Below are 114,145 nucleotides of genomic sequence, written 5' to 3'. Positions count from 1 at the left end.
GACGAGGACGAGGAGTCGGTGGCGACGGCCGAGCAGCTGCGCCGGATCTGCCGCGCGCGGCTGCTGCGACTCGCGGACACCGGTGGGCATCTGGCCGAGTCCGGCCCGCGAAAGACCCCCGCCGGTTCACCCGACCGTGCGGGATCGATCACACCTGGCCTACCCCGCGGTCCGGAGCCGACATCGCGTCGCTACGATGGCCGGGGCCGGTGGACCGTACCCGGCCGGGCGTGACCGACACCGAAGCCGGCACCCCTCGCCCCGCTCCCGGAGGGTTTTTTCCGTGCCGGCTGGAACGCTGTACCGCGGCCGGGAAGGCATGTGGTCCTGGGTGGCTCATCGAGTCACCGGTGTCCTCATCTTCTTCTTCCTGTTCGTCCATGTCCTCGACACCGCCCTCGTGCGGGTCTCCCCCGAGGATTACGACAAGGTCGTCGCGACCTACAAGACCCCCATCGTCAGCCTGCTGGAGTACGGCCTCGTGGCCGCGATCCTCTTCCACGCGCTGAACGGCCTGCGGATCATCGCGGTCGACTACTGGACCAAGGGCCCGCGTTACCAGAAGCAGATGCTGTGGACGGTGCTCGGCCTGTGGGCTCTCCTGATGGTCGGCGCGATCTACCCCGTCCTCGGCCACGCCGCACGAGTCCTGTTCGGGAGCTGACCGCACATGTCCACCGAAATCACTCCCGCGGACGCGGTCGAGCTGACCGGCTCCAGCGTCACGTACAGCCCGGACAACCCGGCCCCGGTCATCGAGCCGCCGCGCGCCCGCACCAAGCGGACCCCGCGCAGCTCCCGCACCAACTTCGAGCTGTACGGCTGGCTGTTCATGCGGCTGTCCGGTGTGGTGCTGGTCGTCCTGGTCCTCGGCCACCTGCTGATCCAGCTCGTGCTCGACGGCGGTGTCACCAAGGTCGGCTTCGCGTTCGTCGCGGGCCGCTGGGCCTCGCCGTTCTGGCAGGGCTGGGACCTGGTGATGCTCTGGCTGGCCATGCTGCACGGCGGCAACGGCCTGCGGACCGTCATCAACGACTACGCCGAGCGGCCGAACACCCGCATCTGGCTGAAGACGCTGCTGTTCACCGCGACGGCGTTCACCATCGTGCTCGGTTCGCTGGTGATCTTCACCTTCGACCCGAACATCCGCTAACGCGGCCGACACGGCCATCACCGCCAAGCCGCGAAGCCGCTGACGCCAAGCGCTGAGCCAGGGCTGGAACAGGGAAGCGACCCCCATGCAGATCCACAAGTACGACACCGTCATCGTCGGCGCGGGCGGCGCCGGCATGCGCGCGGCCATCGAGGCCACCAAGCGCAGCCGCACCGCCGTTCTGACCAAGCTGTACCCGACCCGCTCCCACACCGGCGCCGCCCAGGGCGGCATGGCCGCCGCCCTCGCGAACGTCGAGGAGGACAACTGGGAGTGGCACACCTTCGACACGATCAAGGGCGGTGACTACCTGGTCGACCAGGACGCCGCCGAGATCCTGGCGAAGGAGGCCATCGACGCGGTCCTCGATCTGGAGAAGATGGGCCTGCCGTTCAACCGGACGCCCGAGGGCCGGATCGACCAGCGCCGCTTCGGCGGCCACACCCGCAACCACGGCGAGGCCGCGGTGCGCCGCGCCTGCTACGCCGCGGACCGCACCGGCCACATGATCCTCCAGACGCTGTACCAGAACTGCGTCAAGGAGGGCGTGGAGTTCTTCAACGAGTTCTACGTCCTGGACCAGCTCCTGGTCGAGGTCGACGGCGTCAAGCGCTCCGCGGGCGTGGTCGCGTACGAACTGGCCACCGGCGAGATCCACGTCTTCCAGGCGAAGGCCGTGATCTACGCGTCGGGCGGCACCGGCAAGTTCTTCAAGGTGACGTCGAACGCGCACACCCTGACCGGTGACGGCCAGGCCGCGGTGTACCGGCGCGGGCTGCCGCTGGAGGACATGGAGTTCTTCCAGTTCCACCCGACGGGCATCTGGCGGATGGGCATCCTGCTGACGGAGGGCGCCCGCGGTGAGGGCGGCATCCTCCGCAACAAGGACGGCGAGCGCTTCATGGAGAAGTACGCGCCGGTCATGAAGGACCTCGCCTCGCGTGACGTCGTCTCCCGCGCGATCTACACCGAGATCCGTGAGGGCCGCGGCTGCGGTCCCGAGGGCGACCACGTCTACCTCGACCTCACGCACCTGCCGCCGGAGCAGCTCGACGCGAAGCTGCCGGACATCACCGAGTTCGCGCGGACGTACCTGGGCATCGAGCCGTACACCGACCCGATCCCGATCCAGCCGACCGCGCACTACGCGATGGGCGGTATCCCGACCAACGTGCAGGGCGAGGTGCTGAGCGACAACAGCACCGTCGTGCCGGGCCTCTACGCGGCCGGTGAGGTCGCGTGCGTGTCGGTGCACGGCGCGAACCGGCTGGGCACCAACTCGCTGCTGGACATCAACGTCTTCGGCCGCCGTTCCGGCATCGCCGCCGCCGAGTACGCGCACGCGCACGACTACGTGCCGCTGCCCGACGACCCGGCGTCGCTGGTCGAGGCGCAGGTGGAGCGGCTGCGCGCGTCCACCGGCACCGAGCGGGTCTCGGTGATCCGCACGGAGTTGCAGGAGTGCATGGACGCCAACGTGATGGTGTTCCGCACCGAGCAGACCATCAAGACGGCCGTCGAGAAGATCGGCGAGCTGCGCGAGCGCTATCTGAACGTGGCGATCCAGGACAAGGGCAAGCGGTTCAACACCGACCTGCTGGAGGCCGTCGAGCTGGGCAATCTGCTCGACCTGGCCGAGGTCATGGCGGTCTCCGCGCTCGCCCGCAAGGAGTCGCGCGGCGGTCACTACCGCGAGGACTACCCGAACCGCGACGACGTCAACTTCATGCGGCACACGATGGCTTACCGCGAGGTGGACGCGACCGGCGTCGAGTCGATCCGCCTCGACTACAAGCCGGTCGTGCAGACCCGCTACCAGCCGATGGAGCGTAAGTACTGATGAGCACCCCGACGCTCGACAAGCACTCGGCGGCCCTCGACGCCGCCGAGGTGACCGACGCACACCTGATCACGATCACGCTGCGGATCCGCCGGTTCAACCCGGAGGTCGCGGCGGACGCGGAGTGGGTCGACTACCAGTTGGCCATCGACCCGAAGGAGCGCGTCCTGGACGCGCTGCACAAGGTCAAGTGGGAGATCGACGGCTCGCTGACCTTCCGCCGCTCGTGCGCGCACGGCATCTGCGGGTCCGACGCCATGCGGATCAACGGCAAGAACCGGCTGGCGTGCAAGACGCTGATCAAGGACATCAACCCGGACAAGCCGATCACGGTCGAGGCGATCAAGGGCCTGACCGTGCTGAAGGACCTCGTGGTCGACATGGACCCGTTCTTCCAGGCGTACCGCGATGTGATGCCCTTCCTGATCACCAAGGGCAACGAGCCGACGCGTGAGCGCCTTCAGTCCGCCGAGGACCGTGAGCGCTTCGACGACACCACCAAGTGCATCCTGTGCGCCGCGTGCACGTCGTCCTGCCCGGTCTTCTGGAACGACGGCCAGTACTTCGGCCCGGCGGCCATCGTCAACGCGCACCGTTTCATCTTCGACTCCCGCGACGAGGCGGGTGAGCAGCGCCTGGAGATCCTGAACGACAAGGACGGCGTCTGGCGCTGCCGCACCACCTTCAACTGCACCGACGCGTGCCCGCGCGGCATCGAGGTGACGAAGGCGATCCAGGAGGTCAAGCGCGCCCTGATCACCCGCCGCTTCTGACCCCTGCGTCCCCAAGGGCCCGCCCCGACCGGCCACCACCGGCCACGGGCGGGCCCTTTCGCGTGCCCGTACGCGGGTCCCTTCGCGGTCCCCTTCGCGCGCGCTAGCCCGCGGTCCCGGCCGCGTCGTGCTCGGTGAAGATCTCGCGGGCTGCCGTGACGCCGTTGAGGGCGGCGGGGAAACCGGCGTAGCCGGCCATTTGGGTGAGCGTTTCGACGACTTCGGTGCGGGTGCCGCCGAGGCGCAGGAAGGCGCGGATGTGGATGCGGAGTTGGGGGGCGGCGGTGCCGAGGGCGGTGCAGATGGCGATGGTGAGGAGTTCGCGGGTGACGAGGTCGAGGCCGGTGCGGCAGTAGATGTCGCCGAAGACGTGCTCGACGATGTAGCGGCCGAGGTCGGGGGCGATGTCGTCGAGGGTGGCCACGACGCGGACGCCGTCGGGGCCGTCGACGGTGCGCAGCGCGTCCAGGCCGCGTTCGTAACGGCCGCCGTCGACCGGTTCCTTGACGACCGGGTCGTCGTCGGCCGGGTGGTCCGCGAAGACCTCGCGGGCGGCGCCGAGGGCGTTGAGCGCGGCGGGGAAACCGGCGTAGACGGTGGTGTGGATGAAGGTCTCGACGATCTCGCGCCGGGTGCAGCCGACGTTGAGCGCCCCGGCGATGTGGAAGCGGAGCTGCGGGGCGGCGTTGCCGAGGGCGGCGAGCGCGGCGACGGTGGCGAGCTGCCGCTGCCGCGGGGTGAGGCCGGGGCGTGACCATATGTCGCCGTAGCCGAACTCGATGGTCATCCGGGCCAGGTCGGGGGCGATCTCCGCGACCGAGTCGAGCAGGGCCGGGCGCTCGTCGCCGGTGACCGTGCGGAGGGCGGCCAGGCCGCGCGCGTACCGGTCGTCGGCGGGAGCGGATTCGGCGCGGTCGGTGGGGTCGGAGCCGTCTGCGGGGGTCATGACGACGACGCTAGGGGTTGGAGTCGACTCCAGCGCAAGTCCCACGCCAGCTCAGCCCGTGGAGTCGCGTCCGCCGTCCCCGTTCCCCTCGGCCGCCAGCATCACCCGCCGCAGCAGGTCGGAGAGCGTGCGCCGTTCTGCCGGGGTCAGCACGCCCAGCAGCCGGCGCTCCTCCTGGCCCTGGAACTCCAGCGCCCCGAGCCACGCCTGCCGCCCCGCCTCGGTGAGTTCGACGTCGACCCGGCGGCGGTCGGCGGCCGACGGCGTACGGCGTACGTACCCGCGCCGCTCCAGGCCGTCGAGGCGGCCGGTGATGGAGGCGGGGGCCATCTTGAGGTCGGCGGCGAGTTCGGAGGGAACGGTACGGCCGCCGCGCCCGGCGAGCGTGTGCAGCGTCTCGTACTCGTGCTTGTGCAGGCCGTGGTCGACGAGCGAGCGCTGTTTGACCCTGCGGATGTGGTCGGTGAACAGCATGGCGCGAGTGGCGGCGCCCTCGACGTCGGGGTCGAGGTCGGGCAGTACGGGCTGCCAGCGGGCGACGTGGCCGTCGGTCCAGTCGTGCGGGGTGGGCATGGGCCGATCCTATGCCTACCCACCGGAGATACGTCGGTGCCGAAATATTCGTTGACGAAATGTTCGACGCCGAAATACCTTGTTCGCCGTGACCACCCCGCCCCCGCACGAAGACCGGCACGACGGCCTCCGCGACGACCGGCACGACGCCTCCCGCGACGGCTCCCGCCAGGACCCCGTCGCCCCGCCCCCCAAGCCCAGACACCCGCTCCGGCACCGCTCGTTCCGCCTGCTCTTCTTCGGCCGGACGCTCTCCGCCCTCGGCGACGCCGTCGTCCCGGCCGCGCTCGCCATCGCCATCAGCCGCGCGACCGGCTCGGCGTCCGCGCTCGCGGTCGTGCTGGGCTGCGCGATGGTGCCGCGCCTCCTGCTGCTGCCGGTCGGCGGCGTGATCGCCGACCGGTTCGACGCGCGCAAGGTCGCGCTCACCACCGACCTCGTCCGCTGCGCCGCGCAGATCTTCGTCGGCCTCGAACTCGTCGGCGGCGACCCGAGCATCCTGGTCCTCGCGGTCGCCGAGACCGTCGGCGGGGCCGCCTCCGCCTTCGCCATCCCGACCTCCGCGCCGCTGGTCGCGGGCACCGTCGAGGAGGACGGCCTGCTCCGCGCCAACTCCCTGATGGCGTCCGCCGCGAGCGCGACCCGGCTCGGCGGCCCCGCGCTCGCCGGACTGCTGATCTTCACCGCGGGGCCCGGCTGGGCGTTCCTGCTGGACGCCGCGTCCTTCGCGGCGAGTGCGGCGCTGCTCACCCTCGTCCGGGTGCGCCGCACCCCCATCCCGCGCCGCTCGATGCGCGCCGACCTCGTCCAGGGCTGGACCGAGGTCCGCGCCCGCGACTGGTACTGGACCAGCCTGATCGCCCACGCGGTGTGGAACGGGGCCGCCGCCGTCCTGGCCACCCTCGGCCCGCTGATCGCGCACCACCGGCGCGGCGGCGACGGCATGTGGGTGCTGATGCTCGAAGCGGGCTCCGTCGGCCTGCTGACCGGCTCGCTGCTCGCCTCCCGCGCCCGGCTGCGCCGCCCCGTGCTCACCGGCAATCTGGCCCTGACCAGCTACGCGCTGCCGCTGGTCCTGCTCGCCGCCGACGCCCCCGCCGTGCCCTTGATCGTCTCCTACGGCCTCGCGCTCGGCGCGCTCGGCTTCTTCAACCCGGTCTGGGAGTCCTACGTGTTCAGCTCGGTGCCCGCCGGGGTGCTGGCCCGCGTGACCTCGTACGACTGGCTGCTCTCGCTCGCCGCGATGCCGGTCGGATACGCGCTCGCGCCGCTCGCCTGCGACGCCTTCGGACCCGCCGTGCCGCTGTACGTGGCGGCGGCGCTGGTCGCCGCCCTGTGCCTGGGGACGGCGGCCGTCCCCGGTGTGCGGCACGCGACGACGGTGACCGACGCCCCCAGCAAGCGGGCACCGGTCACCGTCTGATCACCCCGTGGGGGGAGCTGTCGGGAACCCGCGGACTACGCGGTACGGCGGCGGTTGCGCGCGGTGAACAGCACCGCGCCGCCGAACGCGACGGCGCCGACCGCGATCCCGCCGATCAGCCGGGTCGCGCCCGCGCCGGTGGCGGGCAGCGAGGCGTTGCCCGCGCCGCCGGACACCGCGCCGGAGGACCCGGCCGATCCGGTGGTCCCGTTGGAGCCGGAAGAGCCGGAAGAACCGGCGGTGGCCGAGGCGTTCGAGGCCGACGTCTTGACCACGAGCGCGACCGTGTTGTTCGCAGCGTTGTGGTCGAAGGGCAGCTCGATCCGGTTCGGCCCGGTCGTCAGCAGCGCCGCCTCGCCCTGGTGCACGCCGGTGGACGTGACGCGCAGGGTGAGCGGGAAGTCGTACGACTTCCCGCTGTAGAGGGTGACCGGGTGCTCGACGTCGGACTCCGTGTCCGACGCGCAGCGCAGGTACCGCTTCGCGGTGTCGCGCGGCGCGCACGTCACGGGCCACTCCACGAGTGCGGTGCCGTCGGGCACGCGGACGTCGAAGCGGGTGACCGGCGTGAAGTACTCGAGCGGGTCGATCGAGGCGGGTCCGTGGTTGTCCACGTGCACGGTGAGCGTGACCTGCGCGCCGTTCGCACCGGTGACCTCGGGCGCGGAGATCCCGAAGTCCGCGGTGTTGGTGACCGTGAAGTCCGCGCCGCCGTACGAGGTGTCGTTACGGCCGTCCGCCCCCGGGGTCCCGCCGGGAACCGGCACCAGGTGCAGGGCGGGCCCGGTGCCCGGCTCGCCCGCGGGGTGCGCGGTGGCCTCCTTCGGGGTGAACGCCGTGACGTCCACGCTCTCCGCGTAGGCGTCCGCGTTCGCCTTCATCGAGACGGTGTCGCGCACGCCGTAGCTGGCGCCGGCGGCGAGCGGCTGGTCGATGGCGCAGCGCGCCACCGTACGGTCCACGCCCTGCCGCGGGTCGCGGGAGGTGTCGTACACGCAGTTGGAGAAGCGCTCGACCGGGGTGAGGCCGTGCGACCACCGCAGCTCCAGTTGGACCGAGGCGACGTCGGCGTTGCCCTCGTTGGTGACGGTGACCGGCACGTCGCCGTTCGCTCCGGGGGCGAGGGTCGTGGCCGCCGCCCGGCCGACGACGAGGGACGGGCCGTCGGCCAGCGTCACCGTCGGCTTGAAGGTCTGCGTCTTGCCGTTGGTGTTGCGGTGGCTGACGCTGAACGACCCCTTGGCCCCGGCGGCCACGCCCGGCAGCGGCCGGATCTTCACCGCGACGTCGGGCAGGTCGAGCTGCCCGACCGGCGCGCCGGACACGGTGCAGACGGCGTCGGCGCCGGTCACCGTACAGCCCTGCGGCCAGACGACCTCGGCGACGTTCTTCATGCCCGCCGCGGAGAAGGTCAGTCGCTGGGCGGGCACGGCCACGTTCGGGTCGTGGTGGAACATCGTGACCGCCATCGAGCGGGTGACCGGTTCCGCCCCGGCCGCCGTGGGCGCGAAGGTCACGTCGTAGGCGCGCAGGCCCAGGTCGATCGAATCGGCCGGCGCGGTGTCCGCCGGCGGCCCGTCGGCTCCGAAGGCCACGGCTCCGCCGCCGAGCGTCAACACCCCGGCCGCCCCAAGGGCCAGCGCCGCCGGGCGCAGCCGTCCGGTGAATGCGCGACCTCGCATGGTGTCTCCCCGTCACTTCGAGTGGTGGTTCGTTGTGGGGAGTTGGACGGCCGATGTCGCACAGGGGTTGTACGGGTTTCCGTTTGTTATAGATTTGGTCAAGTAGCGGCGGGGACAGTGGACTTCGCACCGGTTACCACCGCCTCCTGGCCCCTCGCCGCGTCCGCCGCCGGGTCCTCGCCGACCGCCGTCCCCGCGCCCACCGTCGGCAGCGTCACGCAGACCGTGAGGCCGCGGCCGGGCGCCGTCTCCAACGCGACCGTGCCGTGGTGCGCCTGGACGACGGCCTGCACGATGGCCATGCCGAGGCCCGCGCCGCCGCTGTCGCGGGCGCGTCCTGCGTCGGCGCGGAAGAACCGGTCGAAGACGCGGGCCGCGTCCCGCTCGCTCATACCGGGACCCGAATCGGTGATCCGCAAGAGCAGTTTCTCGCCACGCGCGGCGACTTCGACGCTGGCCGGGGAGCGGGCCGGGGTGTGCACCCGCACATTGCTCAGCAGATTGCCCACGACCTGCCGCAACGCGGCCTCGTCGCCGAGGACTTCGGGCAGCGGTCCGCCGTCGGCCCGGCAGTCGGGCACCATCAGCGTCAGCGGCCGTTCCGGCTGCTGCGCGGCCAGGTCGGCGGCGGCGTCGCGGACCAGCCGGGACAGGTCGACGGCGCCGTGCGGCAGCGCGGGCCGGTCGTCGAGCCTGGCCAGCGCGAGGAGTTCGTCGACCAGGCGGCTCATCCGCAGCGCCTCGGAGCTGACCCGGCTCAGCGCCCGCTCCTTCTCGTCGGCGTCGAGCATGCCCTTCTCGTAGAGCTGGAGGTAGCCGCGCACCGACGCCAGCGGGGTGCGCAGCTCGTGCGAGGCGTCGGCCAGAAATCGACGCAACTGTGTGGTGGCGCGCTCGCTTTCGGTCACGGCGGTCTCGATCTGCTGGAGCATCGCGTTGAGCGCGCCGCTGAGCTGTTCGACCTCGCTGGAGCCGTGCCGCGCGGTGCCGATCCGCCGCCCGAGGTCGCCCCCGGCGATGGCGGACGCGGTCTCCACCATGTCCTCCAGCGGGCTCAGCCGCCGCCTGGCCGCGGTCAGCGAGCCGGTGGCGAGCAGCGCGAGCAGCACCACGCCGACGACCGATTCGACGATCAGCAGATTGCCGATCGCGTGCTTGACGCCGCTGAGCCGTATGCCCTTGACCACGATGGTGCCGTCGGAGAGCCGGATCGCGACCACCCGGTACTCCATCGAGCCGGTCTTCACGGTCTTCGCGCCGCCGCTGCGGACCAGCCCCGCCGGGTCGGGGATCGCCTCGGCGAGCCGCCGCTGCTCGGAGCTGACCGGAATGGTGCCGTCCTGGCAGACGGCGGCAGGCTCGCCGCGCCGGTCGAGCATGACGAACAGATCCTGCTGGAACGCCACCGCGATCGCCGAACTCCCCTGCCCGCCGCCCCCGTTCTGCTCGCCCTGCCCGCTCTGTAGGAGGTCGGCGAGCTGGCAGAGCCGCCGCACCATGTCCGCGTCGATCGAGGTCTTGGCGAGCGAGGACTGCGAGCCCTTCAGCGAGTCGTCGATCTCGCCGACCAGCACCATGTACGTGGCGGCGATGCTCGCGCAGGCCGCGAGCAGCAGGCCGACCGCGAGGAAGGTCACGTTGGCGATCGTGAAGCGCCCGCGCAGCGAGTGCGGGCGGGGCCACAGGCCGCACTTGTTCACCTTCACACCGCTCCCCCGGCCGCGGCGGCGCCCGGTTCCGCCGCGCGCAGCCCGTATCCGATCCCCCGCCGGGTCTCGATCAGCGGCGGCCCGAGCCGGTCGAGCTTGCGCCGCAGATACGAGATGTACGTCTCGACGACCGTGGACGAGACGGCCGTGTCGTACTGCCAGACGTGCTGGAGCAGTTGCTCCTTGGTGACGATCCGCCCGGCGTTGCGCAGCAGGTGCCGCAGCAGGTTGTACTCGGTGGGCGTCAGCTCGACGGGCTGCCCGCACCTGCGGACGGTGTACGTGGCCTCGTCCATCTCCAGGTCGCCGTGGCGCAGGACGCGCCCGTCGGCTCCCTCGCGGCGCCGGGTGCGGCGCAGCACCGCGTGCACGCGGGCCACCACCTCGTCGACGCCGAACGGCTTGGTGATGTAGTCGTCGCCGCCGAGCGCGAGCCCGGCGACCACGTCGCGCGGGGCGTCCCGCGCGGTGACGAAGATGACGGCGAGGTCGTCGGCGTCGGTCTCGGCGGCGCGTTCCTGGCGCAGCGCGCGGCAGACCTCCCAGCCGCTGCCGTCCGGCAGCATCACGTCGAGCAGTACGAGGTCGGGCCGGTGTTCGCGCGCGGCGGCCAGCGCCTCGCGCCCGGTCGCGGCACTGTGCACCGTGAAGCCGTTGTATTTCAGGGTGATGCGCAGGATGTCCGCGATCCCCGGTTCGTCCTCCACGATGAGCACGGTGGCGTCCATGCCCACCAGTATCCGCACTCCCCCCGGGGCCCCGTCCCGGCCGGAACTTTGGAGTTCCTTGAGAGAAGCGGGATCGGCTTGGCGGTCGGCGCGACAGCCACGGAGGCTGAAGAGGCTCGTTGGTCAGTCCGCGGGTCCGTCGGTGAGTGCGCGGTCCCGTTGGTCAACTCGTCGGTCGTGGAACGCTCGTTGATGGGGGATGTGGTCGTGGCCGTTGTGGCTCGATGGTGTTTTCGGCACAAATGGCTGGTGATGTCGTTCTGGCTGGCGGCGCTGCTGTGCGTCGGCGCGGTGGGCAACGCGCTCGGCAGCGGCTACTCCAACGCGTTCTCGCTCAAGGGCACCGAGTCCACCAAGGTCCTGGACCTGATGGACCAGGTGGTGCCCGAGCGGTCCGGCGAGGCCGACACGGTGGTGTGGCACGTCGACTCCGGTACGGTGCGCGACGCTTCGGTACGGGCGCGGCTCGACCCGGCGCTGGCGGACATCGCCCGGCAGAAGGACGTCGGGCAGGTCGTCAGCCCGTACGACCCGGCGGGCGCGGCGCAGATCAGCAAGGACGGCCGTACGGCGTACGCGACGGTGACGTACACCAAGCTCGGCGGTGACCTCTCCGACGACCAGGCGCAGAAGCTGATCGACACCGCGCACCACGCGGCGGCCAAGGGCCTGAGGGTCGAGGTCGGCGGCAACAAGCCCGCGCAGGCGGAGCAGCCGCTGCCGGGCCTCGCCGAGGGCGTCGGCATCGCGGCGGCGGCCGTGGTGCTGTTCCTGGCGCTGGGCTCGCTGTTCGGGATGCTGCTGCCGATCGTGACGGCGCTGTTCGGCATCGGCATCTCGTCGTCGGCGATCATCATCCTCAGCCACGGCATGGACGTGGCGGACTTCTCGCCGCAGCTCGCGACGCTGGTGGGTCTGGGCGTCGGCATCGACTACGCGCTGTTCATCGTGACCAGGCACCGCAAGGGAATCCTGCGCGGGAAGAGCCCCGAGGACGCGGCGGTCACCGCGCTCAACACCTCGGGCCGCGCCGTGCTGTTCGCGGGCGGCACGGTCTGCATCGCGCTGCTGGGCATGTTCACGCTGCGGCTGACCTTCCTCGACGGTGTGGCCGTCGCGGCGGCGCTGACCGTCGTCATCACGGTCGCCGCCGCGATGACGCTGCTGCCCGCGCTGCTCGGCCTGCTGGGCATGCGGGTGCTCAGCCGCAGGCAGCGCCGCGCGCTGGCGGCCGAGGGACCGCAGCCGGAGGTCGCGACGGGCGCGGCGGCGCGCTGGTCGTCGTTCCTCCAGCGGCACCCGCGGGTGCTCGCGGTGGCGGCGGTGGCCGTGATGGCCACCTTGGCGATCCCGGCGCTCGGCCTGCGCCTGGGCTCCTCCGACCAGGGCAACAACCCGACGACGACCACCACCCGCAAGGCGTACGACATGCTCGCGGACGGCTTCGGCCCCGGTTTCAACGGGCCGTTGACGATCCTCGCCGAGGTGCCGACCGGCGCGGACAGGACCGCGCTGAACGGCCTGGTCACGACGTTGAAGGACACCGACGGCATCGCGTACGCCGCCGCCCTGCCGATGAAGCCGGGCGACAAGGTGGCGTTCATCCAGGCGGTGCCGACCACCTCGCCGCAGGACAAGGCGACCTCCGACCTGATCGACCACCTGCGCGACGACGTCGTCCCGACCGCCGAGCGGGGCAGCACGATGCGGGCGTACGTCGGCGGCCAGACCGCGATCTTCGAGGACTTCGCGACGGTCCTGTTCAACAAGCTGCCGCTGTTCATCGGCGTGATCATCGTGCTGGGCTTCCTGCTCCTGCTGGTCGCCTTCCGCAGCCTGGTGGTGCCGCTGACGGCCGCCGCGATGAACCTGATCGCGGCGGCGGCCTCCTTCGGGGTGCTGGTGGCCTGCTTCCAGTGGGGCTGGGGCGGTTCGCTGGCCGGGCGCGAGGGGCCGATCGACGCCTTCCTGCCGGTCATCATGCTCTCGCTGCTCTTCGGCCTGTCGATGGACTACCAGGTCTTCCTGGTCAGCCGGATGCACGAGGAGTGGGTGCACACCAAGGACAACGCGCGGGCGGTACGGGTCGGGCTCGCCGAGACCAGCCGGGTGATCAACTCGGCGGCGGTCATCATGATCTGCGTCTTCGGCGCCTTCGTGCTCAGCGGCGAGCGGGTGCTGGCGATGTTCGGCATCGGCCTGGCGGGCGCGGTCGCGCTGGACGCGTTCATCCTGCGGACGGTGCTGGTGCCGTCGCTGATGCACATGTTCGGCACCTCCAACTGGTGGCTGCCCGCGTGGCTGGACAAGCGGCTGCCGCACCTGGCGGTGGAGCCGGCCGAGGACGACGGCCCCGCGGCAGGCGCGCCGACGGGCACGCTGATGGCCGCCGGGGCCGGTACGGACATCGTCTCCGGGCCCGCCGTACGCGGCCGGGTCACGGGCGCCGCCGGGCTGCCGGTGCCGCGCTCGGAGCTGACGCTGATCGCGGCGGACGGCCGCCAGGTGGGCCGCGCGGCGGCGGACGACAAGGGCGCCTTCGCTCTGCCGACACCGCGCGCGGGCTCGTACGTCCTGGTCGCCAACGCGCCGGGACACCACCCGCAGACGGCGAGCGTGCTGGCCTCCGACCGCCCGGTGGAGTGTGATCTGCGCCTCACGGGGACGGGTGCGCTGACCGGTACGGTGCGGCGCGCGGACGGCCAGCCGGTCGAGGACGCGCGGGTCGTGCTGCACGACGCGGACGGCCACGAGGTGGCGGAGACGCGGACCGGCAAGGACGGCTCGTACGCCTTCGGCAATCTCTACCCCGGCCGGTACACGCTGCTGACCATGGGCTATCCGCCCTTCCCCGCCACCGTCCGGGTCCCGGACGACGGCGGCGAGGGGGACGGTGACGTCGATCTGGAGCTGAGTTATTCGCAGGACTGACCGCGGCCGGGCGCCGCCGCTCCCCCGGCGGCGCCCGTCGTCAGGGCCCGGTTCCGAACCTTCGGAGCCGGGCCCTTCCGTATGCCCGGAGCACCGGCCTTGAACATGTTCAAAACCGGGTCTAGAGTCGTCGCGTCAGCAGGTTTGAACACGTTCAAACAAGGGGTGGACCCGCTATGGACCTGACCGTCCTCGCGTATGTGATCTATCTGGCCGTCAGCATCGGCCTGACCGTCTGGGTGGCCCGTACCCTCAGCAGCAACGGCCGGATCTTCCTCGCCGACGTGCTGCACGGCGACGAGAAGCTCGCCGACGCCGTCAACCACCTCCTGGTGGTCGGCTTCTATCTGGTGAACCTCGGCTTCGTCGCCCTCTACCTGAAGTCGGCCGACGCCGTCGACAACGCGCGCGGCCTGTTCGAGGCGCTGTCGGTCAAGCTCGGCGTCGTGCTGCTGGTGCTCGGCGTGATGCACCTCGGCAACGTCTACGTGCTCAACAAGATCCGGCGGCGCGGGCTGATGGAGCGCGAGCAGTACCCGCCGGTGGACAGCGACGGCTGGACGAAGCCGAACGGCCCGACCCCGGCCGGGGTGTGACATGACGCGCCTCACGCAGAGCGCGGTGACCGCGCGGCCCGACCGGCCGACGGCGCGGCCCGTGGCGCGTACGCCCCGCCCGCCCGTACGGCGGCTCACCGTGCTGTACGACCCCGCCTGCCGGCTGTGCGCCTTCGTACGGGACTGGCTCGTCCGGCAGCGGCAGCTCGTCAGACTCGACATGGTGCCGGTCGGCTCCCCCGAGGCCATGCACCGCTTCCCCGGCCTCGACCACGCGGCGACCGGGCGCGAGATCACCGTCGTCGGCGACGCGGGCCAGCTCTACCGGGGCGACTCCGCCTGGGTGGTGTGCCTGTGGGCGCTCGCCGACCACCGCGCCTTCTCGCACACCCTGGCCACCCCCGCGGGCCGCAGGCTCGCCCGCGCGGCGGTGCTGACCGCGGCCAAGTACCGCGAGAGCAAGCAGCGTTCGGCCGCGGCCCCGACCTGGTTCCCCGGGCGCAACGCGGCGGGCGCGCCCGGCCCCGCGCCGGTCAGGTCCGTACCCGGCTGGATCTACGACAAGGCGACCGGCTGGACGCAGAGCGACCCGGGCGCCCCGCCGGCACCGCCGTCCGCACCGCCGGCCGACCCGCGGCGCGGCCGGGGCGCGGACTGCGCCGACGGCTGTGCGGGCGACGGATAGGCTCACCCGGGTGGAGCACGTGACAGACCAGCCGGAGCCCGCGGCCACGGGTCCGGCGGCGGAGCCGGGCCCCGGCCTGGGCGAGGAACTGCCCGGCGGCCGGGCCCGGCCCAAGACCGGCAAGAGCGAGCAGACCCGCGCGGTGATCCTGGAGACCGCGATGCGGCTGTTCCGCGAGCGCGGCTACGACAAGACCACGATGCGCGCCATCGCCCAGGAGGCGGGCGTCTCGGTCGGGAACGCCTACTACTACTTCCAGTCCAAGGAATTCCTGATCCAGGGGTTCTACGACCGGATGACGCACGACCACGCGGCCGACGCCCGGGTGCGCATGCGCGGGGTGACCGACTTCGCGGAGCGCCTGGAGATCACGCTCGCGTCCTGGCTGGACACCGCGGCCGAGTACCACGAATTCGCCGCCCAGTTCTTCCGCACGGCCGCCGACCCGGACAGCTCGCTCAGCCCGTTCTCGAACGAGTCGCACCCGGCCCGCGCCACCGCCGTCGAACTCTTCCGCGACGTGCTGTCCGGCTCCGACCTCGCCCCCAAGCTCGACTCCGAACTCGCCGAGCTGCTCCCCGAACTGCTCTGGCTGCACCTCATGGTCGTCGTCCTCTACTGGGTCTTCGACCGCACCCCCGACACCGCGCGGACCCGCGAGTTCGTGCACCGCTCCACCCCCGTGGCGGCCCGCGTCATCGGCCTGTCCCGCTACCGGGTCTTCCGCCCCGTCGTCCGCGACGCCAAGTCCCTCATCCAGGACTTCATCCTCCCGACGATCGGCCGCACCGCGGTCACACCGTCGAGTCGGCCGACTCCCGATCAGCCGGGGCAGCCGGGGCAGCCGGGCTAGTCGGGGCGGTCGCCTCCGCCGGGTCGGCCGGACCGGCCTGCGCCGCCTCGCGGCGCAGCGCCCGCAGGCTCCGCGCGCCGAGGGCCGCGATGGCGGTGCCGAGGAGGAAGGAGACGATCGCGAGCGTGAGGTGGATCCAGAAGTAGGCGGTGGGCGATCCGTGGTCGCCGTCGTGGAAGGCCAGACCGCTGGTGTCCTTCCACAAATTCTTGACAAAGGTGACCCAGACGATCCACGACCACACACCGAAAGCGACCAGGAACCAGGACACGCGCCGACTGAGCTTCATGCGTCCCAGTATGTGCGGGCCCCCCGGTAGGAGGGCCGACGGGGGTGGCCGGTTCCCCGCGCGGGACGTGCGGATCGTCACGGCGGACGGCCCGCACCCGGGGGCGCGGCGGCCAGGAAAGGACATGTACGTTTCCTCGGGTGCCCATGCCTACGACCGCCGCGCGCCGCACCGCGCCGCACCGTTCCGCCCTGGCCGTTCTCGCCGTGTCCGCCGTCGCCGCGCTGCTCGGCGGCACCGTCCTGACGGGGGCCGCGAGCGCGGCTCCGGCCGCCGGCACCAAGCCCGCGCCGAGACCGCCCGAGCACATGTCCACGGTGGGCGGCGACCGGCTGGGCGTGCCGGGCACGCAGGTGGACCCGGGACAGGGCGCGCCCGCGCTGCCCGCGAAGCTGACGGCGAAGTCCTGGATCGTGGCGGACGCCAAGACCGGCGAGATCTACGCCGCGCACAACGCGCACTGGCGGCTCCCCCCGGCCAGCACCCTGAAGATGCTGTTCGCCGACACGGTGCTGCCGAAGTTCCCGAAGAACACCGTGCGCAAGGTGCTGCCGAGCGACCTCCAGGGCATGGGCGAGGGCAGCAGCCTCGTCGGCATCAAGGAGAATCTGACCTACACCGTCCACGACCTGTGGCTCGGTGTCTTCCTGCGCTCGGGCAACGACGCGGTGCACGTGCTGTCCGCCATGAACGGCGGCGTCGCCCAGACCGTCGCGGACATGAACGCGCGGGCCAAGGAGTTGCAGGCGGCCGACACGCATGTGGTCACGCCCGACGGCTACGACGAGCGCGGGCAGGTCAGCAGCGCGTACGACCTCACGCTCTTCGCCCGCTCGGGGCTCCAGAACGCCGACTTCCGCGAGTACTGCTCGACGGTGAGCGCGCAGTTCCCCGGCGAGTGGAAGGTCGACAAGAACAAGAAGACCGGCAAGACCACCAAGAAGCGCGAGTCGTTCGGCATCCAGAACACCAACCGGCTGCTCAGCGGCGACTACGGCCTGTCCCCCTACCCCGGCATCGCGGGCGTCAAGAACGGCAACACCACCAACGCGGGCGCCACCTTCACCGGGGTCGCGCAGCGCGACGGCCGTACGCTGCTGGTCACCGTCATGACGCCGAAGGCCGAGCACGACCTGGTCTACCGCGAGGCCGCCTCGCTGCTGGACTGGGGCTTCAAGGCCGCCCCTACGGTCAAGCCGGTCGGCACACTGGTCCCGCCGCTGAGCCAACTGCCGCCGCCGACCGCCACGACGAAGGCGCCCGAGGGCGACAAGGGACCGGCCACCGCCTCCGCGACGGCCGGTTCCTCCCACGACGGCCTGTGGACGGCGCTGGGCGTCGCCGCCGGTTCCCTGCTCGTCCTGGCCGTGGCGTTCATCGTGGTACGGAAGCTCCGCCCGCTGCCGTCCCCGGCCGGCGGTGGTCCTCATCCTGCCCCGCGTCCTGATCCCGCTCCGCGTCCCGGTGCTGACCCTGATCCTGATCCTGGCCCTGATCCCGATCCCGATCCCGATCGGGCGTCCGGTCCGGCGTCCGGTCCCGACCGCCGTTCCCGGCGCCGGAAGGGCTGACGGACTCCGGGGCCCGCGTGGCCCCGTGGACCTCGATCACCTCGACGACCTCCACGGTCTCGACACCTTCCCCCGGTTCCCCGGCGGCGTCGCCGCCTCCACCGTCCCCGCCGTCCTCGCCGTCCTTCTCGGGCGGCGGCGCGTGCCTGGGCGTCGCCGTCCACGCGGCGCAGTACAGCAGCAGTTTCGCCATGAAGTTGATCCAGAGCAGCAGGGCGACCGGCGTACCGAAGGCGCCGTACACGTTCTTGCCCGCGACGCCCTGGAGGTAGCCGCTGAGCAGCACCTTCAGCAGTTCGAAGCCGACCGCGCCGATGAACGCCGCCTGGACCACGGCGCGGCGCGACGGTTCGACGCCCGGCAGCAGCGTCAGCAGGTAGGTCAGGATCAGGAAGTCGGCCAGGACGGCGATGCAGAAGCCGAGGACGGTCAGCAGCGCGCGGCCGGGGCCGTGGTCGGCGAGCCCGGCCTTGTGGACGGTCCAGTCGACGGCCGCGGTCGCGAAGCCGGAGGCGGCGAGCGAGAGCAGGGCCGCCGCGCCGAGGCCGAGCAGGATGCCGCCGTCGACCAGTTTGGCGACGACGGGGTTGCGCTCCTCGTCGTCCTTGTCCCAGACCGCGCGCAGGCAGTCGCGCAGCGAGCCGACCCAGCCGATACCGGTGAAGAGCAGCGCGGCACCGGCGATCCCGCCGATGGTCCCGGCGTTGGCGACCAGGCCGTTGATGTCGAGCTGGTCGGCGATGCCGGGGATCTGGTCGGAGATCTTGTGCTGGAGGGTGTCGAGCTGATGCTGCGACAGCAGCGCGGCGCCGATCGCCGCGACGACCGCGAGCAGCGGGAAGAGCGAGAGGAAGCTGGTGAAGGTCATCGCGGCGGCCAGCCGCGTCCAGTGGACGGTCTGGAGGTGCGCGAAGGCGCGCCAGCCGTGTGTCCGCATCGCCGCGGCGATGCGCGGGCCGATCCAGGGCAACCTTGTCAACCAGTCCATACCGGGGGGCCTACCCTCCCCCGGCCCGCGCAGTCCCGCGGAACACGAAGGTGCGGGTTCCCCAGAAGCGCAGCGCGGTCGCGAGAGCCATGCCGATCCCCGCGCCCGACACGACATCGGCGCGCGCACTGGCCAGCCCGAGCACGTAGTGGGATACGCCCAGACAGCCCAACTGCACGAGCGCGCCCGCCACGTTCACCGCGAAGAAGACCCCGTACTGCCGCGCCCTGCCGACCGCCGGGGTCCGGCCCCGGTAGGTCCCCAGCGCGTTGCCGAGATACGCCACCGTGCACCCGGCGAGGAACGACAGCGCCTTCGCCCCGATCGGCCCGAACCCGCCGGGGCCGCGCAGCCAGACGAACAGCCCGAGGTCGGCGGCGTACGCGGCGCCGCCCGCGAGGGCGAAGCCGAGGACTTCCGAGCTGAGGCCCCGAGGGGAGCGCGCCCTCACCGGTTGACCGCCGCCAGGACGTAGAGGACGACCCAGGCCAGGGCGATGACGACCAGGGCGCGGTCGCGCAGGACGACGTCCTCGGGGGCGCCCGCGGAGCCCGCGTCGGCGAAGACGGCGTAGCGCAGGACGGAGAGGATGAAGGGGATCATCGAGAGCTGCCGCCAGGGGAGCCAGCCGTTGGGCGAGGCGCCGGTCTCCATCGACCACAGGCAGTAGGCGAGTACGGCGCCGCCCGCGGCGAGCTGCCAGACGAAGCGCAGGTAGCCGGTGGTGTACGCGCCGAGGAGGGCGCGGGAGGCGCCGACCTCGGAGCCCTCCGAGTCCTCGGGCGGCGCGGGGGCCGCCGGGGCGGTGGCGTCCGGCTGGGGTCCGACCGTCGGGGCCGCGGGGGCCGCCGCCGTGGCCCGTTCGGCGAGCCGCGACATCAGGACGAGTTCGGAGTAGCGCTTGGCGGCGACCATGAACAGCGCGCCGAAGCCCGAGGTGATCAGGAACCAGCGGGACAGGTCGATGCCGAGGGCGAGGCCGCCCGCCATGGCGCGCATCAGGAAGCCGGTGGTGACGATGACGAGGTCGACGACCAGCATGTGCTTGAGCCACACGCAGTAGGCGAGCTGCATGACCACGTATCCGGCGAGCAACCCGGCCGTGTCCGGGTTGCAGAGCACCCCGGCCGCCGCGGGCGCGAGGACCGCGAGGGCGCCGCCCGCGGCGTACGCGACCGGCACCGGGACCTGTCCGCAGGCCACCGGGCGGCGGCACTTGACGGGGTGGGCACGGTCGGCGTCGGCGTCGCGGGCGTCGTTGATCAGATAGACGGCGGCGGAGCAGCCGGTGAAGAGCACGAAGACGACGGCGAGCTGGAGTACGGCGTGCGCGGACAGCAGGCGTCCGGCGGCCAGCGGCGCGGCCAGCACGAGGACGTTCTTGACCCACTGCCGGGGCCGGGCGGTCCGCACCAGACCGGCGGGCAGGCCCCGTACGGAGACCGGGGGCGGGAAGCGTCCGGCCGAGGGGACGGCGGTCGCCGGTACGTCGTCGATGAGCGCGGCGGTGCGTTCCGTCATGACGGCCCGCGCGGCGGTGCGTTCCGTCATGACGGCCGCCCTCCGCGCAGGGCCCAGTTCCGGCCGAGCCGGGCGGTGACGGCGCCGAGCAGCGCGCCGCAGGCCACGTCGCTCGGGTAGTGGACGCCGACGACCATCCGGGACACGCACATGGCGGCGGCGAGCGGCGGGAGCGGCGCGGCGAACGGCGTACGGGGCATCAGTGCCCCGAAGGCGACGACGGCCGCGGCGGCCGAGGTGGCGTGCGAGCTGGGGAAGCTGTGCCGTCCGGCGGTGCGGACCAGCGGTTCGGCGTCCGGCAGCACCGGGCGGGGGCGGCGGACGACCCGTTTGACGCCCATGCTCGCCGCGTGGGCCGCGCCGACCAGTGTGGTGGCGCGCAGCCAGGCGCCGCGGCGGCCGGGGTCGGCGCAGGCGCCGGCGAGACCGGCGGCCAGCCAGACCGCGCCGTGCTCGCCCGCCCAGGACAGCGCGCGGGCCGCGCCCGCGACGCGGGGGTCGGTGCCGCGGCGGCGCAGCGCGGCCAGCAGGTGGTGGTCCGCGCGTTCCGCGGCGGAGTCGGGGTAGCGCACTGGTCGGTACTCCCTCGCAGCGACGGCTCGTGACCCGGGGCCGCCACAGCTGGGCGACCGGCCGCCCCACCTGGGCGAATTGTCGGGTCATCACACTTGGACCCCGAGTGCTTACCGTGCGCGACGACTCCTCACGCACCACCACTCACCCTTTTCAGTGAGAAAAGCCGCATAACGCACTATTCGTGATCTTTCGCACCACTCAGAGCGCTACGGTCACGGACATGCCTGTACCCTCCGCGACGACCGTCCCCGTCACCGGCGAGGGCCGCACCGCCGCCGACGCCTCGGCCGACCCCACCGACGCCCCCCTCGATCGCGGCTCCGGCCCCGCCGACCTCCCCAGCCGCGTCGGCCCGGTCACCGGCTGGGGCCGCACCGCCCCCACCACCGCCCGCGTCCTGCGCCCCCTGACGTACGAGGCGGCCGTCGCGGCGGTCACCGGCAGCGACGGCCGCGGCGCCATCGCGCGGGGCCTGGGCCGGGCCTACGGGGACGCGGCGCAGAACGCGGGCGGCGCCGTCCTGGACATGACCGGACTCGACCGCGTCCACGAGATCGACGCCGTCAACGGCCTGGTCGTGTGCGACGCGGGCGTCTCGCTGCACCGCCTGATGGAGGTGCTGCTGCCGCTCGGCTGGTTCGTGCCCGTCACGCCCGGCACCCGCTATGTGACGGTCGGCGGCGCGATCGGCGCGGACATCCACGGCAAGAACCACCACGGCTCCGGGTCCTTCTCCCGCCATGTGCGCGCCATCGAACTGCTCACCGGTGACGGCGAGACCCGGCTGGTCACGCCCGAGGACGAGCCGGGCCTGTTCTGGGCGACGGCCGGCGGCATGGGCCTGACCGGCGTCATCCTGGCCGCGACCCTCCAGCTCCTGCCGGTCCAGACGTCGTTGATGACCGTGGACACCGAACGCGCCACCGACCTGGACGACCTGATGGCGCGGCTGACCGCGACCGACGACACGTACCGCTACTCGGTGGCCTGGATCGACCTGCTCGCGCGCGGCGCGAAGACCGGCCGCGCCGTCCTCACCCGCGGCGACCACGCCCCGCTCGACGCGCTGCCCGCCACGTCCCGCGCCCGCCGCGACCCGCTCGCCTTCCGCCCCGGACGGCTGCCCGCCGCCCCGCGCTTCGTCCCCGAGGGCCTGCTCGGCCGCACCAGCGTCGGCCTGTTCAACGAGTTCTGGTACCGCAGGGCCCCGCGCGAGCGGCGCGGCGAACTCCAGCGCCTGTCCACCTTCTTCCACCCGCTGGACGGGCTGCCGCACTGGAACCGGATCTACGGCCGCAGCGGCTTCGTCCAGTACCAGTTCGTCGTCGGCCACGGCCAGGAGGAGGCGCTGCGGCGCATCGTCGGACGGATCGGCGCCCGCGGCTGCCCGTCCTTCCTCGCCGTGCTCAAGCGCTTCGGCGAGGGCGACCCCGGCTGGCTCTCCTTCCCGATGGCGGGCTGGACCCTCGCCCTCGACATCCCCGCCGCGCTCCCCGGCCTCGGCGCGTTCCTCGACGAGCTGGACGAGGAGGTCGCGGAGGCGGGCGGCCGGGTCTACCTCGCCAAGGACGCGCGGCTGCGGCCCGAACTCCTGGCCCGGATGTACCCGCGCCTCGACGACTTCCGCACCCTGCGCGCCACGTACGACCCGCGCGGCGTGATCACGTCCGACCTCGCCCGCCGCCTGGCCCTCTAGGGCCCGCCGCCACAGCCTCGAAGGAGCTTCCCGTGAAGGACGCGTTCGGCGCCCCCCAGTCCCTGCTGATCCTCGGCGGCACCTCCGAGATCGCGCTGGCCACCGCCCGCCGCCTCATCGCCCGCCGCACCCGTACCGTCTATCTCGCGGGCCGCCCCTCCGAGGCGCTGGACGCCGCCGCGACGCAGTTGCGCGCGCTCGGCGCCGACGTCCACGCGGTCGGCTTCGACGCCCTCGACCCCGCCTCGCACGAGGAGGTCCTCGGCAAGCTCTTCACCGAGGGCGACATCGACATGGTGCTGCTCGCCTTCGGCGTCCTCGGCGACCAGGCCCGCGACGAGCAGGAACCGCTCTCGGCCGTCCACGTCGCCCAGGTCAACTACACCGGCGCCGTCTCCGCCTCCCTGGTCTGCGCGGGCGCCCTCCAGTCCCAGGGCCACGGCTCGCTGGTCGTGCTGTCCTCCGTGGCCGGCGAGCGCGCCCGCCGCGCCAACTTCATCTACGGCAGCAGCAAGGCCGGGCTCGACGCCTTCGCCCAGGGCCTCGGCGACGCCCTGCACGGGGCCGGCGTGCACGTCATGATCGTCCGCCCCGGCTTCGTCCGCACCAAGATGACCGCGGGGCGCGAGGAGGCCCCGCTGGCCACCACCCCCGAGGCCGTCGCGGTCGCCATCGAGACCGGGCTGCGCCGCCGCAGCGAAACGGTCTGGGTGCCCGGCACCCTGCGCGTGGTCATGTCGGCCCTGCGGCACGTCCCGAGGCCGCTCTTCCGCCGCCTGCCGGTCTGACCCGGCACCGGCTCCGCCGCGCGCGCCGTCGGCGGCGGGCGGCCGTGTCGTACGCTCCACAGACGGTGACACCGCGTTCCGGAGGAGGGGGCCATGGGGGCGACTCCCGCTGACGGGAGAGGACTTCGGGGTCGGCGGCTGCGGTGGCTGACCCCGCCGGTCGTGGCCTTCGCGTTCGTCGTCAGCTCCGTCTTCGTCGTCGCGGGGCTGTCCGGGACCGGCGCCAGGTCGGCCGTGCAGAGCGCGGCCCCGCCCAGGCCCGTGCTCACCCGGGTCGGCGCGTGGACGGCGGCGCTGGCGGGCGGCGGCCGGCGGGTCCGCCACCGCACGGTCCGCATGGTCGTGCACCCGACGATCGGCGGGACGGGCGTACGCGTGCGGCTGTCGAACCGGTACGGGACCGGGCCGCTGCCGGTCGGGGCCGTGGACGTGGCCGTCCAGGCGCACGGCGGGGACGCCGTACCCGGCACGCATCACACCGCGACGTTCTCCGGGGCGGGCGCCACGACGGTCCCGGCGGGGCGGGACGCGGCGACCGACCCCCTCGCGATGACCGTCAACGCGGACGAGAATCTGCTGGTCAGCATCTACTTCCCCGGTGACGCGGGCGCGTCGGGGCGGCACTGGCTAGCCGCCGAGACCACGTACTACTCGGCGCCCGGCGACTTCGCCGCCGCCGACACCACCGCGCACTACCCCGTCTCGAACGGGGTCTGGTACTACCTCAGCGGTCTCGACGTCGAGTCCGCCACCGCCCGCGGCACCCTGGTCGCCTTCGGCGACTCCCTCACGGACGGCGCGGGTTCCAGCACGTCGGCCAACGCCCGCTGGCCCGACGTCCTCGCCCGGCGGCTGCGCGACCGGCCGGGCGGCCCGCTCCTCGGCGTCGTGGACGCGGGCCTGAGCGGCAACCGGGTGCTCACCGACACCGGCACCCGCTTCGGCACCAGCGCCCTGCACCGCTTCGCCCACGACGCCCTCGGCCAGCCCGGCGTCACGGCCGTGGTCCTGCTGGAGGGCATCAACGACATCAGCGTCGACCGCGGCCCGCACGGGCACCTCGCCGCGGCCGACCTCATCGACGCCTACCGCACCCTCATCCGCCAGGCGCACGCGGCGGGCGTACGGATCTACGGCGCGACCCTGCCGCCCTTCCAGGGCTCCCGCCCCTACACCCCCGCCGGTGAGCGGACCCGCGAGACCGTCAACCGCTGGATGCTCGGCGGCCACGCCTTCGACGCCGTCTTCGACCTGTCCGCCGCGCTGCGCGACCCCGCCCGGCCGCACCGCCTGTCCCCCGCCTACGACAGCGGCGACCACCTGCATCCCAACGACGCCGGTTACCGCGCGATGGCGAACGCGATCGATCTCCGTACGCTGACGGCTCCGCTGACGCCGCGCGCGGCGGGCTGAGCGTCCGTACCCCCGCTCACAGGCGGCTGGGGGTCGCCTCGTCCGTCGTGTTCTCCGCGTCCTCCCCCGGTGGGGCGACCTCGCCGAAGCGGGCCAGGGCCAGGGCGCCGACGACCGCGAGGGCGAAGCCCGCGACCGCGACCGGGGCCCAGCCGTGGCGGGTGCGGTCGCCGAGGGCCAGGACGCCGACGAGCGCGGGGCCGACGGTCTCGCCGATGACCATGCCCGCGGTGGCGGCCGTCACCGAGCCGCGCTGGAGGGCGGAGGTCAGCAGCAGGAAGGCGGCTCCGCCGCCGACGAGGAGGCCGTACACGGCCGGGTTGGTGAGCAGCGCCACCGGGGTCATGCCGTCGATGACGCGGACGGCGACCTCGACCACGCCGAAGCCGAGGCCCGCGCCGAGGCCCAGCGCCGCCGCGCGGGAGCGTTCGGGGAGGCGGCCGGCCGCCGTGCCCGCCGCGAGGACGGCGAGGGCCGTGGCCAGCGTGCCCCAGCGCAGCGCCGTGCCGCCGTGGTCCGCGCCTGCCCCCTCGCTGCCCGAGGCCATGCCCAGCAGCGCCAGGCCGCCGCACACCGCCGCGACCGCGCCCCACTCGCGCGGCGACAGCCGCGTGTCCAGCAGCCGCGCCGCCGCGACCGCCGTGACGGCCAGGCTCGCCGCCAGGGCCGCGCCCACCGCGTAGATCGGCAGCGACCTCAGCGCGACCAGTTCCAGCGCGAAGCCCACGCCGTCGAGGCCCAGGCCCGCCACGTAGCGCCACTCGCGCAGGGCCCTGCCCAGCAGCCGCGCGTCGACCGCCGAGCCCGAGCCTCCGCCCGGCTCCGCCGCCGCCCGCGCCGCCACCGCTTGCAGCACGGACGCCACCCCGAAACACACGGCCGCGCCCAGCGCACACACCATTCCCAGAAGCACGCCACTGACTCTAGGGCGTCCAGCACCCCGGGCCCCGCCCCGAGCGCTTCCTCCGCCGCGGACGGCGAGCCGTCCCTTCCCACCGGCCGGTGGCCGCAAGCCCCCCGAATCGCCCCTCCGGGCCCGGTGGTGCCCCGCACGCCCGTCGTGGCGCGTCGCGCAGTTCCCCGCGCCCCCAAAAAACCGGCCCACCCCGTCAGGGGCGCGGGGAACTGCGCGGCCAGCCCCCACCGGGCCGGTAGCCCGAAGCCCACCGAATCGCCCCTCCGGGCCCGGTGGTGACCTGCGGCAGCAATATGGCTGAGCGCGCAGTTCCCCGCGCCCCTAAAAAACCGGCCCGCCCCGTCAGGGGCGCGGGGAACTGAGCGGCCAGCCCCCACCGGCCGGTGGTCCGGAGTGGAGGGAGCCGCCCCCCGCCGGCGGGAGGGGGGGAAGGTCAGGCGGAGAGGACCGTGCGGAGTTGGGTGAGGCCCCAGTCGAGGTCGTCCTTGGAGATGGTGAGCGGCGGCGCCAGCCGAATGGTGCTGCCGTGGGTGTCCTTGGCGAGAACCCCGAGCGCCATGAGCCGCTCGGAGATCTCGCGGCCGGTCCCCACGGCGGGATCGATGTCGACCCCGGCCCACAGCCCGCGCCCGCGCACCTCGGTGACCTTGCCGGAGCCGGTGAGGAGGGCGAGCTCGCGGTGCAGGTGGTCACCGAGTTCGGCGGCGCGCTCCTGGTACTCCCCGGTGCGCAGCATGGCGAGGACTTCGAGCCCGACGGCGCAGGCCAGCGGGTTCCCGCCGAAGGTGGACCCGTGTTCGCCGGGCCGGTAGACGCCGAGGACGTCGCGGGAGGAGACCACGGCCGAGACGGGCACGACGCCGCCGCCGAGCGCCTTGCCGAGGACGTACATGTCGGGGACGACGTCCTCGTGCTCGCAGGCGAAGGTGCGGCCGGTCCTGCCGAGGCCGGACTGGATCTCGTCGGCGATGAAGAGCGCCCCGCGCTCGGCGGTGACCCGGCGCACCCCGGCGAGATAGCCGGGCGGCGGCACGAGGACGCCCGCCTCGCCCTGGATCGGCTCCAGCAGCACGGCGACGGTCTCGTCGTCCACGGCCGCTTCGAGCGCGGCGAGGTCGCCGTAGGGGACGGTCACGAAGCCGGGGGTGTACGGGCCGAAGTCCGCCCGCGCCTCGGGGTCGGTGGAGAAGCTGACGATCGTGGTGGTGCGCCCGTGGAAGTTGCCGGCCGCGACGACGATCCTGGCCCGGCCGTCCGGTACGCCCTTGACCCGGTAGCCCCACTTGCGCGCCGTTTTCACGGCGGTCTCCACCGCTTCGGCGCCGGTGTTCATCGGCAGCACCATCTCCATGCCGCACAGCTCGGCGAGCCGCGTACAGAAGTCCGCGAAGCGGTCGTGGTGGAAGGCGCGGGAGGTCAGCGTGACCCGGTCGAGCTGCGCCTTGGCCGCCGCGATCAGCCGGGGGTTGGCGTGGCCGAAGTTCAGCGCCGAGTAGCCCGCGAGCATGTCGAGGTAGCGGCGGCCCTCGACGTCGGTCATCCACGCGCCTTCGGCCGTGGCGACCACGACGGGGAGCGGGTGGTAATTGTGCGCGCTGTGCGCCTCGGCGGCGGCGATCCGCTCACCGGTGGTGCCGGTGGTACCTGCGGTGCCGGAAGGACCTGCGGTGGTGGTGGTCACGTGCGTTCTCCGTTCGTTGTACGTCGGAGGCCAGGGCGAAGGGGCGGGGTGACGCCCCTTTCTATCGTCGCTCGCCGCGATCACGGCGAAACCTCACCGACGGCGGCCAGTGGTGTCCACCAGGGGTATGGGAGCGGGGTCACCACCTGAGAGAATGATGGACATGGCAACAGATCGCCCGCGCGCGCTTTCCGGTATCCAGCCCACCGCCGGTTCGTTCCACCTGGGGAACTACCTGGGGGCGATCCGCCAGTACGTGGCGCTCCAGGAGACGCACGACGCCTTCTACATGGTGGTCGACCTGCACGCGATCACCGTGCCGCAGGACCCGGCCGAGCTGCGGGCGAACACGCGGCTGGCCGCCGCCCAGCTCCTGGCCGCCGGGCTCGACCCGGACCGCTGCACGCTGTTCATCCAGAGCCATGTGCCCGAGCACGCCCAGCTCGGCTGGGTGATGAACTGCCTGACCGGCTTCGGTGAGGCGTCCCGGATGACGCAGTTCAAGGACAAGTCGGCCAAGCAGGGCGCGGACCGCTCGACGGTCGGCCTGTTCACGTATCCGATCCTCCAGGTCGCGGACATCCTGCTGTACCAGGCGGACGCGGTGCCGGTCGGCGAGGACCAGCGGCAGCACATCGAGCTGACCCGCGACCTGGCGGAGCGGTTCAACACGCGCTTCGGCCCGACCTTCACCATCCCGGCGCCGCACATCGTGCGGGAGGTCGCGAAGATCTACGACCTCCAGGACCCGACGGCCAAGATGAGCAAGTCGGCGGCGTCGCCGAAGGGCCTGGTCAATCTGCTGGACGAGCCGAAGACGTCGGCGAAGAAGTTCCGCAGCGCGGTGACGGACACCGGCACGGTCGTCAAATATGACGAAAAAGACAAGCCGGGCATCAGCAATCTGCTCACGATTCACTCCGCGCTCACCGGTACCGGAATTCCGGAACTCGAGGAGCGGTACGAGGGCAAGGGCTACGGTGCGCTGAAGACCGACCTCGCGGAGATCTTCGTGGAGTGGGTCACACCGTTCCGTGAGCGTACGCAGGAGTATCTGGGGGACCCGGAGACGTTGGACGCGGTGCTGGCGAAGGGTGCCGAGAAGGCGCGCGCCGTGGCGGCGGAGACGCTGGCCGGGGCGTACGACCGGGTCGGGTTCCTGCCCGCCAAGCACTGAGTACGGTACGGGGCGGTACCGAGGACGATTTTTCTGCTCTCGCATGATTGTCCCGCATGATGGCTGTATGACCATGCGGGGTCATCGCGCGGGGGTGACCACGCGGCCGGCTGAACGGGGAAAGGGGTGAGCGCAGTGGGGACCTCCACGACCACCACGATCGGCGTGTCCATCGCGGTCCCGGAGCCGTACGGGCGCCTGCTCCAGGAGCGGCGCGCCGGTTTCGGCGATCCGGCGGCGTACGCGATCCCCACCCATGTCACGCTGCTGCCGCCCACCGAGGTCGACTGCGGCGCGCTTCCGGCGCTGCGCCGCCACCTCGCGCAGATCGCCGCCGACGGCCGCCCCTTCCTGATGCGGCTGCACGGCACGGACACCTTCCGGCCGCTCTCCCCCGTGGTCTACGTCCGCCTCGCCGACGGCGGCGACGCCTGCGCCCAGCTCCAGGAGCAGGTCCGCTCGGGACCCGTCTCCCGCGAGCTCCAGTTCCCGTACCACCCGCACGTCACGGTCGCCCACGGCATCCCCGACCCCGCCATGGACCTGGCCCAGTCCGAGCTCGCCACCTTCTCCGCCGCCTGGACCGCGATCAGCTTCGCCCTCTACGAGCAGGGCGAGGACGGCGTCTGGCGCAAGATGCGCGAGTACCCCTTCGGCCGTGAGGGCCTCTCGGCCGTCCCGCACCAGCAGTCCGCCAAGGCCGCGACGCGGCTGTAACGGCGCTGCGGGGTCGGCCCGGCCGCGACTCCTGCCGCGCTTCGGCCGTGCTTCGGCCGTAAGCCGGCCCCGTCGGTCACATTCGGCCGCTTCCGTGCGACACATCAGCGCACCGCCCACCCACGGGCGGTGCGCTGATTCGTCAGGTCGGGCAGAAAGCCGGGAGTGATCATGGGTACGCGGACATCGGCCGTCGCGTTCACGGAAGCGGTGGCGGCGGAGCGGCTGGAGCGGGCGGCGGAGGCTCTGGTGCTGCACGGCTTCGACGCGGAGATCCTCGACGACGTGGCCGCCGCGCGGGTCCGGGTGGGCGAGCTGATCCCGCCGGGCGCGAGCGTGTTCACCGGGGCCAGCGAGACGCTGCGGCTGTCCGGGATCGAGGAGGACATCAACGGGAGCGGGCGGTACGAGGCGGTCAAGCCGCGCGTTCTGGCCATGGACCGGGCGAGCGAGGCGGACGCGATCCGGCGGGCGCTGGCCGCTCCGGACGTCAGCGTCGGGAGCGTCGCCGCCGTCACCGAGACGGGGTCGCTGGTGATCGCGTCGGGCAGCGGGAGCCAGTTGCCCGGGTACGCGGGCGGGGCGGGGCGCGCGATCTGGGTGGTGGGCGCGCAGAAGGTCGTGCCGGACCTGGAGACGGCGCTGCGCCGGGTGGAGGAGCACTGCCTGCCGCTGGAGAGCGCCAGGACCATGGAGGTGCACGGCTGGCCGAGCACCGTGAACCGGCTCCTGGTCCTCAACGCGGAGTACGTGCCGGGGCGCGGCACCGTACTGCTGCTCCGCGAGCCCATCGGCTTCTGAGGCACCGCCCGTTGACGGCCGCTCCACGGCCGGTTGACGGCCGGTCCCCTGTCGGTCCACTGGCGCGCGGTATTGCCGACAACGTGTGTGCAAAAGGAGGTGGCGGCCGGGTTTAGGGTGAAGCGGAAACGCTTGGAGGCATGGGCAATTGGCGAATGTGAAACAGGGCCGTTGCATTGTCGGATCGCGCGGGAGCGACCTCGCCAGGGCACAAGTGCGTGAATATCTGGCGCCGTTGAGGGAGCGGTTTCCCGAGGTGACCTTCACGCATCGGGTGATCGTGGAGGGCGGCGACCGCGACCGGCGCTCACCGCTGGCCAACGTGTCGGCGGTGAGCGGCGGTTCGGCGTTCAGCACCGAGCAGGAGGCCGCGCTGGCACGCGGTGACGTGGATGTGGTCGTCCACTCCCTCAAGGACCTGCCGACGTCGAATCCGCCGGGCCTGACGCTGTTGCCGCCGCCGGGGCGGGAGGACGTGGCCGACGCGCTGTGCGGGGCGACGCTCGCCGGGCTGCCGGAGGGGGCCAGGGTCGGTACGGGGGCGGCCCGCCGGATCGGCCAGCTCCTCGCCGTACGCCCTGACGTGCGGATCGTGCCGATTCGCGGCAACGTACCGCCGCGCCTGGAGAAGCTGGCGACCGAGGGGCTGGACGCGGTCGTGCTGGCCCTGGCGGGCCTGCGCCGCCTCGGTCTCGACGGCGCTGTGAGCGAGGTGCTGCCGCTCGACCTCTTCCCGCCGAGTCCGGGCCAGGGCGCCCTCGGCATCCAGATCCGCGCGGACGACACCGCCGTACGCGACCTGCTCGCCTGCGCCGGTGACGCCTCCGTCGACGCGCGGGTCCGCGCCGAACGCGCGTTCCTCGCCGAATTGCACGGCGGGTGCAGCGTTCCGGTCGGGGGTTACGCCGAATTGGACCCGGCCGGAAATCTGCGGCTGTTCGGACAGGTCACGTCTCTCGACGGCAGGACGCAGATTTCCGCCACCGTCAGCGGTCCGGCGCAGCGGCCGGAAAGGCTCGGAAGGGAATTGGCCGCGGAACTCGTCGCGCGGGGCGCGCATTCCCTGCTCGACGCGGCGCGCCACCCCGGCGCGTGACGCGACCGGCGGCCGTACCGCCGCCCGGCGCGTGACCTGACAGGCGGCCGTACCGCGCCTTACGCGCGGACCGCCGGGGACATCCGGCAGGAGACGCCGATCCGGTTCCAGGCGTTCATGGTGACGCACATGGCCAGGAGGCGGGGGAATTCGTCGGCGTCGAAGAGCCGGGCCGCCTCGTCGAAGACGGCGTCGGGGACGCCGTGGTCACCGAGGTGGGTGACGGCCTCGGCCAGGGCGAGGGCGGCGCGCTCGCGGGCGGTGAAGAAGGGCGTCTCGCGCCAGACGGTGACGCCGTACAGCTTCTGCTCGGTGAGGCCGAGGGCGCGGGCGTCGGCGCTGTGCTTGTCGACGCAGTAGGCGCAGCCGTTGAGCTGGGAGACGCGGACGCGGACGAGTTCGCGGACGGCGGGGTCGAGGCCGCGGGCGGCGGCCTTGTCGAGGGCGGCCATGGCCGCGTAGAAGTCGGGGGACTTGTCGTTGAGGTCGATCCGGCACGCGGGCGCGGGAACGGTAGCGGTGTCGTCGGTCGTCGTCATGCCTCCACCGTAGGAGGAAAGTGGCTCCATGCCGTGGTCCACTTGGAGCATGAACGACTGGGCCACTCGCGGTGAGCGCACCGCCGACTACGACCTGCTGCTCGACCTCCCCGCCGCGCGGGCCGCGGCGGGCGGCGGCGCGCGGGCCGGTCTTGAGCGGGCCCTGCGCGAGGCCGTGCGCGACGGCCGCCTCTCCCCCGGTACCCGCCTGCCGTCCAGCCGGGTGCTGGCCGGGGATCTGGGCCTCGCGCGCAACACGGTCGCGGACGCGTACGCGCAGCTCGTCGCCGAGGGGTGGCTGACCGCGCGGCAGGGCTCGGGCACGACGGTGGCGCCGCGCCCGGCCGCGGTCCCCGGCCGGGCGGGGCGCGCCCCCGTGCGCCGTACGCCCGTCGCCCCGGTCGAGCTGGTGCCGGACAACGCGACCGGCCTCCCGTACAGCCTGTGGCCCGGCTCGCCCGACCTGTCGTCCTTTCCGCGCGCCGCGTGGTCGGCGGCGGCGCGGCGGGCGCTGGCCGCGGCGCCGAACGAGGCGTTCGGGTACACCGACCCGCGCGGCCGGCCGGAGTTGCGGGCGGCGCTGAGCACGTATCTCGCGCGGGTGCGCGGGGTGCGGACCGACCCGGAGCACCTGATGATCTGCACGGGGTACGTGCAGGGCGTCGGTCTGCTGGCCCGCGCGCTGTACGGCCGGGGCGCCCGCCGGATCGCCGTCGAGGCGCTGGGCTTCCCGGACACCCGAACGCTGCTGCGCACGGCGGGACTTGAGACGGTGCCGCTGGACGTGGACGGCGACGGGGCGCGGGTGGACCGCCTGGACGGCTCGGCGCAGGCGGTGCTGCTGACCCCCGCGCACCAGTTCCCGACCGGTGTGCCGCTCTCCCCCGGGCGCCGGACGGCCGTCACGGGGTGGGCGCGGAGCACCGGCGCGGTGATCCTGGAGGACGACTACGACGGGGAGTTCCGCTACGACCGGCAGCCCGTCGGCGCCCTCCAGGGCCTCGCGCCCGGACACGTCGTGTACGCGGGCACGGCCAGCAAGAGCCTCGCGCCTGGCCTGCGGCTGGCGTGGCTCGCGCTGCCGCCGCACCTGCTGGACGCGGTCGTGCGCGAGAAGCGGATGGCCGACCACCACTCGCCGGTGCTCGACCAGTTGACCCTCGCCGAATTCATCGGATCGGGCGCGTACGACCGCCACGTACGCCGCATGCGCCTGCACTACCGCGCCCGCCGCGACCGCCTGGTGGCGGCCCTGGCCGAACACGCCCCCCACGTCCGGGTCTCCGGCATCGCCGCGGGCCTGCACGCCGTACTCGAACTCCCCCCGGAGACCGGCCCGTTGCAAGCCCTCGTGGACCGCGCCCACGCCCTCGGCCTGGCCCTCAGCGGCCTCCCCGTCTACGGCGCCCCCACCGCCCACGCCCCCACTTCCCTCGTCATCGGCTACGCCACGCCCCCCGACCACGCCTTCTCCGGCGCCCTCTCCCGCCTGTGCGAGGTCCTGTCGCCCGGGTAAGTGGGCCGGCGGAGACGGGAGTCGGGGTCAGGCGGGGAGGGTGAGCAGGACCTCGTCGATGTCCTCACCGCGGGCGTTCGCGAAGCCGCGGTCGGTGCCGGTGGGGTGGAAGCCGCATTTGCGCAGGACACGGATCGAGCCGGGGTTGTCGGCGGCGGCGCGGGCGTGCAGGGGGCGTTCGGGGGCGACGGCGAGGAGTTGGCGGAGGGCGGCGGTGGCGGCGCCGCGACCCCAGAACTCGCGGCCGATCCAGTACGTGACCTCGCGCTCCTCGGGCGGGCCGTAGACGGCGGCGTGGCCGACGACCGTACCGTCGGAGGCGGCGACGACCGTGCGGTTGACGACGCCGGGGGTGGCGCGGACGCGGGCCCAGTGGGCGTGGAAGCGGGCGCTGTCCGACGGGTCCTCGGCGGTGAACGCGGCCATCCGTACCGCCTCGGGGTCCTGCATCTGAACGAAGAAGACGGGCAGGTCCGAGTCGCGTACCTCGCGCAGGATGACGTCCATGGGGCAAACGTAAGGGGCCCCGCACCAGGGCGGGACCCCTTACCGGCAGAAAAGAGGCGGGACTCAGATGAGGCCCAGCTCGCGCACGGCGGCGCGCTCCTCTTCCAGCTCCTTCACGGACGCGTCGATGCGCGCGCGGGAGAACTCGTTGATCTCCAGGCCCTGGACGATCTCGAAGGCGCCGTTCTTCGTGGTGACCGGGAAGGACGAGATGAGACCGGCCGGGACGCCGTAGGAGCCGTCGGAGACGATGCCCATGGAGGTCCAGTTGCCCTCCGCGGTGCCGTTGACCCAGGTGTGGACGTGGTCGAGGGCGGCCGACGCGGCGGAGGCGGCGGAGGACGCGCCACGCGCTTCGATGATCGCGGCGCCGCGCTTGGCGACGGTCGGGATGAAGGTGTCGGCCAGCCACTGCTCGTCGTTCACGACCTCGGCGGCGTTCTTGCCCGCGACCTCGGCGTGGAAGATGTCGGGGTACTGGGTCGCCGAGTGGTTGCCCCAGATGGTGAGCCGCTTGATCTCCGAGACCGGCACGCCGGTCTTCTTCGCGAGCTGCGCGACCGCGCGGTTGTGGTCCAGGCGGGTCATCGCGGTGAAGCGCTCGGCCGGTACGTCGGGGGCGGCGGACTGCGCGATGAGCGCGTTGGTGTTCGCCGGGTTGCCGACGACCAGGACCTTGATGTCGTCGGCCGCGTGGTCGTTGATGGCCTTGCCCTGCGGCTTGAAGATGCCGCCGTTGGCCTCCAGCAGGTCGCCGCGCTCCATGCCCTTGGTGCGGGGGCGGGCGCCGACCAGCAGCGCGACGTTCGCGCCGTCGAAGGCCACGTTCGGGTCGTCGGTGATGTCGATGCCCTGGAGGAGCGGGAAGGCGGCGTCGTCCAGCTCCATCGCGGTCCCCTCCGCGGCCTTCAGGCCCTGGGGGATCTCCAGCAGACGGAGCCTCACCGGCACGTCCGCGCCGAGCAGGTGGCCCGAGGCGATGCGGAAGAGGAGGGCGTAGCCGATCTGGCCTGCCGCTCCGGTGACGGTGACGTTGACGGGGGTGCGAGTCATTGCCTTCTCCTGGCCTTTTCCTGCGGGTACCTGGCATTGCCGCCCCGGCAGTGGCCCGAGCGGCCCCGGAACGTGACTCTCTCGTCGTCAAGAGAGCCGTCTGTCAGGCTATCGCGCGGCGGCGCCGCCGGTGACGCGAGGGCGTGTGGCCCCGGTCACCGGGAAGGCCGCCGGGTGACGTTCCCGTGCCGCGCGGGACCCGCGTCCGCGGGTTTGCGCGGTGCGCCGCGGGTCCGCGCGGTGCGCCGCGGGTCCGCGCGGTGCGCCGCGGGTCCGCGCGTCTCAGCCCTGGCCGCCCACGCAGAGGTTGACGACGAGCAGGCCGAGGCACAGGCCGCCGCGGCCGGTGGCGGTCGCGGTCGGGGACGCCGGACCGGTGGGCGTATCCGTAGGAGAAACGGTTCCTCCGGAGGCGGGCGCCGAAGGGGACCCGGTATCGGTCGGTACGGTGCCGGGAGCGCCGCCGCTCGGCGCGCTGCCGGGGCCCGCGCCGTGGGTGGCCGTGGCACCGGGTGTTCCCGGCGGACCGGCGGACGGGGAGCCGTCGCCCGTCATCACCGTCACCGAGGGCTCGGCCGCGGGGGCGGTTCTTCCCGGCGTGCCGCCCGTGCCGGGCGACGTACGGGGCGCCGCGCCCTTCGCTCCCGGCGTCAGCGGCGCGCCCGCCCGGTCGGTCACCGTCGGCGCCGCCTCGGGCGCCGGGGCCCGCCCGGTGCTCGGGCCCGCCGCGAGCAGCACCGTCACCGCCGCGCCGATCGCCAGCACCCCCGCCGTGCCGAACAGCAGCGCCCTGCGACGGCGGTTGCCCGGCAGGCCCTCCTCCGCGCCCAGCGGGTCCAGCGGATCGGGATGCGGTACGGGTTTGCCCCGGCCCCTGTCGCCGGTGCCGGTCGCGGCCTTCTCCGCCAGCTTCCACAGCGCGCCGACCCGGTCGTAGTCCGCGCCGCTCGCCTGCGCCAGCACCTCCACCGCGTCCAGCGGCGGCAGTTGCCTGCCGTTGAGGTACTTCTCCCACGACTCCGCGGACTGCGCCGTGCGCGCCGCCAGCGCCGGGACCGTCAGGCCGCCGCGGTCCTTCATCCGGCGTAACTGCACGGCCAGCCGCCGCACATCCACCGGAATCCGCTCCGCCAACGGCTCCCACTGCCCCATCGTGCCCCCTATCTCAACGAGTCCCCCGCCGGGGGCAACGCTAGAACGGGTGTCCCCTTGTCGGGGGGACTTTCCGGACAGCCTCCCCGAACTCGTCCGGACCTGCTATTGCCGGGGCCCCGGGCCCCGGCCGCCTCCGAGGCCAGCTCTTCGTCCGCGCCACCGCTGTCGCGGCCCAGCGCCCGCCCCGGGGGATGCGCCCCGTCAGGGGCGCGGGGAACTGCGCGAGCAACCCACCACCGGCCGCTGGTCGGGAAACAACCGGGGTGCCCCGCCGGGACCGGTGGTGACCTAAGCGGAGCGCCGTGGCTGGCCGCGCAGTTCCCCGCGCCCCTCAAACGATCGGCCCGCCGCCCGGCGAAAGGGGCCCCGCCCCGCCAGGGGCGCGGGGAACTGCGCGAGCAACCCCCCACCGGCCGGTGGCCGGGAAACAACCGGACTGCCCCGCCGGGACCGGCGGCGACCTGCGGGAGCGCCGTGGCTGGCCGCGCAGTCCCCCGCGCCCCCCAAACGACCGGCCCGCCCCCCATGCAAAAGGGGGCCCGCCCCGTCAGGGGCGCGGGGAACTGCGCGCGCGACCCCCACCGGCCGGTGGTCGGGAAACAACCGGGGTGCGCCGACGGGGGCCGGTGGCGACCTGCGCGGAGCGCCCACGCGGCGGCGCCCCCAAAGAACCTGGCCCCGCGTCAGCCCACCGTTCCGGGCTACCGCACCGAGAAGTGGATGATGTCCTCCAGGAACGGAATCCTGATCAGCGGATCCGGCTGCGCCATCAGCGCCAGCAGCACGATCGCGAGACCGAACAGCCCGTACGTGATCACATCAGTGAACCGGCTGCGGACCGCGAGCATGCCGACCGCCGTCACGCCCCAGCGCAGCGCGGCGCCGACCAGCAGCGACGCCCCGATCACGATCGTGCCCGCGCGGAAGGCGCCGGCCGCCGTGACGATCAGCCCGATGGCCGCGCCGCAGATGACCAGCAGGATCGGCCACTGCCGGGCGGGCGCGGGGGCGTCCTTGCCCGCCGCCCGGCCGCCGCCCTCGGGACGCGCGGTGGTCCTGCCGGGCCCGGCCTCGTGCCTGCCGTGCTCCCCGGTGATTCCGGCCGCCTGTCCGAGGGAGTGCCCAGAGGAGTGCCCGGCGGACGCGGGCGCGGGCACCGGCGCCGACGCCGGGCCCGAGCCGTTCTCACGGCCCTCCCCCGGCGTCCGGCCGGTCCCCGGCCCCCCGGCGCCGAAGTCCGCGGCCCCTGCCGCGGGACCCGGATCAGCCGACATCGCCCGCGGCCCGCTCGGACGCCTCCACCACGTTCTGGAGGAGCAGCGCCCGCGTCATCGGGCCGACGCCACCGGGGTTCGGCGAGATCCAGGCGGCCACCTCGGCCACGCCCGGATGCACGTCGCCGACGATCTTGCCGTTCTCGTCGCGGCTCACGCCGACGTCCAGGACGGCCGCGCCCGGCTTCACGTCCTCCGGCTTGATGATGTGCGGCACACCGGCGGCGGCCACGACGATGTCGGCCTGCCGCAGATGCGCGGAGAGGTCACGGGTGCCGGTGTGGCACAAGGTGACCGTCGCGTTCTCCGACTTACGGGTCAGCAGCAGGCCGATCGAGCGGCCCACGGTGATGCCGCGGCCGACCACGACCACGTCGGCGCCGTTGATCTCCACGCCGTGGCGGCGCAGCAGCTCCACGATGCCGTTGGGGGTGCAGGGCAGCGGCCCGGTCTCGTTGAGCACGAGGCGGCCGAGGCTCATCGGGTGCAGCCCGTCCGCGTCCTTGGCCGGGTCCATCAGCTCCAGCACCCGGTTGGTGTCGATGCCCTTGGGGAGCGGGAGCTGCACGATGTAGCCGGTGCAGGCCGGGTCCGCGTTCAGCTCGCGGACGACCGCCTCGATCTCCTCCTGCGTGGCGGTGTCCGGGAGTTCACGCTGGATGGAGCCGATGCCCACCTGCGCGCAGTCGCGGTGCTTGCCCGCGACGTACCACTTGCTGCCCGGGTCGTCGCCGACCAGCAGCGTGCCGAGGCCGGGGGTGATCCCGCGGGCCTTCAGCGCCTTGACGCGTTCGGCGAGTTCGGACTTGATCGCGGCGGCGGTGGCCTTGCCATCGAGAATCTGGGCGGTCATGCCCGCCATTCTCGCGGATCGGACCCGCGCCGGACCAATCCGCCCCCGGCGCGAACCCCGCCTGGGTGCCACCTGAGCGCCGCCTGTGCCGTGCCCGGCCCCCGCCGACGCCCGCCGACGCCCGGACGGGTGCCTCGACCGGTGCCCCGGCCGCCGCCCCGGACCGCCGCACCGTGGAGGCACCGTCCCGACCTCGGTCCGACACCTCTGGTCCCTTGCGCGCCGGGGCACGGGGGCCCCACGATGTGGCCTCGTCCCCCGATTGGGCCAGTACGACGGATATACGACGGATGCGGTCCGGCCGCCGCCGTCCCGACCGGCCCTGTCGTCCCAGCCGCGCGCGTAAGGAAGCAGCACGTGAGCCAACCCCCCGGCCCTCCCGGCCCCGGAAACCCGTACGGCGGACCGTCCCAGCCCCCGCAGCAGCCGCCCTACACGCAGAACCCGTACGGCCAGGGCGTCCCGCAGCAGCCGGGCCCGTACCAGCAGCAGCCCGGCGGCTACCCCGGATACCCGCAGCAACAGCAGCCCGGCGGCTACGGCTACCCCGGCGGCGGCTACCCGGGCCAGGCGCCGTACGGCTACCCGCAGGGGAACCTGCCGCCCGGCATGCCCCCGCTGGCCGGTTGGGGCGCCCGGCTCGGTGCCACGCTGCTCGACGCGCTGATGTTCAACCTCGTACCGGGCGGCCTGGTCATCGCGGGCTACACCCAGATGTCCGTCAAGCTCGCCGACCGCTGGCAGGACTGCGACGACGCGGGCATCCCCCGCGACGCGTGCCCCAACCCGCACGTCTCCGGCGGTTCCGTCGCGCTGATCCTCATCGGCGGCCTGCTCAGCCTCGTCGCCATGCTCTTCCTCTGCTACCGCGAGGGCAGCACCGGGCAGACCCCCGGCAAGAAGATCGTCGGCATCCGCCTCCTGCGCGAACACGACGGCTCCACCCTCGGCTTCGGCCTCGCCTTCGGCCGCCGCCTGCTCCACGTCCTGGACGGCCTGCCGTGCTACCTCGGGTTCCTCTGGCCGCTGTGGGACGCGAAGAAGCAGACCTTCGCCGACAAGATGGTCCACACCGTGGTCATCAAGGACCAGTCCTGACCGACCCCGCGCTGACGCGGGGCGGCGTGCGCGGGGCTGCGGGGAACCGCGCGGCCGGCCCCACCGGCCGGTGGTCCGAAGACCACCGGTCCGCCCCGCCGGGGCCGGTGGTGACGTGCGAGCACGTCACGGCCGGACGCGCGGTCCCCGCGCCCTGTGAAGGATCGGCGTACCGCCAGGGTCCTAGTGGAAGAAGTGCCGTGTCCCCGTCAGGTACATCGTGACTCCCGCCTTGGCCGCCGCCTCGATGACGGCTTCGTCGCGGATGGACCCGCCCGGCTGGACGACGGCGGCGACCCCGGCGGCGGTGAGGACCTCGAGCCCGTCGGGGAACGGGAAGAAGGCGTCGGAGGCGGCGTAGGAGCCGGTGGCGCGCTCGGCCCCGGCGCGCTCGACGGCGAGCCTGGCGGAGTCGACCCGGTTGACCTGCCCCATGCCGACGCCGACCGTGGCGCCGCCCTTCGCGAGAAGAATGGCGTTGGACTTGACGGCGCGGCAGGCGCGCCAGGCGAAGGCCAGTTCGGCGAGCTGGGCCGCCGTCAGCGCGTCCCCGGTGGCGAGGGTCCAGGTCTCGGGGTCGTCGCCCTCGGCCTGGAAGCGGTCCTTGGCCTGGACGAGGAGGCCGCCCTCGATGGGCTTGTACTCGGTGACGGTCTCGGGCCCGTCGGCGCAGCGCAGGACGCGGATGTTCTTCTTGCGCGCGAGGATCTCGACGGCGCCGTCCTCGTACCCGGGCGCGACGATCACCTCGGTGAAGATCTCGGCGACCTGCTCGGCCATGGCCACCGACACCGGCCGGTTGACGGCGATGACGCCGCCGTACGCGGAGACCGGGTCGCAGGCGTGCGCCTTGCGGTGGGCGTCGGCGACGTCCGTGCCGACCGCGATCCCGCACGGGTTGGCGTGCTTGATGATCGCGACGCAGACGCCCTCGTGGTCGTACGCGGCACGGCGGGCGGCGTCGGTGTCGACGTAGTTGTTGTACGACATCTCCTTGCCGTGCAACTGCTCCGCCCCGGCCAGCCCCTTTCCGCTGCCGTCGCTGTAGAGCGCGGCGCCCTGGTGCGGGTTCTCGCCGTAGCGCAGCGTCTGCTGGAGGTCGTATGTCTGCCCGCTGAACTCGGGGAACTCCTCGTTGGACGCATAGCCGTCCAGGAACCAGGAGGCGACGGCCACGTCGTACGCGGCGGTGTGCTGGAACGCCTCGGCGGCGAGCCGCTTGCGGGCGGCGAGGTCGAAGCCGCCGTCGCGGACGGCGGCCAGGACGTCGGCGTACCGGTTCGGGCTGACGACGACGGCGACCGACGGGTGGTTCTTGGCGGCGGCGCGGACCATCGAGGGGCCGCCGATGTCGATCTGCTCGACGCACTCGTCGGGGCTCGCGCCCGAGGCGACGGTCTCCTTGAACGGGTAGAGGTTGACGACGACCAGCTCGAACGGCTCGACGCCGAGTTCGGCGAGCTGCCGCTGGTGGTCGGGCAGGCGCAGATCGGCGAGGATGCCCGCGTGGACGCGCGGGTGCAGCGTCTTGACCCGGCCGTCCAGGCACTCGGGGAAGCCGGTCAGCTCCTCGACCTTGGTGACGGGGACGCCCGCGGCGGCGATCTTCGCGGCGGTCGACCCGGTCGACACCAGTTCCACCCCCGCCTCGTGCAGACCGCGGGCCAGGTCTTCGAGACCCGTCTTGTCGTAGACACTGATCAGCGCGCGACGGATGGGCTTATTCACCGACATGAACCTTTCGTCCCTCAATGCGGTAGCCGTGGCGCGCCAGGCGCCCCACGGTCTCGACGAGCAGTCGTCGCTCGACTTCCTTGATGCGCTCGTGGAGCGCGTCCTCCGTGTCGTCCGGCCGGACCTCGACCACGCCCTGGGCGATGACCGGGCCGGTGTCGACGCCGTCGTCGACGAAGTGGACGGTGCACCCGGTCACCTTGGCGCCGTACGCGAGCGCGTCGCGTACGCCGTGGGCGCCGGGGAAACTCGGCAGCAGCGCAGGGTGGGTGTTGATGATCCGGCCGCCGAACCTGGCCAGGAACTCCTTGCCGACGATCTTCATGAAGCCCGCGGAGACGACGAGGTCGGGCGCGTACCGCGCCGTGGCCTCGGCGAGCGCGAGGTCCCAGGCGGCGCGGTCCTCGTGGTCCTTGACGCGGACGACGAAGGTGGGCAGGCCCGCGCGGACGGCGCGGTCCAGGCCCGCGATGCCGTCGCGGTCGGCGCCGACGGCGACCACACGGGCCCCGGCCCCGTACGAGGGATCGGCCTCGATGGCGTCGAGCAGCGCCTGGAGATTGGTCCCCGAACCGGAGACGAGGACGACGAGACGGGCGGGGGTGGAGGCGTGTGCGGGCGCGGCCACTGGCGGTGCTCTCTCGTTTAGAGGATCGTACGAGTCGGAGGCCGATCGGATGACGGGGAACCCTACGAGGCCGCCGACCGTCAGCAACGATACCGGCACTCCCGGCGGCCCCCACGGGACGGGGGAGCGCGCGGACGGTAGCGTCTGCCGGGAGAGCGGCACTTCGCGCGCCCCGCACGCGGGCGTAAGTGACGCATCTGACAGGGATGGCACATCGTCGTACGGTCGTTGCAAGACGTCAGTACACGTCGGTACAAGCCGAAGAAGGAGTCGAGCCCAAGGGGATGGCGCATCACATCATGAGCAGCGGCCGTATTCGTCTCGCGCTGCGCGCGCCCGAGGGCGATCAGCAGGACAATCCCTTCGCGCCGCCGCCGGAGGGCGCGCCCGACCGTCCGTGGCAGCCGCGACAGCAGCCCTCGGACGGTTCGTCGAAGGAGGGCTCGTCGGAAGGCGGCTCCGGGGACAAGCCGGAGGGTCCGCCCCCGCCACCGCACGGCGCGCCCACCGCGTGGGGCCACGGGTGGAGCAATCAGCAGCCCCAGGGCGGACGCCCTGACCCGTTCGGACGCAGGCCGGAGCAGGGCGGCGGTCCCACCGGACCCGCGGGCAGCGGGCCGCGCTTCGACCCCACCGACCCCGCCCAGCGGCGGTCGCGCTATTCGCTGGTCTGCGGCGGCTGGGGACTGATCTTCGCGCTCCTGGGCTGGACCCCGGTGGGGCTCCTGCTCGGCGCGCTCGCCCTCTACTGGGGGATCTCCGCGCTCCGCATGAGCCCGCAGGACCGGGCCAAGGCCCGCGCCGAGGCGGCCTCCGCCCTGGCCGACGCCACCCAGACGCCCCGGCCCGCCCCGCCCGCGCCCGGGCCCGACGCCCAGCGCTCCTTCGTCACCGCGGCCTGGAGCGGCATCATCACCAGTGCCGTGACGCTCGCGCTGGTCGTCACCACGTACTCCTTGCAGTACGCCTACCGCGATTACTTCACCTGCAAGAGCGACGCCCTCACCACGCCCGCGTCGCACTCCTGCCAGAATCTCCTCCCCAGCCCCCTCCGCGACTTCCCCGGCCTCCGCTGACCCCCTCCGGGGGGGGTGGCGCGTGAAATTCGGGTCCCGTATCCGCCGAGCGTCCGCCCGGTGGGGGCTTGTCGCGCAGTTCCCCGCGCCCCTACGGGGCTCGACCTCTTCTGCCGGGCGCAGACGAAGGGCCTGCTTTTCAGGGGCGCGGGGAACTGCGCGGCGAGCCCCCACCGGGGGCGCGGGGGAGAACCGGCCCCGGCGGGGCAGACGCTGTGGGTTCTCGGGCTGAAAGCCCGGCGGGGGCCTACTCGGGCCCGGGGTCCGGCTCGGGCCCGGGGACGACGGGGTCGGGGGCGGCGACCGGAGCAGGCGGCAGCGTCGGCATGGGCGGAACGGCCGGAGGAGGCGGCTCCGCAGGAAGTGGCGGTGGAACCGCAGGTACCGGGACCTCGGCGGACGCCGAAACGGCGCGGGTCCGTCGCAAGGCGGCGACATGGCGCCGCACCGCGGGGCCGCACCGCCCCCAGAGCCCGCGCGCGGCGCGTGCGGTGGCGGCCGGCCAATCGAGGGGCCGCAGGGCCCGGACCCACCCGGCCCAGGTCCGGGGACGGAAGACCGCGGCCCCGTCCCGGTGCCAGCGCAGCGCCACGGCCCCGGGCGCACCGAGCAGCAGCGTCCAGGCGAGCGCGGCGAGGCCGGTGGCCCACCAGGAGGGGCCGAAGGCGGCGAGGGTGACGGTGCCGAGGGGCCCGCCCGACACGGCGGCGAGCAGCGCGAAGGCGACCCCGGTGACGAGGGCCGCCGCCGAGGCCACCGAGGCCGTACGCCGCAGGCTCCACGCGTCGGCGGCGCGCCCCACGGACCGGGCGACGAGAACCCCCGCGCAAACGGGCACGGCGAGGGTGGCCCACCCGACGAACCCCCCGCTCCCCTCGTCCGGCAACGCGGCGAGCAGCGGAAATCCGGGCAGCGTCGGATAGCCGGAGGCCCCGGCGGGAGCGACCGCGCTGCCGACGCCGACGGCGAACCCCGGCCCGAGCGCGTACGAGGCCCCCCAGACGGCGAGGTTGGGGACGAGCGCGACCGCGACGAGCAGGACGGCGAGCTGTCCGGCCGGTGGCGCGCTGAGCTGCGCGAAGGTCCGCCCGGCGGCCCCGGCGTGCCACGCGAGGGCGGCGGCGCCGATGAGCGCGCCGCCGCCGATGACGACGCCCACCGCCGTCCCGGCGGCCCGCAGCGCGACGACGGCCTCCCGGCCGTACGGCCCGACCCGCGCGAGTGACGGCCGCCCGCACCCCGACCACGCCCCGGCGGCGGTCACGGCGGTCGCGAAGAGCGGCACGTAGAGCAGCGCGGCGAGGACGTCGACGCGGAAGGACCCGCCCGCGGCGTACGCGACGGCGCCGGACGCGGCGGCCAGGTATCCGCCGAGCAGCCAGCCCGCGGTGGCGGCCACCGTACGGACGTCGGCCGCGGGCCGCGGGCCGTCCTCGCCCCCGGCCGCCGTGCGGACCGCGGAGGCCGCGGCGCGGAAGAGCAGCCAGCCCGGCAGGGCGGTGAGCAGCAGCGGGGTCACACCGATGGGCGCGGCGGCGCCGGAGAGCGTCTCCGTACGGACCAGGTCGGCGCCCTGGGCCAGCAGCCACAGGGCGGCGCCGACGTGCAGGGCGCCGCCGAGGCCGCTGTCGGGGAAGGGCGAGGCGATCCAGAGCAGGAGGACGACGGCGCCGAGGACGCCGAGGCCGAGCCCGGCGGCGACCGCTCCCCCGGCGAACGCGGTGGCGCGTGCCGCCGCGACCCGCCGGGCAGCGGCCTCGGCGGACAGTGCCGCGATGCGATCGGTCGTATGGGTCACGGCGACCCATGGTGCCAACAACACCCGTTTCGCCCCGGCAGCGGGCGAAAGGTCGTCGTGTCGCACATGATGGGCGCTATGTGTCCTTTTTTCACACTGTCACATGTACGGGTATCCGTACGAGCACGGGTACGGCGTGACGGCTCGGGGTCGCCGCGGTGAGCGCCCGCAGGCGCACCGGCGGGACACAGTCACCGCCCAAGCCCGTACCGGCCAAGCAGAAGCCGACGTCGCGGCAGCGGCAGAAACCGCCGTCGTCCGGCGCGCCCGCACCTGCCGCGGACCCGGCTCCGCCTGAGAGCCCCGCGGGTCCCGCGCCCAAGAGACCGGCGCCCGAGGGGCCGGCCGCGAAGAGCCCGCCGTCCAAGAGCCCCGCGGCGAAGACCCCTCCGCCCACGGCTCCGGCGCGCAAGAGGCCCCCGCGCTCCCCCGCGCCCACCCGTGAGCCGGTCGGTCTGGGCCGCGTGGCGGTCGTCGCCGCGCCCGTCGTGGCACAGGCCCCGCCGGTGCTCCCCGGCCCGAGCCCCGAGGCCGCCTTCGACGCGCTGTACGCGCACTGCGCGGACCCGCTCGTACGCCAGGTCCTGGTCCTGACCGGCAGTCCGCGGCTCGCCGACGACGCCGTGGCCCGCGCCTTCGACCAGGCGTGGCAGCGGTGGCCGGAGGTGGCGCGGGACGCCGATCCGGTCGGCTGGCTGCGCGCGAACGCCTACGCGTTCGCCCTCGCGCCCTGGCAGCGCTGGGTCCCGGCCCACCGCCGCGAACCCGCCGCCCCGGCCGCCCCCGCCCCCTTGGCGGCGGCCCTGCTGCGGCTGCCGCCCGAGCACCGCCGCGCCCTGCTCCTCTACGACGGCCTCGGCCTCGATCTGCCCGGCACCGCCGCCGAGACCGAGTCCAGTACGCCCATCACCGCGGCACGCATCACCCACGCGCGGGCCGCCCTGACCACGGCGCTGCCGGAACTCTCCGAGGACGGCCAGCCCCTGTCCGTGGAACTCGGCGCGCTGCTCGCCGACGAGCAGGACGACGCCGCGCCCGCGCGTACCCGGAAACCGGCCGCCGTACGGGACGCGAGCGAGCGCGGTGTACGGCGGCGTACGGTCGCGGCCTTCGCCCTGACCGCCCTGATCGTGACGGCCACCGTCGTGACCATGGCGGTCGCGCCCGACCACAGCAAGCCGGTGCCGCCCCGGCACGCCCGCGAGGCGGGCCAGAACCGCGCCGACACCCCCGGCGCCCCGGGCCACGCCCCCTCCGACGACCCGGCGCGCGCGGCAGCGGACGCACGCACCGACGTACCCCCGCGCGTCCCGCCCCGCGTCCCCCCGGCCGCACACCGCAACCCCCGCCCCGGCCTACGGGACGTGCAAGGGGCGCGACTCCGCCCGGACACCGGCAAACCGCCGCTGCCCTGAGGTCTTGGCCGTAGGCGCGGTCCTGGCGGGGACGGGCAGCGGCGAAACCCCGCTGGGCCGAGCTCCGTCCGCGCGACGCGGAAACGGCGCGGGTCCGGCCCCTTCCGAGGAAGGGAACCGGACCCGCGCCGGGTTGCGTGCCGAGCCGACCGCAGGTCAGCCGGCCAGGATCGACCGCGCGAGGCGCGCCGTCTCGGACGGCGTCTTGCCGACCTTGACGCCCGCGGCCTCCAGGGCCTCCTTCTTGGCCTGCGCCGTGCCGGAGGAGCCGGAGACGATGGCGCCCGCGTGGCCCATCGTCTTGCCCTCGGGCGCGGTGAAACCGGCGACGTAGCCGACGACCGGCTTCGTCACGTTCTTCTCGATGAAGGCCGCGGCCCGCTCCTCGGCGTCGCCGCCGATCTCGCCGATCATGACGATCAGGTCGGTGTCGGGGTCGGCCTCGAACGCGGCGAGCGCGTCGATGTGCGTGGTGCCGATGATCGGGTCACCGCCGATGCCGACGGCGGACGAGAAGCCGATGTCGCGCAGCTCGTACATCATCTGGTACGTCAGGGTGCCGGACTTGGAGACCAGGCCGATGCGGCCGGGCTTGGTGATGTCGCCCGGAATGATGCCCGCGTTGGACTGGCCGGGGGTGATCAGGCCGGGGCAGTTCGGGCCGATGATCCGGGTCTTGTTGCCCTTGGCCTGGGCGAGCGCCCAGAACGCGGCGGAGTCGTGCACCGCGACGCCCTCGGTGATCACCACGGCGAGCGGGATCTCGGCCTCGATGGCCTCGACCACGGCGTCCTTGGTGAACTTCTCCGGGACGAAGATGACCGTCACGTCCGCGCCGGTGGCCTCGATGGCCTCCTTGACGGAGCCGAAGACCGGGACCTCGCCCTGGTCGAAGGAGACGGTGGTGCCCGCCTTGCGCGGGTTGACGCCGCCGACGATGTTCGTGCCGTCGGCGAGCATGAGCGTGGTGTGCTTCATGCCGGTGGCGCCGGTCATGCCCTGGACGATGACCTTGCTGTCCTTGGTCAGGAAGATAGCCATGGTTGTCGGTGTCCTCGTCCCTTACTTCGCAGCCAGCTCGGCGGCCTTGTCGGCCGCTCCGTCCATGGTGTCCACGCGCTGTACCAGCGGGTGGTTCGCGTCGGACAGGATCTTGCGACCCAGCTCCGCGTTGTTGCCGTCCAGGCGTACGACCAGCGGCTTCGTGACGTTCTCACCCTTGGACTTGAGCAGCTCCAGGGCCTGCACGATGCCGTTGGCGACCTCGTCGCAGGCGGTGATGCCGCCGAAGACGTTGACGAAGACGGACTTGACGTCCGGGTCGCCGAGGATGATCTCCAGGCCGTTGGCCATCACCTCGGCGGACGCGCCGCCGCCGATGTCCAGGAAGTTGGCGGGCTTCACGCCGCCGTGCGCCTCACCGGCGTAGGCGACGACGTCGAGGGTGCTCATGACGAGCCCCGCGCCGTTGCCGATGATGCCGACTTCGCCTTCCAGCTTCACGTAGTTGAGGCCCTTGGCCTTGGCCTTCGCCTCCAGCGGGTTGGCGGCGGCCTTGTCCTCGAGCGCCTCGTGCTCCGGCTGCCGGAACGCGGCGTTCTCGTCGAGCGAGACCTTGCCGTCGAGCGCGACGATCTTGCCCTCGCCGGTCTTGACCAGCGGGTTGACCTCGACCAGCAGGGCGTCTTCCTTGACGAAGACGGTCCAGAGCTGCTGGAGGACGGAGGCGACCTGGTCGGCGATGTCGGCCGGGAACTTCGCGGCGGCGACGATCTCGGCGGCCTTCTCCGGGGTCACACCCTCCAGGGCGTCGACCGGGACCTTGGCCAGCGCGTCCGGGTTCTCCTCGGCGACGACCTCGATCTCGACACCGCCCTCGACGGAGGCCATGGCGAGGAAGGTGCGGTTGGTGCGGTCCAGCAGGAAGGAGACGTAGTACTCCTCCTTGATGTCCGCGGTCTCGGCGAGCATCACCTTGTGGACCGTGTGGCCCTTGATGTCCATGCCCAGGATCGCGTCGGCCTTGGCCACCGCGTCGGCCGGGTCGGCGGCCAGCTTCACGCCACCGGCCTTGCCGCGGCCGCCCACCTTGACCTGAGCCTTGACGACCGCACGGCCGCCCAGTCGCTCCGCCACCTCGCGCGCCGCCTCAGGCGTGTCGATGACTTCACCGGCCAGCACCGGTACACCGTGCTTGGCGAAGAGGTCCCTCGCCTGGTACTCGAACAGGTCCACGCGCGTCCGTCTCCCTTTTCCCTGGTTTCCAGGGTTCCTGGTTTCCCTGGAATTCAGCATTTCGCAAGCTGCTGCCGCCTGATGTGTGCGGCGCTGCGTGCGTTTCTGCCTGATCTGCCTGGGCGTGCCGCTACGGGCAGGGCGACTGCACTGTCACAAGGGAAGCGCACACGGTGACCGAGTACGCGGCATGTCCGTCTCGCAGGTTATCGCCGAGGGCGGTGACGGGCTAAATCGCAGATCACATGTGGGCGGTGAGAACGGTCACAGATCACCGTCCGGGTCCGTTCCCGATCGTCGTTCACGCCTCCGGTATCGGAATCGGGCGTTTCTCGATCGCCGCTGCCATCACATCGGGAAAGAGGTCGGGGGTGCAGGCGAACGCCGGAGCGCCGAGGGCGGCGAGCGCGGCGGCGTGGTCGTGGTCGTAGGCGGGCGCGCCCTCGTCGGACAGCGCGAGCAGCGCCACGAACTGGACGCCGGCCGCCTTCATGGCCGCCACCCGCTTCAGCATCTCGTCGCGGATACCGCCCTCGTAGAGATCGCTGATCAGTACGACGACGGTTTCGGCCGGACGGGTGATCAGGCCCTGGCAGTACGCGAGCGCCCGGTTGATGTCGGTGCCGCCGCCGAGCTGGGTGCCGAACAGCACGTCGACCGGGTCGTCCAGCTCGTCGGTGAGGTCGACCACGGCGGTGTCGAAGACGACGAGCTTGGTGGCGATCGAGCGCATCGAGGCCAGGACGGCGCCGAAGACGGACGCGTAGACGACGGAGGCGGCCATCGAACCCGACTGGTCGATGCAGAGGACGACGTCCTTCTTCACCGCCTGGTCGGCGCGGCCGTAACCGATCAGCCGCTCGGGCACGACGGTGCCGTGCTCGGGCAGGTAGTTCTTGAGGTTGGCGCGGATCGTGCGGTTCCAGTCGATGTCCCGGTGCCGGGGGCGGCTGACCCGCGCCGAGCGGTCGAGCGCGCCGGTGAGGGTGGCGCGGGTCCGGGTGGCGAGCCGCTTCTCCAGGTCGTCCACGACCTTGCGGACCACCATCCGCGCCGTCTCCTTGGTGGTGTCGGGCATCGCCTTGTTCAGCGACAGCAGCGTGCCGACCAGGTGCACGTCGGCCTCCACGGCCTCCAGCATCTCCGGCTCCAGCAGCAGCGCCGACAGCCCGAGCCGGTCGATCGCGTCCCGCTGCATCACCTGGACGACGGAGCTGGGGAAGTACGTACGGATGTCGCCGAGCCAGCGGGCCACTTGCGGCGCGGAGCCGCCGAGGCCCGCCGAACGGTCGGCCCCGCGCCCCGAGGCGCTGCCCGTGCCGCCGTACAGCGCGCCGAGGGTACGGTCCATCGCCGCGTCCCTGCCGGTCAGTTCGCACCCGGTGCCGTCGGCGCCCCCGCCGCCGAGCACGAGCCGCCAGCGGCGCAGCCGCTCATCGGTGTCAGTCATCTGCCTGGTCCCCCTCGTTGGTCAGCCTGGCGGCGAGATCGGTCGTGGTGGTCGTGCCCAGCAGCAGCCGGACGGTGTGCAGGACGGCGTCGGCGCGGGCCGCGTCGAGGCCGGTGCCGAAGCCGGGCAGGCCCGGGTCCGCCGCGGTGGCCGGGCGGCGCGCCGCCGAGGGGCCGCGCCGCACCAACTCCCCCACGCTGCGCCGCACTCCGGTCTCGAAGTCCGCGAAGGTCCGCCGCAGCAGGGGCAGCACGTCGTTGAACGCCGTCGCCGGTACGGCCGCCAGCCAGCCGTCGACCAGCGCCAGCAGCCGCTCGTCGTGCACCAGCAGCATCCCGCCGCCGGACAGGAACCCCTCGATCCACGCGGCCCCCTCCGCGGGCCCCGTCCCCGGCGACAGCGCCAGCCCCATCAGCCGCGCCGCGTCCTCCGCCTCGATCCGCCCGTCGTCCATGAGCAGCCGCGTCGCGGCCCCCCGCAGCAGCCCGGGTATCGCCCCGTCCCGCTCGGCCAACCCCCGCAGCGTCCCCGCCCACCGCTCCCGAAGGTCCCCCTCAGAAGCATTCCCCCGCCCCCGCGCGCTGGCCCCGGAGACCAGCGCGGTGCCGGAGGCGGGTGCGGTGCCGGAGGCGGGTGCGGGTGCGGTGCCGGGCGCGGGTGCGGTGCCGGAGGCGGGCTCGGAGTCGGGTGCGGGTGCGTCCGTCTGCGCCGGGCCAACCGCCGGTCCTGGGGTGACCGCAGGGTGCGGGGCCGGGGAGGGGAGGAGGCCGATCGCGCGGTGGACCTCGTCCATGTGGGTGCGCAGCGCCGCCGCGCCGTCGGCGTCGAGGCCGACGCAGGCCGGGGGGAAGCCGACGCAGATACGGGAGGCCAGACCCTCCGCGACCTCGCCGAGGGCGGCGGAGTCGGTGCCGCGGACGTCGCCGTAGCGGACGGCACGGACCAGCGCGGGCAGCGCGGCGGCGAGGTGGGAGACGTCGGCGTCGAGCGCGGCGCGGTCGGCGAGGACGCGCATGACGACGGGGAGCGCGTCGGACAGCCCGGCGAGCAGGCACTGTTCGGCGACCGAGGTGACGGCGGCCAGCGCGTCGCTGTGCACGGCGGCGTCCTCGGCCTTGGCCGTGGCGGCCGACCCCACGGTGGTGCCCCAGATCCCGGCCTCGGCGATCCGTACCGCCAGCTCCGGCTCCCAGCGCAGCCGCCACGTCTCACGGAAGGTGCCCTTGCCGTGCCGGGCGACGGCCGGTTCGCCCCAGCCGATGCCGAGCATCGTCAGCCGGTGCAGCAGGCGGCTGCGGCCCGCGTCCATCTCCTTGCGCAGGTCCAGCTCCAGCTCCTTCTCCAGCGCCTCGGGCTTGAGCCGGAGCCTGCGCTGCTCGCGGGCGAGGTCACGGGCGAGCGGCACCGCGGGCGCGTCCGGCGGGACTTCGCCGAGCACGTCGCCGACGACCAGCCGGTCCTGGATCAGCGCGAGCGGCACGTCGGAGCCGTCGCACATCACCGCGCGGACCGCGTCGGTGGTCTCGCCGAGACCGGCCAGCGGGCGGCCCCGCATCGCGGCGAGCGTGTCGGCCAGCCGTACCGCCTCGATGACGTGGGCCGAGGAGACCGGCAGGTCCTCCTCCCTGAGCAGCCCCGCCACCTTCGTCATCCAGCGGGTCACCGGGCGGTCCCGCGCGGTGAACAGGTGCCGGTACCAGCCCGGCGAGTCGATGCCCGCGCCGTATCCGCTGGCCCTGGCCAGCCGCCGGTGGGTCCACGGCACCCAGGTCGTCTCGACCTTCGCCTTGGGCAGGCCCTTGAGGAGCTGCCGGTCGGCGGTGGCCGTCGTCCGCTCGGTGAGGGCGGGCACGTGCCAGGCGCCGCAGACCACCGCCGTCCGCTCGTACGCCTTGCGCGCCTCGCGGACCCGCAGCCGCATGTGGGCCTCGCGCAGCGGGTCCTGGGCGTGGCCGCCGTCGCCGTAGGTCTCGCGGATCGCCGCCATGGCCTCGGCGAGCGCCGCGAAGGGGACGAGCGGGTCGCCGTCGCCGTCCGCCGTGCCGCCCCGGTGCTCGACCGCGTCCTCCCACCAGCGCTCCGGGTCGTCGTACCCGGCGGCCCTGGCGAGGACGGCCAGCGGGTCGATCCGCGCGGCAGCCGCCGCCCCGCCGTCGTCCGTATCCCCTCCGGCCGCCTCCCCCTCGGCGGGCTGCTCCTCTTCCTCTCCTTCTCGCACCGGCCCCCGTACCGGCCCTTCCGCGTCCGGGTCGCCGACCGCGGCCTCCTCTTCCTCCGCGGCGGCGCGCAGCGCGAGGGTGTGCGCGGCCGGGAGGTCGATGAAGCGGACGTCGGCGCCCGCCCGCGCGGCCCACCGGATCGCCACCCACTCGGGCGAGAATTCGGCGAAGGGCCAGAACCCGGCCCGCGCCGGGTCGTCCACCACGTGCGCCAGCAGCGCGACGGGCGGGCGCATCGCGGGGTCGGCGGCCAGCGCGAGCAGCGCGTCGGCCTCCGGCGGCCCCTCGATGAGCACGGCCTGCGGCCGGTACGCGTCGAGCGCGGCCCGCACCGCCCGCGCGGACCCGGGCCCGTGGTGCCGTACTCCGAGCAGTACGAGGTCGTCGCCGTAGTGGCCGCCCGCACCGCCGCGGACGACGGCGGCGGGCACCGCCCCGGCCCGGAGTCCTTCCGCCGTGCGGTCCTCCGGCCCGCCGCCGGCCGCCGTCGCACCGTCCTCCGCGCGACCGGGCGCCGCCGTACCGTCAGCGGCCCGCGTGCCGCCCGCCGCGCGGTCACCCGTCGTCGTGCCGCCGATGGCGGCGTCCATGACCGTCATGCCGACACCTCGCGGCAGGCGCGGTAGAAGTCCTTCCAGCCGTCCCGCTCGCGGACGACCGTCTCCAGATACTCGTGCCAGATCAGCCGGTCGGCGGCCGGGTCGCGGACGACCGCGCCGAGGATGCCCGCGGCGACGTCACCGGCCCGCAGCACGCCGTCCCCGAAGTGGGCCGCGAGCGCGAGGCCGTTGGTGACCACGGAGATCGCCTCGGCCGTGGAGAGCGTGCCCGAGGGGGACTTGAGCTTGGTGCGGCCGTCCTCGGTGACGCCGCCGCGCAGTTCGCGGAAGACGGTGACGACCCGGCGGATCTCGGTGGCGCCCTCCGGGGCGGCCGGAAGGTCGAGGCCGCGGCCGAGCTGGTCGACCCGGCGGGAGACGATGTCGATCTCGTCCTCGGCGGAGGCGGGCAGCGGCAGCACGACCGTGTTGAAGCGGCGGCGCAGCGCGCTGGAGAGGTCGTTGACCCCGCGGTCGCGGTCGTTGGCGGTCGCGATGAGGTTGAAGCCGCGTACGGCCTGTGTCTCGGCGCCCAACTCCGGTATCGGCAGGGTCTTCTCGGACAGGATCGTGATCAACGAGTCCTGGACGTCCGCCGGGATGCGGGTCAGCTCCTCGACGCGCGCGAGCCGGCCCTCGGCCATCGCCCGCATGACGGGGCTGGGCACCAGCGCGTCCCTGCTGGGGCCGTTGGTGAGGAGCTGCGCGTAGTTCCACCCGTAGCGGATGGCCTCCTCGGGGGTGCCCGCGGTGCCCTGCACCAGCAGGGTCGAGTCGCCGCTGATCGCGGCGGCGAGGTGTTCCGACACCCAGGTCTTCGCGGTGCCCGGCACGCCGAGCAGCAGCAGCGCCCGGTCGGTGGCGAGCGTGGTCACGGCCACCTCGACGATCCGCCGCGGGCCCACGTACTTCGGTGTGACGACCGTGCCGTCGGGCAGTGTCCCGCCGAGCAGGTAGGTGGCCACGGCCCAGGGCGAGAGATTCCACCGGGCGGGGCGCGGCCGGTCGTCCGCCGCGGCGAGCGCCTTGAGCTCGTCCGCGAACGCGTCCTCCGCGTGCGGCCTCAGGGCCTGCTCGGCGCCGGTGCCGCTGTCGGTCTCGGCACCCGTCGTACCGGTCATGGCTCTCCCCCACTCATCCGTCGGACCCGCGTGGTCCGAGCTGTTCTCCACGATGCACCCGACCACTGACAATCGGTCACAGCGCGCGATCCGCGCAGGTCAGAGCGATTGTCAGTGGGGGGTTCTACCTTCGGGGCATGGAGACGGAAGCACGGTGGACAGCGGATCAGGTCCTGGCGCTCGCGCCTGACGCCGCATCACGCAAGGCGGGCGCGCGGCTCGCCACACCCGCGCCGTGGTCCGGTGCGGGGACGGCCGGCGGCGCGGTGTGGGGGCTGTGCGCGGGCAGCGGCAGCAAGCCGTACCAGACGGTCGTGGATGTGAACGGGCCCGCGTACCGGTGCAGTTGCCCGAGCCGGAAATTCCCGTGCAAGCACGCGCTCGGACTGCTGCTGCTGTGGTCCGAGGGCGGGGCGGGGCCGGTCGGCGCGGGGGACGTGCCGGAGTGGGCCGAGCAGTGGATCGACGCCCGGCGGAAGAAGGCCGAGACGGTGGCCGAGACGGCCGCGGTCCGGGCGGAGTCGGGCCCCGCGGACCCGACGGCGGCGCGGCGGCGGGCCGAGCGGCGCGCGGTCCGCGTCGAGGGCGGGGCCGCCGAGCTGGAACAGCGGCTCACCGACCTGCTGCGGGGCGGGCTCGCGGGCGCGGACCGCGCGGGCTATCAGCAGTGGGACGAGATCGCGGCCCGCATGGTCGACGCGCAGGCGCCGGGACTGGCCACGCGGGTGCGGGAGTTGGGGACGGTGGTCGCGGCGGGCGGCGACTGGCCGTCGCGGATGCTGGAGGAGACGGCGCTGCTGCATCTGCTGGCGCGCGGCTTCCTCGGCCGCCAGGGGCTGCCGGGGCCCCTGGCCGACACAGTCAGGTCGCGGGTCGGATTCACCGTCGACACGGCGGAGTTGCTGGCCGGGCCGACCGTCCGCGGCCACTGGCAGGTCCTCGCGCAGTACGACAGCGCGGACGAGCGGCTGACGACTCGGCGGATCTGGCTGTACGACCGGGAGCCCGGCCGTTTCGCGCTGCTCCTGTCCTTCGGGGCGGTCGGCCGCGCGCCCGAACTTGCCCTGCCGGTGGGCGCGGTGCTCGACGCGGAGCTGGCCTACCACCCGGCGGCGCTGCCGTTGCGGGCCGCGCTCGGCGCCCGGCACGGCACGGTCGGCGCGGGCGGCGGCCCCTCCGGCGGCGGAACGGGGGGCGGTACGGGCGGCGGCCCCTCCGGCGGCGGTACGGGGGGCGGTACGGGCGGCGGCCCCTCCGGCGGCGGTACGGGCGGCGCACCGGTCGGGACCGGGATCGACGCGGCGCTCGCGTCCTACGGCAGCGCGCTCGCGGACGATCCCTGGCTCGACGCGTGGCCCGTCGTCCTGTCGGGAGTCGTCCCCATACCGGGGCCGAACCGCTGGCAACTGGCGCACAGGGAAGGGCAGGACGCCGTCCCGCTCACCCCGGCCACCACCGGCCTGTGGCGCCTCGCCTCGGTCTCCGGCGGCCACCCGGTCACCGTCTTCGGTGAGTTGGGTCCGACGGGCCTGCGCGCGCTGGCGGTCTGGCCGGACGGCGGGGAGACGGTGCCGCTCTAACCGCGCCGGAAGCGCGGGGGGCCCAGAGCAGGGCCCGGCGTGGAACGCACGGTTTACGGGGGGACGGGTACGGGGGCGCGGGGCGGCCCGCCCGGGGGACGGTGCGCGACTGCGGAGGGGGCAGCCGCGCGCGGGAACCCGGCGGGCCGGACCCGGCCGGAGCAGCGGCATCAGGCATCAGCGGGATCAGCGGCATCAGCGCAGGGGAAGCGGACGACGCGGAGGAGATCCGCGAGGCGACGTCGTGGAGTGCGAAGGGGGAATGTGATGAGCATCGGTTGGGACGATCTAGTCGGCAGCGCGCTGCTGGGCACCGAGCGGCGGCGGCCCGCGATCGTGGCGGGCGACGCGGACGAGGCGGCGGCGGGGCTGCTGGACGCGGCGGCGGCCGGGGTGGTGCGGCGGCGTGCCGGTGTACGGCCGGGGGTGGCTCGGGAGCGGCCGGAATTGGCGCCGCCCGACACACGACGGCCGCTGCCCGAGGCCGCCCGGCAGCGGCTGGACCGGCTGCTGACGGACCGCACCGGCGGCGGTTCCGGCAACCGGCGGGGGTCGGCGCCGAATCTGGCCGAGCTGCTGCCGCAGTGGCTCGCGGAGGCCAACCTCCTCGGGTACGGGGCGCCGCCCGCGCTGCTGCCCGCACTGCTGGACGCCGCCAGGGCGCGGACGGACCTGCGGACGGACGCGGTGGCGCTGGCGGGACCGCGCGGGCTGTGGCTGGCCGGGCTGAATCCGGACTGGAAGTTCGTGCTGCGCTCGGGCCACCGGGGCCTGGCGGCGGTGCCCGAGGACCCGGACGCGGCCGGACGGCTGTGGGAGGAGGGCCTGTTCGCGGAGCGGGTCGCGCTGCTCACCCGGATCAGGCTGGCCGACCCGGCCCGCGCGCTGGCGCTGCTGGTGTCCACCTGGAGCGGCGAGCGGGCCGAGGACCGGCTGATGTTCCTGGACTCGCTGCGGGTGGGCCTGTCGGGGGCCGACGAGCCCTTCCTGGAACAGGCGTTGACCGACCGCAGCCGCAATGTCCGCTCGACGGCGGCCGAGTTGCTGGCCGCGCTGCCCGAGTCGGCGCTGGCCGGGCGGATGGCGGACCGGGCCAGGAGCTGTGTGTCGCTGGGCCCCGACGGCATCACGGTGGAGGCGCCGTACGAGTGCGACGCGGGGATGGAACGGGACGGGGTGGCGCCCAAGCCGCCGAGCGGGCGTGGTGAAAGGGCCTGGTGGCTGGGCCAGTTGGTGGACGCGGCGCCGCTGGCGACCTGGGGCGCGCGGTTCGGCGACCGCGACCCGGAACAGATCATCGCCCTCCCGGTCCTGGACGACTGGCAGGCCGATCTGCACGCCGCCTGGTGCCGGGCGGCGGTACGGCAGCACGACACGGGCTGGGCGCGGGCCCTGCTCGGCCCTCCCCCGGCGCCGTCCTCGCCGGTGGCGGCGGTCGGCGACCCGGCGAAGCTGCTGTCGATCCTGCCGGAGGACGAACGGGCCACGTGGGTGGCGGAGTTCATCGCCACGCACGGGCTGTCCGAGGCGTTCCAGATGCTGGGCGTGTGCGCGGTGCCGTGGTCGGAGCCGCTGGGCCGGGCCGTGGTCGACGCCCTGGACATCGCGCGGGACGCGGGCAGTTACCCGTGGAGCTTCAGCGGTGTGATGGGTCTGGCGGAGCGCTGTCTCGATCCGGCGGCGGCCGACCAGGTCGGGGTGCTCAGCGCGGCGGCTGAGGAGCCGCCGGACGGTTCGCCGGGCGCGGGCGCGTACTGGTCGGAGGCGTTCCAGCGGCTGACGGGCACGCTGCGGCTGCGCGCGGTGATGCTGGCCGAGCTGCGCGGCGAGGCCACCGCCCCCGGGGCGCCGGGGGACGGGGGTGAGTGATCATGCGGACGGTACGGCGGGCGGTGCGCACCGTGGCCCGGGCGCTCCGGGGCCTGGCGCGGCTCGGAGGGCCCGGCGGGCTCGGGCGGACGGGGCGGCGGCGGTCAGGCGCCGGTGGCCTGGTGGACGTTGGCGCGCACCCAGTCCACGGCGGCCGTGGTCGGGGTGCCGGGGGTGAAGATCGCGGCGACGCCGAGTTCCTTGAGGGGCGCGATGTCGGCCTCGGGGATGATGCCGCCGCCGAAGACCTTGATGTCCAGGGCGTCGCGCTCCTTGAGCAGTTCGAGGACCTTCGCGAAGAGCGTCATATGGGCGCCGGACAGGATCGACAGGCCGATCGCGTCGGCGTCCTCCTGGATGGCGGTGTCGACGACCTGCTCGGGCGTCTGGTGCAGGCCGGTGTAGATGACCTCCATACCGGCGTCCCGCAGGGCGCGGGCGATGACCTTGGCCCCGCGATCGTGGCCGTCGAGACCCGGCTTGGCCACCACCACGCGGATCGGACCGGACACTCCCATCACTGCCTCCATGCGTACGGCTCGCGGGCCGGGAATTCGGGGCTGCGGTCGCGGAGAGCGTCCCACAGTGTGAACGAACGTTATCGCCCCGCTCCGCCGCCCGACAGTTTCGCGGGACCCAGGGAGGGGGAAATCACACAGTGGGACACATTCACCACGGGTGGGACCCCGGGAAACGGCTCGTCACGGTGTGGGACACGCCGGAGCCGTCGCTCACCGGTCCGGCCCGCTGTGGAGGAGCCGCTGCCAGGATGCCGTGTTCCCGCGCTCGCAGCCGCAGAGCACGGGGACACGGCCTCCGCTCCGGCCCTCGACAGGGCACGCCGGGCCACCGGGCCGCACGGAGCGTGCCGTGACGGGAGGTGGGCCATGACCGTCGGACCAGCCGATTCGCCGGACGCCACGACACCGGCCGGCACCCCGGCCGCCACCGGCCCTCCGCGGGCCGCGGAGGACCCGCAGGCGGACCGTCCGTCCGCCGGGGCGGCGACGGCCCCGCTGGCCCGGCTGCTGCACGGCGCGGCGCTGGTCAAGGCCACCGCGTTCGACCTGGCGATCCTGGCGGGCCACCTACTGCTCTACCCCACGGGGATACTCCCCGCGCGGACGGCCGCCCCCTCACCGAAGACACCCGCGATAGGCCGGGCACCCGGCGAGGCGCTGCGGCTGCCGACCGAGGGCAGGACCCACCCGCCCGTGGTGATGCTGCACGGCTTCGTGGACAACCGGTCGGTCTTCACCCTGCTGCGCCGCTCCCTGCTGCACCACGGCTGGACACGGGTCGACGCGCTGAACTACTCACCGTTGACCTGTGACATACGCGGAGCGGCCGAGCTGCTGGGGCGGCACGTCGAGCGGATCTGCGCGGAGTCCGGGCACAGCCGGGTCGACCTGGTGGGACACAGCCTGGGCGGGCTGATCGCGCGGTACTACGTGCAGCGGCTGGGCGGTGACGCGCGGGTGCGGACGCTAGTCACGCTGGGGACGCCGCACACCGGGACCAGGGTGGTGCCGCTGCTGACGCCGCTGCCGATCGTGCGGCAGATGCGGCCCGGGTCGGCGCTGCTGGAGGAGCTGTCGCAGCCCGCGCGGGGGTGCGGGACGCGCTTTGTGTCGTTCTGGAGCGACCTCGACCAGTTGATGGTCCCGGTGGCCGCGGCGCGCCTCGAACACCCGGATCTTTCGGCGGAGAACATCCGGGTGAGCGGGATCGGCCACCTGGCACTGCCCGTGCACCGGGGTGTGGCCGCCGAGATACGGCAAGCGCTGAGCGGGAAGGAGCTCTGGAGGGGCGCGATCGACGCCGCATAACGGACACGTAACGGTCGAATATCAACCGAACACCGGGCAAGGCGGACGCCAGGTCACCGCAGAAGATTGTCGGCTCCCCGTACGGGGAGCTACAGTCACCGCTAATTCTCCTGCTGCCTAGGCGAAAGAGAAGCTGGCGGTGAACGAACGTCCTGCGTCGGGGTACGCCCCCGACTACGACGCCTACGGGTACGACGCTTATTCCACGGGCGCCTACCAGACCGTCGGCACCACCTTCGCTGACGCCGATCCGCTGTACGGCCACGCGCCCGACGCGACCGGTAGTTACGCGTATGCCCCGCAGCCCCCGCAGTACACACACGGGTACGGCTACGACACCGGTTACGGCTACGACCAGGGGCAGCCGCAGGCCCAGACCCCGGTCCAGCAGCCCCACGTACCAGCGCAGTCCCAGCCCGCCGACGCGTACGACACCGGCACGTACACCTCGTACGACACGGGCACGTACGACACGGGCGTCTACGACACCGGCATGTACGCGGCCGGGACCGGGACGTACGACACCGGGACGTATGACACCGGCGGCTACGCGGCGTACGACCCGTACGCGACGCAGGCCGCGGGGACGTACTACGACACGGGGACGTACGACAGCACGGCGTTCTACCAGCAGCCGTATCAGGAGCCGCAGGCTCCGGCCCAACAGCCGCAGCAGGACTGGGACTCGGGCGCGTATCCGACGTACGGCTACGGGTACGGCTACGACGCCAGCGGCGACACCGGTGTGTACGAGCAGATGGCGCCGGTCCACGAGGAGCCGCAGCCGCACCCGGGGGTCGAGGAGCCGGTGGCGGAACCCGCCGCGACGACGGCCGAGTTCGAGGCGGTCGACGCGGTCGAGCCCGTGACGGCGACGGCGACGGCCGAGGCGGCCCGCGACGACGAGCCCGCCGTGGAGCACGCCTACGCGGACGCGTTCCCGGCGGACGGCGAGCCGGTGGCGCGCAGCCGACGACGAAAGCCCGCCCGGCGGTCGGCGCTGCTGACCGTGGCGGTCCCCTCCGTCGCGGTGATGGGCGTGGCGGCCGTGGGCGCGGCGGCGGTCTCCGGGGTCGGCGTCGCCGAATCCTCGAAGACGCAGGCCGACGGCGGGAGCGCGGCGACGGACGCGAACGCGCCGACGACGCAGTTCGACCGGCAGCTCGCCGGGGTGAGCGCCGACGCGAACGACTTCGCGGACCGCGCGAGCCGGACGCAGGAGCGGATCGACCTCAAGGACCGCGAGGCGGCGGCGAAGAAGGCCAAGGCGGACGCGGCAGCCCGCAAGGAGGCGCTGCGGCCGAAGTTCCTGCTGCCGGTGACGGAGAAGGGCCTCAGCGCGTACTTCGGCCAGGCCGGCGTCAACTGGATGGCGCTGCACACCGGCATCGACTTCCCCGTGTCGGTGGGGACGCCGGTCATGGCGGTCACGGACGGCACCGTCCGCACGCAGTGGAACAGCTCCTACGGCAACATGGCGATCGTCACGGCGGCCGACGGCACGGAGACGTGGTACTGCCACCTCAGCAGTACGAAGATTCGCAGCGGGTCGGTCAAGGCGGGCACCGTCATCGCCTACTCCGGCAACACCGGCAACACCACCGGTCCGCACCTGCACCTCGAGGTGCGGCCCCACGGGGGGTCTCCGATCGATCCGCTGCCCTGGCTTCTGGCCCACGGGCTCGACCCCCGCTGACGCCCTGCGGGCGGGCCCACTCGCGACGTCCACCCTGCGCATGACGGTGCGCCCGTCAGGGGCGCGGCCCCTGTGCGTTCACCCTGCGGGTGGGCTGTGCCCTGTCTGGGGCGCCGGGGGCACCCCCGGCCGGAGGTTGGGGGAGGAACTGCGCGGCCGGCCGCCGCGCTCCCGCAGGTCACCACCCGCCCCGGCGGGGCAGTCCGGTTGTCCCCGGACCACCCGCCGGTGGGGGCTTGTCGCGCAGTTCCCCGCGCCCCTAAAAACCAGGCCCCGCGCAAGGTGAACCCCACGGGGGCCGCGCCCCTAAAGACCAGGCCCCGCGCGGGAGGGGCTAGAGCTTTTCTACGGGGGCGTAGCGGAGAAGAAGCTGTTTGGGGCGTTCGTCGCCGAAATCGATGGTGGCCTTTTCGTCGCCCGGCTGGCCGGTGACGGAGATGACGGTGCCGAGGCCGAACTGGTCGTGGGTGACGCGGTCGCCGACCTTGAGGGAGATGACGGGGCGGTCACCGGAGGAGCGGCGGGTGGCGAAGCCGCCGGCGGCGCCGGACCGGCCGCGGGCGGTGACGGAGGAGGCCGCGGAGGCGGACTTGGTCATGGGCCCCGAGGACCCCCCTGCGGAGCCGAGCCGCTTCCATTCGATCAGCGTCGGCGGAATCTCCTCCAGGAAGCGCGACGGCGGGTTGTAGGAGGGCTGGCCCCAGGCGCTGCGCATCGTCGAGCGGGTCAGGTAGAGCCGTTCGCGGGCGCGGGTGATGCCGACGTAGGCGAGCCGCCGCTCCTCCTCCAGCTCCTTGACCTGGCTGAGCGCCCGCATGTGCGGGAAGACGCCGTCCTCCATGCCGGTGAGGAACACCACGGGGAATTCCAGGCCCTTGGCGGTGTGCAGGGTCATGAGGGTGATGACGCCGCCGGAGTCGTCCTCGTCGGGGATCTGGTCGGAGTCGGCGACCAGCGCGACCCGTTCCAGGAAGTCGGCGAGGGTGCCCGGCTCGTCCGCGTCCCGCTCCTGCTCGAACTCCAGGGCCACGGCGGCCAGTTCCTGGAGGTTCTCCACGCGGGTCTCGTCCTGCGGGTCGGTGGACGCCTGCAACTCGGCCAGATAGCCCGTGCGTTCCAGCACGGCCTCCAGGACGACCGCGGGGCCCGCGCCGGACTCCACGATGGTGCGCAGCTCCTCCAGGAGCGTGTTGAAGCGCTTGACGGCGTTCGCCGAGCGGGCCGCCATCCCGTACGCCTCGTCCACCCGCCGCAGCGCCTGCGGGAAGGTGATCCGCTCGCGCGCGGCCAGCGCGTCGATCATCGCCTCGGCGCGGTCGCCGATGCCGCGCTTGGGCACGTTGAGGATGCGGCGCAGCGGCACGGTGTCCTCGGGGTTGGACAGCACCCGCAGATACGCCAGGACGTCGCGGACCTCGCGCCGCTCGTAGAAGCGGACGCCGCCGACGACCTTGTAGGGCAGGCCGACGCGGATGAAGACTTCCTCGAAGACACGGGACTGCGCGTTGGTGCGGTAGAAGACGGCGACGTCGCTGGGGCGGGCGTCGCCCGCGTCCGTGAGCCGGTCGATCTCCTCGGCGATGAACTGCGCTTCCTCGTGCTCCTGGTCGGCGACGTAGCCGACGATGACCGGGCCGTCGCCGGACTCGGTCCACAGGTTCTTCGCCCGCCGCCCCGCGTTGCGCTCGATGACGGCGTTGGCGGCCGTGAGGATCGTCTGCGTGGAGCGGTAGTTCTGCTCCAGCAGGATCGTGCGGGCCTGCGGGTAGTCCTCCTCGAACTGGAGGATGTTGCGGATCGTCGCGCCGCGGAAGGCGTAGATCGACTGGTCGGCGTCACCGACCACGCACAGCTCGGCCGCGTCCTCGTCCTGGTCGGTGCCGACCAGCTCGCGGACCAGCGTGTACTGGGCGATGTTGGTGTCCTGGTACTCGTCGACCAGGACGTGCCGGAAGCGCCGCCGGTAGTGCTCGGCGACGTCGGGGAACGCCTGGAGCAGATTGACGGTGGTCATGATGATGTCGTCGAAGTCCAGCGCGTTGGCGTCCCGCAGCCGCGACTGGTACATCGCGTACGCCTCGGCGAGCTTCTTCTCGAAGGGGTTCTCCGCGGTGGCCGCGAAGGTCTCCTCGTCGATCAGCTCGTTCTTCAGATTCGAGATCTTCGCGCTGAACGACTTCGGCGGGTACTGCTTGGGGTCCAGGTCGAGGTCCCGGCAGACCAGCGCCATCAGCCGCTTGGAGTCGGCGGCGTCGTAGATCGAGAACGACGAGGTGAAACCGAGCGACTTGGACTCGCGGCGCAGGATGCGCACGCACGCGCTGTGGAAGGTGGAGACCCACATCACATTGGCGCGCGGGCCGACCAGCTCCTCGACGCGCTCCTTCATCTCGCCCGCGGCCTTGTTGGTGAAGGTGATGGCGAGGATGGAGCCGGGGTGCACGTGCCGGGCGCCGAGCAGATAGGCGATCCGGTGGGTGAGCACCCGGGTCTTGCCGGAGCCCGCGCCCGCGACGATGAGCAGCGGGCCGCCCGCGTGCTCGACGGCGGCGCGCTGCTGCTCGTTGAGCCCTTCCAGGAGCTGCGCGGGGTCGGTGGCGGGCCGCGGGGCGCCGTCCCGGTAATACGCGTCCCGCCCGGTGGCCTGCGGCGGCGGTCCGTCGAACCGGCCGCCGAACAGGTCGTCCGGTACGTGCTCGCCGCCGGGGCCCCCGTCCTCCGGGGGTGGCGGAGCGGTGGGGTCGGCGGGCTCGGGGGCCACATGCAGACCGTTCAGGAAGTTGTCGTCAAAGAGGCTGCTCATCGCTCCCCGAGTCTAGAGCCCGGCACCGACAGCCCATGGCCCTTCCCCGCACAGCCCCCGGCCGCCCCCCCCATGACCCCCGTACGACGGCCCCCCGGCCGACACCCGACGGACCCTTCGCCCGGAACCCCGGCCGACACTCCCGGCCCCCGCCCAACGGCCGCCTCCGGGGCAACCACGTACCTTTACCCCGTAGTCCCGTTACCACGCACCGTGACAATGGGAAATGATTACGAAAAGGTATCGGGCCTATCGGACACCGCTCTTCCCAGCAGCCCGGAGCGTTGGCTACGGTCTCGCTCCAGCAGCGTCCGGATGGGCGTCCGAAAGGAGTCCGCGCGCCATGGCGACACACCGTAAGGCTCGCGCCGCGATCCTCAGCACCCCCGGCCCGCGTGCGGCCGTGGGGATCACGACGGCCGCGCTGGCCACCGTGACCCTCTTCGCGGAGAGCGCCAGCGCCGAGCCGGCCAAGCCGAAGCAGCCGAGCATCGCCGAGGTGAAGGCGAAGGTCGACGGGCTGACGCACCAGGCCGAGGTCGCCACGGAGAAGTACAACGGCATCAAGGAGTCGACCGACGCGCAGAACGCGAAGGTCAACCGGCTCCTGGAGCAGGCGGCGAAGAAGACGCAGGCGCTGAACGACTCGCGCCGGGTCCTCGGGCAGTACGCCGCCGCGCAGTACCGCACCGGGGGCGACGACTCGACCGGCCGCTACCTGCTGGCCACCGACCCGCAGTCGATGCTCGACCAGGTGCACCTGTCGGACGTGCTCGGCAAGCGGCAGCAGAAGGCCGTCGAGTCGTACCGGGTGCAGCAGGCCGCGGCCACGCAGCAGCGCATCGAGGCGGCCAAGAGCCTGGCGACGCTCACCACCCAGCAGGGCGAACTGCGCACCGCCAAGCGGGATGTGCAGGCCAAGCTGGGCGAGGCGCAGAAGCTGCTCAACAGCCTCAACGCGCAGGAGAAGGCGCGGCTCGCGGCGCTGCGGGCCAAGCAGGAGGAAGAGGCGCGCGTCAAGGCCGCCGCCATCGCGGCCAAGGAGAAGGCGGCGGCCGAGGCCGCGGCGAAGGCGGCGAAGGACTCCTCGACGCCGACCGTGCCGAGCACGGGTTCCTCGAAGGCCGACGACGCCATCGCCTTCGCGCGCAAGCAGCTCGGCAAGCCCTACGTGTGGGGCGCGACCGGGCCGACGTCGTACGACTGCTCGGGGCTCACCCAGGCGGCGTGGAAGGCGGCCGGGGTCGATCTGCCGCGCACGACCTGGGACCAGGTGAACGTCGGCACGCGGGTGTCGGAGTCGAATCTCCGGCCGGGTGACCTGATCTTCTTCTACAGCGACATCAGTCACGTCGGCCTCTACATCGGCGGCGGCCAGATGATCCACGCGCCGCACACCGGCACCGTGGTCAAGATCGCCCCGATTACCGAAATGCCGTTCTACGGGGCGGTCCGTCCCGCATAGTCCACCCGGCATAGTCCGACTTGTCCGGACGCCGCCGCGCTCACAAACGGTAAGATCACAAAGCGATTTCGGTCACATTGCAATCCAAACTTCCCAAGGCTCGCACAAGTTGACTACGGTAGCCCGCTAGGTGGTGAGCTTCCCCGTCGGCTGAAGAGCCGACAGCGAATCACCTCCGCTCAATCCGGCCCAGGCCGGAGCCGGGGACCCAACAGCACGTGGGGTGAATCGGAACGGACGCCGCAGCAGGCGTCGGGACCGTAGGGCGACCTTCAGCCCGAACCCGTCAGCTAACCCGGTCGGCGGTATTCGGAAGGAGTCGCCTCCCTTGGCGTCGCACCGCAAGCCGCGCAATCGCATACTGTCCACGGCCGGTCCACGGGCCGCCGTCGGGATCACCACAGCGGCCCTCGCGTCGGTCACCCTGCTCAGCGAGAGCGCCAGTGCGGCGCCCGCGAAGCCCTCGATCACCGAGGTCAAGGCGCAGATCGACCAGCTCAACCAGGACGCCGAGGTAGCGACGCAGCACTTCGACGCCGCCAAGGAGAAGACCGACAACCAGCGGGCCAAGGCCAATCAGCTCCTGGAGCAGGTCGCGCAGAAGACCGCGAAGATGAACGAGACGCGGCGGGTGCTCGGGCAGTACGCCACCGCGCAGTACCGCGACGGCGGCCTCGACCAGACGACGCAGTTGCTGCTGACGGACGACCCCCAGAAGTTCTTCGACCAGTCGCACATGATGGACCGCATCTCCACCACGCAGGAACAGGCGCTGGAGACCTTCAAGGTCCAGCAGGAGCAGGCGTCCATCCAGCGCGCGCAGGCCACCAAGAGCCTCAACGAGCTGACCAGCGCGCAGAACAAGCTCGCGGCGGCGAAGAAGAACGTCCAGACGAAGCTGGCCGCCGCGCAGAAGCTGCTCAACAGCCTCAACGCGCAGGAGCGCGCCAAGCTCGCCGCGATGCGGCCCACCGCCCCCAGCAACACCGCGGGCTCCTCGAATTCCTCGAACTCCTCGAACTCCACGGCGAGCAACGTCAGTTACACCTACAACGGCCCGGCGTCCGGCCGCGCCGCCGCCGCCATCCAGTTCGCGATGTCGCAGCGCGGCAAGCCGTACGGCTCCGGCCGCACCGGCCCCGACGCGTACGACTGCTCCGGGCTCACCCAGGCCGCCTACCGCGCCGCCGGTATCTCCATCGGCCGCACCACGTGGGACCAGGTCAAGGACGGCACGGCGGTCTCGCAGTCCGACCTGCGCCCCGGCGACCTGGTGTTCTTCTACTCCAGCATCAGCCACGTCGGCATGTACATCGGCAACGGCCAGATCGTGCACGCCCCGCACAGCGGCGCGGTCGTCGAGGTCGCCCCGATGAGCTGGATGCCCTTCGCGGCGGCCCGCCGCATCGCCTGAGCCCGCGTCCGCGGAGCCTCAGGACCGCCGGGCTCACAGCCCCGCATAGCACCCCGTGCCCGGTCGGACCTCCCGACCGGGCACTTTGGTCAGCAGGCGCGCGCATATGACCGGGTCACCCGTCGAACGGCGGTCGTTTACGGTCACGGGCCGGTCGAATCGGAGCAGTCCCGGTCTCCTTCCCCTGGCGCACCCCCGGTCAGGTTTAGCGTCGCTCCCCAGGTGACCGATCCCCACAGCCGTCAGGACCGTGGCGGCGCGGTCACCCCCGCCGAAGGTCCGGCGGCGCTCTGCTCCCCCGTGCAGGCGTCGCCGGGCCTCCGCGCGGGCCCGTCGGAGCACTGGAAGGAATGACGGCCGCATGGCCTCCCACAGTCCCGCCTCACACCGCAGAACCTCGGCGGCGCGTACGTCCGCCCGCACGTCGGCGCTCACCGCGACCCGCGCCGCCATCACCGTGGCGCTCGCGTCCGCCGCCTCCGTGAGCCTGCTCGGCGAATCCGCCCTCGCGGACCCGCGGCCGCAGGCACCGGCCTCGCTCAGCGAGGTGAAGGACCAGGTCGACACGCTCTACCGGCAGGCGGAGGCCGCCACCGAGCAGTACAACGGCGCGAAGGAGCAGGCCGATCAGGCCCGCGCCGCGGTCGCCGATCTGCAGAACGAACTGGCCCGCAAGACCGCGCGGCTGAACGCCACCCGCGACACGATCGGCGCCCTCGCGGCGGCGCAGTACCGCACCGGCTCGCTCGACCCCAGCGTGCAGCTCGCGCTCAGCTCCTCGCCCGACACGTATCTGGACCGGGCCGGGATGCTCAACCGCCTCGACTCGCGGACGGCGACCGCGCTCGCGCAGCTCACCGAGGAGCAGCGGGACGTCACCCGTACCCATGACGCGGCCGACGCGAAACTCGACGCGCTCAAGGAGGCGCAGTCCAAGCTGGCCGCGCGCAAGGCGACCGTGCAGGGCAAGCTGCGGGCGGCGCGGGCGCTGCTCGACCGGCTGACGGCCGCCCAGCGCGCGGCCGTCGAAGCCGCCGACACCCCGTCGTCGGGACCGGCCGCCGCGACCCGCGCCAGCGCCCGTACGCCGCTGCCCGGCGACACGACGCCCGTCGCCGCGCCGTCCTCGCGCGCCGCCCAGGCCGTCGCCTTCGCCTACCGCGCGCTCGGCCTGCCGTACGTCTGGGGCTCCACCGGGCCCAACTCGTACGACTGTTCCGGCCTCACCCAGGCCGCCTGGAGGGCCGCGGGCGTCTCGCTCCCGCGCACCACGTACACCCAGATCAACGCGGGCACCCGGGTCTCCGAGTCCCAGCTCCAACCCGGTGACCTGGTCTTCTTCTACTCCGGCATCAGCCACGTGGGCCTCTACATCGGCAACGGCCAGATGATCCACGCCCCGCACCCGGGCGCCCCGGTCCGTATCGCCCCGATCTCCGAGATGCCCTTCGCGGGAGCCACCCGCCCCACCTGACCGAGGCCGCCCGCCCGCTGAGCCCGGCCGTCGGCCCGTCCGCCCCGCCCACCGGTCCGTACGTCAGATGTTGATACGAAATCCGGACAAGCTCTTCTCCTGACGAACCGCCCGACTCCGGGCAGACTTGCCCCATGACGTCTACGCCGCTGAGCAAGGGTGCGAATGTGCCGGTCGCCGTGCCCGCCGTACGGGCCGAACTGGCCTGGGGAGCGGGCGGCGGGCCCGACGCCGACGCGTCGGCGCTGCTGCTGGCGGGCGGCGGGAAGGTGCGGGACGACGCCGACTTCGTCTTCTACAACCAGCCAGGACACGCGTCGGGGGCCGTACGGCACGCGGGGAAGCGGCAGGCGGCCGTGGTCACCGACACCATCGAGGTGGACCTGGCGCGCGTCGAGCCGGGGATCGAGCGGATCATGCTGTGCGCGTCCGCCGACGGCGGCACCTTCGGCGCGATGACCGGCCTCGGGCTGCGGCTGCTGGACGCGGCGTCCGGCGCCGAACTGGCGTACTTCCCGGTCACCGCGACATCCGAGACGGCGCTCGTCGCGGGTGAGCTGTACCGGCGCGGCGACGGCTGGAAATTCCGCGCGATCGGCCAGGGGTACGCCTCGGGCCTCGCGGGGCTCGCCACCGATTTCGGCATCAGCGTGGACGCGGAGGAGGAGGAAGCGGCGCCCGTTCCCGTGACGGCGCCCGCCGCCGCGCCGCCGATGCCCGCCGCGCCCCCGCCGCCCGCGTCCCCGTACGCGGCGCCCTCGCCGTACGGCTCTGCGCCCGCCCAGCCCGCTTCCCCGTACGGCTCTGCGCCCGCCCAGCCCGCTTCCCCGTACGGCTCTGCGTACGGCGCGCAGCCCGCGTCCGGATACGCGTCGGCGCCTGCCCCCGGCTCCGGCGCGCCCTCGCTCGTCAAGGGCGAGGAGCACCTGCCGGTCGACATGCGCAAGCGGCTGTCGCTGCGCAAGGAGCAGGTCGCGGTGAGCCTGCGCAAGCACGGCGCCGACAACGTCCGGGCGCGGGTGATCATCGTGCTGGACGCGTCGGGGTCGATGTCCCACCTGTACTCGCGGCGCGTGGTGCACGACGTGGTGGAGCGGATGGCGGCCGTGGCCGCCGCGCTCGTACCGGACGGCGTCATGCAGGCGTGGACCTTCGCCAGCAACCCGGCGCGGCTGCCCGACCTCGACCTCGGCTCGCTGCCGCAGTGGCTGGAACTGCACGTCCGGGTCGGCGCGATCGGCATCTTCAAGCGCCGCAAGCCGTCTCCGAACGGCCAGGTGGACATGAAGCTGGTCGGCTTCGGCAACGAGGAGCAGAAGGTCATCGCGCAGGTACGGGACTACGTGCGCGGCGAGCCGTCCGCCGCCCCGACCCTCGTGCTCTTCTTCTCCGACGGCGGTGTCTACCGCAACGCGGAGATCGAGCGCGAGCTGCGCGGGGCCGTCGAGGAGCCGCTGTTCTGGCAGTTCGTCGGACTCGGCCAGTCCAACTACGGCGTCCTGGAGCGCTTCGACACCATGACCGGCCGCCGCGTGGACAACGTCGGCTTCTTCGCCGTCGACGACATCGCCAGCCTCTCCGACGCCGAGCTGTACGACCGCCTGCTCACCGAGTTCCCGACCTGGCTGAAGGCCGCGACGGCCGCGGGCATTCTGCGCTGAGCGCCTGCCCGCGGGCATCCTGCGCTGAGCGCCGCGACGGCCGCGGGCATCCTGCGCTGAGCGCGCGCCCGCGGCCGTACGCCTCCACCGGTCGCCGGGTCAGTACCGCCCGGCGACGAGCAGCAGCAGCGCGCCGAGGACGGCCAGCCCGGCCGCCGAGGCGAGCGACGCCAGCCAGGCCCGCGTCCACCGCGGCGCCCGTACGGACCCGTCCCCCGAGGTGCCGGGGCCGCCTCCCGGCTCCGCCCACAGGTAGCCGAAGAAACCGGCCCCCGTCACCGCGCACGCCAGAAGCCACGCGGGGCCGCTCGCGCGCCGGTGCCGGGTCACCGCCAGCGTCCGTACGACCACCAGGAGACCGGCGAGCAGCGCCGCCGCCCGCAGCCACGCCCACGGGGTGAGCAGGACGTAGGCGACGGGCACCAGCAGCGTCAGGCCCCCGGCGCCGTAGGAGCTGTCGAAGCTCCGTACGGCGAGGCCGTCGGCCGCGGGTCCCGCCTGCCGCCTGATGTCCGCGGTGAACTCCCCGACGACACCGTTCCGGCCGCCGGGGAAGGGGTTCGCGGGCCGGTAGGTGTACTGCCGTTCGGTCAGCGGCCCGGCGCTCCAGCGGACGGTGATCCCGTCGGAGCCCTGGTCGTCGACCCGTACCGAGTGGGTCCGCCCGGCCTCGATGTCCCGCGCCAGGGCGCCGGTCGACCCGCCGCCCGGCACGATCCGCAGCAGGACGGTGGCGAACGACAGCACCAGCACGGCGAGCAGCGCCCAGCGGGCGGGCCCCCAGAGCCGGTCGAGCCGGGCGGCGGGCCCGGAGCCGTGACCGCCGGAGCCCGGCCCCCCGGGCTCCCCGCCGTCCGGTGCGGCGGGGAGCGTGGCCTGCGGACCGGTGGTCACTCGACGCTCACCGTGACGGACCAGTAGTACTCCTGGTACACGCTCGCTCCTCCGTAGCCCTGCTTGATGTCCGGGACCCCGAAGTGGAAGGCGGACGCGGTGCCGGTGTCGTTGAACGCGGCGAAGGCCACGGTCATGGAGTGGTCCTTCTTGTTCTGGTTGATCACCTGGTACACGAGGTCGTAGCCGCCGGTGAAGGCTTCGGGGACCTTGGTGCCCACGCGCCCCCTGGTGGCCATGCCGCTGAGGTCCTTGGGCAGGTTCTTCATCTTCTCCCCGAGGTTCTTCCCGTCGACATAGTCGTCCTGGCCTCCGAGCGCGTCAATGTCGGCCCCGAAGTCGGCGTCCGAGACCGCCCTGGCCAGATTCTTGATGATCTGGAGACTGTGGCCGTTGAACGCCAACTGCTTGGTGAGCAGGCTGTTCGCGTCGAAGGGCACATTGGCGCCCTTGCCGCCGAGCCACAGTTGCAGCAGGTCGGTCCAGGTCAGTTGCGGCGAGTTGCCGCCCATCTGGTTGCAGGCGGCCATGGTGCCGGAGGTCACGGACGCGCCGACCTTGCAGGGGTTGGTGTTCCCGGCGAGGGCGAGGACGTAGTCGCGCAGTTCCTTGGCCAGCGCCGCGTGGACGTTCTTCTCGTTCTTGTCGTCCTTCCAGGTGTTCTGCTGGAGCGCGGCGAGCGCGTTCTGGCAGGCCCGGTCGCAGCCGCCGCTGCCACTGCTGTTGCTGTTGCCGTTGCCTTTGCCGCCGCTGTGGGACGGCCGGTTCCCCGGGTCGCGGTCCGGGTGGTAGACCGAGCCCTTGCCGGGCACGCCGTTGTGGCAGCCGGTGATGACACCGGTCATGCACTCGGGAACGCCCTCGCCGGTCGGGTCGGCGAGCCCGGTGGGATTGTCGGCGGCGTAGACGTAGCCGTTGAGGGTCTGCGCCTTGTCGGTCTGGAGCAGCGGGTCGACGCTGATGAAGCGGCCGGTCGACGGGTCATACTCGCGGGCGCCGATGTGGACGAGTCCGGTGCCGGTGTCCGCGGGCTTGCCGAGGAAGGTCTTGTCGTCGGGCCACGCCGTCGCGGGCGCGCTGCCGCGGGCGGCGCCGAACGGGTCGGTGTAGCGCTTGGTGACGGCCTGCGTGCCGGCGTCCACCGCGAGGCTGCTGGTGCCGTGGTTGTCGCCCGCGAGCCAGGTCAGGGTGGTGGCGCCGGACTGGGTGGAGCGCACCGCGATCGCCGGTCCCCCGGCGCCCGCGGTGTACGTGCGGACCGCCCAGGTGGTGGTCTTCCCGGCGCTGACCTTGCTGTGGATCTCGGTGGCGCCCAGGTAGACGACGCTCTCGCCGTCGCCCGCGGACGCCCGGCGGATCAGCAGGTTGTCACCCGCGTCGTAGAGGTAGTCGGTGACCTTGGCGCCCTCGGTGGTCCTGGTCAGGTCGCCCTCGCTGTTCCAGGCCAGCGTCTGCGAAGTGCCGCTCGGGCCGGGCCGCTTGGTGGTGTCGCCCGCCTCGTCGTAGCCGTACGTGGCGGTCGCCCCGGTGCAGCTCGCCGCCGCCGTGACGGTGGTCAGGGCGTGCGGGTGGGCGGAGTCGTTGTAGCAGGACTGGGCGGTGCTGTCGCCGGTCGCGGTGTGCTGGGTCCGGGTGAGCCGCAGCCCCGCCGGGTTGTAGGTCCAGCCGGTGGAGTACGGGGCCGCGCCGCCGGTCGTGGTGCTCGCGCAGTCGGCGTTGGCGGGCGTCCAGGCGCTAGTCATCCGCTGGTAGCCGTCGTAGCCGAAGCACTGCGTGTCGGCCTGCGCGGTGCCGCCCTGCGTGGTCGGGTCGGCGATCTTGGTGACGTTCCCGGCGTCGTCGTAGCTGTAGTTGAGGTCCTGCGTCATGTACGCGTGGGTCTGGTCGGTGACCGAGGAGCGGGTCAGCCGGCTGGTGCCCTCCTCGTAGACGTTGGTGATGTACGCCTTCTTCACCCCGGACGCCGCGGTGGCCAGGGTGAGTTGCTGCGGTTCGCCGAGCGCGGAGTAGGAGGTGTCCTGGAGGTAGCCGCTGGTGCCGGTGGCGGTCTCGATCTGGCCGGTCGGCGTGTAGCCGTAGCTGACCGACTCCTGCGGCAGGCCGCCGACGGCGGGCTCGGTGGTGTGCTGGAGGCTGCCGTCGACGTTGTAGTAGGCGGAGTAGCTGTAACTGGCCTTCGCCGCACCGGACTTCACCAGCGGGTCATTGGCGTCGAGGTCGATCTCGCTGCCGGTGACGTGGTAGGCGTCGTCGTACGCGGTGACCTTCTGGGTGTACGCCTTCCCGGCCAGTCCGCCGTCGTAGCGGGTGGAGGTGTCGAGCTGTCCCGCGGCGGCCGTGTCGTACGTCCACGCGGCGATCTTCGTCGCGTCGGTCCTGGCCGTCTCCCACTCGCCGGTCTTGCGGCCGAGCGTGTCGTAATCGAACAGCAGCGTCTTGTGCGTGGAGCCGGTCGTCGTGGCGATCTGGTCGAGCGCGTTGTACGTGGTCGACGTGGCGCCCATGTCCGGGTCGTTCGCGGAGACCTGACGGCCGAACAGGTCGTAGCCCCAGCTCCACTTGGCGTTGTCGGGGCCGGTGGCGGTGGACTGCTTGCCGTCCCTGGTCAGGCCGTACAGGGTGCTGGTGTGCGCGGGCAGCGGGGCGGCGCCGCCGTAGTCCGCGTCGGCGGGCGAGGCGCCCGAGTAGTCGCGGCGCTCGACGGTGCGGCCGAGCGCGTCGGTGATCACGCGGGAGGCGGTGCCGCCCGGCTGGGCGCTGGTGGCCGTCGAGTCACCGGTGTACGTCGAGGTGACGGTGACGCCCTTCTGCACGCCGTAGACGAGCAGCTTGTCGGAGGTGGTGCGGCCCGCGCCGTCGAAGGTGATCTCGTGCTGGGTGGGCGCGCCGCCGTATTCGGCGCGGGCGTACGTGCCGCTCGGCGTGTGGTCCTGGTCGAAGATCCCGGCGAAGGTCTCGTACGCCAACCCCCGTGAGTCGTAACGGGTGTCGGTGAGGACCCGGCCGCCCAGCGGGCTCGGCGACTGCGTCTGGAGCGGGCGCAGCAGCGCGTCGTCGATCTGGTAGGTGACCCTGCGGACGTTGTTCGGGCCGAGCGTGGAGGTGCTGACGTACGGCGCCGAGCCGCGCTCCATGTGGTAGCCGTAGACGATGCTGGCGCTGTCGCCCGCCGACTTGACGCGGCCCGGCTGCCACACGCCGGTCAGCCGCCCCAGACCGTCGTAGGTCAGCTCGGTCTTCTTGGTGTTGACGTCGTAGGTGGTGGTCGGCAGGCCGCGCAGACCGTCGTAGAAGGTCGTGGTCTTCTGGCTCTTGGCGTTGGTGATCACCGAACGGGTCGGGACGCCCGCGCCGGTCGGGGTGTAGGTGTTGGACGTCGGGTTGCCCGCGCCGTCCTTGGCGAGGGTCATCCGGCCGAGGGTGTCGTAGGCCGAGGTGCCCGTGGTCTGCCAACTACTGGGGTTGCGGTCGCCGTTGGCGTCCGCGCCCGCCGGGTACGCGGCGGCCCGGCCCTTCCACATCGCGTCGCCCTTGGCCGGGCTCTGGTTCGCGGTCCAGGCCGTCGCGGCCGAACTGTCGTAGACGGTCGCGGTGTCGGCGAGCACATCGCCGCGCGTGGTGCTGTTCGCGGGCAGCGACAGCGACGCGTCGGCGGTGCCGCACGGCTGGCCGACCGTACGGACCCTGGAGGTCAGGGAGTTGATGCCCGCGCTGTCGTTGCGGGCGTACCAGGTGCGGGTGCAGGTCTCGTCGCCGCTCTTGGCGGTGTCGCCCGCGTCGTCGACCGTGACCGGCATGCCGTAGGAGTCGTAGGTGCTGGCCGTGGTGCTGGTGCGCCACTTGGCGGGCACGGTCAGATAGGTGTCGGAGTACGTCTTCGCGGTGCGCACGTAGTACGCCTCGACGTCGGCGTACGACTTGTGCTGCGTGGCGGTCCTGACCGACCACGGGTCGTTGACGGTCGCCGAGACGGGCGTGTCCCCGTTGTAGGTGACCTGCTGGCGCTGGAAGCCCGCGTACTGGTCGGAGTCGGTGAGCGCCGCCGTGGTCAGTCCCGGCACGGTCAGCCCCGCCACGGTGACCGTACGGGTGCCGCCCGCCTTCACCTTGTCGCCGTTCATGCCCTGCATGTAGCGGGTGACGGTCCTGAGCCGGTTGCCCGCGCCGGTCCCGGAGTACGAGGTGACCGTGCCGTAGCCGCGGAAGACCGACCAGGTGCGCTCGTCGTCGGGTGTGAACGGGCTGTCGTTGTAGTGCCAGGCCGGGTCGGTGTAGACGTAACTCTGCTCCAGCGCCTCGTTGTTGCCCGCCGGGTCGGAGGTGGTGACGTCCACGACGCGGTACTTGTGGAACCAGTCGAGTCCGGCGTCCTCGGCGCCGTTGATGTGCCAGTACTGCGGATAGCAGTTCATGGTGTCGCTGTCCTCGGCGGCGGGCATGTGCGAGCCGCGCACGCACTCCGGCGTCGACATCGTGACGCTGGTGACCGCGCCGGTCTCCGAGGTGACCGACTGGATGCGGGGCCGGTGCAGCGGCAGGATGTCGTCGGTGGCGTCGACCCGGTTCGCCAGCATCTGGTAGGTGAACGACACCGGGTCCAGCGGGACCGCGGTGCCGGCCTCGCCGGTCCGCTTGATCGAGTCGAGCACCAGCGTCTGGTCGCTGCTGTCGCCGAGGTCACCGGCGTCCAGGTACTTCTCCGCCAGCGCCCAGGTGTCGACGGGCGTGTACGAGGTCCCCGACAGCACCAGGGCCTGCACCGAGGTGAGGCGCTTGCGGGTGAAGAACGACGGCGCCTGGGCGGCGCAGTCGGTGTCGGACGCGCCGGAGGCGCAGATCGCGTCGAAGGGCACGTCGGGCCAGTTGTGCGCGGTGTCCTTGGTCAGCTTCGAGCAGTCCGAGGCGGTGCAGCGCTCGGTGTAGCCGAAGGTCACCTCGTAGGGCGCGGTGGCGCTGAAGAGCGTGTCGGAGCGCTGCCCGTAGAGGATCTTGTCGAGGTGACCGCCGCGCGTGTAGGAGGCGTTGGCGGTCTTCGAGCCGTTCTTCTTGTAGAAGTTGGACTCCGCCGTGTACCAGTACGACTCGGCGTTGCCGTGGGTGTCGACGACGTAGTCGAGGTTCCAGCGCCACGCCTGGTTGTAGGAGCGGTCGGCGAAGGCGCTGCCCTTGGCGTAGCCGGGCTCGCCGGAGTCGTCGCCGAACACCGGGACGGTCCATACGGAGTTGGTGCGCTGCGTGCCCGCGCCGGTGAGCTTGTTGAGGCCGAAGACGTACTGGGTGCCGTCGCCGGTCGTCACCGTCCAGTACTCGCCCGCGCCGTCCACGCTGTCGCCCTCGTCGCCGTTGTCGGCGCCCGTGGAGTGGGTGACGGTGGAGGCGTCGTCGTCGGCCAGCCGCCACTTCCCCGTGGTGTCGTCCTTGACCAGCTCCGTGGACTTGCCGTTCAGGACGACCGAGGCGTTGTCGAACTTCCAGCACTGGTCGAAGACCTCGGCGTGCCCGTCCTTGTCGCAACCGCCGTACTGGCGCTCGACGTAGGAGTCGGCGGAGACGGTGAAGCCCTCACCGACCTGCGAGCCCTGGTTGTTGGTCGATGCGGTGCGGCCGTCGATGCTGCCGGAGTCGTAGGTGAGCGTCACCGCGGGCACCGGGCCCGCGACGGACGGGGCGACCTCCATCGGGTACGACCAGTCGAAGGAGCCGGAGGAGGTGCCCGCCGACCACTTGGAGGACGCCGACAGGGGGGTGGCGCCGTAGTCGCCGCTGCCCTTGGCGGACTCGCCGCTGTCGGCGGTGACGGCGAAGGCGCTCAGGGTGCCGGCGTCGGTACCGGCCGTGGCGGGGGCGTCGTCGGTGGCGTCAGCACCGGCGTCACCACTGGCACCGGCACCGGCATCGGCGCTGACGTCGGCCGAAATCGTCTGCCGGGCAAGGTCGTTGACGGACGAAGGGACCGGGGTCCGGGTCCTGCACCGCGCCTTCTGCGGGGTGGTCAGGGCGCACGCCGGGAGCCGCACCAGGCGCAGGCGGCCGGACCAGTCGCCGCCGTAGGCGGAGGCGAAGGAGGAGTAGTCGACGGAGACGTGGACGCGTGCGCCGGCCGGGCCGGTGTGCGCGGCGGAGGCCGAACTCGCGTCGCGCGCCCGCGGTTTGACGGCGAGCAGCACACCTCGTACGCCTGCCGCGTCCGTCGCGGCCCGGTCCAGGACGGTGACCTCGGAGGTGCCGGACGCGGCGCTCTTGAGGGTGCTGCCCTTGGGCCAGGTCGTGTGCTGCTCGGCGAGCGCGCGCCGCGCGCTCCGGTCGTCGGCCGCCTTGCCCGCCGCGGCCTTCGCGCGGGCCTGCTGCGCGCCGAGGCCCGCGGTGTGCACCGTGCCGTTGCGCGGCGCGGGCAGATCGGGGCGGCCCAGCGGCCCCGGCGCGGCGTGCGCGAGCGGGCTCAGCCCGACCGGCACGGTCAGCGCGGCGGCGAGCGCCACGACGAACAGCTTGGCGCGCCTGCCCGGCAGGTACGCGCGGGCGCGTGCCCGCCGCCCGCGGCCGGCGAATCCCGATCTCACGATGACAACCCCCTGGTGAATGACGGCCGCGGACCGGAGCACCGCGGCACGAGCAGTCCCGACACCGGCCGCGGACGGACATCCCGCCCCGCGGCCGTACAACCCCACGAACGATCACCACGCGCCCGGCCGGGCCGGTCCGTCCCGCCCCGCCCGGCGGCCGTCACCCGCCGACGGCCGCGTCGGCCCGTTCCCGACGCGCCGCCGCCCCGGCCGTGTCGCCGCCGCCGGAGGAGAGGGCCGTTCGCGAGGCGACGGCCCCGGGCGGGGCGGAAGCCGTGGACGCTTTTGTATTCGCGCGGGAATCCGGACGGGCGGAATCCGGACGGGCGGAATCCGGACGGGCGGAATCCGTATAGCCGGAATCCGGAGCGGCGGAATCCGGACGACCGGAATCCGTAGGTGACGTCGGCAGGGGCGGCACTCCCGGAATGGCTCCCGTCGTCGGCGGTACGGCGGCGCTCACACGCACCGCACCCGCCGCGCGCGGCCTCAACCGCCCCTCGCGCACGCCGAACAGCCCCGCTCCACCCCGAGCCATTTCCCCCACCCCACGCTCAGCGATACCTACAGCCGCGTATCGAATCACCGGTCGCCGGGTGGTGACTACGAACCCCCGTGTTCGTAAGGATTGGCGTGGAACGGCGAGGCCGGCCGAATAGCGGAGCGCGCCGGAAAGGCATACGTGCCGGGGGCACCTTCCCGGCGGCCGGAATAACCGGTTGGCCGCGGACGGCCGCGCCTCAATACTGTCCCGGTGTTCACCGACGACGACGATGCCGTGCTCTACGACCTGCTCAATCAGTGGGACCCCGAGCGGTCACCCGGCGACCGGTTCTACACCGACCTGGTCATGGCCGCCGACTCCGTTCTCGACGTGGGCTGCGGCACCGGCATGACGCTGCATCACGCGCGGGCGCTGGGCCACCGCGGCCGTCTGGTCGGCCTCGACCCGCACCCCCCGTCCCTGCGCCGGGCCCGGCGCCGTACCGACATCGAGTGGCTCGACGGCCGCGCCGCCGACGCCCCGCCCGGCGCCGGTTTCGACCTGGCGATCATGACCGGGCACGCCTTCCAGTGCCTGCTCACCGACGACGACATCCGCGACTCGCTCGCCGCCGTCCGCGCCGCCCTGCGCCCCGGCGGCCGTTTCGTCTTCGAGACCCGCCACCCCCAGGCCCGCGCCTGGCTGTCCTGGACCCCCGGTCACCCCGTCACGACCACCCACCCCACCGCCGGTCCGCTCCGCGTCTGGCACACCGTCGACTCCGTCACCCCCGACCTCGTCACCTTCACCACCACCACCGCCGCCCCGGACGGCACCCCCCTCCACACCGACCGCTCCACCCTCCGCTTCCTCTCCGAGCCCGCCCTCGACGCCTTCCTCACCGCCGCGGGCTTCCGCACCGAGTCCCGCTACGGCGACTGGCCCCGCACCCCGGTCACCCCGGTCACCCCGGCCAGCCGCGAGATCATCACCGTCGCCCTGGCCTGACCCCCGCCCTTCAGACGGGCCTGGCCGCCAACAGGTAGCCCTGGGGCTGGCGTTCGTCCGGGGCCGGAGCGCGGGTCGTGGTGGCGGTGACGGTGAGGCCGGCGGATTCGGCGAGGGCGGTGATACGGGCGGGGGGATGCCAGTAGACGTCGAGGGAGATGGGGTGGCCGTAGCCGTGGGAGAGGTGGTGGCGGGTGTCACCGATCTTGTAGGCCACGGCGAGCGGGGCACCGGGGGCCAGGACGCGGTGGAATTCGGCGAAGACGCGCGGCAGCAGGCGCGGGGGCAGGTGGATGATCGAGTACCAGGCGACGAGGCCGCCGAGGGAGCCGTCCGGGAGGTCCAGGTCGGTCATCGAGCCGACGTCGAAGCGCAGTCGGGGCAGATCGCGGCGGGCCACGGCGACCATCTCGGGCGAGAGGTCGACGCCGAAGACGTCGAGTCCCAGCTCCGCCAGATACCCGGTGATCCGTCCGGGGCCGCACCCGATGTCCGCCACCGGCCGTCCCCGCTGGGCCAGTTCGGCGAACGCCCCCAGCGTCGCGCGGTCCAGGACGCCGGCCGCCAGCGCGTCCCGCAGCAGGTCGGCGTAGCTGTCGGCGACGGTGTCGTAGGCCGCGCGGATGTCCGTCAGGTCGGTGGATTCCGTCATGCGGGCGACCGTATCGCCGCCCTCTGACACCGCTTATCCGACGCTGCCGTCCGTCAGCGACCTGCGGTCACCGCCCGGCGGACCGCCGCGGCGACGGCGGGCGCGTCGTTCCAGGGAGGTCAGGACGGCGGCCAGGAAGGCCAGCGGGATCACCAGGCCGAAGAGCGTCCACCAGGCGGCGGTACGGTCGTCGGCCCGGCCCTGGTAAGGGGTGTCGGACGCGCTGGCGACGAAGGCGACGACGTCCAGCACCCCGGCCAGCAGCAGCAGCGCCCACACGAGGACCAGGCACGCCAGCCACAGCACACGCCCGGGCGTGACGCGTCGCTCGCGGCCAGGCTCTCCTGCGGGCTCGCGGCCAGGTTCGCGTACGGGCTCTCCTGCGGGCTCCGGCATGCGCGCCCGGCTCAGACCAGGCGCCGTGCCGTCGCCCACCGCGTGAGCTCATGGCGGTTGGAGAGCTGGAGCTTGCGCAGGACGGCCGAGACATGGGACTCGACGGTCTTGACCGAGATGAAGAGCTGCTTGGCGATCTCCTTGTACGCGTAGCCGCGCGCGATCAGGCGCAGGACCTCGCGCTCGCGCTGGGTGAGCCGGTCCAGGTCCTCGTCGACCGGCGGGGCGTCGGTGGACGCGAAGGCGTCCAGGACGAAACCGGCCAGCCGCGGGGAGAAGACGGCGTCGCCGTCGCGCACGCGGAAGATCGAGTTGATCAGGTCGGGCCCGGTGATGGTCTTGGTGACATAACCGCGCGCGCCGCCCCGGATGACACCGATGACGTCGTCGGCCGCGTCGGAGACCGAAAGGGCCAGGAAACGCACCGGGTTGTCGGGGTCGGCGGCCAACGGGGCGCAGCGGCGCAGGACTTCGACACCGCCGCCGCCGGGCAGGTGCACGTCGAGGAGGACGACCTCGGGCCGGGTCGCGGTGACGACACTGACCGCCTGGTCGACGTCGGCGGCCTCGCCGACGACCTCGACACCGGTCTCCTCGGTGGCGCCGATCTCCGCCTGGACCCCGGTACGGAACATCCGGTGGTCGTCGACGAGCACCACCCGTACCCGCCGCTCCCCCGCCAAAGGCGCACTCGGTGTGCTCATGCCGCCACCCTCTCCATCTCCAGTTCGACTTCCGTACCGCCGCCGGGTGCGGCCCGCAGCCGGGCCTCGCCGCCGTTGCGCTGCATCCGGCCGATGATCGACTCGCGGACGCCCATGCGGTCGTCCGGCACCTGGTCGAGGTCGAATCCGGGGCCGTGGTCGCGCACGGAGACGAACACCTTGACGCCCTCCACCTCCGCGTAGACCTGAACGGGTCCGCTGCCACCGTACTTGGCCGCGTTCACCATCGCCTCCCGCGCGGCCTGCATCTGCGCCGCCAGCTTCTCGTCCAGCGGGCAGTCGCCGACGCAGACGACCTCGACCGGGACGCCGTGCGCGTCCTCGACCTCGGCGGCGGCGGCGCGTACGCCCTCGGCGACCGTCGTCGGCTCGTCGTCGCGCCCGGTGCCCTCGGGGCGGTAGAGCCAGGCGCGCAGCTCGCGTTCCTGGGCGCGGGCCAGCCGGTTGACCTCGCGGGGTTCGTCGGCGTGCCGCTGGATGAGGGTCAGGGTGTGCAGGACCGAGTCGTGGACGTGGGCGGCGACTTCGGCGCGCTCCTGGGCGCGGATGCGCATCAGCCGCTCCGCCGACAGGTCCTGTGTCATACGGACCAGGTAGGGGCCCGCGATCAGGGCGACGCCGACGAGGACGGCGAGCGCGGCCTGGAGGATGCCGCCGAGGTGGCTGCCGGAGCCGCGCACCACGATGAAGCCGGTGACGCCCGCGACGACCAGGGCGACACCGGCCGCCGCGCGGGCCAGCGGCCAGAACCGCTTGCCGTGGCTCATCTCGACCCAGCGGGCCTTGCGGGCGTTGTCGGCCTGCCGCCAGACCAGCGCGACACCGAGGCCGATGACCAGCAGCGGCCACACGGCGCGGTTGGCGGCGCCGAGGTTGAGGTTGTCGATGAGGATGCCCGCGCCGACGGCTAGCGCGATCAGGGCCATGATCTGGCCCTTGTCGGGCCGCTTGCCCGCCAGCCATGAGCGGGCGTCGCGCGGCTCCTTGGCCATGGCGACACCGCCGACGCCGAGCGGTACGAAGAACCAGAAGACGGCGTAGAGGAGCACGCCGATGCCGTTGAAGCAGGCGAGCAGCACGAACAGGCCGCGTACCCACAGCACGGGCAGGCCGAAGTGCCCGGCCAGGCCGCGCGCGACGCCGCCGACCATCCGCCCCTCGGAGCTGCGGTAGAGCTTGCGCACCCCGGAATCCCCCGGCTCGTGCGAGGACAGGGGCGAGGAGAGGAAGGACGCCCCGCTGGGACCGCCGGGACCGCGCGGAGCACCGGGCCCGCCGAGACCGGGACCACCGGAGCCGCCCAGGCCGGGACCACCGGGACCGGGGCCGCCCGGCACGCCGGGTCCGCCGGACCCGCCCGGCATACGGGACGCTCCGGGCATGCCGGACGCTCCGGCCGGGCTGCTCGCTGACATACCCCGATCGTCACACGTCCGGGCCGCCCGGGGCATCAGGGTTGTCCCCCCAGGGGAAGGGCAGGGTACGGATCAGGGACGTACCAGGGTCGGGGCCGATGCCGGCCGCCCCCGTGAACCGTCACCATGGTCGTATGACGGACCAGCCACCCGAAGAGCCGAGCGACGAGCCGCGCGACCGGCCGAGTGCACCGCGCGCCAGCGCCGCCGACGGCAGCGACCTCGGCACCGGCGGCACCGGCGGCCCGGACGGCGACAGCGCCGCGCCCAAGCGGCGGCTGACCCGTGGCCGCGACCACAAAGTCCTCGCGGGCGTGTGCGACGGGGCGGGCCGCTACTTCGACATCGACCCGGTGATCTTCCGCGTGGTGCTGGCCGTCCTCTCCCTCACCGGCGGCATAGGTCTGATCATCTACGGCATGGGCTGGCTGGTCATCCCGCTGGAGGGCGAGCGGCAGAGCGAGGCGCAGCGGCTGCTGTCCGGCCGGATCGAGGGCGCGCCGCTGACCGCCGTGCTGATGGCGCTGGTCGGCTGCGGGCTGTACGCCTCGATGCTGGACAACGGCGACGACCAGGCGTTCTCACTGATCCTGCTGGCCGCGACGACCGGCGCCGTCTACTACTGGGCCCAGGTACGGCGTCGGCAGGCCGCGGGCGAGGCCGCCTCCCCGTCGGGCGCGGCGAGCGCGGTGGTGGACGCGCCGCCCGCCGTGCAGGCGCCGCCGGAGCCCGGCGGCTCCGCGTCCTGGTGGCGCGGCCCGCTGACCAAGGAGCCGTCGTATCTGTGGGGCCCGGACGACGGCCCCTACGGCGACGAGGACAAGGTCGCCTGGCGGGAGCGCAAGCGCGCGGCCCGCAAGAAGGAGAGCTCGTGGGTCTTCGGCCTGACCGTCTTCGTGCTGGTCGTGGCGGCGGGCGCGATCGGCACCGGGGCCGCGGCGCCGTACCAGTCCCCCGCCGTGAGCGTCGAGATCGGCCTGATCGCGGTGCTCGGCGTCTTCGGCCTGGCCTTCGTCGTCGCGTCGTTCGCCGGGCGGGCGCGCGGCGGCACCGTCTTCTTCACCCTGCTGACCCTCGCCGGGCTGATCGGCACCGCGTCGGTGCCGCACGACAACGCGGGGTGGCGCGACACCTGGAGGCCGATGACCGCCGCCGCCGTCCAGCCGACGTACGAACGCGGCAGCGGACAGGGCGTCCTCGACCTGACCGACCTGACGCTCGACGGCAGGACGGTCAACACACGGGTCGACCTGCGCGTCGGCGAAGTGCTGATCAGACTGCCCAAGGACGCGACCGTGCACCTGACCTACCACGTCGCCGTCGGCGCCATCCGCCTGCCGGAGAAGGACCACGGCGGACTGAACGTCAACAGCGAAGGGGCCGTGCCGGTCGTCTTCGCCCCGCCCGCGGGCACCATGAACACCGGCACGGTCAACGTCCACGTGCGGATCGGCGCCGGTGACCTGCGGATCGAGCCCGCCACGGCCGGGACCGGTACGGGGACGGCCCCGCTCGCGCCGACCGCGCCCGCCGTACCCGGCGCGCGCCACGTGCCCGTACCCGGCGTGCCCGGCCCGCCCGCAGGACAGGTGAACCGATGAGAAGGCACCGCTTCGAACCCGCCGTCCTGGTCATGGGCCTGGTGCTGCTCTGGCTGACGGCGTGCTTCATCCTCGACGCCTGCCAGGTCTGGGACCTGCGGCCCGAGGACTCCGTCCCGCTCGTCGTCAGCGGTCTGGCCCTGACGGTGGCCACCGCGATCGTCACACAGGTCGTGAGGGCGGTACGGGGGCGCCGGAAGCGCCGCCGCGCGTAGCGGAGCCCGAGCCGTCCGCGGCGTGCGCGCCGGGCCCCGGCACCGCGCCGCCCTTGCCGCGCCGCCGCGCGAGCAGCGCGTCCAGCGACAGATAGGGCGTGCCCGCGAGCACCAGCGGCAGCCAGGCCATCAGATACGCGAGGTCGTTGCCGTAGTAGTACGGCGTCGAGGACCAGCTCACCGTCAGCCACAGGCTGAGCGAGACCAGCGCGCCGCCGAGGGCGGCGACCCGGCCGAGGAGCCCGAACAGCGTGCCGAGCCCCGCCGCTGTCTCACCGAGCGCGATGGCGTACCCGAAGCCGTGCGGCGCCTTCAGCGCGAGGTCGATCATCGCGGGGATCGCCGCGGTGTCGTGGGCGCCGTGCAGGATCTGCACCAGCGAGCCGTTCGCGGAGTCGGTGAAGAAGGTGTCGCTGGTCAGCTTGTCGAGCCCGGCGTAGATGAACGTGACGCCGAGGAAGATCCGCAGCGGCAGCAGTGCGTAGCGACGGGCGGTGTCCCGCCGGACGTCGAGCCGTTCGAGCATCGTGTTCCGCCAATCCCGCCGCCCGTGCGTTCCCTGATGAGAACGATTCTGCCGGTACGGCGCCCTCGGAGGGACATACGTACGCCCGGCGGCTGTCACTCAAGGCGGCGGCCACAAAGCGCGGGACCGCAGAAAGACCCGCACGTCTCTGGCAGTACGCGGCCCCGCCCCCGATACTCAGGCATCGCACGGACCCGACGGGTGGAGGTATCCGAGTTGCCGTACGACCTGACGATCTACCTGGCCCACCGCGACGACTACGCGGACTTCCTCACCGCGACCGACGAGGAGGCGTCCGTCGTCTGGCACCGCAGGCAGGGCGACCACACCGACAGGGCCGACCTCCTGGAGCGTACGGAGGCCGCGTACGGCAGGACCCAGGCCGCCCTCAATGTGCTGGACATCGAGGGCGGCGGCCCGCTCACCGAGGCGAAGGCCCTGGTCGGCCGCATCCGGTCCTTCTACGACATGGACGAGATCCCGGACAGCGCGTGGGAGGAGTACAAGGCGGCCAGGAGCCGCTACGTCACCGCGGCCCGCGAGAGCCTGGCGGCGCACTGACCGCGCGTCACTCCCACTCGATGGTGCCCGGCGGCTTGCTCGTCACGTCGAGCACCACGCGGTTGACGTCGGCCACCTCGTTGGTGATCCGGGTGGAGATCTTCGCCAGCACCTCGTACGGCAGCCGCGACCAGTCCGCGGTCATGGCGTCCTCGGAGGAGACCGGGCGCAGCACGATCGGGTGGCCGTAGGTGCGGCCGTCGCCCTGGACGCCGACGGAGCGGACGTCGGCGAGCAGCACCACCGGGCACTGCCAGATGTCGCGGTCGAGCCCGGCCGCGGTCAGCTCCTCGCGGGCGATGGCGTCGGCCTCGCGCAGCAGGTCGAGCCGGTCGCGGGTGACCTCGCCGACGATCCGGATGCCGAGCCCGGGGCCGGGGAACGGCTGCCGCTGCACGATCTCCTCGGGCAGGCCCAGCTCCTGGCCGACCATCCGCACCTCGTCCTTGAACAGCTTGCGCAGCGGCTCGACGAGCGTGAACTGGAGGTCTTCGGGCAGGCCGCCGACATTGTGGTGCGACTTGATGTTCGCGGTGCCGGTGCCGCCGCCGGACTCGACCACGTCCGGGTAGAGGGTGCCCTGGACCAGGAACTCCACCGGCTCGTCGCCGGGGGCCTCGGCGACGATCTCCGCCTGCGCCTGCTCGAAGACCCGGATGAACTCCCGGCCGATGATCTTCCGCTTCTGCTCCGGGTCGCTGACCCCGGCGAGCGCGTCCAGGAAGCGGTCGGTGGCGTCCACGACCTTGAGCTGGACGCCGGTCGCGGCCACGAAGTCCTTCTCGACCTGCTCGGTCTCGCCCTTGCGCATCAGTCCGTGGTCGACGTACACGCAGGTGAGCCGGTCACCGATGGCCTTCTGGACGAGGGCGGCGGCGACCGCGGAGTCCACGCCGCCGGACAGCCCGCAGATGGCCCGGCTGCTGCCGACCTGCTCGCGGATCAGCGCGATCTGCTCGTCCACGACATTGACGGTCGTCCACGTCGGCGCGAGGCCCGCGCCGCGGTAGAGGAAGTGCTCCAGGATCTGCTGGCCGTGCGTGGAGTGCAGCACCTCGGGGTGGTACTGGACGCCGTACAGCCGCTTCTCGTCGTTCTCGAACGCGGCGACCGGCACCACGTCGGTGGACGCCGTCACGGCGAAGCCCTCGGGCGCGGCCGAGCAGGCGTCGCCGTGCGACATCCACACCGACTGCTCGGCGGGGGTGCCCTCGAAGAGGGTGGAGCCGGGCTTGGAGACGGCCAGCGCGGTGCGGCCGTACTCCCGCGCCCCGGTGTTGTCGACGGTCCCGCCGAGCGCCGTCGCCATGAGCTGGAAGCCGTAGCACATGCCGAAGACGGGGACGCCCGCCGTGAAGATCGCCGGGTCCAGGGTGGGGGCGCCCGGCTCGTAGACCGAGGACGGGCCGCCGGACAGGATGATCGCGCTCGGCCGCTTCGCCAGCATCTCGCTCACCGGCGTCGTGGAGGGCACGATCTCGCTGTACACCCGGGCCTCACGGACCCGGCGCGCGATCAGTTGCGCGTACTGCGCACCGAAGTCCACGACCAGGACCAGGTCCGGTGTATCCGGTGTGCCCGACGAGGGGGCGGGGGCGACTGGCGTTACCACGGTGTGCCTTCCGGCGGTTCCAACGGGGATAGGACCCGATTCTACCGGGGCGGCGCACTCCCTCCTTCCCCCGGCTTGCCCCGCGGGAGGCGAGGGGGGCACACTGACGCCATGCACACGCGCAGCGTCACGTTTACCTATGGCACCGGCTGGTCCGGCTGCCATGGTCGCGTCGCGTGAGCTGACGAGCGACTTCCCAGGCGCCCCGGGCCAGACGGCCCGGGGCGCCTGTCGTTTCGCTCCCCCGGGACCCGAGGCCCGCGGCGCCGCCCGCCCCTCCCGAGGAGAGCAGACATGACGACCCCGACCCCGACACCTATCTCCGTCCCGGCCCCCATTCCGGCCCCGGCCCCCGCGACCGCGACCGCGGGCACCGAGAGCGTCCCGGACGCCCCGGACACCCACGGCGTCCCGGAGTCCGCGGACGCGGTCATCGCGCGCAAGCGGCGGCGGATCGACGATCTCGACACCCGGATCATCGGCCTGGTCAGGGAACGGATGACCGAGTCGGCCGACATCCAGCGCGCCCGCATGACGTCCGGCGGTCGCCGGGTGAGCCTGAACCGCGAGATGGAGGTGCTGACGCACTACAGCGCGGAGTTGGGGAGGCCGGGCACGTCACTGGCGATGACGCTGCTGGAACTGTGCCGCGGCAAGGTGTGAGCGGCGCGGCCGGAGCGGCCCGCGAGGCGTGACGTTTCGCCCTTTCGAGCGGCATCACCCGTACGGCACGTGACCGGCCCGCGATGGCTTCGTTGGAGGTGGTGTCCGTGCCATCCAGGGGCGGTAACCCAACACCACGCGTGGAACTGGACACCGCCTAGACGCAGCTAGGCGGGGTGTGACCGATGCGATGAGGCGACCGCAGGTGTGCGGTCGCCGTGGGACCTCGTGTCGGTGCTATGTGACCGGACGGCAGGGGACAGCAGCCCGGTCACGACTCAAAGAGGCGGTCGGCTCCGGGGACGCTTGGATCCGGCCGCTCTGCGAGAACCCACATTACTCATGTACGGCTCCCGGCACGGACTTCCCGTCCACGATCGGGTGACACAGCGCGTGCCCGTGCGCACGGGTACGCGTCGGCGCGCGCGGACGCGTCACCCGAACGCGTCAGTCACCGCAGTCAGTTCAGGCAGTTCAGCCGGTTCAGGCAGTTCAGCCGGTTCAGCCGCGTCACTCTGCCGCGGACCTGGGCGGCACCGCGGGGACCGGCAGCATCGGAAGCCGCAGCGCGCCGAAGGCTCCCTCCGGCACCACCGGGGCGGCGGGCCGTACCGCGGCGATCCTGCGGTAGCCCTCGCCCTGGGCCGGACGCGGGTCCGCCTCGCCCTTGTTGGGCCACAGCGCCATCGCGCGCTCCGCCTGCGCGGTGATCGTCAGCGACGGATTGACGCCGAGATTCGCCGAGACGGCCGAACCGTCGACCACATGGATGCCCGGGTGCCCGTAGAGCCGGTGGTACGGGTCGATGACGCCGTGGTCCGCGTCCTCGCCGATCGGGCAGCCGCCCAGGAAGTGCGCGGTCATGGGGCGTTCGGTGGCCTCGCCGACATTGCTGCCCGCGAAGCCGTTGATCTCCTCGGCTATCAACTCCGCGGCCCGCGCGCCCTCCGGGATGTGCGTCGGGTTGGGAGCGCCGTGACCCTGACGGGCCGTCAGCAGCCCTTTGCCCAGGCCCTTGGCCTTGCGGTAGGTGGTCAGCGAATTGTCGCTGGTCTGCATGACCAGGCCGATGATCGTCCGCTCCGACCAGTGGAAGTTGGACAGCGAGCGGAGGCCGACCGCCGGGTGGCGCAGGTAGTTGACGGCGAATTCGGCCCAGCGCGGCACCTTCCCGCCGTACGGCGCCGCCATGATCGACAGATTCCCCATCGCGTTGGAGCCCTTGCCGTAGCGGACCGGCTCGATGTGGGTGTGGTCGTTGGGGTGCACGGACGAGGTGATCGCGACGCCCTTGGTGAAGTCCAGCGCGCGGTCCGGGTGCCGCTTGCGGTAGCGGCGGGTGGAGGTCTGCGCGCCCACCAGCGCCTCGGAGTTGGTACGGGTCAGCTCGCCGAGCTTCGCCGAGATGCCGGGCAGCCGGCCGCCGTCGCGCATCGCGTGCAGCAGCGTCTGCGTCCCGTACGTGCCCGCCGCGACCACGACCTGACGGGCCCTCAGCACCGCCCGCTCGCCCTTCTTGCGCTGGTCGGTGGGGACGGCGGTGACACGGTAGCCGCCCTCGGGGTCCTCGGTGAGGTCGGTGACGGTGGTCATCGGGTGGATGACGGCGCCCGCCCGCTCGGCGAGGTGCAGATAGTTCTCCGTGAGGGTGTTCTTCGCGCCGTGCCGGCAGCCGGTCATGCACTCGCCGCACTCGGTGCAGGCCCGCCGCGCGGGGCCGGTTCCGCCGAAGTACGGGTCGGGCACCTCGCCGCCGGGCGCCGCCTTCGACGCGCCGCCCGCGTCCTGGCCGTCGCCGAAGAACACCCCGACCGGCGCGAGGTGGAAGCTGTCGCCGACGCCCATCCGCTCGGCCGCCGCCTTCAGGTGCTCGTCCGAGGGGGTGAGCGTGGGGTTGGTGCGCACCCCGAGCATCCGCTGGGCCTGGTCGTAGTACGGCGCCAACTCCTGCTGCCAGTCGGTGATCGCGCCCCACTGCCGGTCCTCGAAGAACGCCTTCGGGGGCACGTACAGGGTGTTGGCGTAGTTCAGCGAGCCGCCGCCGACGCCCGCGCCCGCCAGCACCAGGACGTTGCCGAGGACGTGGATGCGCTGGATGCCGTAGAGGCCGAGCGCGGGCGCCCACAGGTAGTTGCGGACGTCCCAGGAGTTCTTCGGCAGTTCGTCGCGGGCGAAGCGGCGGCCGGCCTCCAGCACGCCGACCCGGTAGCCCTTCTCGGTCAGCCGCAGCGCGGAGACGGAGCCGCCGAAGCCGGAGCCGATGACGACGACGTCGTAGTCGTAGCCGTCTTCCTGTGACACGTGATCCTCCGTGCGTCGGTGCGGGACTCGTCCGGTCCGGCCGGGTCGGCGGGCAGGGCGTGGGCGGGGCGCGGGCGGCGGGCGAGGGCCGGGCAGCGCGCGGGCGGGCGGGCGGGGGTCAGCGCATCCGCAGGGCCTTCATCGCCTTCAGCGAGACGGTGAGGAACCTCGCGTACGTCTCGTCGGTCATGCCGAGCGAGGGCGCCATCGGCAGAAGGCGCTGGGTGGCGACGGTCTGGGCCTCGGTGTGCTTGAGGATGCCCTCGGAGCCGTGCCTGCGGCCGAGCCCGGAGTCCTTCATACCGCCCATCGGCGCCCGGACGCTGCCGTACGCGGCGGCGTACGCCTCGTTGATGTTGACCGTGCCGGAGCGCAGCCGGGCCGCGATCCGCGCGCCGCGCCGGGTGTCCTTGGTCCACACACTGGCGTTGAGGCCGTAGTCGGTGTCGTTGGCGCGCTCGATCGCCTCCTCCTCGTCGCGGAAGCGGTAGACGGACACGACGGGGCCGAAGGTCTCCTGCGCGCAGACGGCCATCGGGGCCTCGACGCCGTCCAGGATCGTCGGCTCGTAGACGTACGGGCCGATGTCGGGGCGGGCCCGGCCGCCGGCCACCACCGTGGCGCCCTTCTCGCGGGCCTCCTCGACGTGCCGGACGACGGTCTCCAACTGCCGTTCCCCGGCCAGCGATCCCATGCCCGCGCCGTACGCGAGGGCCGTGCCGAGCCTGATCGCCTTCGTGCGCGCGGCGAACTTCTCCAGGAACGCGTCGGCGACCGACTCGTCCACCAGCAACCGCTCGACGGAGACGCAGAGTTGACCGGCGGAGGCGAAGCAGGCGCGGACGGCGCCGTCGGCGGCCTTGTCGAGGTCGGCGTCACGCAGCACCAACAGGGGGTTCTTGCCGCCGAGTTCGAGGGAGGCGCCGATCAGCCGGGCGGCGGCGCGCTGGGCCACGTCGCGGCCGGTGCGCGTCGAGCCGGTGAAGGACACGTAGTCGGCGTGCTCGACCAGGGCCGGGCCGACGACCGGGCCCTCGCCGATCACGATCTGCCACACGTCGGCGGGCAGCCCCGCCTCGACCAACTGCTCGCGCGCCCACAGCGCGGTCAGCGCGGTCTCGGTGTCCGGCTTCATCACCAGGGCGTTGCCCGCCACGAGTCCGGGCAGCGCGTCGCCGACGGACAGCTCCAGCGGGTAGTTCCAGGGCGCGATCTGGCCGACGACCCCGCGCGGCTGCCGCAGCTCCACGGCCTTGGTCAGCGTCGGGATGGCGCCGGTGTGCCGCTTGGGCTTCAGGTACGCGGGGGCCTTGCGGCCGTAGTGCCGGGCCGCCATCGCGACCACCTGCACCTCTTCGTGCGCGTGCATGCGCGCCTTGCCGGTCTCCACCTGGATCAGGTCGAGCACCTCGGCCTGCCGGGCGAGCACCAGGTCGTGGAAGCGGAGCAGGACCGCGGCGCGCTGCCGTACGGGGGTGGCGGCCCACGCCTTCTGCGCCGTGCGGGCGCGCGCGAACGCCTCCGCGACCTCCTCGGGCGTGGTCTCCGGCAGGTCGGCGAGCTTGTCGCCGGTCAGCGGGGTGTGACTGGCGGTACGGCCTCCCCCTGCTTGCCAGCGGGGGGACCCCCAGCCGATGACGTCGCGGGTGAGGCGGGCGACCAGATCGGGGGTGACGACGTCCTTCGGGCCGCGCGCCGTGGTGGGCGCGACCGGGTTTCCGTCGGTGGGGCCGTCGGTGGGGCGGCCGTCTGCGGGGGGCGTGCTGCGCTCCAGCGAATCCGTCATGCCGGTGAGATTACGACCGTCCGGCACCGATTGGATACCCGTGAGTAAGTATTTTCCTCGTGATCCGTGCAACTAAGCCAGCAATCGGTGGCGTCATACGGATCTTCGCAGGTCACGCGGGTTGCCCGGAGGGGCAGTGGCGGCAGGTGCCGGGCGCCCTCGGGGCGCGTACGTGTCGGTGGAACATCAGTGCGGACGGAAGGCGGCGCGCGCCGCGTCGAAGGTGTCCCGCGCCCGCTCGACCTGCTCGATCGGCGCCGACAGCCACATGTCGTACATCCGGCCGCCCTCCGTCCAGCACAGGTCGAACGTCCGGCGCGCGCCGTTGCCGTCGGCGAAACCGTCGTACGTGAACTGCCACAGCGCGGCGGGCCGCCCGCGCTGCGTGGTCTCGGTGATCACGCCGTCCCGGTACCCCGGATAGACACTGCCCGCCCGGGGACCGGCCAGATCCTGGTCGCGCAGCACCGCGTACGGGCCGCGCGGGTCGGGCGACTGCTCGCGCTCGCCGAAGCGGAAGGCACGGTCGGGCGACCAGTAGTACACCCGCAGGACGCCGCTGCTGTCGCGCTGCGCGTCGCGTACGTATCCAGCGGGCAGCGCCAGCGAGAAGCCGGTCGGATCGGTGACGCGCTCGTACCCGGCCGGGAGGGCCGGGGCCGTCGGCGGGGGTGTCGTCGGGCTCGGCGTCGTGGGCGGCGGGGTCGTGCCCGTCACCGGCGCCGTGCTCGGCGGGGGCGACGCGGCGCGGGCGCCGCCGTCGTCGTGCCGGACGACCAGCACCGCGGCCAGCGCGCCGCCGCCGACCGCGAGGGCCGCCACGCTCACGGCGGCGGCGAGGACACGGCGCCTGCGGCCCTTCGGGCGGGGGGTCGCCCGCGGCTCGGGCTCCGCGTCACGCGGGGGTTCGGCCGCCGGGACCACCGGTACGTGCTGGGCGGGCGGCGGCTCACCGGTCTCCGCGTACGCCGTCAGCAGCGTCTGCGCCCGCGCCGCGCCCATCCGGCGGCCCGGGTCCCGGTCGAGCAGCGCCGTGACCACCGGCAGCAGCGGCTCCGCCGCCTCGGGCGTCCTGATCGTGTCGATCGCGACCGCGTGCACGATCTCGCCTATCGACTCGCGGTGGAACGGGGACTCGCCGTCCACCGCCGCGCACAGCAGCGCGCCGAGCGACCACAGGTCGGACTCCGGGCCCGCCGCACGGCCCGACATCCGCTCGGGCGAGGTGTACTCCGGCGACCCCACGAAGGACCCGGTCTCGCTGATCGTCGCGCTGCCCGCGACCCGGGCGATTCCGAAGTCCGTCAGCACGACGCGTCCGGTGCCGCGCTCGAGCAGTACGTTCGCCGGTTTCACGTCACGGTGCTGGACCTCGCTCGCGTGCGCCGCCCGCAGCGCGCCCGCCACGGCCGCGCCGATCCGCGCCGCCTCCCGCGGTTCCAGGGGGCCGTCCTGTGCCAGCACGTCCGCCAGCGAACGGCCGTCCACCAGCTCCATCACGATCCACGGGCGGCCGTCCTGCTCCAGCACGTCGTACACGACGATCACATGCGGGTGCCTGATCCTGGCCACGCTGCGCGCTTCGCGCAGTGCCCGGTCCTGGCCGCCCTCGGGCAGGTGCAGCTCCTTGACCGCCACCGGTCGGTGCAGCAGCTCGTCCTCCGCCCGCCACACCGTCCCCATCCCGCCGCGGCCGAGCCGCCCCGTGATGCGGTACCTCCCCGCCACCACATCCCGAGGCTCCGCCTCCGCCGTCCACCCCCCGTCACTCCCCATACCCCCCAGGCTATCCACCCTCCTCACCCCGGCCCACCCTCCAGGGCCCCCTCCCCAGCGCGCCCCCCTTTGCGCGGGGCCTGTCTTCCAGGGACGGTGAGCCGATCTTTTAAGGGGCGCGGGGAACTGCGCGGCCAGCCGCTGGCAGTGGCGCGGGCGAAAATCCCGCCCCAGCGGGGCAGTTCGGTTGTCTCCGGACCACCGGCCGGTGGTGGGTTGCTCGCGCAGTTCCCCGCGCCCCTGACGGGGCGAACCCCACCGCGCAAGGTGAACGGGCCGGGGCGGCGAGCCCTTGGCGTGGGGCGGGCGTCAGCTCGCCGCGTAGGTTTCGACGGCTTTGTCGAAGGCACGCTGGACATCGGCGCGCCGAGCGTCCGGCCCGCTGACGACGACGACGTGGTAGGAGCCGTCGATGATGACGGCGAGATTGAGGGCGTAGATCTGCGTGTCGTTGGCGTCGCGGTAGCTGTACTCGCCCTCGGCGGCACTGTGCCCGCGCAGGTCGAGCGTGTGCAGACCGGAGGCGGCGGACCAGGAGGAGCCGCGGAAGGCGGCCAGTTCGGGCTCTTCGAGCTGGTAGGCGAGCGGATCGCTGCCGTGGTCGGAGACCTTGTCACGGCCGGGCACGACGGTGAGCTGGAGGTCGCTGCCGGAGTAACGGACCTGCCCCTGACCGTTCTTGCCGGAGCGCTGCCACCCGGTGTGGACGGCGACGGTGAACCCGGCGGAGTCGGTCCGCATGACGAAGTCGCTGCCGAGGTCCGGCGGCGGCACCGCCGTACTCGGCGGCGGAGCCGGCTTCGTGGTGGCCGGCTTCGTCGTCGGCGCCGCGGTCGTACGAGTGGGCGTCGGCGTCGGCTTCTTGCCGCCGCTGTGGCCGCCCGGCACCTCGGCCGGGACCGTACGGTCGCCGCCCTTGGCCCCGTTGTCCGACGTGTCGCCGTTGCCGGGCATGGCGAGCACCGCGTACGCGACGACGGCCGCGAGCACCACCAGGACCGCGATCAGCAGCCGCACGCCCAGCTTGCGCGGTGCCTCGTCGCCGCCGCGCGGAGGCTTGCGGTAGACGACCTCCTGCTCCTGGTGGATCTGCTCCTGCCGCATCTCGCTGCGCCGCGCCTGCTCGCGCTTGGCCTTGGTGACCCTGGCCTGCTTGCCGCGGGCGTGCCTGCGGTGCTGAATCCCGGCGACGTCGGCCTCGGCGGCGGCCTTGCGGCGCCGCCGCCGTACCAACTCGCCCTTGCGGCGCACGATCGGCAATTTGGCCGGATCCGTCGGCACCTGGACCATGTCGAGGCCGAGATCGGGCTCGGGCGCGGAGCGGATCAGCGACCGCAGCCAGCCGCCCAACTCCTCGGCCTCCGGCCGCTCCTCGGGGTCGGGCCGGAGCAGCGACTCGACGATCGGCCGCAACGCGCCGCACTCCTCGGCGAAGGCGGGCGGCTCGGCGCACACCATCTGCACCAGTTCGGCGGCGCTCTCCTCGGGGAACGGCGGATGCCCCTGCACGGTACGGAAGAGCAGCGAGCCGAGCGCCCACAGGTCGGCGGCCGGGCCGACCGGCGGCGACAGCCGCCAGTTCTCGTGCACCTCGTGCGCCTGCTCCGGCGCCCAGCGCTCGGTGACGGCGCCGATGACGGTGATCCGGTTCTGCCGGGCCCGCTCCTGTTCGAGGGCGGACTCGGGGCCGTGCCACGACTGGTCCTCACCCGCGCCCGACAGGCCGCCGCCCGCGAGGACCTGGATGTGCTGCGGCACGGGGTCGTAGCCGCACAGCGCCTCCTGGGCGGCGCCCGCGGCGAGCCCGGCGAGCATCGCCCGGCCGTCGTCGCAGACCAGCACGGTGCTCGCGGTCACATTGCGGTGCGTCCAGCCGTACGCGTGCACGGCGCGCAGCGCGGTGAGCACGTCGGAGGCGACCTCGGCGGCGCGGTAGGCGTCCAGCGGCCGGTCGGCGAGTAACGCGGCGAGCGGCCGGGCGGACACCAGTTCGCTCGCGATCCAGAGACTGCCGCCCTCGATGAAGATGTCGAAGACCTGGACCAGGCGGGGGTGGTCGGGTATCGCCGCCGCCGCGCGGGCGGCCTCGAGGGCGCGCCGGGCGCTGTCGCTCAGCGCGTCCTGGTCGCCGTATCCCCGGTCGTCGCCCGGGTCCTCGGCCGTGACGACCTCGGGCAGCAGCACCTGCCGGACCAGGACCTCCTGGCCGCTGTAGGTGTCGAAGGCGCGCGTCTCGACCAGTTCGAACTCGTCGGCGGGCGGCCGGGGCAGCCGGTACCGGTCGGCGAGCACGCGGCCCGCGTATTCGTCCACGACGCCCCCTCTCCGGCCCTTCCCGACCCGATGCCATCCGTGCGGGAACCCTCACCCGCACCCCACCTTGTACCCGAAGCGGTCCGATCCGAACGGAATCCGGCTGCGGACAGTCCACGGCTACTCACAATACGTGCTGCGGAAGGCTCACTTGGCCGGTTTGAAGGTAGCGAAGAAGGTCGTGAGGGCCTTGGTGCTGGTATCGCTGGTCCACGCGTCGGCCGGAGTCGTGAACATGATGGCGTACCCGTGCTTCGGGTCCGTCACCATGCCGCGATTCAGGACGTGTACCTGCTTACCCTTCACGTCCCGCTTGTACTCCCAGTCGGCCGCGTCGTACGAGCGGTACTGCGTCTGGGCCACCTTGAGTTCCTGGTAGCCGGGCATGCCGTTCCGGCCGGACTTGGCGGTCTTCGCCGCGTTCTGCCAGTCCTTGAGCGCGCTCGGCCCCGGCGAATGCGTCCAGTCCACGAGCAACTCGCTGCCGTCCGAGCCCCGGAACTTCGAGCCGCTGCCGTACCCGTTGTCCCCCACGCGCTTCCAGCCGTTGGGCAGGGCTATCGAGAAGCCCTCGGAGTCGTCGTAGCGGTAGAAGCCCGCCGGTACGGCGTCCGAGCCGCCGGTGGCCGGCGGGGACGAGGCGGGGGTGGTCGGCGCGGAGGCCGAACTGCCCGGCGACGACGGCGACTTGCTGTCGTCCGTGCCGCCCTTGCTGTCGTCGTCGTTCTTCGCGCCGGTCGACGCGGAGGCCGAGGCCCCGCCCTTCGGCTTCGACGCCGATCCGTTCCCGCCGTCGCCGCCACCGGAGTTGGCGAGCGCTATGCCGATCACCGTGCCCAGCAGGACGATCACGATCGCCGCGGCCACGATGACCATCGTGCGGCGCGGTACGACGTCGGTGAGCGACGCGCGCGGCGGGGCGGGCGGCGGGACGGGGCCGCCCGGCTCAGGGGCGGCGGCCGACGTCGCGGGCTTCGCGGGGATCTTGGCGGCGGCGGCCTTGCGGACCGAGCGCAGCGCGTCGCGCACCCGGGCCTGGTCGGCGGCGGCTTCGCCTCCGGCGGTGGGGGTCCCCCCGCCGGAGGCAGCGGGAGCGTCGGTCGGGGTGGGCTGCGGGTCCACGTTCAGCACGACGGTACGGGCGTCGGAGGTGGGCGGCGCGACCGGGCGTTCGGGGGCGTGCGCGACGGTGGACAGCAGGGCGTACGCGGCGTCGTGGTCGAGGCGTTGGGCCGGGTCCTTGACCAGCAGGCCCTTGATCGCCTCGGCGAGCGGCCCGGCGTTGGTCATCGGCCCGACCGGCTCGGTCATCACGGCGGTCAGGGTGGCGATGGCCGACCCCTTGTCGTAGGGCGGGCGGCCCTCGACCGAGGCGTAGAGCAGCGCGCCGAGCGACCACAGGTCGGCGGGCGGGCCCGGCTTCTGGCCGCGCGCGCGTTCCGGCGAGATGTACGAGGGGGCGCCGACGAGCATGCCGGTGGAGGTGACGGACGGGTCGCCGTCGATCTGGGCGATGCCGAAGTCGCTGAGGACCACGCGCCCGGCGCCGCGGCCCGCGGGGTCCGAACCGCGGTCGGCGAGCAGGACGTTGGAGGGTTTCACGTCGCGGTGCAGGATGCCGGCGTTGTGGGCGGCCTTGAGGACGTCGAGTATGACGAGGCCGACCTCGGCGGCGCGCTTGGGCGTGAGCGGGCCGTCCTCACGGATCGCGTCGGACAGCGAGCGGCCCTCGACCAGCTCCATGACGATCCACGGCCGGTCGTCCTCCTTGACCACGTCGAAGACGGTGATCGCGCCGGTGTTGCGAATCCGCGCGGTGGCCTTGGCCTCGCGCAGGGTCCTGGTGACCAGGCGCTGCTTCTCGTCCTCGTCGACGTTGCCGGGGAAACGCAGCTCTTTGACCGCGACGGTACGGCCCAGCGTCTCGTCGACGGCGCGCCACACCGTGCCCATGCCGCCTTTGCCGAGGACTTCGCCGAGGCGGTACCGGTCGGCGAGCACGCGTCCGTCGGTACTTTCGACCTCGCTCATGGGATCCCTCTGGAGTGCTGGACGTGTAAACACCCATCATCCCCGAACGGGGGACGCGGAAGCGAACCCGGCTTATGGGTTCGATAGCCGGAAACCGGCCACAGCGTTCGTGAACACCGGTCGGTAGGTGTCCCATTCGGCGTCCGGAGCCGACAGGTAGACCGCGTACTCACGACCACCCGGCTTGCCGAATCCGAGGTCGATCGCATGGAACTTGCGGACCGAGCCCTGGAAGGTGAACTCCCACAGCGCGGCGGGCATCCCCAACTGCACGGTGCGGATCATCCGTTCACGGTGGTACTCGTCAACCTGCTCCTGGGTCTGCGGCTCCAGAGTCAGCCAGTGCTCGTACGGGTCGTCGCTGCCGAAGTCCAGCGAGCTGATCTTCAGGCCGATCTTGCCGGTCGGGTCGATGAAGTCGACCTCGTCGCCGTCGTTCTTGACCTGCCGCGTCCAGCCGTCGGGCACCGGCACCGCGTAACCGTGGTCGGACTCCGTGACCAGGTGGTAGCCGTCGGGGACCGGCGGGGGCGGCGCCGTGGTGCTCGGCGTGGGACCGGCCGAGGACGTGGTGCCGGTGGGCGGTGTGCTGACCGCGGTGGTGGGGCCGGGGCTCGCGTCCGTACCGGAGCCGCCGTTGTGGATGACGGCGAAGGCGGTGCCCGCGGCCACGAGGGCGAGGACGGCGACGCCCGCGATCCACGCTCCGGTACGGCGGCGCGGCCGTTCGGGGCGGTGCGCGCCGGAGTGCGGGCCGGTGTCGGGGCCTGAACCGCCCGCCCCCGTACCGAAACCGGCGGCCGTTCCCGTACCGGTTCCCGTGGAGTAGGGCGGCGGGGGCCCGAAGGAGTCGGCGTACGGAGGGGAGTGCGCGCCGCCGGGGGGCGGGGCGCCGGGCACCTGGGTCACGGTGGCGGTCCGGCCGTCGCCCGCGGGGTAGGTGAACCGGTCGGTGTCGACCTGCCCGGTGTCGGGTTCTGCCAGCGGAATCCGCAGCAGCCGCTCGGTCTCGGCCGCGGACAGCCGCTCGGCCGGTTCCTTGGCGAGCAGCCCGGCGATCACCTGGGTCAGCGCGCCCGCGTTGGCGGCCGGCAGCACCGGCTCCTCGGCGATGGCGTACGCGGTCTCGATCGCGGTCGGCCGCCGGAAGGGCGACTCGCCCTGGACGGCCTGGTAGAGGGTGGCGCCCAGCGCCCACAGGTCGGCCTCGGGCCCGGGCAGGGCGCCCCTGATCCGCTCGGGCGACAGGAAGTCGATGGAGCCGATGAGTTCGCCGGTCCGGGTGAGGGTGGAGGTGCCGGACGCCTGGGCGATGCCGAAGTCGGTGAGGACCACGCGCCCGCTGCCGTAGCCCTGTTCCGCGGAGCCGCCCTCGACGGGCGCGCCGCCCTCGACGCCGAGCAGGACGTTGCCCGGCTTGACGTCGCGGTGCAGCACTCCGGCGCGGTGCGCGGCCCGCAGCGCGGCGACCATGCCGCGGCCGATCCTGGCGACTTCGGCGACCGGCAGCGGTCCGTGCTTCTTGAGCTGTTCGCCGAGCGTGACCGACGGGACGTACTCCATGACGATGGACGGCAGTCCCTCGTCGTCCACGACGTCGTGCACGACCACCACGTTGGGGTGGCTGATCCGGGCGGCGGCGCGCGCCTCGCGGCGGGTGCGTTCGAAGAGGGTGGCCAACTCGTCGTCGTGCATGTGCGGCTGGGGCGGGTGCAGCTTCTTCACCGCGACCTGCCGGCCGAGGAGTTCGTCCTCGGCCCGCCACACGGTGCCCATGCCGCCCCGGCCGATGCGTTCGAGCAGCCGGTACCGGCCCGCGACCAACCGCCCCTCGTCGGCCTGTCCCGTCATCTCGCGCCCTTCCGCCCGCTCCCCCGACGCGCGCCGCGTCTCCCCCGAGACGCACCGTGCCTAGAGGGGAACGATATCGGGCGCGCCCAGCCTGGCCGCATCCGCGGTCAGATCATCGGGCTGGAGCTGCGACTCGCGCTCGGCCTCCACGCGCTTCTCGTAGTAGGCCACTTCCTTGTCGATCTGGTCCTTGTCCCAGCCCAGGACGGGTGCCATCAACTCGGCGGCCTCGCGGGCGCTGCGGGTGCCGCGGTCGAAGGTCTCGATCGAGATCCGGGTCCTGCGGGCGAGCACGTCGTCCAGGTGGCGGGCGCTCTCGTACATCGCCGCGTAGACGATCTCGGCCCGCAGGTAGTCGTCGGCCGAGGTCAGCGGGGCGCCCAGCGACGGGTCCTCGGCGATCAGCGCGAGCACCTCCTCGGCGAGCGAGCCGTACCGGTTGAGCAGGTGCTCCACCCGGGCGACGTGCAGTCCGGTGCGGGCGGCGGTGCGGGCGCGGGCGTTCCACAGCGCGTGGTAGCCCTCGGCGCCGACCAGCGGCACATCCTCCGTGCAGCACTCGGCCACCCGGTGGTCCAGGCCGTGCACGGCCTCGTCGACCGCGTCCTTGGCCATCACGCGGTACGTCGTGTACTTGCCGCCCGCGACCACCACGAGTCCCGGCACCGGGTGCGCCACGGTGTGCTCGCGCGAGAGCTTGCTGGTGGCGTCCGACTCGCCGGCCAGCAGCGGACGCAGGCCCGCGTAGACGCCCTGGACGTCGTCCCTGGTCAGCGGGGTGGACAGCACCGAGTTGACGTGTTCGAGCAGGTAGTCGATGTCGGCGCTGGACGCCGCCGGGTGGGCCTTGTCCAGGTCCCAGTCGGTGTCGGTGGTGCCGATGATCCAGTGCCTGCCCCAGGGGATGACGAAGAGCACGCTCTTCTCGGTCCGCAGGATGAGCCCGGTGGTGGAGTGGATCCGGTCCTTGGGGACCACCAGGTGGATGCCCTTGGACGCGCGGACGTGGAACTGGCCGCGCTCGCCGATCAGCGCCTGCGTGTCGTCGGTCCACACCCCGGTGGCGTTGACGATCTGCTTGGCGCGGATCTCGTACTCGCCGCCCTGCTCGCCGTCCTGGACCCGCGCGCCGACGACGCGCTCGCCCTCGCGGAGGAAGCCGATCACCCGCGCCTGGTTGGCGACCTGCGCGCCGTAGGAGGCGGCGGTACGCACCAGGGTGGTGACGAAGCGCGCGTCGTCGACCTGCGCGTCGTAGTACTGGAGCGCGCCGACCAGCGCGTCCTTGCGCAGCGCGGGCGCGACCTGGAGGGCGTGCTTACGGGTGAGGTGGCGGTGCACCGGCAGACCGCGGCCGTGCGCGGAGGAGACCGACATGGTGTCGTACAGCGCGACGCCGGAGCCCGCGTAGAGCCGCTCCCACGCCTTGTGCTGCAAGGGGTAGAGGAACGGGACCGGCCGCACCAGGTGCGGGGCGAGGCGTTCCAGGAGCAGGCCCCGCTCCTTGAGGGCCTCGCGGACCAGCGCGAAGTCCAGCATCTCCAGGTAGCGCAGGCCGCCGTGGATCAGCTTGCTCGACCGGCTCGACGTGCCGGACGCCCAGTCGCGGGCCTCGACCAGACCGGTGGACAGGCCACGGGTGACGGCGTCCAGCGCTGTTCCCGCGCCGACCACCCCGCCGCCCACGACCAGCAGGTCCAGCTCGTGCTCGGCCATCCGGGCCAGTGCCCCGGCCCGCTCGGCGGGGCCCAGTGTTGACGTACGCATCCGTGTGCCTCCCATGGTGGCGGCGCTCTCGCGTGCCGCCGCGGTGGATAGCCCTCCACTCGATAGTGACCGCCACCGCCGCGAGCGGCCACCCTTGACCCGCCGTCGAGGGGGGTGCCGGGGCGCGCCCGCGGTGCGGCGAGGCGGTGAACGCCCTGCGGGCAGGGCGTCCGGGCCGTCCCTCTCCTACCCGGCGATCCCGTGCCTCTTCTGCCCGTAACCCGGATGACTGCACGGCGCGCCGTGCGGTCATATCAGTCATTTGTCTGGTTAGCCTGATTTAAAGCCATCCGTGGAGCCATCCGTGGAGTCCCCGTGGTGGTCGCAAGGGAGAGGACTGAACCGCATGCCCGCAGACCTCGCAGTGCTCGGACTCGGCCGCACCGGACTTCCCCTCGCCCAGGCGGCGACCGCCGCGGGCGTCGGCGTCATCGGCTACGAACCCGACCCGGCCGCCGCGGCCGACATCAACGCGGGCCGCGTACCGCCGGGCACGCTCGCCGCCGCCGACCTGCGCCGGATGCTCGCGGGCGGCTTCCGCGCGACCGCGGACCCGGCGGTGCTCGGCCGGGTCAGGACCGCCGTGATCTGCGCGCCCACCCCGCTCGGCGAGGACCGCGCCCTGGACCTGACGGCGGTGTCCGCCGCCGCCCGCGCGCTCGCCGGGCACCTGCGCCCGCACACCACCGTCGTCCTGGAGTCGGCGGTCTACCCCGGCACCACCGAGGGGTTCCTGCGCCCGCTGCTGGAGGCCGACGGTCTGCGCGCGGGCCGGGACTTCCACCTCGCCTACTCCCCCAGCCGCCTCGACCCCGGCAACCGGGACTTCCACCTCGCCAACACCCCCAAGGTGATCGGCGGTTGCACCCCCGCCTGCACCGAGGCCGCCGCCGCCTTCTACGGCCGCTTCACCGAACGCATCGTGCGCGCCCGCGGCCCCCGCGAGGCCGAGGCGGTCAATCTGCTGGAGACCAACTACCGGCACGTCAACATCGCCTTCGCCAACGAGATGGCGGTCTTCTGCCACGACCTCGGCGTCGACCTGTGGGACGTGATCCGCTGCGCCGAGACCAAGCCGTTCGGCTTCCAGGCGTTCCGACCGGGACCCGGTGTCGGCGGCCCGGCCGCCGCCCTCGACCCCAACGCCGTCCCGCTCTTCGCCGCCATGCCCGCCCAGGGCCAGGTCCGCATGCTCGGCCACCCGCTGCGGATGGTCGAACTGGCCCAGGAGGTCAACTCCCGCATGCCGCGCTACGTCGTCCAGCGCGCCGCCGCGCTGCTCAACGAGCACGGCAAGTCCCTGCGCGGCGCCCGCGTCCTGCTGCTCGGCGTCACCTACAAGGCCGACCTGGCCTCCCAGGAGGGCGCCCCCGCCCGCGAGATCGGCACCCGGCTCATCGAACTCGGCGCGCAGCTCTGCTACCACGACCCCTACGTACCGCAGTGGCGCGTTCTCGACCGTCCGGTGCCGCGCGCCGACTCCCTGTGGGAGGCCGCCTCCGAGGCCGATCTGACGGTGCTGCTCCAGCACCACCGCACGTACGACCTCCAGGGTCTGGCGGTCAAGGCGCAACTCCTGCTGGACACAAGGGGGGCGACGCCCGCGGGCGCGGCGGCGCGGCTGTAGCGGCCCGCCGCGGCGGGGTTCCCGATCCGCGTGTAGTGGTCATGTAACGACCGGAAGAACAACTTGTCCGATTGTCACCCCCTGCTGCTAGATTTCGGCGTCCATCGTCGAATGCCGTATCCCGGGGGACCCCATGAGCGCCAACTACCCGCCGCCGCAGCAGCCCGGTGGCCAGAATCCGTACGGACCGCCGCCGGGCGCCGGATACGGCTACCCGCAGCAGCCCCAGGCGCCCTACAGTCAGCAGCCCCAGCAGCAGTGGGGCGCGCCGCCCGCGCCCGGCGCCTTCAACCCGGCCGCCTACCCGCCGCCGGCGCCGGTCGCCCGCCGCGACAACCCCGGACTCGGCTTCCTGGTCGGCCTGCTGGCCGCGATCGTCGCCGCGCTCGCGTACGGCGGCATCCTGCGCGCGCTGTCCAGCGACGACGGCAGCACCCACGAATTCCGGCTGATGGCGATCGGCGTCGGCGCGCTCGTCGGCCTCGCCGTCGGCAAGGCCGGCGGACGCAACCCGGCCCTGCCGTTCGTGGCCGTCCTGCTCGCGCTGTTCGCGGTCGTCTTCGGCGAACTCTTCGGCGGCGCCCTGGTGATCAGCCACTACGTGTCGGGCCAGGGCGGCTCGATGCCGGTCACCGACATCTTCTTCCACCACTTCGGCGACCTGCTCGACTCGTGGAAGCAGGACTTCAGCTTCATGCGCTTCCTCTTCCTCGCCGTCGCCGCGTTCATCTCCTTCGGCGTCGCGAAGCACGCGGGCGACAACTGACGACAACCGCCCCGGCGCGGTGACGCGTACCGCGCCGTGACGCGACGAGGGGCCGTACCGCGCAGGCGGTACGGCCCCTCGTCCGTGCTAATGCGTGTGCGCCCTAGCGGTGGTGGGTCGGGGAGACCGTCACCTCGACGCGCTGGAACTCCTTCAGGTCCGAGTAGCCGGTGGTGGCCATCGAGCGGCGCAGGGCGCCGAAGAAGTTCATCGAGCCGTCGGGCGCGTGGGACGGGCCGAGCAGGATCTGCTCGGTGGTGCCCGCGGTGCCGAGGTTCATCCGCTTGCCGCGCGGCAGTTCGGTGTTGACCGCCTCCATGCCCCAGTGGAAACCGCGGCCCGGCGCGTCGGTGGCGCGGGCCAGCGGCGAGCCCATCATCACCGCGTCCGCGCCGCACGCGACCGCCTTGGGCAGGTCACCGCTGGCGCCGAAGCCGCCGTCCGCGATGACGTGCACGTACCGGCCGCCGGACTCGTCCATGTAGTCCCTGCGGGCGGCGGCGACATCGGCCACCGCGGTCGCCATCGGCACCTGGATGCCCAGCACATTGCGCGTGGTGTGCGCGGCGCCGCCGCCGAAGCCGACGAGGACGCCCGCGGCGCCGGTCCGCATCAGGTGCAGCGCCGCCGTGTACGTGGCGCAGCCCCCGACGATCACCGGCACGTCGAGTTCGTAGATGAACTGCTTGAGGTTCAGCGGCTCGTGCGAGCCGGAGACGTGCTCGGCGGAGACCGTGGTGCCGCGGATCACGAACAGGTCGACGCCCGCGTCCACGACCGCCTTCGAGAACTGCGCGGTGCGCTGCGGCGACAGCGCGGCGGCCGTCACGACGCCCGCGTCCCGGACCTCCTTGATCCGCTGCCCGATCAGCTCCTCGCGGATCGGCGCCGCGTAGATCTCCTGGAGGCGGGCCGTCGCCCGGGTGTCGTCCAGCTCCGAGATCTCCGCGAGCAGCGGCTCCGGGTCGTCGTACCGGGTCCACAGCCCTTCGAGGTTCAGCACCCCGAGGCCGCCGAGGTTCCCGATCCTGATCGCCGTCTCCGGCGACACCACCGAGTCCATGGGCGCCGCGAGGAACGGCAGCTCGAAGCGGTACGCGTCGATCTGCCACGCGATCGAGACCTCCTTCGGGTCCCGGGTGCGCCGGCTCGGCACGACGGCGATGTCGTCGAACGAGTACGCCCTGCGGCCTCGCTTGCCCCGACCGATCTCGATCTCTGTCACGTCCTGCGCCTTTCTTTTGACCTGCGGCCCCTCAGTATCCCCGTTCGGCCCGCGGGCGGCCCGTGCCCCGTCGGGGATGCGCCCCCGCGCGCTGCCTCGGCACAGGACCTGTGCCCCGTGGGGGCGCGGGGAGAAGAACCGCCCGGGGCCCCGGCCCGGAGGACCAGGTCCCGCGCAAGCGCGGCGTCAGCCGTGGTAGTTGGGGGCCTCTACGGTCATCTGGATGTCGTGGGGGTGGGACTCCTTGAGCCCGGCGGCGGTGATGCGGACGAACCGCCCCTTGGACTCCATCTCGGAGACGGCGGCGGCGCCGACGTAGCCCATGGTCTGCCGGAGACCGCCGATGAGCTGGTGGAGGACGGCGGACAGCGGTCCGCGGTACGGCACCTGGCCCTCGATCCCCTCGGGCACGAGCTTGTCGTCGGAGGAGACCTCGGCCTGGAAGTAGCGGTCCTTGGAGTAGGAGCGGCCCTGGCCGCGGGACTGCATCGCGCCGAGCGACCCCATGCCCCGGTAGGACTTGAACTGCTTGCCGTTGATGAAGAGCAGCTCCCCGGGGGACTCCTCGCACCCGGCGAGCAGGCTGCCGAGCATGACGCTGCTGGCGCCCGCGGCGAGCGCCTTGCCGATGTCGCCGCTGTACTGGAGGCCGCCGTCGCCGATGACCGGCACCCCGGCCTCGATGCACGCCTGCGCGGCCTCGTAGATCGCGGTGACCTGCGGGACGCCGATGCCCGCGACGACGCGGGTGGTGCAGATGGAGCCGGGTCCGACACCGACCTTGACGCCGTCGACACCGGCGTCGATGAGGGCGCGGGCGCCGTCACGGGTGGCGATGTTGCCGCCGACCACGTCGACCCCGCCGACGCTGGACTTGATCTTCGCCATCCAGTTCAGCGCGTTGCTGTTGTGGCCGTGCGAGGTGTCCACGACGAGGAAGTCGACGCCCGCGCCGACCAGCGCCTGAGCGCGGTCCAGCGCCTCGGGGCTGGCGCCGACGGCGGCGCCGACCAGCAGCCGGCCCTCGGAGTCCTTCGCCGCGTTCGGGTACTGCTCGGCCTTGACGAAGTCCTTGACGGTGATGAGCCCGCTGAGCTTGCCGTCGGCGTCGACCAGCGGCAGCTTCTCGATCTTGTGGCGGCGCAGCAGCGCCATCGCGTCGACCCCGGAGATCCCGACCTGGCCGGTGACCAGCGGCATCGGGGTCATGACCTCGCGGACCTGGCGGGAGCGGTCGCTCTCGAAGGCCATGTCGCGGTTGGTGACGATGCCGAGCAGCCGCCCGGACGCGTCGGTGACGGGCACGCCGCTGATCCGGAACTTCGCGCAGAGCGCGTCCGCGTCGGCGAGCGTCGCGTCGGGCCTGACGGTGATCGGGTCGGTGACCATGCCGGACTCGGACCGCTTCACCAGGTCGACCTGGTTGACCTGGTCCTCGATCGACAGATTGCGGTGCAGCACGCCGACGCCGCCCTGGCGGGCCATCGCGATGGCCATCCGGGCCTCGGTGACCTTGTCCATGGCGGCGGACAGCAGCGGGATGTTCACCCGGACGTTGCGGGAGATGAGGGAGGAGGTGTCCACCTGGTTGGGCAGCACCTCTGACGCCCCCGGAAGCAGCAGCACATCGTCATAGGTCAGCCCGAGTGTGGCGAACTTCTCAGCTACTCCGTCGGCGTTCAGCGTCATGACACCTTCCCGAATGGTCTTGCCCGGCGAGTTGTTCAATGGTAGTGGCTTCGCCGCTATTCCCATGACGCCCTCGGCCGGGCCCGTACACCCGTACGGTCACCAGCGGTCGGACCGCGCGGCCGGACCGCGCCGTCGCACCCGGGTGCCGGGCCCGGTGCCGGGCCCGCCCGTCCGTTTCCGCGTGTCCTACGCCGAGAGACCCGGCGCGTCCCCGGCGGCGGGCGCCCCCGCCGTCTGTTCCGCGATGGCGCGCAGCCGGCTGAGCGCGCGGTGCTGCGCCACCCGTACGGCCCCCGGCGACATGCCGAGCACCTGGCCGGTCTCCTCGGCGCTCAGCCCGACGGCGACCCGCAGCAGCACCAACTCGCGCAGGTGGTCAGGGAGGTTGTCGAGCAGCTTCTTGGCCCAGGCGGCGTCGCTGTTGAGCAGCGCGCGCTCCTCGGGGCCGAGCGAATCGTCCGGTTTCTCCGGCATCTCGTCGGACGGAACGGCGGTGCTGCCGGGCCCGCGCATGGCGGCCCGTTGCAGATCGGCGACCTTGTGGGCGGCGATGGAGACCACGAAGGCCTCGAACGGCCGCCCCAGGTCGCGGTAGCGGGGCAGGGCGCACAGCACCGCGAGACAGACCTCTTGGGCGAGGTCGTCGACGAAGTGCCGGGCGTCGCCCGGAAGACGGGACAGTTTGGTGCGGCAGTACCGCTCGGCGAGCGGGTGGACATGCGCGAGCAGGTCGTGTGTCGCCTGCTCGTCGCCGTCGACTGCGCGCCGGACAAGGGCACCGATGGCCGGAGTGTCGTCGTCGCGCATCCACCCATGGTGCCTCGCCGCGGCGCGATCCGCGTCATCGCGGCCGTACTTCTGCACCGAAGCGTTATGAGCGGCCGAACCCGACGCTGTCATCTCCGCCATGTGAGGCCCCCGCCGATCCCCGAGGAAGTCCATACGTCAAGCATGCGTCCTCCCCCGGGAAACCGAGGACTTGTGGGCGACTTCGCCGGAACGGCCGCCCTCTCGGGCGTACGACACGACGGCTCAGCGAACCAGGCCCCAGCGGAAGCCGAGCGCCACGGCGTGGGCCCGGTCGGACGCGCCGAGCTTCTTGAACAGCCGCCTGGCGTGCGTCTTCACGGTGTCCTCGGAGAGGAACAGCTCGCGGCCGATCTCGGCGTTGGAGCGTCCGTGGCTCATGCCTTCGAGCACCTGGATCTCGCGGGCGGTGAGGGTGGGCGCGGCGCCCATCTCGGCCGAGCGCAGCCGCCGCGGGGCGAGCCGCCAGGTGGGGTCGGCCAGCGCCTGCGTCACGGTCGCCCGCAGTTCGGCGCGCGAGGCGTCCTTGTGCAGGTAGCCGCGGGCACCGGCGGCGACGGCGAGCGCCACACCGTCCAGGTCCTCGGCGACCGTGAGCATGATGATCCGGGCGCCGGGGTCGGCCGACAGCAGCCGCCGTACGGTCTCGACGCCGCCGAGGCCGGGCATGCGGACGTCCATCAGGATCAGGTCCGACCGGTCGGCACCCCAGCGGCGGAGGACTTCCTCGCCGTTGGCCGCGGTGGTTACGCGCTCGACACCGGGCACGGTGGCCACCGCGCGGCGCAGGGCCTCTCGGGCGAGCGGGGAGTCGTCGCAGACGAGGACAGAAGTCATGACCGCCCTCCGCAGCTGAACCGCGTCACGTTGTGCCTCCAGGCTGTACGAATGTTCACCGTTGAGGCTGACGGCCTCGGGCACCTGCCCGATTCACTTGTCCGCCAACCGCTTCCGCCAGACTCAACGACCCTCACCCGAAAGAGTTACGAAGTTTGCCGACGGTCATCGGCACTCTACGTGATCATGCGCACACGGATCGCCCAGGCCGCAGGTCAGACGGGTGAGAGAGCCGGTATTTCGGAGGCGGAACGATTCCTCTACGGCCGAGCGGCCCTGCCCGGATGCTGCCGAACGGGTGTTATGCCAGATTTTTCACTGTTTGGACGCTCTTTCGCGCCTTGTGGGCTATTCGCCACTAGATTGGCGATGAGTCATATTTACATCTACTACGACAGTAGATGTACGGTCGAGACGCTGACTCTTCACGGCCTCCCAGACCGACACACACCCTCCGAGGGGATAAGCAATGGCAGACTTCTCCCGCCTTCCCGGCCCCAACGCCGACCTCTGGGACTGGCAGCTCGTGGCCGCCTGCCGAGGCGTCGACAGCTCGCTCTTCTTCCACCCCGAGGGCGAGCGGGGCGCCGCCCGGAGCGCGCGCGAGGCCTCCGCCAAGGAGGTGTGCATGCGCTGTCCCGTACGGGCCGAATGCGCCACCCACGCCCTCGCCGTCCGCGAGCCCTACGGGGTCTGGGGCGGCCTCACCGAGGACGAGCGCGAGGCGATGATGGGCCGCTCGCGGTCGCGGATGCCCTCGGCGGACGCCGAAGCGGCCCGCTCCGAGCGCGAGCCGTCGGACGTGCGCGACGCGACCGACCTGCACGACGCCGACCTGGACGACAGGTCCGAGCTGCACGACGCCGACCTGCACGACTCTGGCCTGCACGACTCTGACCTGCACGACTCTGACCTGCACGATTCTGACCTGCACGACGCCGACCTGCACGACGCGTCCGACATCCGCGACGCGTCCCACGTGTGAGCGCGCTTCCGCGAGACGCCAGCAGAATCGTTCCTGCACTCCCGGCGCCGTCGGCACTCCCGGTTCCGTCGGCCCCGTCGGCCGCGTCGGCCCCGTCCGCCCTGCCGCGTACGGCACGCGCGGCGCGCCGCCCGCCGGGCCCGGCTGACGGGCGACCGGTGCCCTGAGATCAGCGGGCCGCCGCCTGCGCAAGGCGGCCGAGCATCATGTCCACCGCCGGGACGTTCGCCAGATCGGGCAGCGTGAGGGCCACCACCTCGCGCTGCACGGCCGGACGCACCTCCACCACGGCGACGCCCTTGGGACGTACCGACTCCAGCGCCAGCTCCGGCAGCACCGCGACCCCGAGACCGGCCGCCACCAGGCCGACCACCGCCGGGTAGTCGTCGGTCGCGAAGTCGATCCGCGGGGTGAACCCGGCCCGCTCGCACACCTCCACGAGGTGGCGGCGGCAGCGCGCGCACCCCGCGATCCACTGCTCCTGCTCCAGCTCCGCGATGTCCACCGGGCGCCCGCCGACAGCGAGCGCGTGCCCCTCGGGCACGACGCCGACCAGCCGGTCGGTGAGCAGCGAGCGCACGACGAGGTCGTCCCACGACTCCTCGGCCGGGGTCGGCAGATCCACGTAGCGGAACGCCAGGGTGATGTCGCAGTCGCCCGCGCGCAGCATCTCCACCGAGCGCGGCGGCTCGGCCTCCTCCAGCGACACCTTCGTGCCCGGGTACTGCGCGCGCATCGCCGCGACCGCGCCCGGCACCAGCGTGGAGCTGCCCGAGGGGAACGAGGTGAGGCGTACGCGTCCGGCCCGCAGCCCCGCGATCGCCGCGACCTCCTCCTCGGCCGCCGTCAGCCCGGCCAGGATGCCGACGGCGTGCCTGACCAGCACGTCACCCGCCTCCGTCAGCCGGGTCTCGCGGGCGCCGCGGACCAGCAGCGGGGTGCCCGCGGAGTGCTCCAGCGCCTTCATCTGCTGGCTGACGGCGGGCTGGGTGCAGCCCAGTTCGCGGGCCGCCGCGGAGAACGAACCGGTGCGGGCGACGGCCCGCAGCACCCGGAGATGACGTGCCTCGATCATCCGCCCACCATAAGCGGAACTTAGGGATACCCGACAGATATCGGTAATGGACTTTGAGGCGGGCCCGCGCCACGCTGAGGAGCCATGGACGCCATCGCATTCGGCAGCACAGGCACAGGCAGCGGTACAGGCAGCGGTACGGGCGCGGGCAGGGGTACGGGCGCGGGCGCCGGCGGCACCTCGGGGGGCGGCCTCGCCGCGGACCGCCTCATCCGTGCCGAGTATCCGGACCTCGACCCCGCCGCGCCCTACCTCAACACCGCCACCGTCGGGCTGCTCCCGGCCCGCACTGCGGCGGCGCTGCGCGGGGCCGTCGACGAGTGGGCGGCGGGCCGCCCCGACACCGACGCCTTCGAGGCGGCCGTCGTCTCGGCGCGCGCCGCCTACGCCCGGATCGTCGGGGTGGCGGTGGAGCGGGTGGCGCTGGCCAGCACGGTCGCCGAGAGCGTCGGGCTGATCGCGGCGCGGCTGCCGCCCGGCGCCGAAGTGGTCGTCGCCGACCGGGACTTCAGCTCCCTCGTGCAGCCCTTCGCCGCCCGCGAGGACCTGGACCTGCGGATCGTGCCGCTGGACGCGCTCGCCGACGCGGTGCGGCCGGGCACCGCGCTGGTCGCCGTCAGCGCCGTGCAGTCCGCCGACGGCCGGGTCGCCGACCTGCCCGCGGTCCGCGCCGCCGCCGCGGCCCACGGCGCCCGTACGCTCCTGGACGGCACCCAGTCCGTCGGCTGGCTCCCGCTGTGCGCCGACGACTACGACTACGTGGTCTGCCACGCCTACAAGTGGCTGCTCAGCCCGCACGGCGCCTGCTTCCTGACCGTGCGCGCGGGCGCCGAGCCGACCCTCTCCCCCGGCTTCGCGGGCTGGTACGCCGCCGACGACCCCTGGGAGTGGTGCTACGGCCCCGTCATCCGGCTGGCCCCCGGCGCCCGCCGCTTCGACGCCCGCCCCGCCTACCTCCCTCTCGTCGGCGCCGCCGCCTCCCTCTCCCTGATCGAGGAGATCGGCGTCCCCGCGATCCACGCCCACGACACCGCCCTCGCCGCCCGCTTCCGCGACGGCCTCACCGCCCTCGGCCACACCCCCGTCCCCGGCCCCTCCGCCACCGTCACCGTCGCCCTCCCCCCGACCGCCCCCGCCCGCCTCACCGCCGCCGCCGTCCGCTTCTCCACCCCCACCACCTCCCTCCGCTTCGCCTTCCACCTCTACAACACCCCCTCCGACATCGACCACACCCTCGAATCCCTCGCCTGACGCCTCTCCCGGCGGGGCGCGTCGCGGGGGGAAATCGGTTGGGGGTGGGGGGGTGGGCGTGTTGGGATGGGGGGATGGATCGCGCTTATGTACTCGGGTTGTTCGATGCTCAGATGCGGCGGGACGCTCCGCCGGAGGGGGCGGGGACGCGGGTGGAGCGGAGCGGCGGGGTGGTGCGGCAGGTGGGGGCCGCGATGCACGACTGGAGCGGGGTGCTCTGGTCGGAGCTGGACGAGGACAGCGCGGGCCCCGCGGTCCAGGCGCAGCTCGCGTGGCTGAAGTCGCCCGAGGGGGCGGGCCGGGAGTTCGAGTGGAAGCTCTACTCGCACGACCGGCCGGCGGATCTGGGCGAGCGGCTGCGCGCGGCGGGGTTCGTGCCGGAGGAGCCGGAGACGCTGATGGTCGCGGAGGTCGCGGCGCTGCCCGGCGAGCCCGTCCCGCCGGACGGCGTACGGCTGGTGGAGGTGACCGACGCCGCCGGGGTGGACCTGCTGGCCGCCGTGCACGAGGAGGCGTTCGGTACGGGCGCGGAGCAGCTGCGCGAGCGGCTGCTGGACGCGCTCGCGCAGGCGCCGGACGAGATCGCGCTGGTGCTGGCGATGGCGGGCGACCGGCCGGTCTGCGGGGCCCGCATGGAGATGCCGCCGGGCAAGGACTTCGCCAGCCTGTGGGGCGGCGGGACCGTCGCCGAGTGGCGGGGGCGCGGCGTCTACCGCGCGCTGATCGCCCACCGGGCCCGTATCGCCGCCGCCCGCGGCTACCGCTACCTCCAGGTCGACGCGATGGACGCCAGCCGCCCCATCCTCCAGCGCCTCGGCTTCAGTGCCCTGAGCGTCACCACCCCGTACCTCTACCAGCCCTGAGAGCGGAGGCGCGCCCCGCATGGGACTGCTGCTGAGCGTCAACATCGGCCACCCGCGCCCCAACCCGTGGAAGCGGCTGCCGGCGACCGGCATCGACAAACGGCCGGTCACCGGCCCGGTACGGGTCACCGCGCCGGGTCCGAAGGGGGACGGCGCGGTCGGTCTGGCCGGTGACCGCGCGCACGACGTCAAGCACCACGGCGGCGCCGACCAGGCCGTCTACGCGTACGCCCGCGAAGACCTCGACCACTGGGGCCGCGAGTTGGGCCGTACCTTCGCCAACGGCTTCTTCGGCGAGAATCTGACCACCTCCGGCATCGACGTCAACGCCTCGCTGATCGGCGAGCGCTGGCGGATCGGCGCGCGCGGACCCCTCCTGGAGGTGTCCTGCCCGCGCATCCCGTGCGCGACCTTCGCGGGCTGGCTCGGCGAGAACCGGTGGCTGCGGCGCTTCACCGACGCGGCACTGCCGGGCCCGTATCTGCGGGTGATCGAGCCGGGCGAGATCCGCGCCGGGGACCCGGTCGAGGTCGTGCACCGGCCGGACCACGAGGTCACCGTCGCGCTGTCCTTCCGGGCCTTCACCACCGAGCCCGAGCTGCTGCCGCTGCTGACCGGCCTCGACGCCCTCCCCCGCGAGGACCGCGACGCGATCCGCCGCCGCCTCGCCCGCGACGCGAAATAGGCTGCCTCCCATGTCCCGAGTGCGCTCCGTGAACGTCGCCCGCCCCCTCGTCGTGCCCTACACCGACGGCGAAGGCGGCCTCACCGGCATCGGGAAGCTCCCGGTGACCGGACCCGTCGCCGTCACGGCGCCCGGACCGCGCGGCGTCGCGGGCGGCGGCCTCGCCGGGGACACCGTCTGCGACCTGCGCTTCCACGGCGGCGACGAACAGGCGGTGTACGCGTACGCCCGCGAGGATCTCGACCGCTGGGAGCGGCGGCTGGGGCGCGAGCTGCCCGACGGCCGCTTCGGCGAGAATCTGACCACCACCGGCATCGACGTCAACGCCTCGCTGATCGGCGAGCGCTGGCGGATCGGCGCCGCGGGGCTCGTCCTCGAAGTGACCTCGCCCCGCATCCCGTGCCGCACCTTCGCCGGGTGGCTGGACGAACGCGGATGGGTCAAGCGGTTCACCCAGGAGGGGCTGCCTGGCCCGTTCCTGCGGGTGATCACACCGGGCGAGGTCCGCGCGGGGGACCCGGTCGAGGTCGTGCACCGGCCGGACCACGAGGTCACCGTCGCCTTCCTCTTCCGGGCGATGACCCTGGAGTCCGAGCTGCTGCCGCGGGTCATGGCCGCGGCCGACACCATGAACCGTACGTATCTGGAGGCGGTCAACAGCCGCTTGAGTCCGGCGCGTTGACGAAGGGTCCGGCGGCGGCCCGTACGCTGCCGGGATGACGACTTCACTGGTCACCGGCGCGACCTCCGGCATCGGAGCGGCCTTCGTACGACGGCTCGCCGCCGACGGACACGCCCTCGTCCTCGTCGCCCGCGACGAACAGCGGCTCGCCGACACCGCGGCCGGGCTGCGCGAGCGGTACGGGGCCGACGTCGAGGCGCTCCCCGCCGACCTCACCACCGACGACGGGATCGCCGCCGTCGAAGCGCGGCTGCGCGACCGGGAACGGCCCGTCGACGTCCTCGTCAACAACGCCGGTTTCGGCAACCACGGCACCTTCCTCGACGCCCCCATGTCCGACGAGCTGCGCATGCTCAAGCTGCACTGCGAGGCCGTGCTGCGCCTCACCGGCGCGGCCGTCGAGACCATGCGCCCGCGGGGGCGCGGGTACGTGATCAACGTCTCGTCCGTCGCGGCCTACATGCCTCGCGGCACGTACGGGGCCAGCAAGGCGTGGATCGTCCACTTCACCGAGGGCGTGGCCGCCGAGACGGCCGGGTCCGGGGTGCGGCTCCTCGCCCTGTGCCCCGGCTTCGTCCGCACCGAATTCCACGCCCGGGCCGGGATGGACGCCTCCCGGCTGCCCTCCTTCGCCTGGCTCGACGCCGATGCCGTGGTCACGGCGGCTCTGCGTGATCTCGCCCGTCGGCGCATTCTCAGCGTGCCCTCCGCTCGCTACAAACTCGCCGTGTCCCTTGCCCGGCACCTTCCTCCCGGCCTCTACGCAGCCGCCTCCACCCGCGCCGGCCGCCGCTTCGACCCTCGTGGGTAAGCCGATCCCTCAGCTCACGCCCCCAGGGCCGCAGCTACGCGCGCCGGGCCGACGCAGGGCCTGCTTTTAGGGGCAACGGGTACGCGCGCCACGCTGGCGCAGGACCTGTTTTTAGGGGCGCGGGGAACTGCGCGACCAGCCCCCACCGGGCTTTCAGCCCGAGAACAACAGCGACTGCCCCGCTGGGGCCGGTTTTCATGGCGCACCAGCGCCGTGGCTGAGCGCGCAGTTCCCCGCGCCCCTAACTACACGGCGTGCCGCCTCGGCAGAAGAACCGCCCCGGGGCCGCGCCCCGAAAAAGATCGGCGTGACGCCCAACGCAAGGAAACCGCCCCGGGGCCGCGCCCCGAAAAAGATCGGCGTGACGCCCAGGGCAAGGGAGCCGTCCGGGGGCGCGTCGCGGGGAAGGCGGTGTGCCGCCTGTCGGGGAGGCGACGTAGGGCGGGGGCGGGGAAAGGGGGCGGGGGGGGGGGGGGGGGGGGGGGGGGGGGGGGGGGGGGGGGGGGGGGGGGGGGGGAGAGGTACGTGGGGGGGGGGGGGGGCGCGCCCCCTCCC

Annotated in this window: 90 protein-coding genes, 3 pseudogenes and 1 riboswitch (1 of these 94 cut by a window edge); of the genes and pseudogenes, 45 read left to right on the top strand and 48 right to left on the bottom strand. The window is 73.1% G+C overall.

All coding sequences use genetic code 11. The annotated features are described in order from the left end of the window. From ACZ37P_RS15505 to ACZ37P_RS15485, 5 genes are all read left to right on the top strand, one after another. Nucleotides 1-234 carry the end of a 2-oxo-4-hydroxy-4-carboxy-5-ureidoimidazoline decarboxylase gene (locus ACZ37P_RS15505; protein ID WP_401309413.1) on the top strand. 450 nt of this gene lie to the left of the window's left edge, so only the last 234 of its 684 coding nucleotides appear in the window; its start codon lies beyond the left edge, outside the window; it ends in the stop codon at nt 232-234. 49 nt (nt 235-283) lie between these two features. Next, the gene (sdhC, locus tag ACZ37P_RS15500; protein ID WP_188279402.1) at nt 284-664 is read left to right on the top strand and encodes a succinate dehydrogenase, cytochrome b556 subunit; all 381 of its coding nucleotides are present in this window, start codon (nt 284-286) and stop codon (nt 662-664) included. Nucleotides 665-670: 6 nt separating this feature from the next. Beyond that, on the top strand, nt 671-1,153 hold the full coding sequence (locus ACZ37P_RS15495) for a succinate dehydrogenase hydrophobic membrane anchor subunit (protein ID WP_355336874.1): 483 nt from the start codon (nt 671-673) through the stop codon (nt 1,151-1,153). A gap of 85 nt (nt 1,154-1,238) precedes the next feature. Beyond that, the gene (gene sdhA, locus ACZ37P_RS15490) at nt 1,239-2,993 is read left to right on the top strand and encodes a succinate dehydrogenase flavoprotein subunit (RefSeq protein ID WP_391050500.1); all 1,755 of its coding nucleotides are present in this window, start codon (nt 1,239-1,241) and stop codon (nt 2,991-2,993) included. Then, nucleotides 2,993-3,766 carry a succinate dehydrogenase iron-sulfur subunit gene (locus ACZ37P_RS15485; RefSeq protein ID WP_355336872.1) on the top strand — a complete coding sequence of 258 codons (774 nt, stop codon included), beginning with the start codon at nt 2,993-2,995 and terminating at the stop codon, nt 3,764-3,766. Before sdhA ends, ACZ37P_RS15485 begins: the two co-directional genes overlap by 1 nt. A gap of 103 nt (nt 3,767-3,869) precedes the next feature. Here the strand turns inward: ACZ37P_RS15485 and ACZ37P_RS15480 are convergent, their stop codons facing one another. Further along, a complete protein-coding gene (locus ACZ37P_RS15480) occupies nt 3,870-4,712 on the bottom strand; it encodes a carboxymuconolactone decarboxylase family protein (protein WP_391050498.1) in 843 nt (280 codons plus the stop codon). A gap of 51 nt (nt 4,713-4,763) precedes the next feature. Then, nucleotides 4,764-5,285, bottom strand: coding sequence for a MarR family winged helix-turn-helix transcriptional regulator (locus ACZ37P_RS15475; RefSeq protein WP_391163321.1), 522 nt, complete (start codon nt 5,283-5,285; stop codon nt 4,764-4,766). Nucleotides 5,286-5,373: 88 nt separating this feature from the next. On the opposite strand from ACZ37P_RS15475, the gene ACZ37P_RS15470 reads away from it, so the two are divergent. Further along, the gene (locus tag ACZ37P_RS15470) at nt 5,374-6,708 is read left to right on the top strand and encodes an MFS transporter (protein WP_467346791.1); all 1,335 of its coding nucleotides are present in this window, start codon (nt 5,374-5,376) and stop codon (nt 6,706-6,708) included. Nucleotides 6,709-6,743: 35 nt separating this feature from the next. Here ACZ37P_RS15470 and ACZ37P_RS15465 read toward each other — a convergent pair whose 3' ends face one another. From ACZ37P_RS15465 to ACZ37P_RS15455, 3 genes are all read right to left on the bottom strand, one after another. Continuing rightward, the gene (locus tag ACZ37P_RS15465; protein ID WP_467346790.1) at nt 6,744-8,390 is read right to left on the bottom strand and encodes a COG1361 family protein; all 1,647 of its coding nucleotides are present in this window, start codon (nt 8,388-8,390) and stop codon (nt 6,744-6,746) included. Between the two features lie 98 nt (nt 8,391-8,488). Further along, nucleotides 8,489-10,096 carry a sensor histidine kinase gene (locus tag ACZ37P_RS15460; protein WP_467346789.1) on the bottom strand — a complete coding sequence of 536 codons (1,608 nt, stop codon included), beginning with the start codon at nt 10,094-10,096 and terminating at the stop codon, nt 8,489-8,491. Beyond that, nucleotides 10,093-10,827 (bottom strand): response regulator transcription factor, encoded by a 735-nt coding sequence (locus ACZ37P_RS15455; RefSeq protein ID WP_355336867.1) that lies wholly within the window; start codon nt 10,825-10,827, stop codon nt 10,093-10,095. The genes ACZ37P_RS15460 and ACZ37P_RS15455 overlap by 4 nt, the downstream gene beginning before the upstream one ends. Nucleotides 10,828-11,079: 252 nt before the next feature. Between ACZ37P_RS15455 and ACZ37P_RS15450 the strand changes: the two genes are divergently transcribed. The 4 genes from ACZ37P_RS15450 (at nt 11,080) to ACZ37P_RS15435 (ending at nt 15,853) form a co-directional block, all read left to right on the top strand. After that, the gene (locus tag ACZ37P_RS15450) at nt 11,080-13,758 is read left to right on the top strand and encodes an MMPL family transporter (protein WP_467346787.1); all 2,679 of its coding nucleotides are present in this window, start codon (nt 11,080-11,082) and stop codon (nt 13,756-13,758) included. A 176-nt stretch (nt 13,759-13,934) separates the two neighbouring features. Beyond that, entirely contained in the window at nt 13,935-14,354 is a 420-nt protein-coding gene (locus tag ACZ37P_RS15445; protein WP_391050490.1) for a hypothetical protein, read from the top strand. A gap of 1 nt (nt 14,355) precedes the next feature. Beyond that, nucleotides 14,356-15,000, top strand: a complete 645-nt coding sequence (locus ACZ37P_RS15440) for a thiol-disulfide oxidoreductase DCC family protein (RefSeq protein ID WP_467346785.1) — start codon at nt 14,356-14,358, stop codon at nt 14,998-15,000. Between the two features lie 10 nt (nt 15,001-15,010). Further along, nucleotides 15,011-15,853 (top strand): TetR/AcrR family transcriptional regulator, encoded by an 843-nt coding sequence (locus ACZ37P_RS15435; RefSeq protein WP_467346783.1) that lies wholly within the window; start codon nt 15,011-15,013, stop codon nt 15,851-15,853. On the opposite strand, the gene ACZ37P_RS15430 is transcribed toward ACZ37P_RS15435, so the two are convergent. After that, nucleotides 15,795-16,142, bottom strand: a complete 348-nt coding sequence (locus ACZ37P_RS15430; protein ID WP_467346781.1) for an SCO4848 family membrane protein — start codon at nt 16,140-16,142, stop codon at nt 15,795-15,797. The two genes, ACZ37P_RS15435 and ACZ37P_RS15430, sit on opposite strands and share 59 nt — an antisense overlap. Nucleotides 16,143-16,288: 146 nt before the next feature. Here ACZ37P_RS15430 and ACZ37P_RS15425 point away from each other — a divergent pair, with 146 nt between their 5' ends. Continuing rightward, on the top strand, nt 16,289-17,713 hold the full coding sequence (locus ACZ37P_RS15425) for a D-alanyl-D-alanine carboxypeptidase family protein (protein WP_467346780.1): 1,425 nt from the start codon (nt 16,289-16,291) through the stop codon (nt 17,711-17,713). Between the two features lie 70 nt (nt 17,714-17,783). Here ACZ37P_RS15425 and ACZ37P_RS15420 read toward each other — a convergent pair. The 4 genes and pseudogenes from ACZ37P_RS15420 to ACZ37P_RS15405 all read right to left on the bottom strand — a co-directional run. Continuing rightward, nucleotides 17,784-18,701: pseudogene (locus ACZ37P_RS15420) on the bottom strand (YihY/virulence factor BrkB family protein); the annotation flags it as partial. Between the two features lie 10 nt (nt 18,702-18,711). Continuing rightward, the gene (locus tag ACZ37P_RS15415; protein ID WP_355336861.1) at nt 18,712-19,152 is read right to left on the bottom strand and encodes a GtrA family protein; all 441 of its coding nucleotides are present in this window, start codon (nt 19,150-19,152) and stop codon (nt 18,712-18,714) included. Then, a complete protein-coding gene (locus ACZ37P_RS15410) occupies nt 19,149-20,222 on the bottom strand; it encodes a decaprenyl-phosphate phosphoribosyltransferase (protein ID WP_391050486.1) in 1,074 nt (357 codons plus the stop codon). The genes ACZ37P_RS15415 and ACZ37P_RS15410 overlap by 4 nt, the downstream gene beginning before the upstream one ends. Before the next feature lie 26 nt (nt 20,223-20,248). Next, nucleotides 20,249-20,794 carry a phosphatase PAP2 family protein gene (locus tag ACZ37P_RS15405; RefSeq protein WP_355336859.1) on the bottom strand — a complete coding sequence of 182 codons (546 nt, stop codon included), beginning with the start codon at nt 20,792-20,794 and terminating at the stop codon, nt 20,249-20,251. A 224-nt stretch (nt 20,795-21,018) separates the two neighbouring features. Here ACZ37P_RS15405 and ACZ37P_RS15400 point away from each other — a divergent pair, with 224 nt between their 5' ends. The 3 genes from ACZ37P_RS15400 (at nt 21,019) to ACZ37P_RS15390 (ending at nt 24,695) form a co-directional block, all read left to right on the top strand. Continuing rightward, complete coding sequence (locus tag ACZ37P_RS15400) at nt 21,019-22,494, top strand: FAD-binding oxidoreductase (protein ID WP_467346778.1); 1,476 nt, start codon at nt 21,019-21,021, stop codon at nt 22,492-22,494. 32 nt (nt 22,495-22,526) lie between these two features. Next, nucleotides 22,527-23,282 carry a decaprenylphospho-beta-D-erythro-pentofuranosid-2-ulose 2-reductase gene (locus ACZ37P_RS15395; RefSeq protein WP_355336857.1) on the top strand — a complete coding sequence of 252 codons (756 nt, stop codon included), beginning with the start codon at nt 22,527-22,529 and terminating at the stop codon, nt 23,280-23,282. 93 nt (nt 23,283-23,375) lie between these two features. Next, a complete protein-coding gene (locus ACZ37P_RS15390) occupies nt 23,376-24,695 on the top strand; it encodes an SGNH/GDSL hydrolase family protein (RefSeq protein ID WP_467346777.1) in 1,320 nt (439 codons plus the stop codon). Between the two features lie 16 nt (nt 24,696-24,711). Here the strand turns inward: ACZ37P_RS15390 and ACZ37P_RS15385 are convergent, their stop codons facing one another. Together ACZ37P_RS15385 and rocD are read right to left on the bottom strand one after the other, a co-directional pair. Next, nucleotides 24,712-25,596, bottom strand: coding sequence for a DMT family protein (locus ACZ37P_RS15385; RefSeq protein WP_355337201.1), 885 nt, complete (start codon nt 25,594-25,596; stop codon nt 24,712-24,714). 448 nt (nt 25,597-26,044) lie between these two features. Continuing rightward, the gene (gene rocD / locus ACZ37P_RS15380) at nt 26,045-27,229 is read right to left on the bottom strand and encodes an ornithine--oxo-acid transaminase (protein ID WP_355337199.1); all 1,185 of its coding nucleotides are present in this window, start codon (nt 27,227-27,229) and stop codon (nt 26,045-26,047) included. A 226-nt stretch (nt 27,230-27,455) separates the two neighbouring features. Here rocD and trpS point away from each other — a divergent pair, with 226 nt between their 5' ends. The 4 genes from trpS to hemC all read left to right on the top strand — a co-directional run bounded on the left by trpS (nt 27,456) and on the right by hemC (nt 31,083). Beyond that, the gene (trpS, locus tag ACZ37P_RS15375; RefSeq protein ID WP_391050482.1) at nt 27,456-28,469 is read left to right on the top strand and encodes a tryptophan--tRNA ligase; all 1,014 of its coding nucleotides are present in this window, start codon (nt 27,456-27,458) and stop codon (nt 28,467-28,469) included. Between the two features lie 135 nt (nt 28,470-28,604). Then, nucleotides 28,605-29,186: a 2'-5' RNA ligase family protein gene (locus tag ACZ37P_RS15370; RefSeq protein WP_467346775.1), complete on the top strand. Its 582-nt coding sequence runs from the start codon at nt 28,605-28,607 to the stop codon at nt 29,184-29,186. Nucleotides 29,187-29,357: 171 nt separating this feature from the next. Continuing rightward, a complete protein-coding gene (locus tag ACZ37P_RS15365; RefSeq protein WP_355336853.1) occupies nt 29,358-29,987 on the top strand; it encodes an LUD domain-containing protein in 630 nt (209 codons plus the stop codon). Nucleotides 29,988-30,144: 157 nt separating this feature from the next. Then, entirely contained in the window at nt 30,145-31,083 is a 939-nt protein-coding gene (gene hemC / locus ACZ37P_RS15360) for a hydroxymethylbilane synthase (RefSeq protein ID WP_401309518.1), read from the top strand. Nucleotides 31,084-31,142: 59 nt separating this feature from the next. Here hemC and ACZ37P_RS15355 read toward each other — a convergent pair whose 3' ends face one another. Then, nucleotides 31,143-31,622: a carboxymuconolactone decarboxylase family protein gene (locus tag ACZ37P_RS15355; protein ID WP_467346773.1), complete on the bottom strand. Its 480-nt coding sequence runs from the start codon at nt 31,620-31,622 to the stop codon at nt 31,143-31,145. 28 nt (nt 31,623-31,650) lie between these two features. Here ACZ37P_RS15355 and pdxR point away from each other — a divergent pair, with 28 nt between their 5' ends. Further along, a complete protein-coding gene (gene pdxR / locus ACZ37P_RS15350) occupies nt 31,651-33,138 on the top strand; it encodes a MocR-like pyridoxine biosynthesis transcription factor PdxR (RefSeq protein ID WP_467346771.1) in 1,488 nt (495 codons plus the stop codon). A 27-nt stretch (nt 33,139-33,165) separates the two neighbouring features. On the opposite strand, the gene ACZ37P_RS15345 is transcribed toward pdxR, so the two are convergent. From ACZ37P_RS15345 to ACZ37P_RS15325, 5 genes are all read right to left on the bottom strand, one after another. After that, complete coding sequence (locus tag ACZ37P_RS15345; protein ID WP_391050479.1) at nt 33,166-33,645, bottom strand: GNAT family N-acetyltransferase; 480 nt, start codon at nt 33,643-33,645, stop codon at nt 33,166-33,168. A 63-nt stretch (nt 33,646-33,708) separates the two neighbouring features. Continuing rightward, nucleotides 33,709-34,698 (bottom strand): malate dehydrogenase, encoded by a 990-nt coding sequence (locus tag ACZ37P_RS15340; RefSeq protein WP_355336849.1) that lies wholly within the window; start codon nt 34,696-34,698, stop codon nt 33,709-33,711. A 282-nt stretch (nt 34,699-34,980) separates the two neighbouring features. Continuing rightward, nucleotides 34,981-35,850 (bottom strand): helix-turn-helix domain-containing protein, encoded by an 870-nt coding sequence (locus ACZ37P_RS15335; RefSeq protein ID WP_467346769.1) that lies wholly within the window; start codon nt 35,848-35,850, stop codon nt 34,981-34,983. 704 nt (nt 35,851-36,554) lie between these two features. Further along, the gene (locus ACZ37P_RS15330; RefSeq protein WP_391163356.1) at nt 36,555-37,127 is read right to left on the bottom strand and encodes a DUF3017 domain-containing protein; all 573 of its coding nucleotides are present in this window, start codon (nt 37,125-37,127) and stop codon (nt 36,555-36,557) included. Beyond that, the gene (locus tag ACZ37P_RS15325; RefSeq protein ID WP_188283507.1) at nt 37,117-37,980 is read right to left on the bottom strand and encodes a bifunctional methylenetetrahydrofolate dehydrogenase/methenyltetrahydrofolate cyclohydrolase; all 864 of its coding nucleotides are present in this window, start codon (nt 37,978-37,980) and stop codon (nt 37,117-37,119) included. Before ACZ37P_RS15325 ends, ACZ37P_RS15330 begins: the two co-directional genes overlap by 11 nt. A gap of 357 nt (nt 37,981-38,337) precedes the next feature. Between ACZ37P_RS15325 and ACZ37P_RS15320 the strand changes: the two genes are divergently transcribed. Then, complete coding sequence (locus tag ACZ37P_RS15320) at nt 38,338-39,078, top strand: RDD family protein (RefSeq protein ID WP_401309364.1); 741 nt, start codon at nt 38,338-38,340, stop codon at nt 39,076-39,078. A 183-nt stretch (nt 39,079-39,261) separates the two neighbouring features. Here ACZ37P_RS15320 and purH read toward each other — a convergent pair whose 3' ends face one another. Further along, a complete protein-coding gene (purH, locus tag ACZ37P_RS15315) occupies nt 39,262-40,812 on the bottom strand; it encodes a bifunctional phosphoribosylaminoimidazolecarboxamide formyltransferase/IMP cyclohydrolase (RefSeq protein ID WP_355336845.1) in 1,551 nt (516 codons plus the stop codon). Next, on the bottom strand, nt 40,799-41,440 hold the full coding sequence (purN, locus tag ACZ37P_RS15310) for a phosphoribosylglycinamide formyltransferase (RefSeq protein WP_355336844.1): 642 nt from the start codon (nt 41,438-41,440) through the stop codon (nt 40,799-40,801). The genes purH and purN overlap by 14 nt, the downstream gene beginning before the upstream one ends. Before the next feature lie 284 nt (nt 41,441-41,724). Between purN and ACZ37P_RS15305 the strand changes: the two genes are divergently transcribed. Beyond that, nucleotides 41,725-42,516, top strand: coding sequence for a hypothetical protein (locus tag ACZ37P_RS15305; RefSeq protein WP_467346766.1), 792 nt, complete (start codon nt 41,725-41,727; stop codon nt 42,514-42,516). Nucleotides 42,517-42,763: 247 nt separating this feature from the next. Here ACZ37P_RS15305 and ACZ37P_RS15300 read toward each other — a convergent pair whose 3' ends face one another. After that, nucleotides 42,764-44,314, bottom strand: a complete 1,551-nt coding sequence (locus ACZ37P_RS15300) for a cell division protein PerM (RefSeq protein ID WP_467346765.1) — start codon at nt 44,312-44,314, stop codon at nt 42,764-42,766. A gap of 158 nt (nt 44,315-44,472) precedes the next feature. Between ACZ37P_RS15300 and ACZ37P_RS15295 the strand changes: the two genes are divergently transcribed. Then, the gene (locus tag ACZ37P_RS15295; protein WP_467346763.1) at nt 44,473-45,729 is read left to right on the top strand and encodes a SigE family RNA polymerase sigma factor; all 1,257 of its coding nucleotides are present in this window, start codon (nt 44,473-44,475) and stop codon (nt 45,727-45,729) included. 156 nt (nt 45,730-45,885) lie between these two features. On the opposite strand, the gene sucD is transcribed toward ACZ37P_RS15295, so the two are convergent. From sucD to ACZ37P_RS15270, 5 genes are all read right to left on the bottom strand, one after another. Further along, complete coding sequence (gene sucD / locus ACZ37P_RS15290; protein ID WP_355336840.1) at nt 45,886-46,770, bottom strand: succinate--CoA ligase subunit alpha; 885 nt, start codon at nt 46,768-46,770, stop codon at nt 45,886-45,888. A 21-nt stretch (nt 46,771-46,791) separates the two neighbouring features. Then, nucleotides 46,792-47,964, bottom strand: coding sequence for an ADP-forming succinate--CoA ligase subunit beta (gene sucC, locus ACZ37P_RS15285; protein WP_355336839.1), 1,173 nt, complete (start codon nt 47,962-47,964; stop codon nt 46,792-46,794). A 301-nt stretch (nt 47,965-48,265) separates the two neighbouring features. Continuing rightward, nucleotides 48,266-49,414, bottom strand: a complete 1,149-nt coding sequence (locus tag ACZ37P_RS15280) for a VWA domain-containing protein (protein WP_355336838.1) — start codon at nt 49,412-49,414, stop codon at nt 48,266-48,268. Then, entirely contained in the window at nt 49,407-52,232 is a 2,826-nt protein-coding gene (locus ACZ37P_RS15275) for a DUF5682 family protein (RefSeq protein ID WP_467346762.1), read from the bottom strand. The genes ACZ37P_RS15280 and ACZ37P_RS15275 overlap by 8 nt, the downstream gene beginning before the upstream one ends. Continuing rightward, nucleotides 52,229-53,353 carry an ATP-binding protein gene (locus ACZ37P_RS15270; RefSeq protein ID WP_355336836.1) on the bottom strand — a complete coding sequence of 375 codons (1,125 nt, stop codon included), beginning with the start codon at nt 53,351-53,353 and terminating at the stop codon, nt 52,229-52,231. Before ACZ37P_RS15270 ends, ACZ37P_RS15275 begins: the two co-directional genes overlap by 4 nt. 137 nt (nt 53,354-53,490) lie before the next feature. On the opposite strand from ACZ37P_RS15270, the gene ACZ37P_RS15265 reads away from it, so the two are divergent. Both ACZ37P_RS15265 and ACZ37P_RS15260 read left to right on the top strand, forming a co-directional pair. Continuing rightward, complete coding sequence (locus tag ACZ37P_RS15265; RefSeq protein WP_467346759.1) at nt 53,491-54,933, top strand: SWIM zinc finger family protein; 1,443 nt, start codon at nt 53,491-53,493, stop codon at nt 54,931-54,933. Nucleotides 54,934-55,200: 267 nt separating this feature from the next. Then, complete coding sequence (locus ACZ37P_RS15260) at nt 55,201-56,802, top strand: DUF5691 domain-containing protein (RefSeq protein WP_467346758.1); 1,602 nt, start codon at nt 55,201-55,203, stop codon at nt 56,800-56,802. A 104-nt stretch (nt 56,803-56,906) separates the two neighbouring features. On the opposite strand, the gene ACZ37P_RS15255 is transcribed toward ACZ37P_RS15260, so the two are convergent. After that, nucleotides 56,907-57,320: a cobalamin B12-binding domain-containing protein gene (locus ACZ37P_RS15255; protein WP_355336833.1), complete on the bottom strand. Its 414-nt coding sequence runs from the start codon at nt 57,318-57,320 to the stop codon at nt 56,907-56,909. A 369-nt stretch (nt 57,321-57,689) separates the two neighbouring features. Between ACZ37P_RS15255 and ACZ37P_RS15250 the strand changes: the two genes are divergently transcribed. Beyond that, nucleotides 57,690-58,631: an esterase/lipase family protein gene (locus ACZ37P_RS15250; RefSeq protein WP_467346756.1), complete on the top strand. Its 942-nt coding sequence runs from the start codon at nt 57,690-57,692 to the stop codon at nt 58,629-58,631. Between the two features lie 139 nt (nt 58,632-58,770). Further along, complete coding sequence (locus ACZ37P_RS15245) at nt 58,771-60,327, top strand: M23 family metallopeptidase (protein WP_467346755.1); 1,557 nt, start codon at nt 58,771-58,773, stop codon at nt 60,325-60,327. A gap of 334 nt (nt 60,328-60,661) precedes the next feature. Here the strand turns inward: ACZ37P_RS15245 and pcrA are convergent, their stop codons facing one another. Continuing rightward, on the bottom strand, nt 60,662-63,130 hold the full coding sequence (gene pcrA / locus ACZ37P_RS15240) for a DNA helicase PcrA (protein WP_391163378.1): 2,469 nt from the start codon (nt 63,128-63,130) through the stop codon (nt 60,662-60,664). 343 nt (nt 63,131-63,473) lie between these two features. On the opposite strand from pcrA, the gene ACZ37P_RS15235 reads away from it, so the two are divergent. The 5 genes from ACZ37P_RS15235 to ACZ37P_RS15215 all read left to right on the top strand — a co-directional run bounded on the left by ACZ37P_RS15235 (nt 63,474) and on the right by ACZ37P_RS15215 (nt 69,144). After that, entirely contained in the window at nt 63,474-64,595 is a 1,122-nt protein-coding gene (locus tag ACZ37P_RS15235; RefSeq protein WP_402711172.1) for a C40 family peptidase, read from the top strand. Nucleotides 64,596-64,761: 166 nt separating this feature from the next. Then, nucleotides 64,762-64,915: riboswitch (cyclic di-AMP (ydaO/yuaA leader) on the top strand. 8 nt (nt 64,916-64,923) lie between these two features. After that, entirely contained in the window at nt 64,924-66,009 is a 1,086-nt protein-coding gene (locus tag ACZ37P_RS15230; RefSeq protein ID WP_467346753.1) for a C40 family peptidase, read from the top strand. Between the two features lie 222 nt (nt 66,010-66,231). Next, nucleotides 66,232-66,363: a hypothetical protein gene (locus ACZ37P_RS15225; RefSeq protein ID WP_355336827.1), complete on the top strand. Its 132-nt coding sequence runs from the start codon at nt 66,232-66,234 to the stop codon at nt 66,361-66,363. A 7-nt stretch (nt 66,364-66,370) separates the two neighbouring features. Then, nucleotides 66,371-67,483 carry a C40 family peptidase gene (locus ACZ37P_RS15220; RefSeq protein ID WP_467346751.1) on the top strand — a complete coding sequence of 371 codons (1,113 nt, stop codon included), beginning with the start codon at nt 66,371-66,373 and terminating at the stop codon, nt 67,481-67,483. 134 nt (nt 67,484-67,617) lie between these two features. Next, entirely contained in the window at nt 67,618-69,144 is a 1,527-nt protein-coding gene (locus ACZ37P_RS15215; protein WP_467346749.1) for a VWA domain-containing protein, read from the top strand. Nucleotides 69,145-69,243: 99 nt separating this feature from the next. Here the strand turns inward: ACZ37P_RS15215 and ACZ37P_RS15210 are convergent, their stop codons facing one another. Both ACZ37P_RS15210 and ACZ37P_RS15205 read right to left on the bottom strand, forming a co-directional pair. Beyond that, nucleotides 69,244-70,038: a hypothetical protein gene (locus ACZ37P_RS15210; RefSeq protein WP_467346748.1), complete on the bottom strand. Its 795-nt coding sequence runs from the start codon at nt 70,036-70,038 to the stop codon at nt 69,244-69,246. Then, nucleotides 70,035-76,598: an RHS repeat domain-containing protein gene (locus tag ACZ37P_RS15205; protein ID WP_467346746.1), complete on the bottom strand. Its 6,564-nt coding sequence runs from the start codon at nt 76,596-76,598 to the stop codon at nt 70,035-70,037. The genes ACZ37P_RS15210 and ACZ37P_RS15205 overlap by 4 nt, the downstream gene beginning before the upstream one ends. A gap of 757 nt (nt 76,599-77,355) precedes the next feature. Here ACZ37P_RS15205 and ACZ37P_RS15200 point away from each other — a divergent pair. Next, on the top strand, nt 77,356-78,093 hold the full coding sequence (locus ACZ37P_RS15200) for a class I SAM-dependent methyltransferase (RefSeq protein ID WP_391050461.1): 738 nt from the start codon (nt 77,356-77,358) through the stop codon (nt 78,091-78,093). A gap of 10 nt (nt 78,094-78,103) precedes the next feature. Here ACZ37P_RS15200 and ACZ37P_RS15195 read toward each other — a convergent pair whose 3' ends face one another. From ACZ37P_RS15195 to ACZ37P_RS15180, 4 genes are all read right to left on the bottom strand, one after another. Further along, on the bottom strand, nt 78,104-78,745 hold the full coding sequence (locus ACZ37P_RS15195; protein ID WP_391050460.1) for a class I SAM-dependent DNA methyltransferase: 642 nt from the start codon (nt 78,743-78,745) through the stop codon (nt 78,104-78,106). Between the two features lie 33 nt (nt 78,746-78,778). Next, nucleotides 78,779-79,051: a hypothetical protein gene (locus tag ACZ37P_RS15190; protein ID WP_355336820.1), complete on the bottom strand. Its 273-nt coding sequence runs from the start codon at nt 79,049-79,051 to the stop codon at nt 78,779-78,781. Between the two features lie 101 nt (nt 79,052-79,152). Beyond that, nucleotides 79,153-79,845, bottom strand: a complete 693-nt coding sequence (locus ACZ37P_RS15185; RefSeq protein WP_188281968.1) for a LuxR C-terminal-related transcriptional regulator — start codon at nt 79,843-79,845, stop codon at nt 79,153-79,155. Further along, entirely contained in the window at nt 79,842-81,281 is a 1,440-nt protein-coding gene (locus ACZ37P_RS15180; protein ID WP_355336819.1) for an ATP-binding protein, read from the bottom strand. The genes ACZ37P_RS15185 and ACZ37P_RS15180 overlap by 4 nt, the downstream gene beginning before the upstream one ends. A gap of 134 nt (nt 81,282-81,415) precedes the next feature. Between ACZ37P_RS15180 and ACZ37P_RS15175 the strand changes: the two genes are divergently transcribed. Both ACZ37P_RS15175 and ACZ37P_RS15170 read left to right on the top strand, forming a co-directional pair. Next, entirely contained in the window at nt 81,416-82,882 is a 1,467-nt protein-coding gene (locus tag ACZ37P_RS15175) for a PspC domain-containing protein (protein WP_401309317.1), read from the top strand. Continuing rightward, complete coding sequence (locus tag ACZ37P_RS15170) at nt 82,879-83,097, top strand: hypothetical protein (protein ID WP_355336817.1); 219 nt, start codon at nt 82,879-82,881, stop codon at nt 83,095-83,097. The genes ACZ37P_RS15175 and ACZ37P_RS15170 overlap by 4 nt, the downstream gene beginning before the upstream one ends. Before the next feature lie 46 nt (nt 83,098-83,143). Here the strand turns inward: ACZ37P_RS15170 and ACZ37P_RS15165 are convergent. Beyond that, nucleotides 83,144-83,623, bottom strand: a pseudogene (locus tag ACZ37P_RS15165) (DoxX family protein); the annotation flags it as partial. 201 nt (nt 83,624-83,824) lie between these two features. Between ACZ37P_RS15165 and ACZ37P_RS15160 the strand changes: the two are divergent. Continuing rightward, nucleotides 83,825-84,184 carry a hypothetical protein gene (locus ACZ37P_RS15160; RefSeq protein WP_355336816.1) on the top strand — a complete coding sequence of 120 codons (360 nt, stop codon included), beginning with the start codon at nt 83,825-83,827 and terminating at the stop codon, nt 84,182-84,184. Nucleotides 84,185-84,191: 7 nt separating this feature from the next. Here the strand turns inward: ACZ37P_RS15160 and guaA are convergent, their stop codons facing one another. Further along, on the bottom strand, nt 84,192-85,796 hold the full coding sequence (guaA, locus tag ACZ37P_RS15155) for a glutamine-hydrolyzing GMP synthase (RefSeq protein WP_355336815.1): 1,605 nt from the start codon (nt 85,794-85,796) through the stop codon (nt 84,192-84,194). 294 nt (nt 85,797-86,090) lie between these two features. Here guaA and ACZ37P_RS15150 point away from each other — a divergent pair, with 294 nt between their 5' ends. Beyond that, on the top strand, nt 86,091-86,459 hold the full coding sequence (locus tag ACZ37P_RS15150; protein ID WP_467346742.1) for a chorismate mutase: 369 nt from the start codon (nt 86,091-86,093) through the stop codon (nt 86,457-86,459). A gap of 510 nt (nt 86,460-86,969) precedes the next feature. Here the strand turns inward: ACZ37P_RS15150 and ACZ37P_RS15145 are convergent. The 7 genes from ACZ37P_RS15145 to ACZ37P_RS15115 form a co-directional block, all read right to left on the bottom strand. After that, complete coding sequence (locus ACZ37P_RS15145; protein ID WP_467346740.1) at nt 86,970-88,760, bottom strand: GMC family oxidoreductase N-terminal domain-containing protein; 1,791 nt, start codon at nt 88,758-88,760, stop codon at nt 86,970-86,972. A gap of 118 nt (nt 88,761-88,878) precedes the next feature. Continuing rightward, the gene (locus ACZ37P_RS15140) at nt 88,879-90,546 is read right to left on the bottom strand and encodes a succinic semialdehyde dehydrogenase (protein WP_467346739.1); all 1,668 of its coding nucleotides are present in this window, start codon (nt 90,544-90,546) and stop codon (nt 88,879-88,881) included. Nucleotides 90,547-90,732: 186 nt separating this feature from the next. Continuing rightward, on the bottom strand, nt 90,733-92,277 hold the full coding sequence (locus ACZ37P_RS15135) for a serine/threonine-protein kinase (protein WP_467346737.1): 1,545 nt from the start codon (nt 92,275-92,277) through the stop codon (nt 90,733-90,735). Nucleotides 92,278-92,631: 354 nt separating this feature from the next. Beyond that, a complete protein-coding gene (locus tag ACZ37P_RS15130; protein WP_355336806.1) occupies nt 92,632-94,635 on the bottom strand; it encodes a protein kinase family protein in 2,004 nt (667 codons plus the stop codon). A gap of 147 nt (nt 94,636-94,782) precedes the next feature. Then, entirely contained in the window at nt 94,783-96,666 is a 1,884-nt protein-coding gene (locus ACZ37P_RS15125; RefSeq protein ID WP_391163406.1) for a serine/threonine-protein kinase, read from the bottom strand. Nucleotides 96,667-96,738: 72 nt separating this feature from the next. Beyond that, nucleotides 96,739-98,517 (bottom strand): serine/threonine-protein kinase, encoded by a 1,779-nt coding sequence (locus ACZ37P_RS15120; protein WP_467346735.1) that lies wholly within the window; start codon nt 98,515-98,517, stop codon nt 96,739-96,741. Nucleotides 98,518-98,577: 60 nt separating this feature from the next. Next, nucleotides 98,578-100,284, bottom strand: coding sequence for a glycerol-3-phosphate dehydrogenase/oxidase (locus ACZ37P_RS15115; protein WP_188281981.1), 1,707 nt, complete (start codon nt 100,282-100,284; stop codon nt 98,578-98,580). A gap of 346 nt (nt 100,285-100,630) precedes the next feature. Between ACZ37P_RS15115 and ACZ37P_RS15110 the strand changes: the two genes are divergently transcribed. Both ACZ37P_RS15110 and ACZ37P_RS15105 read left to right on the top strand, forming a co-directional pair. Beyond that, on the top strand, nt 100,631-101,911 hold the full coding sequence (locus ACZ37P_RS15110) for a nucleotide sugar dehydrogenase (RefSeq protein ID WP_355336803.1): 1,281 nt from the start codon (nt 100,631-100,633) through the stop codon (nt 101,909-101,911). 133 nt (nt 101,912-102,044) lie between these two features. Beyond that, nucleotides 102,045-102,677 (top strand): hypothetical protein, encoded by a 633-nt coding sequence (locus ACZ37P_RS15105; protein ID WP_467346732.1) that lies wholly within the window; start codon nt 102,045-102,047, stop codon nt 102,675-102,677. 103 nt (nt 102,678-102,780) lie between these two features. Here ACZ37P_RS15105 and ACZ37P_RS15100 read toward each other — a convergent pair whose 3' ends face one another. The 4 genes from ACZ37P_RS15100 to ACZ37P_RS15085 form a co-directional block, all read right to left on the bottom strand. Then, the gene (locus ACZ37P_RS15100; RefSeq protein WP_355336800.1) at nt 102,781-103,902 is read right to left on the bottom strand and encodes a GuaB3 family IMP dehydrogenase-related protein; all 1,122 of its coding nucleotides are present in this window, start codon (nt 103,900-103,902) and stop codon (nt 102,781-102,783) included. A 186-nt stretch (nt 103,903-104,088) separates the two neighbouring features. Then, nucleotides 104,089-105,591, bottom strand: coding sequence for an IMP dehydrogenase (gene guaB, locus ACZ37P_RS15095; protein WP_355336799.1), 1,503 nt, complete (start codon nt 105,589-105,591; stop codon nt 104,089-104,091). Between the two features lie 189 nt (nt 105,592-105,780). Beyond that, entirely contained in the window at nt 105,781-106,401 is a 621-nt protein-coding gene (locus ACZ37P_RS15090; protein WP_355336798.1) for a sigma-70 family RNA polymerase sigma factor, read from the bottom strand. A 225-nt stretch (nt 106,402-106,626) separates the two neighbouring features. Continuing rightward, a complete protein-coding gene (locus ACZ37P_RS15085) occupies nt 106,627-107,238 on the bottom strand; it encodes a response regulator transcription factor (protein WP_003948568.1) in 612 nt (203 codons plus the stop codon). A 469-nt stretch (nt 107,239-107,707) separates the two neighbouring features. On the opposite strand from ACZ37P_RS15085, the pseudogene ACZ37P_RS15080 reads away from it, so the two are divergent. Both ACZ37P_RS15080 and ACZ37P_RS15075 read left to right on the top strand, forming a co-directional pair. After that, nucleotides 107,708-108,016, top strand: a pseudogene (locus ACZ37P_RS15080) (WhiB family transcriptional regulator); the annotation flags it as partial. Next, nucleotides 107,990-108,223, top strand: a complete 234-nt coding sequence (locus ACZ37P_RS15075) for a pentapeptide repeat-containing protein (protein ID WP_467346850.1) — start codon at nt 107,990-107,992, stop codon at nt 108,221-108,223. The pseudogene ACZ37P_RS15080 and the gene ACZ37P_RS15075, both read left to right, overlap by 27 nt. A 169-nt stretch (nt 108,224-108,392) precedes the next feature. Here ACZ37P_RS15075 and ACZ37P_RS15070 read toward each other — a convergent pair whose 3' ends face one another. Beyond that, complete coding sequence (locus ACZ37P_RS15070) at nt 108,393-109,298, bottom strand: LysR family transcriptional regulator (RefSeq protein WP_355336797.1); 906 nt, start codon at nt 109,296-109,298, stop codon at nt 108,393-108,395. 84 nt (nt 109,299-109,382) lie between these two features. Here ACZ37P_RS15070 and ACZ37P_RS15065 point away from each other — a divergent pair, with 84 nt between their 5' ends. The 5 genes from ACZ37P_RS15065 to ACZ37P_RS15045 all read left to right on the top strand — a co-directional run bounded on the left by ACZ37P_RS15065 (nt 109,383) and on the right by ACZ37P_RS15045 (nt 113,590). Further along, nucleotides 109,383-110,549 (top strand): aminotransferase class V-fold PLP-dependent enzyme, encoded by a 1,167-nt coding sequence (locus ACZ37P_RS15065; protein WP_467346729.1) that lies wholly within the window; start codon nt 109,383-109,385, stop codon nt 110,547-110,549. A 74-nt stretch (nt 110,550-110,623) separates the two neighbouring features. Next, nucleotides 110,624-111,412: a GNAT family N-acetyltransferase gene (locus ACZ37P_RS15060; RefSeq protein ID WP_467346727.1), complete on the top strand. Its 789-nt coding sequence runs from the start codon at nt 110,624-110,626 to the stop codon at nt 111,410-111,412. 19 nt (nt 111,413-111,431) lie between these two features. After that, nucleotides 111,432-112,097, top strand: a complete 666-nt coding sequence (locus tag ACZ37P_RS15055; protein WP_391050438.1) for an MOSC domain-containing protein — start codon at nt 111,432-111,434, stop codon at nt 112,095-112,097. A 10-nt stretch (nt 112,098-112,107) separates the two neighbouring features. Beyond that, nucleotides 112,108-112,779 carry an MOSC domain-containing protein gene (locus tag ACZ37P_RS15050; RefSeq protein ID WP_391163412.1) on the top strand — a complete coding sequence of 224 codons (672 nt, stop codon included), beginning with the start codon at nt 112,108-112,110 and terminating at the stop codon, nt 112,777-112,779. 34 nt (nt 112,780-112,813) lie between these two features. Beyond that, complete coding sequence (locus tag ACZ37P_RS15045; RefSeq protein WP_401855577.1) at nt 112,814-113,590, top strand: SDR family NAD(P)-dependent oxidoreductase; 777 nt, start codon at nt 112,814-112,816, stop codon at nt 113,588-113,590. Nucleotides 113,591-114,145 lie beyond the last annotated feature (555 nt).

Source organism: Streptomyces sp. NPDC024632 (assembly GCF_055559175.1).
This window is presented reverse-complemented; position numbering and strand designations above follow the sequence as displayed.

What these genes read in the sequence shown, in the direction of transcription:
- ACZ37P_RS15495 (WP_355336874.1), top strand. Translation starts at nt 671, where the DNA reads ATGTCCACCGAAATCACTCCCGCGGACGCGGTCGAGCTGACCGGCTCC.
- sdhA (WP_391050500.1), top strand. Translation starts at nt 1,239, where the DNA reads ATGCAGATCCACAAGTACGACACCGTCATCGTCGGCGCGGGCGGCGCC.
- ACZ37P_RS15485 (WP_355336872.1), top strand. Translation starts at nt 2,993, where the DNA reads ATGAGCACCCCGACGCTCGACAAGCACTCGGCGGCCCTCGACGCCGCC.
- ACZ37P_RS15480 (WP_391050498.1), bottom strand. Translation starts at nt 4,712, where the DNA reads ATGACCCCCGCAGACGGCTCCGACCCCACCGACCGCGCCGAATCCGCT.
- ACZ37P_RS15475 (WP_391163321.1), bottom strand. Translation starts at nt 5,285, where the DNA reads ATGCCCACCCCGCACGACTGGACCGACGGCCACGTCGCCCGCTGGCAG.
- ACZ37P_RS15465 (WP_467346790.1), bottom strand. Translation starts at nt 8,390, where the DNA reads ATGCGAGGTCGCGCATTCACCGGACGGCTGCGCCCGGCGGCGCTGGCC.
- ACZ37P_RS15455 (WP_355336867.1), bottom strand. Translation starts at nt 10,827, where the DNA reads ATGGACGCCACCGTGCTCATCGTGGAGGACGAACCGGGGATCGCGGAC.
- ACZ37P_RS15450 (WP_467346787.1), top strand. Translation starts at nt 11,080, where the DNA reads ATGTCGTTCTGGCTGGCGGCGCTGCTGTGCGTCGGCGCGGTGGGCAAC.
- ACZ37P_RS15445 (WP_391050490.1), top strand. Translation starts at nt 13,935, where the DNA reads ATGGACCTGACCGTCCTCGCGTATGTGATCTATCTGGCCGTCAGCATC.
- ACZ37P_RS15440 (WP_467346785.1), top strand. Translation starts at nt 14,356, where the DNA reads ATGACGCGCCTCACGCAGAGCGCGGTGACCGCGCGGCCCGACCGGCCG.
- ACZ37P_RS15430 (WP_467346781.1), bottom strand. Translation starts at nt 16,142, where the DNA reads ATGAAGCTCAGTCGGCGCGTGTCCTGGTTCCTGGTCGCTTTCGGTGTG.
- ACZ37P_RS15425 (WP_467346780.1), top strand. Translation starts at nt 16,289, where the DNA reads ATGCCTACGACCGCCGCGCGCCGCACCGCGCCGCACCGTTCCGCCCTG.
- ACZ37P_RS15410 (WP_391050486.1), bottom strand. Translation starts at nt 20,222, where the DNA reads ATGACGGAACGCACCGCCGCGCTCATCGACGACGTACCGGCGACCGCC.
- ACZ37P_RS15400 (WP_467346778.1), top strand. Translation starts at nt 21,019, where the DNA reads ATGCCTGTACCCTCCGCGACGACCGTCCCCGTCACCGGCGAGGGCCGC.
- ACZ37P_RS15390 (WP_467346777.1), top strand. Translation starts at nt 23,376, where the DNA reads ATGGGGGCGACTCCCGCTGACGGGAGAGGACTTCGGGGTCGGCGGCTG.
- ACZ37P_RS15385 (WP_355337201.1), bottom strand. Translation starts at nt 25,596, where the DNA reads ATGGTGTGTGCGCTGGGCGCGGCCGTGTGTTTCGGGGTGGCGTCCGTG.
- trpS (WP_391050482.1), top strand. Translation starts at nt 27,456, where the DNA reads ATGGCAACAGATCGCCCGCGCGCGCTTTCCGGTATCCAGCCCACCGCC.
- ACZ37P_RS15365 (WP_355336853.1), top strand. Translation starts at nt 29,358, where the DNA reads ATGGGTACGCGGACATCGGCCGTCGCGTTCACGGAAGCGGTGGCGGCG.
- ACZ37P_RS15355 (WP_467346773.1), bottom strand. Translation starts at nt 31,622, where the DNA reads ATGACGACGACCGACGACACCGCTACCGTTCCCGCGCCCGCGTGCCGG.
- pdxR (WP_467346771.1), top strand. Translation starts at nt 31,651, where the DNA reads ATGCCGTGGTCCACTTGGAGCATGAACGACTGGGCCACTCGCGGTGAG.
- ACZ37P_RS15345 (WP_391050479.1), bottom strand. Translation starts at nt 33,645, where the DNA reads ATGGACGTCATCCTGCGCGAGGTACGCGACTCGGACCTGCCCGTCTTC.
- ACZ37P_RS15340 (WP_355336849.1), bottom strand. Translation starts at nt 34,698, where the DNA reads ATGACTCGCACCCCCGTCAACGTCACCGTCACCGGAGCGGCAGGCCAG.
- ACZ37P_RS15335 (WP_467346769.1), bottom strand. Translation starts at nt 35,850, where the DNA reads ATGGGGCAGTGGGAGCCGTTGGCGGAGCGGATTCCGGTGGATGTGCGG.
- ACZ37P_RS15330 (WP_391163356.1), bottom strand. Translation starts at nt 37,127, where the DNA reads ATGTCGGCTGATCCGGGTCCCGCGGCAGGGGCCGCGGACTTCGGCGCC.
- ACZ37P_RS15325 (WP_188283507.1), bottom strand. Translation starts at nt 37,980, where the DNA reads ATGACCGCCCAGATTCTCGATGGCAAGGCCACCGCCGCCGCGATCAAG.
- purH (WP_355336845.1), bottom strand. Translation starts at nt 40,812, where the DNA reads ATGTCGGTGAATAAGCCCATCCGTCGCGCGCTGATCAGTGTCTACGAC.
- ACZ37P_RS15305 (WP_467346766.1), top strand. Translation starts at nt 41,725, where the DNA reads ATGGCGCATCACATCATGAGCAGCGGCCGTATTCGTCTCGCGCTGCGC.
- sucD (WP_355336840.1), bottom strand. Translation starts at nt 46,770, where the DNA reads ATGGCTATCTTCCTGACCAAGGACAGCAAGGTCATCGTCCAGGGCATG.
- ACZ37P_RS15280 (WP_355336838.1), bottom strand. Translation starts at nt 49,414, where the DNA reads ATGACTGACACCGATGAGCGGCTGCGCCGCTGGCGGCTCGTGCTCGGC.
- ACZ37P_RS15275 (WP_467346762.1), bottom strand. Translation starts at nt 52,232, where the DNA reads ATGACGGTCATGGACGCCGCCATCGGCGGCACGACGACGGGTGACCGC.
- ACZ37P_RS15270 (WP_355336836.1), bottom strand. Translation starts at nt 53,353, where the DNA reads ATGACCGGTACGACGGGTGCCGAGACCGACAGCGGCACCGGCGCCGAG.
- ACZ37P_RS15265 (WP_467346759.1), top strand. Translation starts at nt 53,491, where the DNA reads ATGGAGACGGAAGCACGGTGGACAGCGGATCAGGTCCTGGCGCTCGCG.
- ACZ37P_RS15260 (WP_467346758.1), top strand. Translation starts at nt 55,201, where the DNA reads ATGAGCATCGGTTGGGACGATCTAGTCGGCAGCGCGCTGCTGGGCACC.
- ACZ37P_RS15255 (WP_355336833.1), bottom strand. Translation starts at nt 57,320, where the DNA reads ATGGGAGTGTCCGGTCCGATCCGCGTGGTGGTGGCCAAGCCGGGTCTC.
- ACZ37P_RS15250 (WP_467346756.1), top strand. Translation starts at nt 57,690, where the DNA reads ATGACCGTCGGACCAGCCGATTCGCCGGACGCCACGACACCGGCCGGC.
- pcrA (WP_391163378.1), bottom strand. Translation starts at nt 63,130, where the DNA reads ATGAGCAGCCTCTTTGACGACAACTTCCTGAACGGTCTGCATGTGGCC.
- ACZ37P_RS15235 (WP_402711172.1), top strand. Translation starts at nt 63,474, where the DNA reads ATGGCGACACACCGTAAGGCTCGCGCCGCGATCCTCAGCACCCCCGGC.
- ACZ37P_RS15220 (WP_467346751.1), top strand. Translation starts at nt 66,371, where the DNA reads ATGGCCTCCCACAGTCCCGCCTCACACCGCAGAACCTCGGCGGCGCGT.
- ACZ37P_RS15215 (WP_467346749.1), top strand. Translation starts at nt 67,618, where the DNA reads ATGACGTCTACGCCGCTGAGCAAGGGTGCGAATGTGCCGGTCGCCGTG.
- ACZ37P_RS15195 (WP_391050460.1), bottom strand. Translation starts at nt 78,745, where the DNA reads ATGACGGAATCCACCGACCTGACGGACATCCGCGCGGCCTACGACACC.
- ACZ37P_RS15185 (WP_188281968.1), bottom strand. Translation starts at nt 79,845, where the DNA reads ATGAGCACACCGAGTGCGCCTTTGGCGGGGGAGCGGCGGGTACGGGTG.
- ACZ37P_RS15180 (WP_355336819.1), bottom strand. Translation starts at nt 81,281, where the DNA reads ATGTCAGCGAGCAGCCCGGCCGGAGCGTCCGGCATGCCCGGAGCGTCC.
- ACZ37P_RS15175 (WP_401309317.1), top strand. Translation starts at nt 81,416, where the DNA reads ATGACGGACCAGCCACCCGAAGAGCCGAGCGACGAGCCGCGCGACCGG.
- ACZ37P_RS15170 (WP_355336817.1), top strand. Translation starts at nt 82,879, where the DNA reads ATGAGAAGGCACCGCTTCGAACCCGCCGTCCTGGTCATGGGCCTGGTG.
- ACZ37P_RS15150 (WP_467346742.1), top strand. Translation starts at nt 86,091, where the DNA reads ATGACGACCCCGACCCCGACACCTATCTCCGTCCCGGCCCCCATTCCG.
- ACZ37P_RS15140 (WP_467346739.1), bottom strand. Translation starts at nt 90,546, where the DNA reads ATGACGGATTCGCTGGAGCGCAGCACGCCCCCCGCAGACGGCCGCCCC.
- ACZ37P_RS15125 (WP_391163406.1), bottom strand. Translation starts at nt 96,666, where the DNA reads ATGAGCGAGGTCGAAAGTACCGACGGACGCGTGCTCGCCGACCGGTAC.
- ACZ37P_RS15120 (WP_467346735.1), bottom strand. Translation starts at nt 98,517, where the DNA reads ATGACGGGACAGGCCGACGAGGGGCGGTTGGTCGCGGGCCGGTACCGG.
- ACZ37P_RS15115 (WP_188281981.1), bottom strand. Translation starts at nt 100,284, where the DNA reads ATGCGTACGTCAACACTGGGCCCCGCCGAGCGGGCCGGGGCACTGGCC.
- ACZ37P_RS15110 (WP_355336803.1), top strand. Translation starts at nt 100,631, where the DNA reads ATGCCCGCAGACCTCGCAGTGCTCGGACTCGGCCGCACCGGACTTCCC.
- ACZ37P_RS15105 (WP_467346732.1), top strand. Translation starts at nt 102,045, where the DNA reads ATGAGCGCCAACTACCCGCCGCCGCAGCAGCCCGGTGGCCAGAATCCG.
- guaB (WP_355336799.1), bottom strand. Translation starts at nt 105,591, where the DNA reads ATGACGCTGAACGCCGACGGAGTAGCTGAGAAGTTCGCCACACTCGGG.
- ACZ37P_RS15090 (WP_355336798.1), bottom strand. Translation starts at nt 106,401, where the DNA reads ATGCGCGACGACGACACTCCGGCCATCGGTGCCCTTGTCCGGCGCGCA.
- ACZ37P_RS15085 (WP_003948568.1), bottom strand. Translation starts at nt 107,238, where the DNA reads ATGACTTCTGTCCTCGTCTGCGACGACTCCCCGCTCGCCCGAGAGGCC.
- ACZ37P_RS15075 (WP_467346850.1), top strand. Translation starts at nt 107,990, where the DNA reads ATGCCCTCGGCGGACGCCGAAGCGGCCCGCTCCGAGCGCGAGCCGTCG.
- ACZ37P_RS15070 (WP_355336797.1), bottom strand. Translation starts at nt 109,298, where the DNA reads ATGATCGAGGCACGTCATCTCCGGGTGCTGCGGGCCGTCGCCCGCACC.
- ACZ37P_RS15065 (WP_467346729.1), top strand. Translation starts at nt 109,383, where the DNA reads ATGGACGCCATCGCATTCGGCAGCACAGGCACAGGCAGCGGTACAGGC.
- ACZ37P_RS15060 (WP_467346727.1), top strand. Translation starts at nt 110,624, where the DNA reads ATGGATCGCGCTTATGTACTCGGGTTGTTCGATGCTCAGATGCGGCGG.
- ACZ37P_RS15055 (WP_391050438.1), top strand. Translation starts at nt 111,432, where the DNA reads ATGGGACTGCTGCTGAGCGTCAACATCGGCCACCCGCGCCCCAACCCG.
- ACZ37P_RS15050 (WP_391163412.1), top strand. Translation starts at nt 112,108, where the DNA reads ATGTCCCGAGTGCGCTCCGTGAACGTCGCCCGCCCCCTCGTCGTGCCC.
- ACZ37P_RS15045 (WP_401855577.1), top strand. Translation starts at nt 112,814, where the DNA reads ATGACGACTTCACTGGTCACCGGCGCGACCTCCGGCATCGGAGCGGCC.